This window comes from Stenotrophomonas sp. YJH_SMC_57, from assembly GCF_059369755.1.
The window spans coordinates 279,744-383,664 of sequence record NZ_JCAFSZ010000003.1 but is presented as its reverse complement, the minus strand read 5'-3'; the positions used below and the strand labels follow the sequence as shown (position 1 = coordinate 383,664).

The window sequence follows — 103,921 nt, the reverse complement described above, 5'->3', positions numbered from 1 at the left end:
CGCGCCCGCCCCAATTACATGACCTGCGTTACGCGACCACCCACGAGGGGCGGCGCCGTTGGCTGGAACCCCTATCCCCCGTGCACCGGCCGGTGCCCGCGCACCGCCATCACCAACCCGATACCGGCCAACAGCGAAACCGCCGATGTCCCGCCATAGCTGATCAACGGCATCGGAATGCCCACCACCGGCAACAGGCCGGAAATCATTCCACCGTTCACCAGGACATAGACGAAGAACGCCAGCCCCAGGCTGCCGGCCAGCAACCGTGCGTGCGTGTCGCGCGCGTGCACCGCGATCCACAGGCAGCGCCCGACCACGAACAGGTAGAGCGCGAACACCGTCGCCACACCGATCCATCCGAACTCTTCGGCCAACACTGAAAACGCGAAGTCGGTCGTGTACTCGGGCAGGAAATCCAGCGTGGCCTGCGTGCCCTGCCCCCAGCCGCGACCCTGCCAGCCACCGGAGCCAATCGCGATGCGCGACTGCAGGATGTTCCAGCCAGTGCCGAGGGGGTCCGCCGCCGGGTCGAGGAAGGTCAGCACGCGATCCTTCTGGTACTGCCGCAGCAGGCCGAACCACGCCAGCGGTGCGGCCAGCGCCAGCCCGGTCGCGCCAGTGGCGACCCAGCCCCAATGCAGGCCGGCCAGCAGCAAGGCAAACACCCCGCTGGCCGTGACCAGCGTGGCGGTGCCCAGGTTGGGCTGCATCAGGATCAGCACTGCGGGCATTCCAATCAGCACTCCCGCCGTCAGCACCGTGCGTGGCGACGGAGGCAGCGGCTGCCGGTGCAGGTACCAGGCCATCATCAGTGGCAGGCTGAGCTTGAGCAGTTCGGACGGCTGAAGGTAGAACACGCCCAGGTTGAGCCAGCGCTGCCCGTACTTGCCGGTGCCGATCACGTACACCGCCATCAGTGGCAGCATCGACAGCGCGTACAACGCCGGTGTCCACGCGCGCAGGCGCAGCAGCGAAACCCGCGACAGCAGCCACATCGCCAGCAGGCCACCGGCAAAGCGCGCGGCCTGCCCGGCCACCGGGCCGGACACGCTGTGCAGCACCGCCAGGCCGGCGCCCATCAGGATCAACAGCGCAACCAGCAACGGCAGGTCGATCGTGCGCACTGCCTCACGGCAGCCGCCAAACAGTCGTTTCCATTCCACGCGGGCACGGTAGCAATGCGTGCTTGCGTGAAGCTGTCAGGGTGCCCCTGAGTCGAGCATGGATCGACTCTACAGAAGAGCGCGGCCGGCGTTACCCGTAGCCGCCGTGTACCGGGTTGTGGCTGCGCACTGCCATCACCAGCCCGAAGCCGGCCAGCAGCGATACCGCCGAGGTGCCGCCGTAGCTGATCAGTGGCATCGGCACGCCCACCACCGGCAGCAGGCCGGAGATCATCCCGCCGTTGACCAGCACGTAGACGAAGAACGCCAGGCCGGTGGCACCGGCCAGCAGCCGCGAATAGGAATCGCGCGACTGGCTGGCAATCCACAGGCAGCGCCCGATCACCACCAGGTACAGCGCCAGCACGGTGGCCACGCCGATCCAGCCGAATTCCTCGCTCAGCACCGAGAACGCGAAGTCGGTGGTCTGCTCGGGAATGAAGTTCAGGTGCGACTGCGAGCCCTCGCCCCAGCCCTTGCCGTCGAAGCCGCCGGAACCGATCGCGATCTTCGACTGGATGATGTTCCAGCCCGCGCCCAGCGCATCCATCTCCGGGTCCAGGAACATCATGATGCGGTCCTTCTGGTACGGCCGCAGCAACCAGAACCAGGCCAGCGGCGCGACCGCGGCCACGCCACCCACGCCCAGGCCGACCCACCACCACGGCAGGCCCGCCAGCAGCAGCACGAACACACCACTGGCGGCGATCAGCACGCCGGTCCCGAAGTCCGGCTGCAGCATCACCAGCCCGGTCGGCACACCGATGATCACCAGCGCCACCAGCACGGTGTTGAAACGCGGCGGCAGCGGCATCCGGTGCAGGTACCAGGCCACCATCATCGGCAGGCTGACCTTCAGCAGCTCGGCCGGCTGCAGGTAGAAGAACTTGAGGTCCAGCCACTGCCGGCCGTACTTGCCGGTGCCAAGTACGAACACCGCCAGCAGCGGGATCATCGAGATCGCGTAGATGAGCGGGGTCGCCGAGCGGATGCGCAGGATCGGCACCCGCGAGATGCCCCACAGTGCGGCCATGCCCACCGCGAAACGCGCCCCCTGGGCCATCACCAGGCTGTCGCCGCCGGCGCTTTTCAAGGTGGCCAGGCCGATCACCATCAACGCGCCCAGCGCCAGGCACAACACCCAGTCCAGCGTGCTGAAGAAGCGGCGCAGCATGTCGCCGGCCCAGCGCAGGAACACTCTCATCGTGCGGGCTCCGCCGGGGTGGGGCGTGGTGTGGCCGGCAGCGCGGCGGCGGCCGGTGTACCCGGCTGCGGTACAGGAGCCGGCGCGGGTGCCGGTTCGGGCGCGGGCACGCCGACCAGCACCGGATGTTCACCCAGCTGGCCCGCGGCAAGGTCACCCGCCTGGCGCGCACCGGCATCTTCGTTGTCGAACGCGGTGGCGCCGATGGCGGTGGTGCCGCGCTCGCTGTCCAGCGGCTGCATGCCTTCAGGCATCTTGCCCAGCAGATAGGCGTCGAACACCTTGCGTGCGATCGGCGCAGCCGCCGAACCACCGTAGCCACCACCTTCCACCGCCACCGCGATCGCGATCACCGGGTTCTCGACCGGCGCGAAGCCGACGAACAGCGCGCGGTGGCGCAGGTGCATCGGCAGGCTCTTCGGATTCACGGCGGCCGTGCCCTTGCGGCTGATGACCTGCGCGGTACCGGTCTTGCCGGCCATCACGTACGGCGCACCCACCGCCACGCGCCAACCGCTGCCGCCGGGCCGCATGGTCGCCATCATGCCCTCACGCACCGCCTGCAGGTTGCTGGGGTTGGGGCTGACCGGCTTGATCTCGCCGGGCGACGTCGCCGCCCAGTCGCTGTCGAAGCCGTCGCGCTGCTGGATCACCAGGTGCGGGGTGCGCAGCTGGCCGTCGGCCAGCGCGCTGACACCTCGCGCCAGCTGCAGCGGGGTGACCTTCCAGTCGCCCTGGCCGATGCTGATGTTGACCGTATCGCCGGGGTACCAGGCTTCCTTGCGGGTCTTCCGCTTGTAAGCCGGCGACGGCAGGATGCCGCCGATTTCGCCGGTCAGGTCGATGCCGGTCGGCTGGCCAAAGCCGTAGTACTCCATGTAGTGGTCGAAGCGCTCGATGCCCAGGTCCAGCGCCAGCTTGTAGTAGTAGGTATTGACCGACTCGGCGATGGACTTGCGCAGATCGGTCCAGCCGTGGCCGCCGCGGTGGGCGTCACCCCAGCCGCGCGAGGTGCCGGGCAGGTAGAACATGCCGGTGGACAGCACCTTGTCTTCCGGGCGGCGCACGCCCGAATCCAGGCCGGCCAGGCCGATCAGCGGCTTCAACGTGGAACCGGGGGCGACGCCACCGAGCACCAGGCGGTTGAACTGCGGCCGCGACGGGTTCTCGTTCAGCGCCTTGAAGTCGGCATGGGAGATGCCGTTGACGAACAGGTTGGGGTCGTAGGACGGCAGGCTGACCATCGCCAGCACTTCGCCGGTACGCGGGTCCATCGCCACCGCCGAGCCTTCCTGGTCACCGAAGGCGGCGACCATGGCGCGCTGCAGGTCGGCGTCGATCGACAGCCGCAGGTCGGCACCGGACTGCGCGGCGACGCGGCCGATGGTGCGGATCGCACGGCCCTGCACGTTGGTTTCGACCTGCTCGTAGCCGACCTTGCCGCGCAGCTGCTGCTCGTAATAGCGCTCCAGGCCGGACTTGCCGATGTGGGTCAGCGCCGCATTGCCTTCACCGAGGATCTCCAGATCCTTGTCATCGACGCGGCCGACGTAGCCGATGATGTGCGCGAACAGATCGCCGTAGGGGTAGCGGCGGGTCAGGTAGGGCTCCAGCTCGACGCCGGGGAAGCGCCAGCGGTCGACGGCGAAGCGCGCCATCTCCTCGTCGCTCATGCGCAGCTTCAGCGTGACCGGCAGGAACTTGCGGCGCGCCTTGCGCGACTTGTTGAACGCTTCCAGTTCTTCAGGGCTGATGCTGATGATCTTCGCCAGCCCTTCGAGGGTGGCGTCCATGTCCTTGACCTTGTCCGGGGTCACGTCCAGGCGGAAGGCCGGTACGTTCTCGGCCAGCAGGCGGCCGTTGCGGTCGTAGATCATGCCGCGCCCGGGCACCACCGGCCGCGGCTTGATGCGGTTGGCCTCCGAGCGCGTGGCGTAGACGTCGTGGTCCAGCACCTGCAGCTTGAAGTACCAGCCGCCCAGGCCCAGCAGGCAGACCAGCACGCCCAGGAAACCCAGCGCCGCGCGACGGCGGAACTGTTCGGCTTCGGCGTGCGGGTTCTTGACCTGGCGGCGCGGAATCATGGTTCAGCGCCCGCGCTTGCCGAAGCGCACCGCATCCAGCAGCACGAACACCAGCGGCCACAGGCCCATGCCCAGCAGCGGCGCCCACCAGTACGACCACGGCAGCGTCGGCTCGCCCACCAGGATGTGGACCAGCGCACTGACGATGCGGTCGTTGAACAGCAGCCCGCCGATGGCCAGCATCTGCTGCGACATCGGGAAGAAGCGGATGCGGGCACGGAAGCGCTGCAGGATGAAGGCCAGCATCACCAGCCGCAGCGCCTGTTCGCCGAGCACGCCACCGTACAGCAGGTCGGCGATCACGCCACTGGCGAAGGCGACGCCCAGGCCGACGCGTTCGGGCGCTTCGATCACCCAGTACGCCAGTACCAGCGCCAGCCAGTACGGGCGCAGCGGCTGCAGCAGCGCCGGCAGCGGCAGCAGGCCCAGCAGCAGCGCCACCACCAGGCTGGCCGGCAGCACCCACGGGTTGTCGCGCAGGCGGCTCATCGCTGCGCCTCCGGCGTGGTCGGTTGCCGGCCAGCGGCCGGCACTACCGGAGCAGCAGGATCAAGGGAGGATGCGGGGGCAGCATTCCTCGTCGCAGACGAGGATTGTTGCCGGCCAGCGGCCGGCACTACCGGAGCACTGGCCGGAGCCGGCGTCGTTGCGGCTGGCGCAGGCGTGGTGGCACCCGTGGCCGGGCCGCCCGGCGCGGTGGCTTCCAGCTGCAGGCGCAGTTCCGGCGGAATCCGGATCGCCGCGCCCGGGCGCAGCAGCAGAACGTCGCGGCCGCGGTCGAGCTGGGCCGCCGGCTTCAGTTCGCCGACCAGGAAGGCATGGGTATCGTCTGGACGCAGGCCGGTGATGGTGCCGACCGGGAAGCCGGCCGGGAAGCGGCCACCCAGACCGGAAGTCACGATCTCATCGCCCACTTCCACACCAGCGCTGAGCGGAATGTCGCGCAGTTCCAGTTTGTCGCCGCGGCCGTAGACGATCAGGCGCACGCCATTGCGGGCCACGGTGACCGGTACCGCGTGGTCGGGGTCGGTCAGCAGCAGCACGGTGGAGGTGCCGCCGGTGACGCTGATCACCTGGCCCATCAGGCCGCCGGCATCGATCACCGCCTGCCCGACATGCACGCCTTCGCGGCTGCCGGCGTCGAGCACCAGCCGCTGCTTCACCGGGTCCAGGTCGATGTCCAGCACCGGCGCCAGCTGCACGTCCAGGCCACTGCGCTCGGCCACGTTCAGCAGCTCGCGCAGCTGGGCGTTGTCCAGCGCGGCGGTCTGCAGGCGGGTCAGGCGCGCGTTGGCCAGCAGCAGCTGGTTGCGCAGTTCACGATTCTCGTTGACCAGCTGGCCATGGCTGGCCGCCGAATCCTTGACCTGGTTGCCGAGCTTGCCCGGCAGGCCCGCCAGCGCCCACACCGGCTGCACCAGGCTGTTGGCCTGCCCGCGCAGCTGCGCGAGCCAGCCGGCCTGGTCGTCAAGCACGATCAGGGTGATGGCCAGTGCGAGATAAGCCAGCAGCCGCAACGGGCTGGCGGCATCACCGGATCGGGAAGCGACGGGAGGTCCGGCGTAGGGCGGCACGGCAACGATTCAACTGGCAGAAGGCGGAAGGGAAACACGCGGGCGCCCCGCCGGTGCCGGCCCACCCTGATGGCGGGCCGCACCCCGGAGGGGCGCTGCGGGCGCAGGCAGCCGGGACGGCTTACTCCGGCGCAAAGAACTCGTTGCCGTGCATGTCGACCAGCTCCAGCGCACGGCCACCGCCGCGGGCCACGCAGGTCAGCGGGTCGTCGGCCACCTGCACGTGCAGGCCGGTTTCCTCGGAAATCAGGCGGTCCAGGTCGCGCAGCAGGGCGCCACCACCGGTCAGCACGATGCCGCGCTCGGCGACGTCGGCGCACAGTTCCGGCGGGGTCTGTTCCAGCGCCAGCTTGACCGCACTGACGATGCCCGAGAGGGGCTCGTGCAGGGCTTCAAGCACCTCGTTGGAGCTGATCTTGATCATCTTCGGCACGCCCTCGGCGAGGTTGCGGCCGGAGATTTCCATCTCGATCACTTCCGCCTGCGGGTAGGCGCAGCCCAGCTCGACCTTGATGCGCTCGGCGGTGGCTTCACCGATCAGCATGCCGTGGTTGCGGCGCACGTAGTTGGTGATGGACTCGTCGAAGCGGTCGCCGCCGATGCGGACCGACGCCGAATAGACGATGCCGTTGAGCGAGATCACCGCCACTTCGGTGGTGCCGCCGCCGATGTCGATGACCATCGAACCACGGGCTTCGGTCACCGGCATGCCGGCGCCGATCGCTGCGGCCATCGGCTCTTCGATCAGGAACACGTCGCGGGCACCGGCTTCCTCGGCCGATTCCTTGATCGCGCGGCGCTCGACCTGGGTCGAGCCGGCCGGCACGCAGACCAGCACGCGCGGGCTCGGGCGCAGCACGCGCGACTTGTGCACCTTCTTGATGAAGTGCTTGAGCATCGCCTCGGTGTAGGTGAAGTCGGCAATGACGCCATCCTTCATCGGGCGGATGGTGGTGATGTGGCCCGGGGTACGGCCCAGCATCTGCTTGGCCTCGGCGCCTACGGCTGCCACCGACCGGGTGCCGCCAATGGCACGATCCTGACGCACGGCCACGACCGACGGCTCGTTCAGCACGATCCCCTGCCCGCGCACGTAGATGAGGGTGTTGGCCGTGCCCAGGTCGATGGACAGGTCGTTGGAGAACATGCCACGGAGTTTCTTGAACATCTGAGGAAGGAGTCCTGAGGGGTGTCGTGCCCGCCGCGGGATGGCGAAAAAATGGGCAGAAATCGAGGCCGACAAGCCTAGCAACCCGCCTGCCGCCGAGCAAGGAAAAAACTAGCTGAACCCGCGTCTTCACAGGCTTTCGGCCTGATCCGGTCTCACCCGGTTCTGGCCCTGAGCGGCACCAGCGGGTAACCTTTGCGCCGTCGGGCGCCCAAGGGCGCCGTTTGCTTGCCCGCTGAACCGGGCCGGCCCATCCCAAAATTCACCGCATAGGCTTACATCGATGTCCGCTCTGATCTGTGGTTCTCTTGCCTTCGACACCATCATGGTGTTCCCGGACCAGTTCAAGAATCACATCCTGCCGGACAAGGTGCACATCCTGAACGTGTCCTTCCTGGTGCCGCGCATGCGCCGCGAGTTCGGCGGCTGCGCCGGCAACATCGCCTACAACCTGCACCTGCTGGGCGGCCAGCCGATCCCGATGGGCACCGTGGGTTCGGACTTCGGCCCGTACCGCGAATACTTCGAAGGCCTGGGCATCGACCTGTCGCGCGTGCGCGTGATCGATGAGCTGTTCACCCCGCAGGCGTTCATCACCACCGACCACGACAACAACCAGATCACCGCCTTCCATCCGGGCGCGATGATGCGTTCCTACGAGAACCACGTGCGTGGCGTGCCGGGCGTAAGCCTGGGCCTGGTCGGCCCGGACGGCCGCGAGGGCATGATCCAGAACGCGCAGGAATTCCACGAGGACGGCATCCCGTTCATCTTCGACCCGGGCCAGGCCATGCCGCTGTTCAACGGCCCGGAGCTGCGTGCCTTCATCGACCAGGCCGACTACGTGGTGGTCAACGATTACGAGTCGAACCTGCTGCAGGAACGCACCGGCTGGGACGAAAAGGAGATCGTCAGCCGGGTCAAGGCCTACATCACCACGCGCGGCCCGAAGGGCGCGGTCATCCACACCCCGGACAAGAGCTACGACATCCCGCCGGCGCACGAGCGCCGCGTGGTCGACCCGACCGGCTGTGGCGACGCCTTCCGCGCCGGCCTGATCTACGGCATCCAGAAGGGCTACGACTGGCTGACCATCGGCCGCATGGGCAACCTGATGGGCGCGCTGAAGGTCGAGCACCCGGGCACCCAGAACCAGCGCTTCACCTTCGATGAGTTCAACGAGCAGTTCAAGCAGCAATTTGGCTACGCGCTCAGCGCGTAACCAAATTGCCCGCGCATTCCACCTTATCCCCGCGCCTTCGGCGCGCCCCCTTGAACAACAAGGGGGCTTTCCACCCGATGCGCTACCGGGAATGCTGTTGGTAGGTGTCGACCCGGGTCGACACTGCCGGCCAGCGGCCGGCTCTACCCCGTCTGCTGCCAGGCGGCCAGCAGGTCGCGGCAATCGGCGAAATGCCAGTCGGTGCAGTCCGGCCATGGGTTCTCCGGCAGGTTGACCAGCACGGTGTGGGTGCCCGCAGCGCGGCCGCACTCCAGATCGTAAGCGTGGTCCCCGACCATCACCGCCTGCCCGGCGGAAACGCCCCAGCGCCGCAGGTGCTGCTGCAGGCCATCCGGCGAAGGCTTGGGCACGGCTTCATCGCGGCCGATGATGTCGGCATCGTCGAACAGTTCCCCGACCCCGATCGCCTCCAGCGTCAGCTTCGCCAGCGCGTGGTCGTTGCGGGTCAGGATGCCCAGCCGGCAACCGCCGGCCGCCAGCGCGCGCAGCAGCTTCACCGCACCCGGTGCCGGCAGCGCGTCCTCGGCCAGCGCGCGTTCGTGATCCAGCAGCCACTCGCGCTTGGCCCGTGCCGGTGCGTCCGGTAGCGCGGCGATATGGTCGAGGATGTCTTCCTCGGCCGCGATCTGCAGCGCGCTGCGGATCGCGGCGAAATCATGCACGGCCACCGTCAGCGTGCCGTCCATGTCGAACACCCAGTGCCGGATCGCGGACAACGCGTGCACTGCGCTGCCCGTCGCGATCATCACTGCCACCACTGCGGCATGCGGCTGGCGTCGACACCGCCGGTCTCGAACACTGCGGTACGGGTACCACCGGCCTTGACCGGGAACTCGATGCTGATCGACTTGCCCTTGCGCGCCAGCTTCCACAGCGCCTTCTGGTCGGTGATGAACATCGCAATGGCTTCATCGGTCTTTGGCCGCCAGGCGGCCATCGACACCGGCTTCCCGTCGTCCACGGTCACCTTCACCGTGCACTGCGGGCAGCGGAAATCGCCGGCCTGCAGCACCAGGTAGGCATGCCGCTTCCACTCCGGATGATCGCGGAACACCAGCTGCACCGGCTTGGCGCCGCTGCCATCCACGTCCACGCGTTCCTTGCTGTAGATCTGCGCCGAGACCTGGTTGCCCTTGTTGCCCACCGGAATCTGGTTGTACTGCCACAGTGCCTGCATACGGCGCAGGTCGCGCGCGGCATCGCCCTTGGCCTTGACCTCATCGAAGCCGGCGGCGATCCGCTCGGCGGCGGCGGTGTCCTTGTACTGGTCCAGCAGCGAGGCGCCATGCAGGCGCGCGCGTTCCCAGTCCTGCGCGGCCACGGCCATGTCGTACTGCTTGGCGACGTCCTCGGCCTTGGCTTCCTTCTGCGCCTGCACGGCGGCCGCGGCGGCTTCCTGCGCCTTGCGTTCTTCCTCGGGGTTGCTGCAGGCAGCCAAGGCCAGGGTGCAGGCGGTGAGCAGGATCAGTCGTTTCATGCGGAGGTCCTATGCGAGTGCATCCCGATTCTATCGGCAGCGAAAAGCGGATACACCAACGGCGGGTTTCCCCGCCGTTGGTGGTGAAGCAGTGACCGGTTGCCGGCCAGCGGCCGGCACTACCGCTTACTTGGCTTCGGCCTTGGCCAGCAGATCCTGCACCGAGGCGGTGGTGATCGGGTGGTAGCCCGGCTTGGCCTTTTCGAAGGCCTGCTTGGCCAGCTCCAGCCCCTTCGGGGTCTTCACCAGTTCAGCGTAGATCGGCATGATCAGCTTGCGACGGCCGACGCGCTCGATGAACGCAGCGGCCCCTTCGTTGGCCTGCTCGTAACCGCTGCGGATCGCCAGCGGGTACCAGCGCATGGCGATCTCGCCATTCGGGGTGCCGGTGAAGTGGAACGCCTTGTCCAGCGTGGCCAGCTTGTCCAGCGGCTGGGTCGCACCCAGGCCGTCGATGAAGCGCACCCATTCCTGCGTGCTCCAGTCGGCGATGACCTGGCTGCTCGGCACGGTGCCGGCGCTGGCGAAGGCGATGCGCGCGGTATCGACGCTGCTGAAGTTGCGCGACTGCGCCTTGGCCGCGAACGCCGGGATGCCCGGCTCGTCCAGCCAGGCCTTCAGTTCAGCCTCGGTCACTGCCGACGGATTCTTCGGCAGCAGGTTCTTCTTCAGGTACTCGACGAACTGGTCGGTGTTCGCGCTCTGGAAGGCGTGGTCATCGAACCAGCCACGCAGGAACGGATCAAAGGTCTCGCGGCCGAAGCGCTGTTCCAGGAACTCCAGGAACCACGAACCCTTGACGTAGGCGACCTGGCTGAGGGCTTCGTCGGGGTCGCGCTCGTTCAGCGGCGGCAACGCCAGCGCCTGGTCGGCCGGGCTCATGTCCTTCACTTCGGCCAGCAGGTCGGTCTGGTCGATCTGCTTCTCCATCTCGGCCATCTCCTTGCCATACAGGGCTTCGGTGATGCGGCCCTGGACGTAGGTGGTGAAGCCTTCATTGAGCCAGATGTCCTTCCAGCTGGCGTTGGTCACCAGGTTGCCCGACCAGCTGTGCGCCAGCTCGTGGGCGACCAGCGACACCAGCGACTTGTCGCCGACGATCACGGTCGGGGTGGCGAAGGTCAGGCGCGGGTTTTCCATGCCACCGAACGGGAACGACGGCGGCAGCACCAGCATGTCGTAGCGGCCCCAGCGGTATTCGCCGTACAGCTTCTCGGCGGCACCGATCATCTTTTCGGTGTCTTCGAATTCCTTGGCGGCCTTGTTGACCATGGTCGGCTCGGCCCAGACGCCGGAGCGGCCGGAGATCGGCTCGAACACCAGGTCGCCGGCGGCGATGGCCAGCAGGTACGACGGAATCGGCTGCGGCATCTTGAAGGTGTAGTCACCGTCACGCGCGGCCTTCGGATCGTTGTCGGCGCTCATCAGCACCATCACGTCCGGGCGCGAGACCACGTGCGCGCTGTAGGTGAAGCGCACGCTCGGGGTGTCCTGCAGCGGCACCCAGGAACGGGCGTGGATGGCCTGCGACTGGCTGAACATGAAGGGCAGCTTCTTGCCTTCGGTCATCGACGGCGCCAGCCACTGCAGGCCCGAGGCGGTCGGTGCGGTGTGGTAGGTCACTTCCACCTTGGCCGGCTGCTCCGGCGTTTCGATGGTCAGCTTGCTGCCGAACACCTTGTCAGCGGCGGCCAGCTCGAACTTCAGCGGGCTGCGCGCGCCATCGGCGGCGACCGCCTCGACCTTGGACACGGTCAGCTCGCGGGTGTCGAGCACCAGCTGCCTGGCGTCCTTCTGCTTCCATTCCAGGGTGTAGGTGGCGGTGCCACCGATCTGCTTCTGGTCGAAGTCCAGCTTCAGATCCAGCGCGATGTCCTTGATGACGACCTTGTCCGGCTCGGCGTACGAGCTTTCGTCGTGGCTGCGGTTCTCGGCGTTCACGGGGGCGGCGGGGGCCTTTGCGGCAGTCGGGGCGGCGGCGGGCGCGGCCGCCTCCTGGGAGCAGCCGGCGGCCAGGGCCACGGCCAGCGGAAGGAGCATCAGCGGATTACGCATGAATCGGGACCGTTACGGGGATCAAACCCCAATGGTACCTCCCTCCGGCCGCGCAGGCGTTGCGCGGTGCGGGGTAATGGCGGGCGGGGCCGATCCTGCGCCTCCGGCGCATGCCAACCTTGGTTGGCATCTACAGGTGGGTGCCAACCTTGGTTGGCACGGATCTTTCATCGCTCGCGGCAGGCCCGTGCCGACCAAGGTCGGCACCCACCAAAGCGGATGACCGCAGCCTGGGCGTGCCAACCAAGGTTGGCACCCACCAAAGCGGGGCTTACAGCTTGTAGCCGGAATGGATCGAGACGATGCCGCCGGTCAGGTTCTTGTAGTGGCAGCGCTCGAAACCGGCCTGCGCCATCATCGCCTTCAGCTCGTCCTGCGGCGGGTGCTTGCGGATGCTCTCGGCCAGGTACTGGTAGCTGTCCGAATCGTTGGCGAACAGCTTGCCCAGCTTGGGCAGGATCCGGAACGAATGGAAGTCGTAGATCGGCTTGAACCAGTCCGCGGTGACTTCGGAGAACTCCAGCACGCGGGCCTGGCCGCCCACCTTCAGCACGCGGTACATCTCGCGCAGGCCGGCGTCCTTGTCGGTCACGTTGCGCAGGCCGAAGGCGATGGTCACCAGGTCGAAGCTGTTGTCCGGGAACGGCAGGGCCTCGGCGTTGCACTGCACGTAGTCCAGGCCGAGCACCAGGCCGCGGTTGGTCAGGCGGTCACGGCCGACCGACAGCATGCCGGCGTTGATGTCGCCCAGCACCACCGAGCCTTCGGCGCCCACGCGCTCCTTCAGCAGGGCGGCGATGTCGCCGGTGCCACCGGCCAGGTCGAGCACGCGGTCGCCCGGCTTCACCTGCGCGGTCGCCACGTAGTAGCGCTTCCACGCCCGGTGCACGCCCAGGCTCATCAGGTCGTTCATCAGGTCGTAGTTGCGCGCGACCGAGGTGAACACCTGGCCGACCAGCTTCTGCTTGTCCTTGGCGGCGACGTCGCGGAACCCGAAATGGGTGGTACCGGCTTTGTAGGGGGATTCGCTCATGGCCCCGATTATCGCACCGCCGGGAGCCAGCGGCACCCCCTGCCCGTATCATGGCGGGCCACGACTTACCGGAGCCCCGCATGATCACCACGCCCGACTACCAGGCCCTGCTGCAGACCGCCATCGCCGAAGCCCGCCAGGGCCTGGCCGAAGGCGGCGTGCCGATCGGCGCGGCGCTGTACCACAACGACGGCCGCCTGCTCGGCTGCGGCCACAACCGACGCGTGCAGGAAGGCGACCCTTCCGTGCACGGCGAGACCGACGCGTTCCGCAAGGCCGGCCGCCAGCGCCGCTACCAGGACACCATCATGGTCACCACCCTGGCCCCGTGCTGGTACTGCTCGGGGCTGGTGCGCCAGTTCAACATCGGCACGGTGGTGGTGGGCGAATCGCGTACCTTCCAGGGCGGCATCGACTGGCTGCGCGAAAACGGCGTCAACGTTATCGATCTCGACAGCCAGGAATGCGTCGATCTGCTCGGCGGCTTCATTGCGCAGCATCCGGAGATCTGGAACGAAGACATCGGCGAATGAGCACCGCGCAGCGTACTGTTGAACCTGCTTAATGAACGCTTCAGTGCTGGCACGCCCTAGTGCCGGCAGCGTTTGCGGCGATTGTTGTGATCCCGTGCACAGTCAGCGGGACTGCCTGCACACGCTGCGGTAACACCCCACCCGCGCAGTGCGCCTAGGGTGGGGTTACCGGGACCTTCTTCCCCCCGGCGGAGCCAGCCATGTGCGCGCACGCCGTACGCCCCACGCCCGACCCGACCCTCGCCGCCATCCGCACGCGCCTGCAGCAGCAGTTCGCGCTGCACCAGCGTGGCGCCCTGTTCTGGACGGCCTACCAGGGCCTGCAGCTGGAACTGGTACAGGGCCGTCCGCTCGACCACGAGCGCCTGTGCAACGCAATGGCCGACATGGCCGAAGAAATGGGCGCGGTCGAGCATGCGCAACTGATCGGCCATCGCAACGCTGGCTGCACATCTCCCTGACGCGGCATCCACTGCCGCTCAGGCCACACTGCGATGAACCCCCATTCCCATCCACTTCAACCGATTGGATCGACATGCACGCTGAAGTTCCCACCATTCCCCCGGTCATCAACGTAGACGCCGAGCTTGACCACTGGCGTCGCCAGCATGCCGACGGTGCACTGCCGCACAACTCGTTCGGCTCGTACGTGCCGTGGATCAAGTTCGCCTGCGATTCGCTGATCACCCAGCCGCGCGCCAGCAATGCGCAGCGCGACGAGATGTTCCAGACCCAGTACGCCCTGCAGATCATGCCGCGCCTGAGTGAAGCCCAGGCCCGCGAGTTCGTCGACCGCTGCTGGCAGCATGTCTACCAGACCAGCCGGGTGCGCCTGCAGGACGCTCCGCGCCTGCGCGCCTGAGCTGCACGGCCCCTGCACAAGGCACTGCCGATCATCCTCGTCACCTGAGTGGGACGACGACGATGAAAGCAAGAAACCTGTTCAATACGATCGCCAAGAAGGCCGCGGCCGCCACCGGTTCGCCGTGGACCTTCCTGGCTGCGGTCGCGATCGTGGTGATCTGGGGCATCAGTGGCCCGCTGTTCGGTTTCAACGACACCTGGCAGCTGGTGATCAACACCGGTACCACCATCATCACCTTCCTGATGGTGTTCCTGATCCAGCACACGCAGAACGCGGACACCGCGGCGATGCAGATCAAGCTCGACGAGCTGATCCGCGCGACGGCCGAAGCCAACAACGAACTGTTGGATCTGGAAGAACTGGACGAAGAGCGACTGGAAGAGATCCGCCGCGAATACGAGCGCATGGCGCGCGAAGCCGGCGACGCGCTGGCACGGGTGCGCGCCTGCCATGCCACCCGCCGCGACGATGAGGCGGTGTAGCAGGCCCTGGAATGACAATGCCGGCCAGCGGCCGGCACTCCCATCGATCATCAAGGTAGGTGCCAACCTTGGTTGGCACAGGGCCAGCCGCCTGCGCTGACGCATTCGTGCCACCAAGGTTGGCACCTACCAGAAGCGCTGCTTACCCGCGCTCGTGCCAGCCGCCGCCCAGCACCTTGTACAACGTGATGCGGTTGGCCTGCTGGGCCAGCTGTGCCTGCAGCTGGGTCTGCTGCGCGGTGTAGGCGGTACGCCGTGCATCGAGCAGGGTGACGAAGCTGTCCAGGCCGGCGTCATAACGCGCCTGCGACAGGCGGTTGGCCTGTTCGGCCGCATCCACCAGGCGCTGCTGTGCACTCACCTGCTCATCCAGGCTGACATTCAGCGCCAGCGCATCGGCAGTTTCGCGGAAGCCGACCTGGATCGATTTCTCGTACTGCGCCAGCGCGATATCGCGGTCGGCGTTGGCAATGGCCAGGTTGGCGCGCAGCTTGCCGCCCTGGAAGATCGGCAGGGTGATCTTGGGCAGGAAGCTCCACACGCGGGTGCCGCTGTCGAACAGGTTGGACAGTTCGGTCGAACCACTGCCAATGCTGCCGGTCAGCGAGATGCTCGGAAAGAATGCCGCGCGCGCCGCGCCGATGTTGGCGTTGGCGGCCAGCAGCTGGTGTTCGGCGGCCATGATGTCCGGGCGCTGCAGCAGCACGTCGCTGGGCAGGCCGGCCGGCGGCGGTGCCAGCGCCAGCAGCTGCGGTTCGATGCTGTCCGGCAGCAGTGCCGGATCCAACTGGCCACCGGCCAGCAACGCCAGCGCATTGCGGTCCTGGGCCAGCTGCCCACGCAGGCGTGCGGCATCGGTGCGCGCGGTTTCCACCAGCGTACGGGTCTGGGTCAGCTCCAGCGCCGAACTGCCACCACGCTCGTGGCGGGCCTCGGCCAGGCGCAGCGAATCCTCGTAGGTCTTCAGCGTGGCATCGGCGATCTTCAGCCGCTGTGCGTCGGCACCATAGGTCAGCCACGCGGTCGCGGTCTCGGCCACCAGGCTCAGCTGCGCATTGCGGCGGTTGGCCGCCACAGCGAAGTACTGCTGCAGCGCTTCCTCGCTGAGGTTGCGCACGCGGCCGAACAGGTCGAGCTCGAACTCGGCCACACCCACGCCCGCGGTGAACTGCTCGGTGACGCCGGCGTCGGTGCCCTGGCGCTGCATCTGGCCGGTGACGGCCACGCCGGGTACGCGGTCGGCGCGCTGCACGCGGTACTGGCCGCGTGCGCGTTCCACGTTGAGCACGGCCACGCGCAGGTCGCGGTTGTTCTGCAGCGACTGGTCGATCACCTGCTGCAGGCGCGCGTCGGTGAAGAAGTCGCGCCAGCCAACGGCGGCAACATCGGCCACCTGGCCCTGCGCGGCCTCGGCCGGCCACTGCGCCGGAATGGCCGGCGCGACGGCGGTGTTCTTCGGCACCAGGGTGGAGCAGCCGGCCAGCGCAAGCGCGGCGGCAATGGAAAGGAACAGGGATGCACTTTTCATGGGATGGCTTCCATCGGTACTGCCGGATGGCAGGAGGCAGTGCCGGCCAGCGGCCGGCACTGCCGTTTCGCTTACGTGGAGGATTTGCGCTTGAACACGCGCTGCACCACGACGAAGAACAGCGGCACGAAGAACACGCCGAGCACGGTGCCGACGATCATGCCGCCGAGCACGCCGGTGCCGATCGCCTGCTTGGCGCCGGAGCCGGCACCGGTGGAGATCGCCAGCGGTACCACGCCCATGCCGAAGGCCAGCGAGGTCATCACGATCGGGCGCAGGCGGTCGCGCACGGCATGCATGATCGACTCGATCAGGCTGGCGCCCTTCTCCAGGTTTTCCTTGGCGAACTCGACGATCAGGATCGCGTTCTTGCTGGTCAGGCCCACCGTGGTCAGCATCGCCACCTGGAAGTAGATGTCGCGTTCCAGGCCCTTGAAGGTGTTGGCCAGCACCGCGCCGAGGATGCCCAGCGGGGCGGCCAGCAGCACGGCGGTCGGCACGCTCCAGCTTTCATACATCGCGGCCAGGCACAGGAACACGATCATCAGCGACAGCGTGTACAGCAGCGGCGTCTGCGAACCCGCCTGGCGTTCCTGGTAGGACATCGCCGTCCATTCGATGCCGAAGCCTGCCGGCAGCTGCTTGGCCAGCTGTTCGATCTCGGCCATGGCATCGCCCGAAGCGACACCCGGGGCCGGTTCGCCCTGGATCTCCATCGCCGACACACCGTTGTAGCGCTCCAGGCGCGGCGAGCCGTAGTCCCAGTGCTTGCTGGCGAACGCGCTGAACGGCACCATCTCGCCCTTGTCGTTCTTCACCGACCAGAGGTCGAAGTCCTCCGGCACCATGCGGAACGGCTGGTCGGCCTGCACGAACACGCGCTTGACACGGCCGCGATCGACGAAGTCATCGATGTACGAACTGCCCCACGCGGCGGCCAGGGTGCCGTTGATCTGGTCGATCGACAGCCCCAGCGAGGTCGCCTTGGCCGCGTCGATGTCGATGCGGAACTGCGGCGTGTCTTCCTGCCCGTTCGGACGCACGTTGGCCAGCTTCTTGCTGCCCGCAGCGAGGCCCAGCAGCTGGTTGCGCGCGGCCACCAGGGCCTCGTGGCCCTGGCCGCTGTTGTCCTTCAGGAAGAAGGTATAGCCCGAGGCGGTACCCAGTTCCGGAATGGCTGGCGGCGGGAAGGCGAAGATGAAGGCATCCTTGATCTGGCCCAGGGCCGCCATCGCGCGCCCGGTGATCGGCATCACGCCGTTGTCGGCGTCACGCTCGCTCCAGTCCTTCAGCTTGACGAAGGCCATGCCCGCGTTCTGTCCCATGCCGGCAAAGCTGAAGCCCTGCACCGAGAACACCGATTCCACCGCATCCTTCTCGTTCTGCAGGAAGTGGTTTTCCAGTGCCGTGATCGATTCCAGCGTGCGCTCCTGGGTGGCACCGACCGGCGCCTGCACCAGCGCCATCAGCACGCCCTGGTCCTCGTTGGGCAGGAACGAACTGGGCAGGCGCACGAACAGCACGCCCATCAGCACGAACAGCGCCGCCACGATGCCCATGAAGCGCCACGGACGGTGGATGATGCCGCGCACGCCACGCTGGTAGCTTTCGCTGGTGCGGTCGAAACCACGGTTGAAGCCGTTGAAGAAACGACCGGACCAGCCCTTGTGCGCGACGTGGTGCTCGCCCTTCTTCAGCGGCTTGAGCATGGTCGCGCACAGCGCCGGGGTCAGCACGATCGCCACCAGCACCGACAACGCCATCGCCGAGACGATCGTGGCCGAGAACTGGCGGTAGATCACGCCGGTGGAGCCGCTCATGAAGGCCATCGGCACGAACACCGCCGACAGCACCAGGCCGATACCCACCAGCGCGCCGGTGATCTGGCCCATCGACTTGCGGGTCGCTTCGAGCGGCGACAGTCCTTCCTCGGACATGATGCGCTCGACGTTCTCCACCACCACGATGGCATCGTCCACCAGCAGGCCGATCGCCAGCACCATCGCGAACATGGTCAGCATGTTCACCGAGAAGCCCAGCATCGCCAGCACGCCGAAGGTACCCAGCAGCACCACCGGCACGGCGATGGTCGGGATCAGGGTGGCGCGGAAGTTCTGCAGGAACAGGTACATCACCACGAACACCAGCACGATCGCTTCGATCAGGGTCTGCACCACGCCCTTGATCGACACGCGCACGAACGGGGTGGTGTCGTACGGGATCTCGGCCTTCAGGCCGGCCGGGAAGAAGCTCTTCATGTCCTGCAGCGCGGCATCCACGCCGGCCGCGGTGTCCAGCGCGTTGGCGCCGGTGGCCAGGGTGACCGCCAGGCCGCTGGCCGGCTGGCCGTTGTAGCGGGTGACGAAGTCGTAGGACTCGGCACCCAGTTCGACGCGGGCGACATCACCCAGGCGCAGTTCGGCACCGTCCTGCGCACCGCGCACGATGATGTTGCGGAACTGTTCCGGGGTCTGCAGGCGCGACTGCGCGTTGATGGTGGCGTTGAGCTGCTGGCCCTTCACCGACGGCGCACCGCCGAGCTGGCCGATGGCCACCTGGGCGTTCTGCGCCTTTACCGCTGCCGTCACTTCGGCAACCGACAGGCCATAGGTGTGCAGCTTGTTCGGGTCCAGCCAGATGCGCATGGCGTACTTGCCACCGAACACCTGGATGTTGCCCACGCCCGGCACGCGGCTCAGGCGATCGACGACGTTGGAACCAACGTAGTCGGCGATGTCGTTGGCATCCATGCTGCCGTTCTCGGACACGAACGCGATGACGTTCAGGAAGCCCGAGCTGGACTTGGCCACGTTGATGCCCTGCCGCTGTACTTCCTGCGGCAGCAGCGGCATGGCCAGCTGCAGCTTGTTCTGCACCTGCACCTGGGCGATGTCCGGGTTGGTGCCGCTCTCGAAGGTCAGGGTGATGGTGGCCTGGCCGTTGGACGAGCTGTTGGAGGAGAAGTAGATCAGGCCATCAAGGCCCTTCATGTTCTGCTCGATGATCTGCGTCACCGAGTCCTCGACCACCTTGGCCGATGCACCCGGATAGGTGGCGCTGATTTCCACCGCCGGCGGTGCGACGTTGGGGTACATCGAGACCGGCAGCTTGAACAGGGCCAGGCCGCCGGCGAGCATGATGATGATGGCGATCACCCACGCGAAGATGGGTCGATCGATGAAAAAGCGTGCCATGGGGTTCTCCGCTTACTTCGCGTCGCCGGCCGGGGCGGCAGGCTGGGCGGCTGCCGCCGGCTTGGCCGGTGCAGCGCCCTTCTCGGTGGCCTTGACCGGCATGCCGGGGCCGATCTTCTGCAGGCCTTCGACAATGACCTTGTCGCCGGCCTTCAGACCGTCATCGACCAGCCACTTGTCGCCGACCGTGCGGCTGACCTTGACCGGGCGCACTTCGACCTTGTTGTCCTTGTCGACCACCATCGCCGTGGTGTCGCCCTTCGGATCACGGGCGATGCCCTGCATCGGCACCAGCACCGCATCGCTGCGCACGCCGCCGCCGATCACCGCACGCACGTACATGCCCGGCATCAGCAGGCCGTCGGGGTTGTCCACCTTCACGCGCAGCCCGAAGCTGCCGGTGGCCGGATCGACGCTGACCTCGGAGAACTCCAGCGTGCCCTTGTGCTCGAAGGTGCTGCCGTCTTCCATCAGGATGCTGACCGGCAGGGTCTGGTTGTCCTGCAGGCGGCCGGCGGCCAGTTCGCGACGCAACTGCAGCAGCTCGGCCGAGGACTGGGTCAGGTCCACATAGATCGGGTCCAGCTGCTGCACGGTGGCCAGCGCGTTGGCCTGGCCGGCGCTGACCAGCGCACCCTGGGTGACGCTGGACTTGCCGATGCGGCCGCTGATCGGCGCGGTGATGCGGGCGTAGCCGAGGGTGACGTTGGCCGCGTCCAGCGAGGCCTTGGCGGCACCGACGTCGGCCTCGGCCTGCTTCTGCGCGGCCACGGCGTTTTCCAGGTCCTGCTGGCTGACCGCGTCGACCTTGGCCAGCTCGGTGATGCGCTTGGCGCTCAGGCGGGCGGCGTTGGCGGTGGCTTCGGCGCGGGCCAGCTGGGCGCGGGCGTTGTTGGCCTGGGCGCGGTAGCTGGCGTCATCGAGCTGGTACAGCGGCTCGCCGGCCTTGACCATGCCGCCCTCGGTGAACAGGCGCTTGGCAACGATGCCGTTGACCTGCGGGCGCACTTCGGCCACCAGGAAGGCATTGGTGCGGCCAGGCAGTTCGCGGGTCAGGCCCACGGTCTCGGACTTCAGCGTGACCACGGTGACATCGCCCGGGCCCTGTTCGGGGGCCTGGGGTTGGCCGCCACAGGCAGCCACGGTCGCGGCGATGGCCAGCGACAGCGCGAAGGGTCGGATTCGGCTCAGCAACATGACGGAAAGGCTCTTAGGGGAAGGAATCTCAAAAAACGCTGAAACGGGCCAAAAGCGCCAGCACACAACGCATACCGGCGATGAGTGGTAGCCAGAACGGGCCTGCCACGCACACGGCGGGAATGATGGGTGCGAAATATACATACATGCGTGTTTGTTTGTAAACCGGTACAATTCAGCCACGTTTCACCCGCACTCGTACCCACACCCATGGCCCGCAAGACCAAAGAGGACACCCAGGCAACCCGGGAAGGCATCCTTGACGCCGCCGAAGCCTGCTTCCATGAACACGGCGTGGCCCGTACCACGCTGGAGATGATCGGCGCCCGCGCCGGCTACACCCGTGGCGCGGTGTACTGGCACTTCAAGAACAAGGGCGAGGTGCTGGCCGCGATCGTCGAGCGCGTGCATCTGCCTTTCATGCAGGAACTGGAGCGCACCTCCACCGACCAGCGCGACACGCCGGTGCATGACCTGCGCGCGGTGATGATCCACTCGTTCATCGAGCTGTCCGAGGACGAGCGCCTGCGCAAGACCATGGAAATCATGCTGCGCAGCGATGCCTCGGCCGACACCAGGGTGCTGACCGAAATGCAGCAGGCCGGTTTCCGCGATGCACTGGACCGGATGGAACGGGCGTTGCGTCGCGCCGGGGACCTGGGCCAGCTGCGCGACGGCGCCGACCCGAAGATCGCCGCGCGCATGCTGCACGCCACGGTGCTGGGCGTGCTGCACGGGGCGATGGTCGAACCGGAACTGATGGACCTCAAGCGCGACGGCATGCTCGCGCTGGACATGACCCTGGCCGCCTACGTGAAGGACGGCGTATTCGTGCCCGGAACGGTGCCCGAGCCGTTGCCGGAGGCGTGAACCGGGTTGCGCCTGGCGCCACGGCCCTGCACCCTCCCTGCTTCTCCCCGGAAACGCAGCGATGATCCTGGACAACGTTGTATGGGGCTTCATCGGTTGCGGCAGCGTCACCGAAAAGAAGAGTGGCCCTGCGCTGGCCGGCACGCCCGGTTCACGGGTGGCTGCCGTGATGCGCCGCAATGCGGCACTGGCCGAGGATTACGCACGGCGCCATGCGATTCCCCGCTGGTATGCCGATGCCGATGCGCTCATCGCCGATCCGGAGGTGAACGCGATCTACGTCGCCACGCCGCCCTCCACCCACATGCAGTACGCGTTGCAGGCCATTGCGGCGGGCAAGCCGGTCTATATCGAAAAGCCCATGGCCATGGACCATGGCGAGTGCGTGCGCATTCTGGAGGCCAGCGCACGCAGTGGCGTACCGGTGTTCGTTGCCTATTACCGACGCGCCCTGCCCCGCTTCGAGAAGGCCAAGCAGTTGCTGGACAGCGGCGCGATCGGTACGCCGCGCAGCGTGCGCGCGACCCTGCACCGGCCACACTCGGCGCATGCCACATCGCCGGACTTCTGGCGGACCAACCCTGCCATCTCCGGCGGCGGCCTGTTCGTCGATCTCGGCTCGCACACCCTGGACCTGCTCGACCATCTGCTGGGCCCGCTGAGCGATGTCAGCGGCCTGGCCAGTTCGCAGGCAGGCGCGTATGCGGCCGAGGACAGCGTCTCGATGTGCTTCCGCACCGGAACCGGTGCGCACGGCATCGCGCAGTGGAGTTTCTGTGCGTTCCGCCGCCAGGATGAAATCGAAATCACCGGCGACCGTGGGCAGCTGCGTTTTGCCACCTTCGAGGACGTCCCGGTGCTGCTGGAAACCGACGCGGGCATGCAGGCGTTCGAGATCCCGAACCCGCCTACGATCCAGCAGCCGTTGATTGCCACCCTCGTGGACGAACTGCGCGGCCACGGACGCTCGCCCTCGACCGGCGTCAGCGCCGCCCGCACCAACGCGGTGATCGACCAGGTACTGCGGGCCTACCGTGCCAGACAGTAAATCCACGCCATGCGTGGATGCCCTTCGCGCAAGAAAAGGGCCGCCTTTCGGCGGCCTTGTGCATCACAGGATGTATCGGCTCAGGTCCGGGTCCTGCACCAGCTCGCCCAGATGCGCATCGACGTAGGCGCTGTCGATGGCAAGCGTCTCGCCGTCGCGATCCGGTGCCTCGTAGCTGAGCGAATCCAGCAGGCGCTCCAGCACGGTATGCAGGCGGCGCGCACCGATGTTTTCCTGGCGCTCGTTCACCTGGAAGGCGATCTCGGCCAGGCGCTCGATGGCATCGGCGGTGAAGCTGACCTTGACGCCCTCGGTGGCCAGCAGCGCTTCGTACTGCTTGGTCAGCGCGGCCTTCGGCTCGGTCAGGATGCGCACGAAATCGTTCTTGCTCAGCGCGCCCAGCTCCACGCGGATCGGGAATCGACCCTGCAGCTCCGGAATCAGGTCGCTGGGCTTGGCCAGGTGGAACGCACCCGATGCGATGAACAGGATGTGGTCGGTCTTGATCGTGCCGTACTTGGTGGACACGTTGGAGCCTTCCACCAGCGGCAGCAGGTCACGCTGCACGCCTTCGCGCGACACATCGCCGCCGCCCACGTTATCGCCACGCTTGGCGACCTTGTCGATCTCGTCGATGAAGACGATGCCGTGCTGTTCGCAGGCTTCGATCGCCGCGGTGCGGATGTCGTCCTCGTTGACCAGCTTGCCGGCTTCTTCCTCGATCAGCAGCGGGCGCGCGGCCTTGATGGTCAGCGTGCGCTTGTGCGCCTTGGCGCCACCACCGAGGTTGGCGAACATCGACTTCAGCTGCTGGCCCATTTCCTCCATACCCGGCGGGGTCATGATGTCCATGCTGACATTGGCGGCCAGGTCGAGTTCGATCTCGCGTTCGTCCAGTTCGCCATTGCGCAGCATCTTGCGGAACTTGATGCGGGTCTCGTTGTCCTGCGCCGACGGCTCGTTGCGGGCCACTTCCGGATCGAAACCGATGCCACCGCTGCGACGCGGCAACAGCGCATCGAGGATGCGGTCTTCGGCACGCTCTTCGGCCTGCGTACGCACGCGCACCTTGGCCTGTTCGCGGTACAGCTTCACTGCGGTATCGGCCAGGTCACGGATGATCTGCTCGACGTCCTTGCCGACGTAGCCCACTTCGGTGAAGCGGGTGGCTTCAACCTTGACGAACGGCGCGTTGGCCAGCGTGGCCAGGCGGCGCGCGATCTCGGTCTTGCCGACGCCGGTCGGGCCGATCATCAGGATGTTCTTCGGCATCACTTCATTGCGCAGCTCCGGCACCAGCTGCATGCGGCGCCAGCGGTTGCGCAGGGCGATGGCCACCGCGCGCTTGGCGTCGTGCTGGCCGACGATGTGCCGGTCCAGTTCCTGCACGATCTCGCGCGGGGTCATGGTGGCGGAGGAAACTTCGATCTTCGACATGGATGTGCTCACGGATTCGTTGTCGGTCGTGCCGGCCGCTGGCCGGCAACCAGGCACGCGCGTGGGGGATCATGAGGGTGCCGGCCAGCGGCCGGCACGACCTCAGAGTTCCTCGACCACCACGTTGCGGTTGGTGTAGATGCAGATGTCACCGGCGATGCCGATCGCTTCGCTGGCAATGGTGCGCGCATCCAGTTCGGTGTGCGCCATCAGCGCGCGGGCAGCCGACAGTGCATAGGAGCCACCGGAACCGATGGCGATGATGCCGTCCTCCGGCTCGATCACATCGCCGGTGCCACTGATGATCAGCGAGGTTTCCTTGTCGGCCACCGCCAGCAGGGCCTCCAGCTTGCCCAGGCGGCGCTCGGTGCGCCAATCCTTGGCCAGCTCGACCGCCGCGCGCTGCAGCTGGCCGTGCTTTTCCAGCTTGGCCTCGAACAGCTCGAACAGGGTGAAGGCATCGGCGGCGGCACCGGCGAAGCCGGCCAGCACCTGGCCGTCGCGGCCCAGGCGGCGCACCTTGCGCGCATTGCCCTTCATCACGGTGTGGCCCAGCGTGACCTGGCCGTCGCCGGCAATGGCCACGTGCTCGCCGCGACGGACGCAGACGATGGTGGTGGCGTGGAAAACGTTGGGGTTCTGACTGGGGTCCATGCGGCCTCCGATAGCTGTTCACGGGACATGGGGACAGCGCCGGGTGCGATCAAGCCTGCGCGGATGGCTGCCGTTCAGCGCTTTGCTTGCGAAGGCCGCTCCGGATTGGGCTCGATCCCCCACGCGAGGTACCAGTCTTCACCCTGCGTCTCGATCGGATGCTGGGTGCGGCCGGAGCCATTGCCGCAGGCCAGCGCGTCGGCCGCGCAGTAGCGGTCGCAGCCCCAGCAGATACGCTCGGGGTGTTTGGGATGCAGGGGAATCGGCTTCGCCATGGTGGCGCTGTCCTCGTGGCCTGCGGCCACGGTGCGCCGGTTGCACCCGACCTGCCCTGATCCAGATCAAGGAGGGGCTATTCAGCCTTGTCGCCCTTGCTGCGGCGCTTGGCGCGTGGATGCGCGGCGTCGTAGACCTTGGCCAGATGCTGGAAATCGAGGTGGGTGTAGATCTGGGTGGTGGCAATGTCGGCGTGGCCGAGCAGTTCCTGCACGCCACGCAAGTCACCGGAAGATTCCAGGATGTGGCTGGCGAAACTGTGCCGCAGCATGTGCGGGTGCACGTGCTTGAACAGGCCCTGGCGCTGCGCCAGCTGGCGGATGCGGATCTGCACCGCGCGTTGGCTGATCGGCCCGTTGCGGCCGGGAAACACCGGCGAGGCCGGGCCGCCCCCGCTTTCTGCACGCCACGCCTGCAGTGCTTCGCGTGCCGGCCGCCCGAACGGTACCCTGCGCTGGCGATTGCCCTTGCCCATCACGTTGACCAGGCCGCTGGCGAAGTCCAGGTCGCGCCAGGTCAGCGCGCAGACTTCGCTCAGGCGCAGGCCCGAGGAATAGAACAGCTCCAGCAGCGCGCGATCGCGGCGGCCGAGCTCACCTTCCGGTTCCAGTTCGACCAGCTGCACCGCTTCGTCGGCATCGAGCACCTGCGGCAACCGCCGCGGTGCACGCGGCGCTTTCAGCGTCGCCGCCGGGCTGACCTCGATGCGGCCGTGCTTGAGCAGCCAGGCGTAGAAACTGCGGCAGGCAGACAAGCGGCGCTGCAGGCTCTTGGCCGACAGCCCACGACGATGCTCATCGGCGACGAACTGGCGCAACGTTTCGGCATCGAGCGCTTCCACGGCCATGCCGCGGGGCTCGGCCCATGCCGACAGCGCGTCCAGGTCGCGGCGGTAGGCGTCGAGCGTGTGCGCCGACATCCGCCGCTCCACCTGCAGGTGCTGCAGGAAGGCCTGTACCGCGCTCATCGTCTTCGTACCCTGCTCAGCCCGCGAAGCGCTTCAGGCCAGTGACCAGGGCGTCGCCCATCATGCGCAGGAACAGCGTCCCCATGCCCGGGTAGAAGCGGTTCGGGTCATGGCTGCCGACTGCGATCAGGCCCACACCGGGCAGCGGCAGCAGTGCGGTGGTCTGCACTTCCTCGCTGCGCACGCCGTACAGCACGGCATTCTTTTCCGGTTGCAGGCGACCGCAGATCGGCTCGCCGTCCTTCAGGCAATCGCGGAACGGACCCAGCTGCGGATCATCGGCGGCGATCACCTGCAGCCAGTCGGCCTGCTCCAGCCCGGCCACCGGCGTATGCACCACCAGCCGCACCAGATCGCCGGCGAAGTCTTCCTGCAATGAAGCGGCCATCGCGCGCAGGGTGTCGGCGGCGTTGTCCTGCTTCATCAACGCCAGGGTCAGCTGGTGCGTGCGCACCGCCAGGCGTTCGTTGACCTGGGCGGTCGCGCCCAGGTCGGCCAACCGTCGTGCCAGCTCGCGGTTCTTCTCGCGCAGCACTTCCAGCTGGTAGCTGGCCAGCGACGCGGTCGGGCCGTCGTCACGCGGCACCACCAGGGTCAGGGCCAGGTCCGGGAACTGCTTGAGGAAGCCCGGATGCCGCCGCAACCAGGCGGCAACGTCGTGGGCCCCGAGCTTGTCGACGGTTTCGGTCATGCGATCCACTCCCCTTCGAAGACGAATGCGGTCGGGCCCGCCATCACCACCGGCTGGCCATCGCCCGGCCACTGGATGCGCAGCTCGCCCCCGGGCAGGCTGATGCGTGCATCACGCTGCAGCCGGCCGCGCTGCATCAGGGTGACGGCGGCGGCACAGGCGCCACTGCCGCAGGCCAGGGTTTCGCCGACGCCACGCTCGAACACGCGCAGGCGCGCATGATCCGGGCCCATCACCTGGGCAAAACCCACGTTCACCGAGCGCGGGAACGACGCGTGCTGTTGCAGCAGCGCACCGACGCGCTCGACCGGCGCCGCGTCGATCAGGCCCACTTCGATCACCGCATGCGGGTTGCCCATCGACACCGCGGCGAACCGCACGCTCTCGCCCTGCAGCGGCAGCAGGTATTCCTCGCGCGGGTGGGCAAAACCCACCAGCGGCACGGTGGACGGCTCGAATGCCGGCACGCCCATGGTCACCGCGAACTGGCCATCGCCCAGCACCTTCACTTCATGGCTGGCCAGCGGGCTGTCGATCACGAACACGTCGCCCTGCGCACTGCCCTCGCGCACCAGCCACGCGGCAATGCAGCGCGCGCCGTTGCCGCACTGCTCGGAGTTGGAACCGTCGGCATTCCAGATCCGGTAGGAGGCCACCGAACCGTCCGCACGCGGCGCTTCGATGGTCAGGATCTGATCACAGCCCACGCCGGTATGGCGATCCGCCAGGCGCGCGGCCAGCCCGGGCGTCGGCGGTGCGGTGCCGTCACGCAGGTCGATCACTACGAAATCATTGCCCGCGCCATGCATCTTGCTGAAACGCAGGGCCGTGGAACCGGCCTTACTCATTCCCGCCGTCCACCGGCTTGATCGGGTCCGGGGTGACCGAGGGGCTGCCGTCGCTGGTCGGCTGGGTCGCGGCCGGCGTGGCCGCCGGGGTCGCTTCAGGTGCAGCTGCCGGTTCGACGGTCTCTTCCACCGGCACCGGCTTCTGCGGCAGTACCAGCGGGCCCTTGTTGCCGCAGGCGGCAAGGAACAGCAGCGAGGCCGCTGCCAGCGGAATCAGGATGACGTTTCGATGGGGGATCTTCATGCCCCGAGTATAGCCATTGGCGGCTGAGCGGTTGGTGCAGGGGATCGGGTTGCCGGCCAGCGGCCGGCACTACCGCAGGCGCTCAATCCACGGGTGGCGGCAACGGTCGCGTCCACAGCCAGATCGCCACCACGGTCATGCTGCCGATCGAAAACCACTTCACCCAGGCGATCGGCACGCACCACAGCATGATCGCGGCGCACACCGCCATGGTGATCGTGGCCATCCACTTGCCGTAGCGGCTGACCGCGCCATGCGCCTGCCAGTTGGCGATGGCGGGGCCGAAACGCGGATGCTGCAGCAGCCAGTTGTGCAGGCGTTCGGAACCGCGCGAGGCGGCCCAGGCCGAGATCAGGATGAATACGGTGGTCGGCAGCCCCGGCACGAAGATGCCGACGATGCCGGTACCCAGGCTGACGTAGGCCAGCAGCCACCACGCCCAGCGGAAACGCACCACGCGCGGGGGCGCGGGGGCATCGCGGGGGGCGGAAGGATCAGGCGCGCTCATGGCCGAAGGATACCGGTTCAGGGTGCCAGGCAACGCCCGGCACCCCGTTGCGATCACGGCTGGGCGATGCCCAGTTGCTGCAGCACGAACGCATACGACTCGGACAGCTCGCGGTAGCGCTGGAAGCGCCCCGACTTGCCGCCGTGGCCGGCTTCCATGTTGGTGCGGAACAGGATCGGGTAATGGCCGGTGTTGTCGTCACGCAGCTTGGCCACCCACTTGGCCGGCTCCCAGTACTGCACCTGTGAATCCCACAGGCCGGTACCGACGAACAGCGCCGGATAGGCTTGCTTCTTCACGTTGTCGTAGGGCGAGTAGGACAGCATGTAGTCGTAGAACGGCTTCTGCTCCGGGTTGCCCCACTCGTCGTACTCGTTGGTGGTCAGCGGGATGGTCGGGTCGAGCATGGTGGTGACCACGTCGACGAACGGCACCTGCGCCACCATCACCCGGTAATCCTGCGGGGCCTGGTTGGCCACCGCGCCCATCAACAGGCCACCGGCGCTGCCACCGGACGCGGCGACGCGATCCTTCGCCGCCCAGCCCTGCGCCACCAGGCCCCGGGTGACGTCGATGAAATCGTTGAAGGTGTTCTGCTTGTGCAGCAGCTTGCCGTTCTCGTACCAGTCGCGACCCATCTCCTGGCCACCGCGGATGTGGGCGATGGCATACACAACGCCACGATCGAGCAGGCTCACCGCGGTCTGGTTGAAGTACGGGTCCATCGACATGCCGTAGCTGCCATAGGCGTACTGGAACAACGCGCCCTTGCCGTCCTTCTGGTAGCCCTTGCGGTAGACCAGCGACACCGGCACCTTCACGCCATCGCGCGCGGTGATCCAGACGCGATCGGTTTCGTACTTCGAGGCGTCATAGCCGATCACCGGCTGCACCTTCAACTGACGGCGCTCGCCGGTAGCGGTATTCAGCTCGAACACGGTGGTCGGGGTGGTCATCGAGGTGTAGACGTAGCGCAGCCACGGCGTATCGGCCTCGGTGTTGTCGCCCAGGCCCATCGAATACGCCGGCTCATCGGCCTTCACGTAATCGCTGCGGCCGTCCTTGAACAGCAGGCGGATGCGCTCCAGGCCTTCGGAACGTTCTGCGATGGCGGTGTAGCTGTCGAACAGCTCGAAGCCTTCGATGAACACCGCATCGTCATGCGCGATCCAGTCCTTCCACTGCGCGCGCGAGGTGGCGTCGGTCGGCGCGGTGACCAGCTTGAAATTCTTCGCACCATCGTTGGTGCGGATCACCCAGCGGCCGTCGTAGTGATCGGCGTCGTACTCGACGTCGCGCTGGCGTGGCGCCAGCACGGTGAAGGTGGTCGGGTCGCTGGCCGGCGCATAGCGCTCTTCCGAGGACACGGTGCTGTGCACACCGATGGTGATGAAGCGATCGTCGCGGGTGCGGCCGATGCCCATGTAGAAGCTGTCGTCCTTCTCTTCGTAGACGACGGTGTCGGCGCTGGCCGGGGTGCCCAGCACGTGCTTCTTGACGCGCACGGTCAGCAGGGTTTCCGGATCGTTCTCGACGTACAGCACGGTGCGGTTGTCGTCGGCCCAGACCAGATCGCCGGAGCTGCCGGTGATCACGTCGGGCAGCACCTTGCCGGTGGCCAGGTCCTTGAAGCGGATCGTGTACTGGCGACGGCCGACGTCATCGTCGGCCCAGGCCAGCAGCTGGTTGTCCTGGCTCACTTCCATCGAACCGACGCTGAAGTAGCCCTTGCCGGCGGCCATCGCGTTGACGTCCAGCAGGATTTCCTCGGCCGCATCCATGCCACCCTTGCGGCGCGCATGGATCGGGTAGTCCTGGCCGGTCTCGAAGCGGCTGTAGTACCAGTAGCCGCGCTCGCGCGCCGGCACGCTGGAATCGTCCTGCTTGATGCGGCCGACGATCTCCTTGTACAGGGTGTCTTCCAGCGGCTTCAGCGGTGCCAGCAGCTGGTCGGCGTAGGCATTCTCGGCCTGCAGGTAGGCCAGCATGTCCTTGTTTTCGCGCTTGTCGTCGCGCAGCCAGTAATAGTCGTCGTTGCGGGTCGCGCCGAACGGCGCCTTGACCACGTGCGGATGCTTGGCGGCATCCGGCGGAACGGGCGGAGTGGCAGCGGTAGCGGTGGTGGTCATCAGGCTGGCAAGCAACAGGCAGAGGGTGGATTTCATGAGATAAGGCTCCTGGTGCGGTTACGCAATGGCGTCCGTGGCGTAGGTAGAGTCGAGCTTGCTCGACTGACCGCAACCGCAGTCGAGCAAGCTCGACTCTACCACCGCTGCGGCGCACCCTTGCCGCCCGGCGTACCATGGGCGCATGAGTACCCTGCCCCACACGCCGGGCTACAGCCGGCGCAGCCATGAAATCGCCCCGTTCCACGTGATGTCCCTGCTGGCCCGCGCACAGGCGCTGGAGCAGGCCGGCCACGATGTGATCCATCTGGAGATCGGCGAACCGGACTTCACCACCGCCGAACCCGTGGTGCGCGCCGGCCAGGCCGCACTGTCCGCCGGCCATACCCGCTACACCGCCGCACGCGGCCTACCGGCCCTGCGCCAGGCGATCAGCGGCTTCTATCGCAGCCACTACGCGCTGGATATCGACCCCGAACGCATCCTGGTCACCCCGGGTGGTTCCGGCGCGCTGCTGCTGGCCAGCAGCCTGCTGGTCGATCCCGGCCGCCACTGGCTGCTGGCCGACCCGGGCTATCCCTGTAACCGCCACTTCCTGCGCCTGGTCGAAGGCGGCGCGCAGCTGGTGCCGGTCGGGCCGGATACCGCCTATCAGCTGACCCCTTCGCTGGTGGAACAGCACTGGAATGCCGACAGCGTCGGCGCGCTGGTTGCCTCACCGGCCAATCCAACCGGCACCGTGCTGTCCGCTGATGAACTGGCGGCACTGTCGCAGAGCCTGCACGCGCGCGGTGGCCACCTGGTGGTGGACGAGATCTACCACGGCCTGACCTACGGCCTGGACGCGCCCAGCGTGCTGCAGGTGGACGACAGCGCGTTCGTGCTGAACAGCTTCTCCAAGTACTTCGGCATGACCGGCTGGCGGCTGGGTTGGCTGGTGGCACCGCCTGCGGCCGTGCCTGATCTGGAGAAGCTCGCCCAGAACCTGTACATCAGCGCGTCGAGCATTGCCCAGCATGCAGCGCTGGCCTGCTTCAGCGAAGCATCGATGGCGATCTTCGAGCAGCGCCGCGAAGCCTTCCGCCAGCGCCGTGACTTCCTGCTGCCCGCGTTGCGCGAACTGGGCTTCCGCATCGAAGTCGAGCCGCAGGGCGCGTTCTACCTGTATGCCGATGTCAGCGCGTTCACCGACGACGCGCAGGCGTTCTGTGCCCACTTCCTGGAAACCGAGCACGTGGCGTTCACCCCGGGCCTGGATTTCGGCTTCCATCGCGCCAACCAGCACGTGCGCCTGGCGTACACGCAGGAAGTGCCACGATTGCAGGAAGCGGTGGCGCGGATTGCGCGCGGGTTGAAGCGTTGGCAAGGATCACGTTGACGGTAGTGCCGGCCGCTGGCCGGCAACGGCATCACCCACACATCCGCGGTTTACCGGCCAGCGGCCGGCACTACCGGTAAAGAAAAACGCCGCCTTGGGGCGGCGTTCTCCGTTCTGCTTACTTGCCGCCCAACCGCTCCCACAGGAAGCTGTAGGCCAGCGCCGACATATGCGCGGCCTGCGCGTTGTTGGCTGCGCCGCCGTGACCGCCTTCGATGTTCTCGTAGTAGGTCACGTCCTTGCCGGCGTCGATCATCTTCGCCGCCATCTTGCGGGCATGGCCCGGGTGCACGCGGTCATCGCGGGTGGAGGTGGTGAACAGCACCGGCGGGTAGTTCTTCTTCGCGTCGAACAGGTGGTACGGCGAGAAGGTCTTGATGAACTCCCAGTCACTGGTGTCCGGGTTGCCGTACTCGGCCATCCATGAGGCGCCCGCCAGCAGATGGCTGTAGCGCTTCATGTCCAGCAGCGGCACCTGCACCACCACCGCACCGAACAGTTCCGGGTACTGGGTCAGCATGTTGCCGGTCAGCAGGCCGCCGTTGCTGCCGCCCTGCACGCCCAGGTGCCTGGCGGTGGTGATCTTGCGCTTGACCAGGTCACGTGCCACCGCAGCCATGTCTTCATAGGCCTTGTGGCGGTTCTGCTTCAGCGCCGCCTGGTGCCAGCGCGGGCCGTACTCGCCACCGCCGCGGATGTTGGCGACCACGTACACGCCGCCCTTCTCCAGCCAGGCGCGGCCCATGCCACCGGAGTAGCTCGGGGTCAGCGAGATCTCGAAGCCACCGTAGCCGTACAGCAGGGTCGGATTGGAGCCATCCAGCTTCATCGCCTTGTCGTGCACCACGAAGTACGGCACGCGGGTGCCGTCCTTGCTGGTGGCGAAGTGCTGCTCGATCACCTTGCCCTTGGCATCGAAGAAGGCCGGCATGGTCTTCAGCGTTTCCGGCGGCTGGCCGATCTCGGCCAGGGCCAGCGTGGTCGGGGTCAGGTAGTCGGTGGCGGTCAGCCACACCGCGTCGCTGTCGTTGCTGTCCACGGCGGACACACCCAGCGTGCCGAAGGCCGGCGCACCGACGAAGCGGCTGGTCTGCCAGCCATCGGCGCCCGGAGTCAGCACCGACAGGCGGTTCTTGACGTCGTCCAGCACGTTCAGCACCAGGTGGCTCCTGGTCCAGGTGGCACTGGCCAGCGAGGTGGTCGCGGTCGGGGTGAACAGCACCTCGAAGTCACGCTTGCCGGCCAGGAAGTCGTCCAGCCGGGTCGCCAGCAGCGAACCGGACGCATAGGTCTTGCCACCCACGGTCCACGGATCGCGCAGCTCCAGGGTCAGCCACTGCTTGTGCAGGCCCTTCTCGGCCGAGTTCGGCGCGTCGATCTTGGTCAGCGTGCCGTCGTCGCCACGCAGGTAGATCTCGTTGTTGTAGAACGCCAGCGTGCGGCTGACCAGGTTGCGCTCGAAGCCCGGGGTGTCATCGTGCATCGCCGCGATGTACATGTCTTCCGGCTTGCCTTCGTACACCACGCTGGCCGAGGCCATCGGCGTGCCGCGCTTCCACAGCTTGGCCACGCGCGGATAGCCGGACGTGGTCATGGTACCGGCACCGAAGTCGGTGTAGACGAACACGGTGTCGCGGTCGATCCAGTTCAGGCCACCCTTCGACTCCGGACGGAAGAAGCCGTCCTTGATCCAGGCCTTGTTGGCCAGGTCGAACTCGCGGGTGACGTCGGCATCGGCGCCGCCGCGCGACAGCGCGATCAGGCAGCGGCTGTAGTCCGGGCGCAGGCAGTCGGCGCCGTGCCAGACCCAGTTCTCGCCCTCGGCCTTGTTCAGCGCGTCCAGGTCGAGCACGGTCTCCCACTGCGGCGAGGCCTTGCGGTACTCGGCCAGCGTGGTGCGCCGCCACAGGCCGCGCTCGTGCTGCTGGTCCTTCCAGAAGTTGTAGTAGTAGTCGCCGATCTTCTGCACGCCGGGGATCTTGGCATCGGAGTCGAGCACCTCGCGGATGCTGGTCTCCATCTGCTTGAAGGCCGGGGTCTGCGCCAGGCGCGCCTCGGACTTGGCGTTCTGTTCCTTGACCCAGGACAGCGGCTTGTCGCCGGTGACGTCCTCCAGCCAGGCGTAGCGATCGGTGTCTTCAGCGGCCACGGCGGTCCCCACCGAGGCAGCGGTCATCATGCCGGCCAGCAGGCAGGCGGAAGCGAGTCGTGACATTGCAGCTCCAGGCAGTCATAAGCCGTGGAACGCTAGCACGGAATGTCGCGGTCGCCCCCGTGTCGAAGGTCAGGCCGTGGCCGCCGGGCGGCGTCGACCGCGCGCAGCCGAAGCCGGACGGCGCCGCGCCTGTCCACCGGTACGACGTGCCAGCCGCAGCCATGACAGGCGCGGCAGCGGGAAACGCAGCAGTGCCCACCACGCCACCAGCGGCATGCCGACCAGCCACATCGGCAGCCAGCCCAGCCAGGCGCTGCTGCCGCGCGCGGCCGGCCAGACCAGCACCAGCGCCACGCCGGCCAGCGCCACCTGCTGCACGCCGCGCAGCAGGCGTGGATCGGCGCGCTCGAAGATGACGCGTTCAGTTGCAGGGCGACGGACGGAACGTACGTTCATGGGGCTTCTCCGGTGGACAATGCAACACAGCGTGGGCAAGGGCCTTCTCACGGACTGCGACACCATTGACGGATCGCGTGCACACAGTCGACCATGCGCGTGCAAGCCCACTGGAGCCCGCTCCCGCATGACTTCGATCCGCCCGTTCTGCGCCGTGCTGCTGGCCCTGTCGCTGGCGGGCCCCGCCGTGGCCGCCAGTGAGCCGCCATCGTCCCGCGCCACCGACGCGGCCGCTCTGGACGCGCCGATCGACCTGAAGCGCTTCATGGGCACCTGGTACGTGATCGGCCGCGTGCCGAACTTCATCGAACGCGGGCATGTCGCCAGCGTCAACGAGTACGAGCTTCGCGACGCGCACAAGGTCGGCATCACCTACCGCTACCGGGACGGCTTCGGCGAACCGCTGCAGGAAGTGCGCGCACGTGCCAGTGTTGATCCGGACAGCGGCAACCACGGCTGGCGTACCTGGTTCTACCGTGTCGTGCCGACCCATTCGCGTGTGCTGGAAGTGGCCCCGGACTATTCCTGGGCGCTGATCGGTTACCCGGGCCGCGAGATGGCCTGGATCTTCGCGCGCAAGCCGGACATGGACAAAGCCCTGTACAAGGAGCTGGCCGAGCGCCTGCGCGACGAGTACGGCGTGAATACCGACAAGCTCAAGCGCGTGCCGCAGCATCCAGACCAGGTCGGCAAGCTGGGCTACGAAGTACCGAACGTGCGCTGATCGGATCGTGGCTGCGGAGCCGGGTCCGTGCGACCGGCTTCACGCCGCGCGTGGCTGCACCCGGCGTTCGATTTCGCTGCGTGTTGGCAAGGTCTTCAGATCGTAGGCCGCCTGCATCGCGAGCCAGGACGCGGCATCCCCACCGAAATGCCGCGCCAGCCGCGCCGCTGTATCCGCCGAAATGCTGCGTTGGCCGTGCACGATGGCGTGCAGTCGCGTTGCGGGCACATCCAAGGCCTTCGCCAGCGCATTCACGCTCAGCGCCAGGGGAAGCAGGAACTCTTCGCGCAGGATCTCGCCAGGATGGATGGCGCGCATGCCGTTGTGGGGACGCTTCATGGCGGGCACCTCAGTGATAGTCAACAATTTCCACGGCGTCGGCGCCGCTGTCGGTCCAGGTAAAGCAGAGCCGCCACTGATCGTTGATACGAAGGCTGTATTGCCCTCTCCGATCGCCTGACAGCGCCTCGAGGCGGTTCCCGGGCGGGCTGCGGAGGAAGGCCAACGTCTGTGCCGAATCGAGCAGTTGCAATTTGCGTTCTGCCACGCGCCGGATTGGACGCCAGGCACGGGGGCAGGTTCCTTCAAACAGGGCGCGGGTCTGCTTGCAGCGGAATGAACGGATCATTCCGTTCAACGTATTACGTTGAACGGAACATACCAAGGAAGGCGCTGTGCTGCCAGTCCCAGTCTGGCGATATCGATTCCTGATGGGCGTGGCGGCTTCCAGAGTCCCGCGCTATGACAAGCCCAATATCGACGTTCTGCAGGTTGCCGGCCAGCGGCCGGCACTACCCGGACGATGCCGGGCGTCGCCCGGCCCCCCGTTACTTGCGGCTGTAATGCGCGACCAGGCGGTCGCCGAGCATCTGCAGCAGCTGCACCAGCACCAGCAGCAGGACCACGGTGACCAGGGCCACGTCGGTGTGCGACCGCTGGTAGCCGTCGCGGAAGGCCAAGTCGCCCAGGCCACCGGAACCGATCGCACCGCCCATCGCGGTGAAGCCGATCAGGGCCACGGTGGTGACCGTGGCACCGGCGATCAGGCCGGGACGCGCTTCCGGCAGCAGCACGCGGGTGACCAGCTGCCAGGTGGTGGCGCCCATCGCCTGGGTCGCTTCGATCACACCGCGGTCAACCTCGCGCAGCGCGGTCTCGACCAGGCGCGCATAGAACGGCGCAGCACCAATGACCAGCGGCACGATCGCGCCGCGCACGCCCAGCGAGGTGCCCATCAGGAACAGGGTGACCGGGATCAGCACGATCATCAGGATGATGAAAGGCACCGAGCGCAGCAGGTTCACCACCAGCGCCAGCACGCCATAGGCCAGCGGCCGGCGCTTCATCTGCGGGGCGCCGAACAGGTACAGCAGCACGCCCAGCGGCAGGCCGATGGCCAGGGTCAGCGGCAGCGAACCGAGCAGCATCAGCAGGGTGTCGACGGTGGCCTGGCCGATATCGGCCCACTTGCCCGCATCCAGGTGGCGGAAGAAGCCGCCGGCAGTGGCGATGATCATCGACGCAGTTCCTCAACGTGCACGCCGGCGGCCACGAACGCGGCCTGCGCGGCGGACTGGTCACCGCCCACCAGGGCGACCACCAGCTGGCCATACGGGGTGTCCTTGATCCGGTCGATGCGGCCGGACAGGATGTTGTAATCGACGCCGGTCTCGCGCGCGACGCTGCCCAGCAAGGGCTCGTAGGTGTCGCCGCCGAGGAAGGTCAAGCGCACGATGCGGCCACCGACGGCGTCGAAATCACGGTGCAGCGCGCCTTCGTCGACATGCTCAGATTCACTGACGAATCGGCGCGTGGTCGGGTGCTGCGGGTGCAGGAACACCCGGGTGACCGGTCCGGTCTCGACCATCTGCCCGGCATCGAGCACGGCGACGCGATCGCAGACGCGACGGATCACGTCCATCTCGTGGGTGATCAGCACGATGGTCAGGCCCAGCTCGCGGTTGATCTTCGACAGCAGCGACAGCACCGAGGCGGTGGTCTGCGGGTCGAGCGCGCTGGTGGCTTCGTCGCACAGCAGGATCTGCGGGCGCGTCGCCAGCGCGCGGGCGATGCCGACGCGCTGCTTCTGGCCACCGGACAGCTGCGCCGGGTACTTCTGCGCATGGGCCTCCAGGCCCACCGTCTGCAACAGCTCGGCCACGCGCGCGTCGATCTCCGCCTTCGGCGTGCCGGCCAGCTCCAGCGGGAAGGCGACATTGCCGGCCACCGTGCGCGACGACAGCAGGTTGAAGTGCTGGAAGATCATGCCGATGCGCCGGCGCAGCGCGCGCAGGCCGTCCGCGTCCAGTGCGGTGACGTCCTCGCCACCGATCAGCAACCGGCCGCCGCTGGGTTCTTCCAGACGGTTGATCATGCGGATCAGGGTCGACTTGCCCGCGCCGGAATGGCCGATGATGCCGAAGACCTCACCGGCCTCGATGGTCAGGTCCAGCGGTTGCAGCGCGCTGACTTCGCGGCCGGCAACGGCATAGGATTTGTGCAGGCGCTGGAACTCGATCACGGGCGTGGCTCACCGGCTGGGTGACGGAAGGGGGCGTGCAGCCTACCAGCGCCGGCGCTCACGCGCCCGCGCCATAAGCCGGAATGTTATTCCTTTTGGTTCTAAGGCGCCCGTGAAGCCTCGCACCCGGTCGTGCCGCCCGCTGGCCGGCAACCGCAGCGGATCCCTCCAGCGTGAGGAGTTGCCGGCCAGCGGCCCGCACTACCCCCCTCGGGATCAGGGATGATCCAGCGGCTTCGGCGGCTCCTGCCGGTTCACCCGCTCACGGTGCAGCAGGTATAGGCCGGAAGCGACAATAATCGCCGCGCCCACCCAGGTGTAGCCGTCCGGCAGCTGGCCCCAGAAGGCCAGATCCCAGCCGATCACCCAGACTAGGCCGCTGTACTCCAGCGGCGCGATCATCGAGGCTTCGCCCAGCTGGAAGGCCTTGGTCAAGGCGATCTGGCCCAGTGCCCCGGCCAGGCCCATGCCGGCGATCAGCGGCGCGTGCGCCAATTGCAGCGGCACCCAGCCGGGAAGGGCCAGCAGGCCGGCGCCGACGGCCATGATCACCAGGAACCAGACCACCATCGACTGCGAGGTGTCGGTGCGGGTCAGCAGGCTGACCGTGATCGCGGCCACGGCGTAGGCGGTGGCCGCGGCCAGCACCATCAACCCAGGCACCGAAATGAAGCCGTCCACGCCCGGCCGCAGCACCACCAGCACGCCGACCAGGCCGATGCCGATGGCGACCCAGCGCCGCGGCCCGACCCGCTCACCCAGCAGCGGCACCGACAGTGCCGCGATCAGCAGCGGGGCGACGAAATAGATGGTGTAGGCGGTGGACAGCGGCAGGTCGCGCAGGGCGAACACGAAGCAGCCGATCATCGCCATGCCCAGTGCGCCGCGCAGCAGGTGCAGGCCCCAGCGTCGCGGTACCAGCGACCGCGGGCCGGCGCTGACCAGCACCCAGACCAGCACGAATGGCAATGAGGCCGCGCCGCGCAGGAAGGTCACTTCCAGCGTCGGATAGCTGGCCGACAGCTGCTTCATGCCAGCGTCCATCAGCGAGAAACAGGCGACTGCCGCGACCATCCAGGCCACCGCGCGCGAGGGGGAGCGTTGCACGTTCATGGCCCATTATCGCCGACCGCGCCGTTCCGTAGAGTCGAGCTTGCTCGACTGCTCTTCACAAAGCAGTCGAGCAAGCTCGACTCTACAAAAAGCTGGCAGGTCGGCACGATAGAATGGCCCTCACTGAATCCTGCGGAGCCGCGCCCATGCCTTCCTTCGACGTCGTGTCCGAAGTCGACACCCACGAACTGACCAACGCCATCGACCAGGCCAACCGCGAGCTGGCCACCCGCTTCGACTTCAAGGGCGTGGACGCGAAGTTCGAACGCGATGGCGATGTCATCAACCAGACCGCGCCGACCGAGTTCCAGCTCAAGCAGATGAACGACATCCTGCGCGCCCGCCTGGCCGCGCGCGGCATCGACGTGCTCAGCCTGGAATTCGGCGACATCGAGACCAACCTGGCCCAGGCCCGGCAGAAGATCACCGTCAAGCAGGGCATCGAGCAGAAGATCGCCAAGAAGATCGCCGCTGCACTGAAGGACGCCAAGCTGAAGGTGGAAAGCCAGATCAACGGCGACAAGCTGCGCGTGCAGGGCAAGAAGCGCGACGACCTGCAGGACGCCATTGCCGTGCTCAAGGCCGGCAAGTTCGAGCTGCCGCTGCAGTTCAACAACTTCCGCGACTGAGGCCTGCGCCGGGCGTGACCCGGCGCTGCCACCGGCAGGTACGACGGCGCGTTGCCGGCGACGCGCCTACAATGGCCGCCCCGCCAGCCGACGTGCCCGCCATGACCGATTCCCACCTGCCCACCGATGATCCGATCGCCGCCACCCGCCTGTGGCTGGAGCGCATCGTGATCGGCCTGAACCTGTGCCCGTTCGCCAAGGCGGTGTACGTGAAGGACCAGGTCCGCATCGTGCTGAGTGACGCCACCACGCCCGAGGCGCTGGTCGAACAACTGGCCGAAGAGCTGGTGCTGCTCCGCGATACCCCGGCCGAGCAGATCGACACCACGCTGATCGTGCATCCGCAGGTGCTGACCGATTTCCTCGACTACAACGACTTCCTCGACAACGCCGACGCCGCGATCGAGGCGCTGGACCTGCAGGGCATCCTGCAGGTGGCCAGCTTCCACCCGGACTATCAGTTCGACGGCGTGGCCGCGGACGACGCCAGCAACTACACCAACCGGGCGCCCTTCCCCACCCTGCACCTGCTGCGCGAAGACAGCGTGGCGCGCGCGGTGGATGTCTATCCGGACCCCGACGTGATCGTCGAGCGCAACATCCAGACCCTGGACCGCATCGGCGTGGACGGCTGGCATCGCCGCCTGCGCGGCGAAGACCTGTCATGAACACGGTGCCACCGATCGCGGCGTGGCCGGTGGCACCGCTGCAGGGCAAGGTGGTGCTGGTCACCGGCGGCGCCAACGGCATCGGCCGTGGCGTCGCCCAGGCCGTGCTCGGCGCCGGCGGACGCGTGCTGATCGGCGACCTGGACGTGGAAGCCGGCCAGGCCTGCATGGACGAATGGCAGCGCGGTGACGATGCCGCGTTCCAGCGCCTGGACATCGCCGACGAAGCCAGCGTGCGCGACTTCATCGCGGTGGCCCTGCAGCGGTTCGGCCGTATCGATGGACTGGTCAACAACGCCGGCATCGCCGGCCCGCATGGCACATTGCTGCAGGACATGGCGTGGGAGGAATGGCAGCGCCGCCTGTCGTCACTGCACGGCGCCTTCCTGTGCAGCAAGCACGCACTGCCGGCACTCTCGGCCCGCACTGAGGGCGCGATCATCAACATCGCCTCGACCCGCGCCTGGCAGTCTGAAGCGCACAGCGAGGCCTATGCGGCGGCCAAGGGCGGGCTGGTCGCGTTCACCCACGCGCTGGCGATCAGCAGCGGCCCGGCGGTGCGGGTCAACAGCATCAGCCCCGGCTGGATCGGTACAACGGCCTGGCAGGCGCCCCCGCGGCGCCACCAACCCGACTACTCGGCCACCGATCACGCCCAGCACCCGGTCGGCCGTGTTGGCCGCCCCGAGGACATCGGCGCGCTGGCGGTGTACCTGCTGTCGTCGCTGTCCGGCTTCACCACCGGCCAGGACTTCATCGTCGACGGTGGCATGAGCCGGAAGATGATCTACGCCGAATAGAGCACCGCTCTCCGGTGGGTGCGGACCTTGGTCCGCACTATTGCCAAAAGGTGCCAACCAAGGTTGGCACCTACCAAGGCGTTACGCCATGCCCGAATGGCGCAGCAGCGCGTCGATCTGCGGCGCGCGGCCACGGAAGGCCTTGAAGTTCTCCGCAGCCGGACGGCTGCCGCCGCGCGACAGGATTTCATCGCGGAAGCGCGCACCGGTTTCAGCCAGTGCCTGCGGTGCTTCCTCGAACGCGGCGTAGGCATCGGCGCTGAGCACCTCAGCCCACTTGTAGCTGTAGTAACCCGCCGCATAGCCACCGGCAAAAATGTGGCTGAACTGGTGCGGGAAGCGGTTCCAGACCGGCGGAAGGTTCACCGCCACGTCCGCGCGTACGCGGTCCAGCAGTGCCAGCACGCTGTCCTGCGCCGGTTCGAACTGGCTGTGCAGCAGCATGTCGAACAAGCCGAATTCCAGCTGGCGCACGGTGGCCATACCGCTGTGGAAATTGCGCGCGGCCAGCATGCGCTCGTACAGCGCGCGCGGCAGCGGCTCGCCGCTTTCGACGTGCGCGGTCATGGCCTGCAGGTGGTCCCACTCCCAGCAGAAGTTCTCCATGAACTGGCTGGGCAGTTCCACCGCATCCCATTCCACGCCATTGATGCCGGCCACGCCCAGTTCTCCGATGCGGGTCAGCAGCTGGTGCAGTCCGTGGCCCATCTCATGGAACAGGGTGGTCACTTCGTTGTGGCTGAAGGTGGCCGGCTTGCCGTTGGCACCACGGCCGAAGTTGCATACCAGATAGACCAGCGGCGTCTGCACGCTGCCATCGGCGCGCTCGCGGCGGTTGCGGCAATCATCCATCCACGCACCGCCACGCTTGCCCTCGCGCGCATACAGGTCCAGGTAGAACTGGCCGACCAGCGCGCCCTGCGCATCGACCAGGCGGAAGAAACGCACATCCTCATGCCACACCGGCGCGCTGTCTTCCTGCACGCGCAGGCCATACAGCTGCTCGATCACCGAGAACAGGCCGCCCAGTACCTTCGGTTCGGTGAAGTACTGCTTCACGTCCTGCTCGGAATAGCTGTAGCGCGCCTGCTTCAGGCGATCGGCGGCGAACGCCAGGTCCCAGGCCTGCAGGCTGTCGATGCCCAGCTGTTCTCGCGCGAACTGCTCCAGCTCGGCGCGATCCTTGGCCGCGAACGGCTTGGCACGCGCGGCCAGGTCACGCAGGAAACCCAGCACCTCGGCCGGGTCCTGCGCCATCTTGGTCGCTACCGAATAATCGCCGTAGGAAGCGAAGCCGAGCAGCGCGGCCAGCTCCGTACGCAGGGCCAGGATGCGGTCGATGTTGCCGCTGTTGTCCAGCGCGTCGTCGCCGAATTCGGACGCGCGCTGCGCACTGGCCCGGTACAGGATCTCGCGCAGGTCACGGTCTTCGGCCCAGGTCTGCACCGGCAGGTAGCACGGCATCTGCAGGGTCAGCTTCCAGCCCTGCTTTCCGTCCTTTTCCGCCGCAGCGTGCGCGGCGGCCTTCACGTCCTCCGGCAGGCCGGCCAGGCGCGCTTCATCCTCGATGATCAGCGACCACGCATCGGTGGCGTCGAGCACATTCTGCGAGAACTTCGCCGACAGCGCCGACAGCTCTTCCTTGATCGCAGCAAAGCGCTGCTGCGCCTCGGGCGCCAGCTCGGCACCGCCCAGGCGGAAATCACGCAGGGTGTTGTCCAGCACCTTGCGCTGGGCCTCGTCAAAACCCGCGGCTTCCGGGCTGGCGGCCAGCGCCTGGTACTGGCGGTACAGCGCCAGGTTCTGGCCCAGCGCGCTGGCGAAGCGGGTCACCCGCGGCAGGTTGCTGTTGTAAGCCTCACGCAGTTCCGGGGTGTTGACCACGCCCTGCAGATGGCCGACCAGGCCCCAGGCGCGCCACAGACGCTCGGTGGCGTCATCCAGCGGGGCGACGAAGCTCTCCCAGCGCACTGGCTGCACCTGCTCGGCGGCGCTGACAGCCGCTTCGGCCTCGGCCAGCAGCACATCCAGCGCCGGCGCCACGTGCTCGGGGCGGATCGCCTCGAAGCGCGGCAGGCCGGAAAAATCGAGCAGGGGGTTGGCAGCGGTCACGGCAGATCTCCAGGGTACGGGCCCGGCAGGCGGGCAGCCTGGTACATATGGCGCTGGCGGGCGTGGCTGACAAGGGGGTGACGCCTGGCATTCACGTCGGCCTTACGGTCGCGGCTCGAAGCTCTGGCTGCGGGGGAGTCCGCAGCGGTACGTACCGAACGAGGCCCTACATGGAAGGTCTGGCTGCAGTTGCATCCGCCCCAGCGGCGCGGTCACTGGCGTTGTCTGCCAGCCCGGCCGAACTGACCTGGATCGCCGCGCTGTGCGATGCCGGCGACGACGCCCCGCGCCACCTGCAGCAGCTGCAGGCGGTGCTGCAGCAGGGCGGCACGTTCAATGACGCCCAGGAGTGGTACCCGTTCGAAGTGATCGAGCGCGGCGCCAGCCAGCTGCAGCTGGGCCATGAACGCGAGTTCGTGATCTGCGTGCTGCTGTGGCTGCAGGCCCTTGCCCAGGGCCGCGCCAGCACGCTGGATCCCAGCCTGCACCTGGATGATCGCGCGATGGACATCGAGGCGCTGCCCGATGCCTTGCGTGATGCGGTGCTGGATGCGTTCACCGCGGCGGGGTACTGAGCGGGCCGCAGCGGTGACCGGTGACCGGTCACCGGTAGAGTCGACTGTTAGTCGACTATCGCGCGCAGCGCGGCATTTTCACGACCTGAACGGAGAGCAGTCGACTAACAGTCGACTGTACCGCGCCGATCCACATCCAGCCGTGCGTTGCCGCATTACAGCGCTTCCAGGCTGCTCCACGGCAGTTCCGGCAAGCCCTGCCCGGCCACCGCTGCCGCCAGCTGCGCATCGGCGCGCTCGACATCAATGCCCTGCCGCACGTACCACGCCGGATCGTAATAGCTCTGCGCGTAACGCTCGCCGCTGTCGCACAGGATGCTGACGATGCTGCCGTGGTGACCGGCCTCGCGCATCCACTGCGCGGCCTGCAGTACGCCGATGAAGTTGGTGCCGGTGGAACCACCGACGCGGCGGCCGAGCTGGCGGCTGACATGGCGCATCGCGGCCAGGCTCAGCGCGTCGGGCACCTTCACCATCGCGTCGACGCTGGTCGGGATGAAACTCGGCTCCACCCGCGGCCGGCCGATGCCTTCCACGCGCGAACCACCGCTGCAGGTCAGGCCTCGCCAGTCCGGCTCACCGGCCACGGCAGCCTTGTAGCCATCGAAGAACACCGACACTTCCGGGTCCGCGCACAGGATGCGGGTGTCGTGCCGGCGATAGCTGACATAGCGGCCCAGCGTCGCGGCGGTACCACCGGTACCGGGGCTGCACACGATCCATTCCGGGATCGGGCTGGGTTCCTCGGCCATCTGCTTGAAGATGGATTCGGCGATGTTGTTGTTGGCACGCCAGTCGGTGGCGCGCTCGGCGTAGGTGAACTGATCCATGAAGTGGCCGCCGGTTTCGCGGGCCAGTTTTTCCGAATCGCAGTTGAGGTCGCAGGCGCGCTCGACCAGGTGGCAACGGCCGCCATGGAATTCGATCGCCGCAATCTTCTCCGGCGAGGTGGTGGCCGGAATCACCGCGATGAACGGCAGGCCGAGCAGGCGCGCGAAATAGGCTTCGGACACCGCGGTCGAGCCGCTGGAGGCCTCGATCACCGGCCGGCCCTCGCGCAGCCAGCCATTGGCCAGCGCATACAGGAACAGCGAGCGGGCCAACCGGTGCTTGAGGCTTCCGGTGGGATGGCTCGATTCATCTTTCAGGTACAGGTCGATGCCCTCGAACCCGGGCAGCGCCAGCGGGATCAGGTGGGTATCGGCGGAACGGTTGAAATCGGCTTCGATCTTGCGGATGGCGGCAGCCACCCATTCACGCTGCGACATGGCGGGCCATCGGTGTCAGGACGGAACGGTGCGATCCGGCCATTGTACGTCGCGGTGCGGTCAGGTGCTGCTCGCTAGAATGGGGACATCCGGCCGGCAACGGCCCTGTCCGAAGGATCTCCCCCATGACCATTCCCGCCCTGCGCGATGTCCCCGGCGTCGCCGCCCAGGCCCCGGCCGAAACCCGCGGCTTCGTGTTCAACCACACCATGCTGCGGGTGAAGGACATCACCGCCTCGCTGGACTTCTACACCCGCGTGCTCGGCTACCAGCTGATCGACAAGCGCGACTTCGCGGAGGCCCAGTTCAGCCTGTACTTCCTGGCCTACGTGCCGGCCGGCGCGGTGGTGCCGGAAGACGACGCCCAGCGCCGCCTGTGGATGGCCGGCCTGCCGGGCGTGCTGGAACTGACCCACAACCATGGCACCGAGACCCAGGACGGCGCGGTCTACCACGACGGCAACAGCGACCCGCGCGGCTTCGGCCATATCTGCGTGTCGGTGCCGGACATCGAAGCCGCCTGCCAGCGCTTCGAGGACCTCGGCGTGACCTTCCAGAAGCGCCTGACCGACGGCCGCATGAAGAACCTGGCCTTCATCAAGGACCCGGACGGCTACTGGGTCGAAATCATCGCCAACTGACCCGAAAAGGGGACGGAGGGGATTAAGCCGTTTCTGGCACTATTGGCCGGAAGCGACTTAATTCCCTCCGTCCCCTTTTTTGCGAGGTTGGTATGGAAACGATGGAACTGCACCGCGGCCGTTTGATCGACCATCTGCAGCTTGTGGTGCGTGACCTGGCCGCCAGCCGCCGCTTCTACCAGGCGGTGTTCGATACGATCGGCATCCCGATCGCCGGCGAAGGCGATGACTACTTCTGGGCCGATGAGCTGTTCGTTTCCAGCGCCAGCAGCGAGGCCGCCGCTGGCCAGCTGACCGGCCGCCATCACCTGGCCTTCCAGGCGCGCGACAGCGCCACCGTCGATGCCTTCCACACCGCCGCGATCGCCGCTGGCGGCACCGACAATGGCGCGCCGGGCGAACGCCCCTACCATCCGGGCTACTACGGCGCCTTCGTACTCGACCCGGACGGCAACAACATCGAAGTGGTCTACCACGGGCCGGCGAACTACAGCGCCGATTCGGTAAAGGTCACGTTCTGATTTCACCGATGCCGTGAACGAAGAAGCCGGGCAATGCCCGGCTTCTCTGCTTCCAGCACTGCAGCCCTCAGTGAGCGGCCATGTAGATGTCCTGAAGCACGGCCTTTTCCAGCTCCAGCTCGCCCAGCAGGTTCTTCACGATGTCGCCCAGGCTGAGGATGCCGACCAGGCGGGTGCCTTCGGTGACCATCAGATGACGGCGCCGCGAGTACGTCATCAATGACATGGCCTGTTTCAGCGTAGCCTCGGGCGAGATACCTTCCAGGCCGGTGGTCGGCACGCTGGAAATCACCCGGCGGCCGGCCTGCGGGCCGTCGTCGGCCAGGGTACGCACGATGTCCTTTTCGGAAATGATGCCCACCGGGGCATCGTCCTTCATCACCACCAGCGCAGCGATCTTGTTCGCGCTCATCTTGTGGGCAGCGGCACCGATGGTGTCTTCGGCGTCGATGGTGATGACAGCTTCTTTCTTGGATTGCAGGAGTTCGCGGACGTTCATTCTTGTTTCCTGGTGCAGGTCACTGAAGTCAAAAAAGTGTGCTCTTCCGATACGCCCCCTCCCCGGGAACAGACCTTTCAGCGCACGTCTGGCGCACGTGCCTGCCCTGGGAGATGCATCGGCAGGCGACGTACTGCAACGCGAACGAGGTGGGCTCAACCGCTCAACCCATGCCTCGGTCAAATCGATTCTACGACTGCGACCATCGGTCACTACCGGCATCGATAGGACAGTTCGTCGTGGGAACCAAGCGACGATCCAGAGAATGGCACCGTGGCTGAAACCGCCGCTGAATACAGGCGGCATTGCGCATTAAAGATTGATCGCGCCCTGCCGCAGGCGGACAGAACGACCGGTGGCTGTCCCACTTGATGCGGTTACCTGCGCAAACGAAAGGGGGCCACATGGGTCCCCTTCGTGTACCGCATCCAGGTCGAGCAGCCGGCGTTACTCCACCGTCACGCTCTTGGCCAGGTTGCGCGGCTTGTCCACGTCAGTGCCGCGCGCCAGCGCGGTGTGGTAGGCCAGCAGCTGCACCGGAATGGTGTGCACGATCGGGCTGAGCACGCCGGCGTGGCGCGGCGTGCGGATCACGTGCACGCCTTCGGACTCGTTGAAGTTGCTGTCCTGGTCGGCGAACACGAACAGCTCGCCACCACGGGCGCGCACTTCCTGCATGTTCGACTTCACCTTCTCCAGCAGGCTGTCGTTGGGGGCGATCACCACCACCGGCATGTCCTCGTCCACCAGCGCCAGCGGGCCGTGCTTCAGCTCGCCCGCCGGATAGGCTTCGGCATGGATGTAGGAGATTTCCTTGAGCTTGAGCGAGCCTTCCAGCGCGATCGGGTAGTGCAGGCCGCGGCCCAGGAACAGCGCGCTGCTCTTGCGCGCGAAACGCTCGGCCCATGCCGCGATCTGCGGCTCCATGTTCAGTGCATGCTGCACGCTGCCCGGCAGGAAGCGCAGCTGCTCCAGGTAGTCCGCTTCCTGTGCTGCGTCGATGCGGCCACGCAGCTTGCCCAGCACCACGGTCAGCTGGAACAGCGCGGCCAGCTGGGTGGTGAAGGCCTTGGTCGAGGCCACGCCGATCTCGGCACCGGCGCGGGTGTAGCAGACCAGCTCGCTGGCGCGCGGGATCGCACTTTCCGGCACGTTGCAGATCGACAGCGTGTGCTTGTGGCCGAGCGACTTGGCGTACTTCAGCGCTTCCATCGTATCCAGCGTTTCGCCGGACTGGGAGATGGTGACGATCAGGTGCTTCGGGTTCGCATAGGCCGCGCGGTAGCGGTACTCGCTGGCGATCTCCACGCTGCACGGCAGGCCGGCGATGGCTTCGATCCAGTAGCGCGCGGTCAGGCCGGCGTAATAGCTGGTACCGCAGGCGATGATCTGCACGCCTTCGATGCCCGACAGCACCGCTTCGGCGTTCTTGCCGAACAGCTCGGCCGGGAAGCCACCGGCGTCGATTGCCGCCTCGATGGTGTCACCCAGGGCGCGCGGCTGCTCGTGGATTTCCTTCTGCATGAAGTGGCGATACGGGCCCAGCTCCAGCGATGCCAGCGACACGTCGGACAGATGCACGTCGCGCTCGATCGGCTGATCGTGCTCGTCGAAGATGCGCACACCGTCGCGGCGGATCTCGGCCGTGTCGCCCTCTTCCAGGAAAATCACCTTGCGGGTGGCCGAGATCACGGCCGAGACATCGGAGGCAACGAAGTTCTCGCCTTCACCCAGGCCGATCAGCAGCGGGCAGCCCATGCGCGCGCAGACAAAGCGCTCCGGCTCGGCACGGCTGACCACGGCCAGTGCGTAGGCACCGGTCAGCTCCTTCACCGTGTGCTGCAGCGCCACCAGCAGATCGTCGCCATCCTTCAGGTGATGATGGATCAGGTGCGCGATGACTTCGGTGTCGGTCTGCGACTCGAAGGTGTAACCCAGCGCGCGCAGCCTTTCGCGCTGCTCTTCGTGGTTCTCGATGATGCCGTTGTGCACCAGCGCCACGCCCTGGCTGATGTGCGGATGCGCATTGGCCTCGGTGACGCCGCCGTGGGTGGCCCAGCGCGTGTGGCCGATGCCCAGCACCGCATTGAAGCCTTCAGCCTCGGCCGCCGTGGCCATTTCCGACACACGGCCGGTACGGCGCACGCGACGCACCTCCGGCCGTTCGCCCTGATCGATCACGGCGATGCCCGAGGAATCGTAACCACGGTACTCAAGGCGCTTGAGGCCCTCGATCAACACCGGCACTACGTCGCGATCGGCGATCGCACCCACGATTCCACACATGTCACGCAATTCCTTGAAGACGATCGGCGCATTCTAGCCTGCGTGTCCGGGTTCCCCCTCCTGTCCGCTTAATGAAAGTGTCCGGAAAGGTGTCCGCGGACACCCGGACATCGCTACGGACCCGACAAGCCATTGATCTGAAACAGAATAAAGTTGGCACGCTACGTGCTTGGTATTGGGTACCACCGCAAGGCACGCATCCGATGATCCGCGACACTTCCGCCCAGGACCAGATCGTTTCCTCCGCACCGGCCAGCGCCACCCGCGCCAACTGGCACCGCTACCGTTGGCCGGCGGCGGGCGCCCTCGTGCTGCTGGCCGGCATCGGCTGGGCCGTGCACGCCTGGTCCAACGCCAGCCGCTCCTTCGACAGCAGCCGCGTGCGCATCGCCGAAGTGAAGCGGGGCGACCTGGTCCGTGACATCGCGGCCGACGGCCGGGTGATCGCCGCCAACAGCCCGATCCTGTACGCCATCTCGGCCGGTACCGTGGACCTGAAGGTGGTTGCCGGCGACGTGGTCAAGAAGGGCCAGGAACTGGCGGTCATCGACAGCCCGGAACTGCGCAGCAAGCTGGCCCAGGAACAGGCCACCCTGGCCGGCCTGGAAGCCGAGGCCAGCCGCGCAGCGCTGGACGCGACCCTGGCCCGCGCCAAGTCGCGCAAGGAAACCGACCAGGCCACCATCGAACGGCAGGCCGCCGACCGCGACCTGCAGCGCTACCAGCGCGGCTACGACGGCGGTGCGGTGCCGCAGATCGACCTGGCCAAGGCCAAGGACTCGCTGAAGAAGGCCGACATCACCCTGGCCAACGCCACCACCGATGCACGCCTGCAGAGCCAGGGCGCCGACCTGGACGCACGCAACAAGCGGCTGCTGGCTGATCGCCAGAAGGCCGTGGTGGCCGAAGTCCAGCGCCAGGTCGATGCACTGACCCTGCGCGCGCCGTTCGATGGCCAGGTCGGCCAGGTGCAGGCGATCCAGTCCACCAACCTGGCCGCCAACGCACCGGTGCTGGGCGTTGTCGACCTGTCCAAGTTCGAAGTCGAGATCAAGGTTCCGGAGAGCTTCGCCCGTGACCTGGCGATCGGCATGCCCGCACAGCTGACCGGCGGCAACGGCCAGCCGTTCCCGGGCGAGATCAGCGCGGTGTCGCCGGAGGTGGTCAACGGCGAGGTCAACGCCCGCGTGCGCTTCGCCAGCGCGCAGCCGGAGGGCCTGCGCCAGAGCCAGCGGATGTCGGTGCGCGTGCTGCTCGATACCCGCAGGAACGTGCTGAAGGTCGAGCGCGGCCCGTTCGTCGAACAGGGCAACGGCATCGCTTACGTGATGGATGGCCGCACCGCCGTGCGCCGTCCGGTGGAACTGGGCGTCAGCAGCCTGGGCGAAGTGGAAATCAAGTCGGGTGTGCAACCGGGCGACCGCATCGTGGTCTCCGGCAGCGACCTGTTCAAGGACGCCGAACGCGTCTCCGTCAACTGATACCTGAACCCTGAATCCTGGAGAGAGGACACCCCATGTACATGCTCGAAATGCGTTCGGTCGCCAAGGTCTTCCGCACCGAACAGGTGGAAACCCACGCACTGCGCTCGCTGGAACTGCAGGTCAAGGAAGGCGAGTTCGTCGCCGTCACCGGTCCGTCCGGCTCCGGCAAGACCACCTTCCTCAACATCGCCGGCCTGCTGGAAACCTTCACCAGCGGCACCTACATGCTGGACGGGCAGGACGTGAGCACGCTGGGCGACGATGCCCGCAGCCGCCTGCGCAACCAGAAGATCGGCTTCATCTTCCAGGGCTTCAACCTGATCCCCGACCTCAATCTGTTCGACAACGTCGACGTACCGCTGCGCTACCGGAAGATGAGTGCCAACGAACGCCGCGAGCGCATCGAGAAGGCACTGAGCCAGGTCGGCCTCGGCTCGCGCATGAAGCACTACCCCAACGAGCTGTCAGGCGGCCAGCAGCAGCGTGCCGCGATCGCACGCGCCCTGGCCGGCAGCCCGCGCCTGCTGCTGGCCGACGAACCGACCGGCAACCTGGATACGCAAATGGCACGCGGCGTGATGGAGCTGCTGGAAGAGATCAATGCGGCCGGCACCACCATCGTGATGGTCACCCACGATCCGGAGCTGGCCGCACGTGCGCAGCGCAACGTGCACATCGTCGACGGCCAGGTGACCGACCTGGTGCGTGAGCCGGTGCTGGCCACGCCCGTGCGCCACATCGTCGCCGTCAACGAGTGAGGGCACGACCATGTTCGCCTACTACGCCCGACTGGCGGCGCGCAGCTTCCGCCGCAACAAGGTCCTGACCGCACTGATGGTGGTTGCCATCGCACTCGGCATCGGCGCCTCGATGACCACGCTGACCGTCTTCCACGTGCTGTCCGGCGACCCGATTCCCGGCAAGAGCGATCGGCTGTTCTACGTGCAGCTTGATGCCGCGACCGGCGCCTACGTCGCTGGCGAAGAGCCGGAAACCCAGTTGACCCGCTTCGACGGTGAAGCGCTGCTGCGCGAAGCCAAGGGTGAGCGCCAGGCGCTGATGAGCGGCGGCGGCGGCACCATCGAGCCGGACAACAGCACGCTCAAGCCCTTCAGCATCGACACCCGCTGGACCTCGGCCGACTTCTTCCCGATGTTCGAGGTGCCCATGCAGTACGGCCGGCCGTGGACGCGGGAGGACGATGAAGGCCGCGCACGCGTGGTGGTCATCTCCAAGGCGCTCAACGACAAGCTGTTCCAGGGCGCCAACAGCGTGGGCCGCGACCTGCGCATGGAGGGCCAGAGCTACCGCATCGTCGGCGTAATGAAGGAATGGAGCCCGGAGCCGCACTTCTATGACCTGACCACCGGCAGCTACGGCAAGAACGAAGACCTGCTGCTGCCGATCTCCACCTCGTTCGACCTGAAGCTCGGCAACAACGGCAACATGAACTGCTTCGGCGAAAATCCCGACGGCAACAGCTACTCGCTCAATGCGCCGTGCGCCTGGCTGCAGTACTGGGTGGAACTGGACCCGTCCAAGGCCGCCGACTACCGCCGCTACCTGGAAAACTACTCGACCCAGCAGCGTGAGGCCGGCCGCTTCAAGCACCCGCCGAACGTGCGCCTGCGCACCGTGATGGAATGGCTGGACTTCAACGGCGCAGTACCCAGCGACGTGCGCCTGCAGCTGTGGCTGGCACTGGGCTTCCTCGGGGTCTGCCTGGTCAACACGGTGGGCCTGCTGCTGGCCAAGTTCCTGCGCCGCAGCGGTGAGATCGGCGTGCGCCGTGCCCTCGGTGCCAGCCGCGGCCAGATCTTCCTGCAGTGCCTGGTGGAAGCCGGCGCAGTCGGCGTGGTCGGCGGCGTGCTCGGCATCGGGCTGGCCCTGCTCGGCCTGTACGCGGTGCGCCAGCAACCGGTGGACTACGCGCAGCTCGCTCATCTGGACGGCAGCATGCTGCTGCTCGCACTGGGCCTGACCCTGTTCGCCAGCCTTGCCGCCGGTTTCCTGCCGGCCTGGCGTGCGATGCAGGTCACCCCGGCCATCCAGCTCAAGTCGCAGTAAGTACCGGAACGAGGACTCCCATGGACATCCGCCCCATCCTCAGCACCCTGCGCCGGCACAAGACTGCTGCCGCCCTGATCGTGCTGGAAGTCGCCCTGACCTGCGCCATCGTCTGCAACGCGCTGTTCCTGGTCAGCCAGCGCGTCGACAAGATCAGCATGCCCAGCGGCATCGCCGAGAACGAACTGGTGATGCTGCGGGTCAGCGGCATCGGCGAGCAGACCAACGCCATGGCACGCACCCGCGAAGACCTGGCGGCACTGCGCGCGATTCCCGGCGTCACCAGTGCCACCATCATCAACCAGGTGCCGTTCCGCAACGGCTCCTCCAGCAGCAGCATCTCCCGCGAGGTCGACCAGGAGCGCCCGACCACGAATGCGTCGATGTACACCCTGTCCGAAGGCGGCCTGGGCACGATGGGAATCAACCTCATCGCAGGCCGCGACTTCCTTCCCGGCGAGTACATCGAGTTCAAGGACGCCTCCAAGGGCGGTGCCAAGCAGAAGGCCGTTCCCGTGATCCTCACCCAGAGCACTGCCGCGAAGATGGAGCCCAACGGCAGCGCGCTGGGCAAGACCTACTACATGGGCAAGCAACCCTTGAACGTGGTCGGTATCGTCGACACGCTCAGCACGCCCAATGGCTGGAACGACAACTGGACCAATTCGATGCTGCTGCCGCTGCAGCGGTCCTTCGACGAAGGTGGCACGTACGTGCTGCGGACCGATCCGGCACGACGCCAGGAAGTACTCGATGCTGCCGCCGCGGCGCTGGAACGCATCGACCCGAACCGGCTGATGCGCGACAAGCTGACCTACGAGGACCAGCGCAAGGACTACTTCAAGAACGACCGCGCAATGGTCGGCCTGCTGGTCACCGTGTGCGTGTCGCTGCTGGTGGTCACCGCGCTGGGCATCATCGGCCTGGCCAGCTTCTGGGTGCAGCAGCGCAGCAAGCAGATCGGCATCCGCCGCGCGCTCGGCGCTACCCGCGGGCAGATCCTGCGCTACTTCCAGACCGAGAACTTCCTGCTGGCCACACTGGGCATCGTGCTGGGCATGCTGGCGGCCTACGCCATCAACCTCGCCCTGATGAACATGTACGAGCTGCCGCGCATGCCGCTGTATTACCTGCCACTGGGTGCGCTGCTGCTGTGGGCGCTGGGCCAGATCGCGGTGTTCGGGCCGGCGCGGCGTGCTGCAGCGGTACCGCCGGCGGTTGCCACGCGGGGCGCCTGAGATGCGCGCCTGCTGGCTGCTGCTGATGCTGCTTCCATCCCTGCCGGCCCTGGCCGGCAGCAGCAGCGCGCAGACGCTGGAGTGGCGCCAGCAGGATGCACGGCTGGCGCTGCGCTCGACCGAAGGCCAGGTGCGGGTGGAAGCCGCTGCCCCCGAAGCCCGCTTCGGCGTGCGCAGCGGTGACCGCATCCTGCGCGTGGATGACACCGCCGTGCGCAGGATCGAGCATCTGACCGAAGCCCTGCGCCACTCCACCGCCCCCACCGCCTACCTGTTGCTGCGCCGCGACAGGCGCGAACTGACCGTACCGGTGAATGCGGCTGCCTGGCGCCTGGCACTGGTTGCTCCGCCGCCGCCGCCACCGCCTCCTCCGCCGCGGTAAGCCCGGACCGCGCCTGCGGCCACGGGTTTGGCTATGCTTGATGGGTGGCGCCGGGCTCTCCCGGCGTGTGGACACGAACGGCTCCAACGGCGCCGCCCATCCCTTTCTGCAGAACCGCTTGATGCCTTCGATCCTGATCATCGACGACAACGCCAGCGTGGGTACCGCGCTGGACGTGCTGTTCTCCCTGCACGACATCGACACCCTGCAGGCACAGAGCCCGACCGAGGGCCTGGCACTGCTCGAGTCGCAGCCGGTCGACCTGGTGATCCAGGACATGAATTTCAGCGAGGACACCACGTCCGGAGAGGAAGGCGAGGCTCTGTTCGCGCAGATCCGCGAACGCCACCCGGACCTGCCGGTGATCCTGCTCACGGCCTGGACCCATCTGAGCAGCGCGGTGGACCTGGTCAAGGCCGGTGCCGCCGACTACCTGGCCAAGCCGTGGGACGACCGCAAGCTGCTGACCACGGTCAACAACCTGCTGGAGTTGTCCGAGGCACGTCGCGAACTGGACCGGCGTCGCAGCCGTGAACTGCGCCAGCGCAACGCACTGGAAGAGAAGTACGACCTGTGCGGCGCCGTGTTCGCCGACCCGGCCAGCGAGCGTGTCATCGCCCTGGCCTGCCAGGTCGCGCGCTCGGAGCTACCGGTGCTGATCACCGGTCCCAACGGCGCCGGCAAGGAGAAAATCGCGCAGATCATCCAGGCCAATTCGCTGGTGGCCAAGGGCCCGTTCATCACCGTCAACTGCGGTGCGTTGCCATCGGAACTGATCGAAGCCGAACTTTTCGGCGCCGAGGCCGGTGCCTACACCGGCGCCAACAAGGCACGCGAGGGCAAGTTCGAAGCGGCCGACGGCGGCACCCTGTTCCTCGACGAGATCGGCAACCTGTCGCTGGGCGGGCAGATGAAGCTGCTGCGCGTGCTGGAAACCGGCCGCTTCGAGCGCCTGGGCTCCAACCGCGAGCGCCAGGTCAAGGTGCGCGTGGTCAGTGCGACCAATGCCGACCTTCCGGCCATGATCCGCGACGGCACCTTCCGCGAAGATCTCTATTACCGCCTCAACACGGTGGAACTGGTGCTGCCGCCACTGGCCGAACGCCCGGGCGACATCGTGCCCCTGGCCGAGCGTTTCCTGGCCACCGACAAGCCACTGTCCAGTGCCGCGGCCACTGCGCTGCAGCGGCATCCGTGGCCCGGCAATGTGCGTGAACTGCGCAATGTGATCCAGCGCGCCCAGCTGCTGGCCACCGGCAGCCGCATCGAAGTGGCTGACCTCAACCTGCCGCGCACCGCGGCGGCACCGCGCCCGGCACCGGGTGCCGGCAATGATCCTGATCGCGCGCGCATCGAAGATGTGCTGGCACGCAACCATGGCGTGATCGCGCAGGCCGCGGCCGAGCTCGGGCTCAGCCGCCAGGCGCTGTACCGGCGCATGGACCGCCACGGCATTCCGCGCGAATGAAGCGGCGCTCGTTCACCTTCCGCCTGTTCCTGCGCCTGCTGCCGGTGCTGGCGCTGGCCGCCGCGTTGCCGTGGCTGCTGGCGTACTGGATGGATCACGGCTGGGTGATCACCACGGTATCGACGCTGGTCCTGCTGTCGCTGATGTGGTGGACCCTGCGCCGCGCGACCGCACCGGTGCGCTCGCTGATGCGCGCCCTCTCCGGCACCACCAGCAGCTACCGCGATGGCGAGTACAACTTCGGCGTGCACTGGCCGGGCAATGACGAGCTGGGCGACCTGGTGCAGGCACACCGCGAGCTGGGCGATGTGCTGCGTGCGCAGCGGCAAGGGCTGGTGCAGCGCGAACTGCTGCTCGACACCATGGTGCAGAACACGCCGGTGGCGATGCTGCTGATCGCGTCCGGCGGCGATGGCATCGCCCGCGTGGTGTTCTCCAACCTGGCCGCGCGCAAGCTGCTGCACGGCGGCTGGAAGCTGGAAGGCCAGCGCCTGGAAGATGTGCTGGAACAGGTGCCGGTGGAGCTGCGCGACGCGATCGCCCGTGGCGGCGACAGCCTGTTCGCGGTGCATGCCGAAGGCGAGGACGGCGACGAGGACGACGAGCAGGTCTACCACCTCTCACGCCGCGCGTTCCAGCTCAACGGCCGCCCGCACGACCTGCTGCTGGTACGCCTGCTGACCGCCGAACTGCGGCGCCAGGAAGTGCAGACCTGGAAGAAGGTGATCCGGGTGATCAGCCACGAACTCAACAACTCGCTGGCGCCGATCGCTTCGCTGGCCCATTCCGGCGGCGTGCTGGTGCAGCGCGAACGCTTCGACCGGCTGCCGGAAATCTTCACCACCATCGAAGACCGTGCACGCCACCTGGAGGGCTTCATCCGTGGCTATGCGCGCTTTGCCAAGCTGCCGCAGCCTCAGCTGCAGACCGTGCACTGGGCGCCGTTCCTGTCCAGCCTGCGCCAGCAGATTCCGTTCACCATGGAGCACGAGCCGGACGAAGCGCTGAGCAGCCGCATCGACATCGCGCAGTTCGGGCAGGCGCTGTTGAACCTGCTGAAGAACGCGCACGAAGCCTGCGCGGAAGCCGATCCGCCCAATGATGACGTGCAGGTGCAGCTGACACGGCTGCCGCAATGGCTGCGCCTGGACGTGCTGGACCGCGGCAAGGGCATGAACGAGCAGGTACTGCAGAACGCACTGATGCCGTTCTATTCGACCAAGCGCAATGGCACCGGATTGGGGTTGGCGCTGACCCGCGAGATCGTGGAGGCGCACGGTGGGCGGGTGTCGCTGCAGAATCGCGGCGATGGCGGGTTGTGCGTGTCGATCCTGCTGCCGGCGGGTTGAGCCGGCCGATGGGGTAGATCCACGCCATGCGTGGATGTGCCGACCAAGCTCGGCACCTACCCAACCCGTCGCATCGCCACCCGCACGTGCATCGGAAACCCGAGCGCAGCCTCTTCGGCCATGACGGCGCGCAGGCCGTCGCTCCACTCCGCCTCAGGCACTATGTCGAAGCCTTCGCTGGCATAGAAGGCCGCATTCCACGGCACGTCGGACAAGGTGGTCAGCACCGCTGCAGCAAAGCCGGCGGCCCTGGCCTGCGCCAAGGCATGCCGCAGCAATGCACGGCCATGGCCTCGACGCGCATGCGCGGGGTCCACATCCATCTGCAGGACATGGAACTCGCCACACAGCGCGCCGCCCAGCAGATAGCCGGCGATGCCACCGTCAGCCGCATCCACGACCCATAGCTGCCGGCGCTCAAGGCCGTCCTGCAGTGTCGGCAGATCCAGGCCGTGAGCGGCAAATACCGGATAGGCTTCGTGACCCTTCAGCCGTTCGCCAGCGCGCTGCTCGATGCCCGGCAGCACGCCGAGTTCATCGGCGCGCGGAATGCGGGGCTCAGGACTTCTTGAGCGGGCGCTTCCAGCCATCGATGGTTTCCTGCCGTGCGCGTGCCAGGGTCAGCTTGCCGTCCGGCGCGTTGCGGGTGATGACCGAACCGGCGGCGATGGTCGCGCCTTCGCCGATGGTCACCGGCGCCACCAGCGAACTGTTGGAACCGATGAACGCGCTGTCGCCAATGGTGGTGGTCGACTTGTTCACGCCGTCGTAGTTGCAGGTGATGGTGCCGGCACCGATGTTCACCCTGCTGCCGATCACCGCGTCGCCCAGGTAGGTCAAATGGTTGGCCTTGCTGCCGACGCCGAGGGTAACCTTCTTGGTTTCGACGAAGTTGCCGACGTGCACGCCATCGGCCAGCACGGTACCCGGGCGCAGGCGCGCGAACGGGCCGACCAGCGCAGCACCCTCGGTGACCACGCCTTCCAGATCGCAGTGCGCGCGCACTTCCGTGCCCGGCCCGAGGTTGACGTCCTTCAGGCGGTTGAACGGACCGACGGTGACGCCGTCGCCGAGCACGACGGTGCCCTCCAGGACCACATCGACATCGATCAGCACGTCACTGCCCACGCTGACCGTGCCGCGGATGTCCAGACGCGCCGGATCACGCACGCGCGCCCCCTGCGCGCACAGGGCACGTACCGCGCGCCGCTGCCAGGCGCGCTCCAGCTGTGACAGCTGCCAGGGATCGTTCGCGCCCTCGGCTTCCTGCGCGTCGGCGACCAGCGCCATTTCGGCCGGGGTGTACTCGTGTGCAGCAAAGGCGAAGACATCCGTCAGGTAGTACTCGCCCTGTGCGTTACTGTTGGAAAGCTGCGACAGCCAGCGGCGCAGTGCGGTCGACTCGGCCGCGATGATGCCGGTATTGATCGTGCGCACGCGCAGTTGATCGTCAGTGGCATCCTTCTGCTCGACGATCGAGCCGACCTTGCCCTCGGCATCGCGCAGCACGCGGCCATAGCCGGTCGGGTCGTCCACCTCGGCGACCAGCACCGCCAGGCGGCCCGGCTGCGCCAGCAGGTCACGCAGGGTCTGCGCGCGGATCAGCGGCACGTCGCCGTACAGCACCAGCACCTGTGCGGCATCGGGCACCTGCGGCATTGCCTGCGCCACCGCGTGACCCGTGCCCAGCTGCTGGGCCTGCTCGGCCCACTGCAGGTCAGGGTGGCCCGCAAAATGCTGCCGCACCGCTTCACCGCCATGGCCGTAGACCACGTGGATGGCGGCAGGCTGCAGTTCGCGTGCCGCGGCGATCACATGTGCCAGCATCGGCTCGCCGGCGATCGGCTGCAGTACTTTCGGCAGCACCGATTTCATGCGCTTGCCTGCGCCGGCGGCGAGGATGATGACGTGCAGGGGTTGGGTCATGGCAACGGCAATCTATGGTTCGTTGCCGATGATTCTAGTGCGTGGGCCGCTAACATGGGGGCCTGCCCGTCTTCATCCCAGCCATGAACCTGCTCCGCCAGGGAAGCGCCTACCTCATCATCGGCGCACTGCAGCTGCTGCTCGACTGGGCGGTGTTCGTGTTGGCCACGGCGGCAGGCCTGCCCGTGGTACCGGGCAACCTGGCCGGGCGCCTGGCCGGCATGCTGCTGGGTTTCTGGTTGAACGGGCGGATCACCTTCGCCACGGCCGATGGCCAGCAACGGCTGGGCTGGCGCCGCTTCGCGCGCTTCCTGCCCCTGTGGCTGCTGCTCACCACGGCCAGCACGCTGCTGGTATCTGCCGCGGATCATGCGCTTGGCCTGCAGTACGCCTGGCTGGCCAAGCCGCTGGTGGAAGGCGGCCTGGCCGTGATCTCGTTCCTGTTGCTGCGACAGGTCGTGTATCGCTGATACGAGGTGGGGATCGGGATCTGTAGAGTCGACTGTCAGTCGACTGCTTTTCCATCAGGCCGCGAAAAACCCGCGCTGCTCGCGATAGTCGACCAACGGTCGACTCTACCCAGTGCGGTTGGCATCAACAAAAACGCCGGCGCAGGGCCGGCGTTCTCGTGGGTGCAGCGCGAACCTCAGTGCTTGAGGGTCTTGCGCAGGCGTTCCAGCGCCTGCAGCTGCACCACTGCCTCGGCCAGCTTCTGCTGGGCTTCGGCAATTTCCATGGCTTCACCACGGTTGGCCAGGATGCGCTCGGCTTCTTCCTTGGCCTTGCGGACCGAGGCTTCGTCGATGTCCTGCGCGCGGATCGCGGTGTCGGCCAGCACGGTCACCACCTGCGGCTGCACTTCCAGGATGCCGCCGGAAATGGCGAAATCCAGCTGCTCGCCGTTCGGCGTGGTCACCACCACCTTGCCCGGCTTCAGGCGGGTGATCAGCGGCGCGTGCTTGGGCGCGATGCCCAGTTCGCCCAGCTCACCGGTGGCCACGACCAGGGTCGCTTCGCCACGGAAGATTTCCTGCTCGGCGCTGACGATGTCGCAACGGATCGTGCTCATGCAAATCTCTTCGCTGTTCGCGGCGGCGCAATGCCACCGTGGGAGTCCACCGGTGCGGGCGGTTGCCCGGCACCGGCGTCAGGTCGGGCAGGATCGCTCCCGCCGGTCCCGGATCAGGCCTTCTCGGCCATCTTCTTGGCCTTCTCGACCGCTTCTTCGATGCCGCCGACCATGTAGAACGCCTGCTCCGGCAGGTGGTCGTACTCGCCATCGACGATGGCCTTGAAGCCACGGATGGTGTCCTTCAGCGGCACGTACTTGCCCGGCGAACCGGTGAACACTTCGGCCACGTGGAACGGCTGGCTGAAGAAGCGCTCGATCTTACGGGCGCGCGACACGGCCTGCTTGTCCTCTTCGGACAGTTCGTCCATGCCCAGGATGGCGATGATGTCCTTCAGTTCCTTGTACTTCTGCAGGGTCTGCTGGACGCGCTGGGCGGTGTCGTAGTGCTCGTGGCCGATGACCAGCGGGTCCATCTGGCGGCTGGTGGAGTCCAGCGGATCGACGGCCGGGTAGATACCCAGCGAGGCGATCGAACGCGACAGGGTCACGGTCGAGTCCAGGTGGGCGAAGGTGGTTGCCGGCGACGGGTCGGTCAGGTCGTCCGCGGGAACGTAGACGGCCTGGATCGAGGTGATCGAACCGTTCTTGGTCGAGGTGATGCGTTCCTGCAGGACGCCCATTTCCTCGGCCAGAGTCGGCTGGTAACCCACGGCCGACGGCATGCGGCCCAGCAGTGCCGACACTTCGGTACCGGCGAGGGTGTAGCGGTAGATGTTGTCGACGAACAGCAGGACGTCCTTGCCCTTGCCGTTTTCGTCCTTCTCGTCGCGGAAGTACTCGGCCATGGTCAGGCCGGTCAGGGCGACGCGCAGACGGTTGCCCGGCGGCTCGTTCATCTGGCCGTACACCATCGCCACCTTGTCGAGGACGTTGGAGTCCTTCATTTCGTGGTAGAAGTCGTTGCCCTCACGGGTACGCTCACCCACGCCGGCGAACACGGACAGACCGCTGTGCGCCTTGGCGATGTTGTTGATCAGTTCCATCATGTTGACGGTCTTGCCGACGCCGGCGCCGCCGAACAGGCCGACCTTGCCGCCCTTGGCAAACGGGCACATCAGGTCGATGACCTTGATGCCGGTTTCCAGCAGTTCGGTGGCCGGGGACTGGTCTTCGTACGACGGGGCCGCACGGTGGATTTCCCAGCTGTCGCTGGCGGCCACCGGGCCGGCTTCGTCGATCGGACGGCCGAGCACGTCCATGATGCGGCCCAGGGTGCCAGCACCGACCGGCACGGAGATGCCGCGGTTGGTGTTGGTGGCGATCAGGTTGCGCTTCAGGCCGTCGGTGGAACCGAGGGCGATGGTGCGCACCACGCCGTCGCCCAGCTGCTGCTGGACTTCAAGGGTGATTTCGGTGTTGTCGACCTTCAGTGCGTCGTACACCTTCGGCACCGACTCACGCGGGAATTCGACGTCGACGACCGCGCCGATGATCTGAACGATCTTGCCCTGACTCATTGCTGCATCCTCTAATGTGTGCTTTGAACGAACGCGGTCAGACTGCTGCCGCGCCGCCGACGATTTCGGAGATTTCCTGGGTGATCGCTGCCTGGCGCGCCTTGTTGTAGACGAGCTGCAGGGTGCCGATCAGCTTGTTGGCGTTGTCGCTCGCCGCCTTCATCGCAACCATGCGTGCGGCATGCTCGGAGGCGACGTTTTCCAGCAGTGCCTGGTACACCAGCGACTCGATGTAGCGCGTCATCACGTGCTCCAGCACGGTCGCGGCATCGGGTTCGTACAGGTAATCCCAGTCGTGGTGAGCGACCTGCTTCTCAGCCGGCGGCAGCGGCAGCAGCTGATCGAAGCTGGCCTTCTGCGTCATGGTGTTCACGAAGCGGTTGTAGACCAGGTACACGCGGTCGACCTTGCCTTCGGTGAAGGCGTCGAGCATGACCTTGATCACACCGATCAGCGATTCCAGCTTCGGCACGTCGCCGATGTGGGTCACGCTGCCGACCATGTTGACCTTCACCCGGCGGAAGAAGGTCGATGCCTTCTGGCCGATGGTCACCAGGTCCACTTCGGCACCCTTGTCCTGCCATGCCTTGGCTTCGCCCAGCATCTTGCGGAACAGGTTGTTGTTCAGGCCGCCGGCCAGGCCGCGATCGGAGGAGATCACGATGAACCCGACCCGCTTGACCTGCTCGCGCTCGACCAGGAACGGATGCTGGTAGTCGGTGCTGGCCTGGGCCAGGTGGCCGATCACCTGCTTCATCGCCTGCGCGTACGGACGCGAGGTCTTCATCCGATCCTGCGCCTTGCGGATCTTGGAGGCCGAGACCATTTCCAGGGCGCGCGTCACCTTGCGGGTGTTCTGCACGCTCTTGATCTTGGTTTTGATTTCGCGTCCGCTTGCCATCTCTTGTTTCCCGTGGCGCGGGGCTGCTGCCCCGCGTTGTTCAACCGTTTGTCATCTGGTCCAGCGGAGCCGGTGGCTCCGCTCTACAGGACCGCGATTACCAGCTGCCGGTGGTCTTGAACTCGGCGATGCCCTTCTTGAAGGCACCTTCGATGTCGTTGTCCCAACCGCCGGTGGCGTTGACCTTGCTGACCAGCTCGCCCTGGGTGTTGGCGAAGTGGGCGTGCAGGCCTTCTTCGAACGCCAGCAGCTTGTTGACCGGCACGTCGTCGAGGTAACCCTCGTTGACGGCGTAGATCGACAGCGCCTGGTTGGCGATCGACATCGGCGCGTACTGCTTCTGCTTCATCAGCTCGGTGACGCGCTGGCCACGCTCCAGCTGCTTGCGGGTCGCTTCGTCCAGGTCCGAAGCGAACTGCGCGAACGCAGCCAGCTCACGGTACTGGGCCAGCGAGATACGGATGCCGCCCGACAGCTTCTTGATGATCTTGGTCTGGGCCGAGCCACCGACGCGCGACACCGAGATACCGGCGTTCACGGCCGGGCGGATGCCGGCGTTGAACAGGTCGGTTTCCAGGAAGATCTGGCCGTCGGTGATCGAGATCACGTTGGTCGGAACGAAGGCGGACACGTCGCCGGCCTGGGTTTCGATGATCGGCAGCGCGGTCAGCGAACCGGTCTTGCCGGTGACCTTGCCTTCGGTGAACTTCTCGACGTATTCCTCGGACACGCGGGCAGCGCGCTCGAGCAGACGGGAGTGCAGGTAGAACACGTCACCCGGGTAGGCTTCACGGCCCGGCGGGCGCTTCAGCAGCAGCGAGATCTGGCGGTAGGCCACGGCCTGCTTGGACAGATCGTCGTACACGATCAGCGCGTCTTCGCCGCGGTCCATGAAGTACTCACCCATGGTGCAGCCCGAGTAGGCGCTGATGTACTGCATGGCAGCCGATTCGGAAGCGGTCGCGGCCACCACGATGGTGTGGGCCAGCGCGCCGTTCTCTTCCAGCTTGCGCACGATGTTGGCGATGGTCGAAGCCTTCTGGCCGATCGCAACGTACACGCACTTGATGCCGGTGCCCTTCTGGTTGATCACCGCATCGATCGCCATGGCGGTCTTGCCGGTCTGGCGGTCACCGATGATCAGCTCGCGCTGGCCACGGCCGATCGGGATCATCGCGTCGACCGACTTGTAACCGGTCTGCACCGGCTGGTCGACCGACTTGCGCCAGATCACGCCCGGAGCAACGCGCTCCACCGGAGCGGTCAGGTCGGTGCCCAGCGGGCCCTTGCCGTCGATCGGCTCGCCCAGCGCGTTCACGACGCGGCCCAGCAGTTCCGGACCGACCGGCACTTCCAGGATGCGGCCGGTGGTCTTGGCGACGTCGCCTTCGCGCAGGTGCTCGTAGTCACCCAGGACCACGGCGCCGACCGAGTCGCGCTCCAGGTTCAGGGCCAGGGCGAAGGTGTTGTTCGGCAGTTCGATCATTTCGCCCTGCATCACGTCGGCCAGACCGAAGATGCGCACGATGCCGTCGGACACGCTGGTCACGGTGCCTTCGTTGCGCGATTCCGCGGCCAGCTTGACCTTCTCGATGCGGTTCTTGATCAGTTCGCTGATTTCGGAGGGGTTGAGCGTGGTTGCCATCGTCAAGTCCTAGTGCCGGCAGCGGGGCCGGACGTTAAATGAATTCAGTTAGCGAGCGCGGTCTGCAGACGGGCCAGCTTGCCCTTCAGCGAACCATCGATGACCACGTCGCCGGCGTCGATCACGGCGCCGCCGATCAGCGAGGCATCGACCGCGGTGGTCACGTCGACCTCGCGGTTGAAGCGCTTGCGCAGCGCGACCTTGATCGCATCCAGCTCACCGGCCGACAGCTCGGCCGCCGAGGTCACGGTGGCCTTGACCACGTGCTCGGCTTCGGCGCGCAGGGCATCGAACATGCCGGAGATTTCCGGCAGCAGCGGCAGACGATGCGAGTCGGCCAGGATGGCCAGGAAGCGCGAGTAGGTCTCGCCGTGGGTCACCGGCGCCAGCAGGGCGACGGCGTCGTCACGGCCCAGCTCCGGGTTGGCGAGCAGGGCCGCCACGCGCGGGTCGGCGGCGACGTGGGCGGAGAACGCCAGGGCGTCCGACCACGGCGCGAACGCGCCTTCGTCGCGCGCGGTCGCGAACGCGGCGCGGGCGTACGGGCGGGCAAGCGTGAGGGCCTGGCTCATCCTTAGATCTCCGAGGCCAGCTCGTCGAGCAGCGCCTTGTGGGCGTTGGCGTCGATTTCGCGCTTGAGCAGCTTTTCGGCACCGGTCACGGCCAGCGCGGACACCTGCTTGCGCAGATCTTCACGGGCACGGTTGGCGGCGGCGTCGATTTCAGCCTGGGCCAGTTCCTTCTGACGGGTGGCTTCGGTGATCGCTTCGTTACGGGCAGCATCAACGATCTGGTTGGCGCGCGCGTGGGCCTGGTCGATGATCTCGTTGGCCTTGGTGCGTGCTTCTTTCAGCGCTTCGTTGACCTTCTCCTGCGCCTGGGCCAGATCTTTCTGGCTGCGGTCGGCAGCAGCGAGGCCTTCAGCAATCTTCTGCTGGCGCTCTTCGATCGCGTTCATCAGCGGCGGCCAGATCTTGGTCGCGATGATCCAGATCAGACCAGCGAAGGCGAGCGCCTGCGCAAGAAGGGTGAAATTGATATTCATGGTTAGCTCGATCGCTGGTTTCGGGGTGGACGCGCCGCCGTAGCGGCGCATCCGGCCTTCATCCGAAACCGGGTGCATCAGCACCCGGTCGTCTCAAACCGCTGTATCAGCCGGCCAGAGCCTTGGTGACGGCGCCAGCGAAGGCAGCCGACAGCGGGTTGGCGAAGGCCAGCAGCAGGCCGACGGCGACCGAGATGATGAACGCGGCGTCGATCAGGCCGGCGGTGATGAACATGCGGACCTGCAGGACCGGGATCAGTTCCGGCTGGCGGGCGGCCGACTCCAGGAACTTACCAGCCATGATGGCCAGACCCAGACCGGCGCCCAGCGCGGCCAGGCCGATCATGATGCCGACGGCAAGGGCGGTGGAGCTCTGAATCTGCGCGAAGTTGGTCAGGACGGCGAAGTACATGGTTATCTCCAGGAACTTAAGTTGCTAAGGGTGATGAAACGGATGAAGGTTGAAACGCGTTGAAGCTTGAAACTCAGTGAGCGTCTTCCGACAGGCTCAGGTACACGATCGACAGCATCATGAAGATGAAGGCCTGCAGCGGGATCACCAGCAGGTGGAACAGCATCCAGCCGAGGCCGAACGCACCACCGGCAATGGCACCGAAGAAACCGGCACCACCCAGCACCCAGATCAGCAGGAACACGATTTCGCCGCCGAACATGTTGCCGAACAGTCGCATCGCCAGCGAGATCGGCTTGCTCAGCCACTCGACGATGTTGAGGATCAGGTTGAACGGCATCATCCACTTGCCGAACGGCGCCGTCAGGAATTCCTTGATGAAGCCCAGCAGGCCCTTCGACTTCAGTGCGAAGAACAGCATCAGGAAGAACACGCTGATGGCCATGCCCAGGGTGGCATTGACGTCGGCGGTCGGCACCGGCTTCCAGTAGTGGATGCCCGCCCATTCCAGCGGCTTGGCGATGAAGTCGGCCGGGATCATCTTGATCAGGTTCATCATCAGGATCCAGAAGAAGATCGTGATGGCGATCGGCGTGACCAGCTTGCTCTTGCCGTGGTAGGTGTCCTTGGCCTGGCGGTCGACGAACTCCAGGCAGATCTCGACGAAGGCCTGCCACTTGCCCGGCACGCCGGCGGTGGCCTTGCGGGTGCCCAGCCAGAACGCGACGACGATCACCAGGCCCATCAGGACCGCGGTGAGGAAGGTATCGACGTGGATATGCCAGAACATACCCTCACCCTTGCCGACCGGCGCGGTCAGGTTGTGCAGGTGATGCTGGATGTAGCTGGTAGGGGTTAGAGCCTCGCCCGCCATGTGTCCGGAACCTTCAGTTAATTGAATTCTGTCAACGCCTGGCCATGGCCAGGACCTGGAACATCAAGCCGACGGCGATACCGGCCAACAGCGCCAATGCAGGCAGCTTGAAGACCAGGAACCCCACCAGCAGGACGCCGAAAACCACCACCCACTTGGCCACGATCGCAATGATCAGGCGAGCCATCGCCGAACCTGCGGCCACCGCTCCCCCGCTCAGTGCCATCCGCGCTGCCACCCAGCCACCGGCCGAAATGGCCACACCGGACGCCAGCGCGCCGAGGGCATACTTCGGACCCACCAGCAGGAAGGCCAGGGCCAGGACAGCGACCGCGGCCAGCGGGTAGACCGCGGCGCGCAGCATCAGTCGCCGACCCGCATCAACGGAGTTCAGCACAGGACGTCCCGCGTGGTTGCAAGTGGAGGGCTGAGGCGGCTACAGCAGAGGGGGCCTCATCGAGCCGCCAAATTATAGCAATGGGACAATTTGCGAGACAACCGCTGCCTGTTCATCCCGGCAAGCCGCAAGTTGCGGTAACGGTTACATTTTTGCGTACCACCCGGGGGACAATGACGTCCGTGTCATGTTGCGCTGCAATATTGAACTTTGGTCGCAGGCGCGGAACTTTTGCGTCGGGCACAGGTCCGATCATTCGACCTGCCTGCAGCAACCTCGTCGACGCTTCGCCCCGCAGGTCCCACGATGGCCCCGAAGCCCGGCTCCGGGGCCATCTTTTTGCATTGTCGCGACAGCGCTGAACCGTGCACATCGCGTGGACCATACGTTCACGGATGGTGGACGCCGCCGTCCGGCACAGTGGTCTTCATTCTGATGAACCACTGCAAGGACTCTTCGATGCGCTCCGTTCCCACCCTGCTCGCCCTCTCCCTGCTCGCCGCAGGCGCTTCGTTCGCCAATGCCGCCCACGCCGCGGAAGGCGACGACCGTTTCGCCATCCGCCTGGGTGCGATGAACATCGATTCGGACAACACGCTCCGCGGCAGGACCAACGTGGCTGGCCAGGACATCGCCCTGAACCAGGACTTCAAGCTGGGTGGCAAGGAATGGGAGCCGCGCATCGACGGCATGTTCCGCATCAGCAACCGCCAGCGCCTGCTGTTCAACTACTTCAAGTACGACAAGGATCGCCGCGAGACGCTGGACCAGGGCATTTCCTTCGGCGGCGAGAACGTGCCGGCCGGCAGCTTCGTGAAGGGTGAACTGAAGTACCAGGTGGCCAGCCTGGTCTATGACTACTCGGTCGTCGATACCGACACCTTCGACCTCGGCCTGCAGATCGGTGGCGAGTACGCCAAGGTCAGCACCAAGGGTTATGCCGACCTGGGCACCGTCTACGAAGGCCAGTTCCTCGACGAGAAGGCCGACGGCATCGCGCCGGTGGTGGGTGCGCGCATGACCTTCACCCCGTCCGAGCGCTGGATGATCACGCTGCAGGGCCAGTACCTGAACACGCGCTGGGGCAGCTTCGATGACTACAAGGGCGACCTGAGCCGCGCCAATGCCATCGTCGATTATCGCTTCACCAAGAACTTCGGCGTGTTCGCCGGCTACGACTGGTTCAAGCTGGACGTGGACAAGAAGGGCAGCGACGGTACCGTCGGCCTGAAGCAGGAATTCAAGGGCCCGGTGGCAGGCGTCAGCTTCGTGTTCTGATCCCCCCGTCCCTTCCACGGCACACTCTCTCTCCTGGCGCGGCCTCCGGATTATCGGGGCCGCGCTTTTTTGTCCTGCTTTTCTCTGTGTGCAGGAGCAAGAGCGGCTGGGTCGAGCGCTGGAGGGAGCGGTGGCTGCGTGCGAATGTCCCCCGGCGCCGGCCTGCGGCCGACGCCTCCTCCTTTACTTCGCACACAGCCCCCGCTCCCTCCGCGTGTCAGGCATCCGGGTGGCTTTGGCAGCTGCTCTCGACGGTCCGCAGGCCGAGCCGCTGCGCGGGTGGCGGGCATTTCGACAAAGTAAAGGAGGAGGCGACCGCCACAGGCGGGCGACGGGGGACATTTGTCGAAATGCCTGCCACCCGCGCAGCGGCCCGAACGCTCGCGATGACAACAGCCGAAGACGCCCCGCAGCCAACAAAAAAGCCCCGGCAGAAGCCAGGGCTTTTCGTTCGCAACGGCGCGGGCGCCTTACTTCTTCTTCGGCATGTACAGGTCGGTGATCGTGCCGTCGTAGATTTCCGAGGCCATCGCCACCGATTCGCTCAGCGTCGGGTGCGCATGGATGGTGTGGCCGATGTCTTCGGCTTCGGCACCCATCTCGATGGCCAGGCCGATCTCGGCCAACAGGTCACCGGCATGCACGCCGACGATGGCACCACCGATGATGCGGTGGGTCTCCTCGTCGAAGATCAGCTTGGTGAAGCCCTCGGTACGGCCGATGCCGATCGCGCGGCCGCTGGCCGCCCACGGGAACTTGGCCACGCCAACCTTCAGGCCCTTGGCCTTGGCTTCGGTCTCGGTGACGCCGACCCAGGCGATTTCCGGGTTGGTGTAGGCCACCGACGGAATCACGCGCGCCACCCACTCCTTCTTGTGGCCAGCGGCCACTTCGGCGGCCAGCTTGCCTTCGTGCGTGGCCTTGTGGGCCAGCATCGGGTTGCCGACGATGTCGCCGATGGCAAAGATGTGCGGCACGTTGGTGCGCATCTGGCGATCCACCGGAATGAAGCCACGCTCGGTGACCTGCACGCCCGCCTTCTCGGCATCGATCTTCTTGCCGTTCGGCGAGCGGCCCACGGCCACCAGCACGCGGTCGAAGGTGCCCTGCGCCAGCGCAGGCGCCTGGCCTTCCTCGGCGGCTTCGAAGGTGACGGTGATGCCCTTGGCATCGGCGGTGACGCCCGAGGCCTTGGTCTTCAGGTGCACTTCGATGCCCTGCTTCTTCAGGCGGTCGGCCAGCGGCTTGACCAGGTCCTTGTCGGCGCCCGGCATCAGCTGGTCCATGAACTCGACCACGGTGACCTTGCTGCCCAGCGCGCCATACACGGTGGCCATTTCCAGGCCGATGATGCCGCCACCGACAACCAGCAGCGAGCCCGGCACTTCGGCCAGCTCCAGCGCATCGGTGGAGTCCATCACGCGCGTGTCGTCCCACGGGAAGTTGGGCAGCTTCACCGCCTGCGAACCCGCGGCGATGATGCACTTCTGGAAGCGCAGCAACTGCGTGCTGCCGTCAGCGGCGGTGATTTCCAGCTCGTTGGCCGAAACGAACCTGCCGACGCCCTGCACGCTGCGGACCTTGCGCTGCTTGGCCATGCCGGCCAGGCCCTTGGTCAGCTGGTTGACGACCTTTTCCTTGTACTGGCGCAGCTTGTCCAGGGTGATGGTCGGCTTGCCGAACTCGACGCCGAAATCACCGGCGTGGGCCACTTCGTCGATGACCGCAGCGGCGTGCAGCAGTGCCTTGGACGGAATGCAGCCGACGTTGAGGCAGACGCCGCCGAGGCTGGCGTAGCGCTCGACCAGCACGGTGTCCAGGCCGACGTCGGCGGCGCGGAAGGCGGCGGTGTAGCCGCCCGGGCCCGAGCCCAGCACGACCATTTCGCATTCGATATCGGCCGGCTTGCCGCTGGACAGCGCCGGCTTCGGCGCGGCCGGTTCGGCCGGGGCGCGGTGCGACGGGGTCACCGGCGGCTTGTTGGCCGGCGCAGCTGCGGCCGGAGCCGGAGCCGCGGCCTTGGCCGGGGCTTCGGCGGCGCCTTCGGTTTCCAGCACCACGACCACGGCGCCTTCGGACAGGCTGTCACCCAGCTTGACCTTCAGTTCCTTGACCACACCAGCGGCCGAGGACGGCACTTCCAGGGTGGCCTTGTCCGATTCCAGGGTCACCAGACCCTGGTCCTTCTTCACCGTGTCGCCGACGGCGACCAACACTTCGATCACCGGCACATCGCTGTAATCGCCGATGTCGGGAACCTTGACTTCAATCGTGGCCATGGTGGTTTTCCTCGTGCCCGGCCGGCATGGCCGACGGGCTGTCACTGCATCTGTTCACGCAGCCGCGCCAGGGGGGCAGCGGCCACACGGTGGGGGCGAAGCGGTGCCTTACAGCAGCACGCGGCGCATGTCGGCCAGTACCTGCGACAGGTAGGTGGTGAAGCGTGCGGCCAGGGCGCCATCGATGACGCGGTGGTCGTAGCTCAGCGACAGCGGCAGCATCAGCTTCGGCGCGAATTCCTTGCCATTCCAGACCGGCTGGATGGAGGACTTGGAGACGCCGAGGATGGCCACTTCCGGTGCATTGACGATCGGGGTGAACGCGGTGCCGCCGATGCCGCCCAGCGAGCTGATCGAGAAGCAGCCGCCGCTCATGTCGGCCGGGCCCAGCTTGCCGTCGCGCGCCTTCTTGGCCAGTTCGCCGGTTTCCTGCGCGATCTGCACCACGCCCTTCTTGTCCACGTCGCGGATGACCGGCACAACCAGGCCGTTCGGCGTGTCGGCGGCGAAACCGATGTGGAAGTACTTCTTCAGGGTCAGGTTTTCACCGCTGGCATCGAGCGAGGCGTTGAATTCCGGGAACTTCTTCAGCGCCGCGGCGCTGGCCTTGATCAGGAAGGCGAGCATGGTCAGCTTGATGCCGGCCTTCTCGTTCTCCTTGTTCAGCGCCACGCGCAGGCCTTCCAGGTCGGTGATGTCGGCCTGCTCGAACTGGGTGACGTGCGGGATCATCGCCCAGTTGCGGGCGAGGTTCGCGCCGGAAATCTTCTTGATGCGCGACAGCGGCTGCACTTCGGTCTCGCCGAACTTGCTGAAGTCGACCTTCGGCCACGGCAGCAGGTTCAGGCCACCACCGGCGGCAACGGCACCACCGGCAGCAGCCGGCACGCCACCGCTGAGCGCGGCCTTGACGAACTTCTGCACGTCACCCTTGGTGATGCGGCCACCCTTCTCGGTGCCGCTGATCTGCAGCAGGTCCACGCCCAGTTCGCGCGCGAACACACGCACCGCCGGGGTGGCGTACGGCACCTTGGCCGGCAGCACGCCATCGGCATTGAACTGCACCGGCGGGCTGGACGGGGTACCGGCCGAGGCGATTTCGCGGGCGGCCAGCTTGTCCGGCTGGGCCGGAACGGCGACCGGCTCGACCTTGGTGGCGGTTTCGGCGGCGGCCGGGGCAGCGGCAGCGGCCGCCTTGCTCGGAGCCGGCGCAGCAGCGCCCTCGGCCTCGATGATGGCGACCACGGCACCCTGCGACAGGTTGTCGCCGACCTTGACCTTCAGCTCCTTGACCACGCCAGCGACCGACGACGGCACTTCCATGGTGGCCTTGTCGCTTTCCAGCGTGACCAGGCCCTGGTCCTTCTTGACCGTATCGCCGACGGCAACCAGCACTTCGATGACCGGAATATCGGTGTAATCGCCGATGTCCGGCACCAGCGCTTCAACGGCACCGCCGCTGGCGGCCGGGGCAGCAGCGGCCGGGGCCGGCGCGCTCTGGGTGGCAGGTGCCGGGGCAGCGGCCTTGGCCGGTGCCGGTGCGGCGGCGGCAGGCTTGGCAGCTTCGCCTTCGGCCACTTCGATCAGCGCCACGACCTTGCCTTCGGACAGGGTGTCGCCGACCTTGACCTTGAGTTCCTTGACCACGCCCGCCACCGAGGACGGCACTTCCATGGTCGCCTTGTCGCTTTCCAGCGTCACCAGGCCCTGGTCCTTCTTGACCGTGTCGCCGACGGCGACAAGCACCTCGATTACCGGGATATCGCTGTAGTCACCGATATCGGGGACAAGTGCTTCCTTGATTTCGGCCATGGGGATAACTCCGGCAATCTGGTGTAGGGAAACGTCTATTGTGCGGCCAGCGGGGTCCAGCGCCAACCGTTACAGGTGTTTTCAGTACGCACGCAGCCGGGACACGCTGTTGCTCATGGGTTGCGGCCTTGACCAGTCGGTAGCGTATTGTCCCGACGATGTCCGCTTGATGTCGCCAGCACGTCGGCCACCGGCTGCCACGCCAGGCGCAGGCGCGGCAGCGACCACGCCGCATTGGCCGGGCTGGTGGAGGGCAGCGCCAGCAGCCTCGGCGGCGCCTCCAGCCGGGGCAGCACCCAGCGCTGGAACGCCTGCATCGACGCCGCGCCATTGCAGGCGATCAGCTCCAGCTCAGGAAGCGAGGCGATCAGTGACGGCAGCGCATTGGGCACTTCCGTGCCGCGCACGATGTCCGCATCCAGGCTGCCGCGCCGCTCGCACTGGCCGATCACATCCCACAGGCCGACGCCCGCGGCGTTCAATGCCTGCAACCGCTGTGCATACGGCAGGCCCGCATCAAACCCGCAGATTTCCGCCAACAGCGGCCAGAAGCGATTGCGCGGATGCGCGTAGTAGCGCTGCTCATGCAGCGATGCCACACCCGGCATCGATCCCAGCAGCAGCACCCTGCAATCCACGTTCACCTGCGCTTGCAGGCCGATGCACATCGTCGCGGCGCTCACATCTTCTCCAACTGAATGAATGTCACGGATGTACGAAAACCCCATGAATACAGGCTTTTCGCACTACTCGCTGAACGAATAAAACTAATTTTTAACGCGCGTCGGATTCGATTCATGTTGAGGCGACTACGGTGTGCTCGCCCCGCAACCGGGGGCCCGAAACAAGAAACATTAGGAGATACCCCCATGCGCTCCATCCGTATCCTGAGTCTCGCCCTGCTGACCTCCGCCGCGTTCGCGCCGGCCGCTTTCGCCCAGGACAGCAGCACCGATACCGCTTCGGGCAAGCATTTTGCCGTTGTTGGCGGCATCTCGCTGCTGGAACCGAAGAACGACCCGATCACCGGCGTGAAGAAGACCGATGGCGGCCCGGCGCCGACCGTCAGCTTCAGCTACTACATCAACGACAACTGGGCCGTTGAGCTGTGGGGCGCTGCCGACAAGTTCGAGAACAAGTTCAAGGGCCCGAACAATGCCCGCCTGGGCTCGGTCGAGCAGCAGCCGATCGCGCTGAGCGGCCAGTACCACTTCGGCCAGGCTGACAACGTGTTCCGCCCGTTCGTGGGCGTCGGTTACTACCAGTCGAGCTTCAGCAACGAGAAGCTGGGCAACGGCGCTGACACCGACATCCGCTTCAAGGATGCCAAGGGCGTGATCGGCACCGTCGGCGTCGACATGAACATCAACTCCACCTGGTTCGCCCGTGCCGACGCCCGCTACATGCGCGCCCGCCCGGACATCAAGGTCGGCGGCGAGAAGATCGGCGAAGCCAAGATGGATCCGTGGACCGTCGGCTTCGGCATCGGCGCCCGCTTCTGATCCAGGCAGCACCGCTTCATTGATGCAACGCGACGGGCCCTGCGGGGCCCGTCGTCGTTTCCGTCACCTGCTGTCTGTAGAGTCGAGCTTGCTCGACTCTCGTCAACGCAGTCGAGCAAGCTCGACTCTACAGACACAGGATGCGGAGGCGCGATGGAGGAGGTTGACCTGCTGGTGATCGGTGGCGGCATCAACGGTGCCGGCATCGCCCGTGACGCGGCCGGTCGCGGCCTGCGGGTACTGCTGTGCGAACAGCACGATCTGGCCGCGCACACCTCCAGCGCCAGCAGCAAACTGATCCACGGCGGCCTGCGCTATCTGGAGCAGGGCGAACTGGGCCTTGTGCGCAAGGCGCTGGGCGAGCGCGAGGTGGTGCGCCGGCAGGCACCGCACCTCGTCCATCCGTTGCGCTTCGTTCTGCCCTGGGAACCGCACCTGCGCCCGCGCTGGATGCTGCGTGTGGGGCTGTGGCTGTACGACCACCTGGGCCGGTGCAGCCCTGCGTTCCCCGCCTCGCACGCGCTGGACCTGCAGCAGGATTCACTCGGCGCCTGGCTCTCCCCGACGCTGCGGCAGGCCTTCAGCTATGCCGATGCGCAGGTCGATGATGCGCGGCTGGTACTGCTGAACGCACTGGATGCCGCGCAGCGCGGCGCGCAGGTGCAGGTGCGCAGCCGCTGCACCGAACTGCGTGCGCTGCAGGGCCGTTGGCAGGCCGTGCTGGAAACCCGCGATGGTCAGCAACGGCACGTGACCGCACGCGCGGTGGCCAACGCGGCCGGTCCCTGGGCCGGTGGCCTGCTGGAACGAATGCAGGCCCGCAGCGGTGGTCCCGCCCTGCGCCTGGTGCAGGGCAGCCACATCGTGGTGCGCCGCCCCTGGCCCGATGACAGTGCCTGCCTGCTGCAGCAGCCCGACGGACGTGTGGTGTTCCTGCTGCCGTTCGCCCATGACCACCTGCTGATCGGCACCACCGACACCGATTACCGTGGCGACCCGGCGCGCTGCAGCGTGCTGCCGTCCGAGGTGGCCTACCTGTGCGATGCAGCCAACCGCTACCTGCGCGAACCGATCGCCGCCGAAGACGTGGCCTGGCAGTTCGCCGGTGTACGCCCGTTGCTGGCCGATCCGGACCCGCGTGCGGCAAAGCTGAGCCGCGACTACCGCCTGCAGGTACAGTCCGATCCCGCGCCGGCACTGCACGTGCTCGGCGGCAAACTGACCACCTACCGGATACTGGCCGAAGAAACGCTGGACCTGCTGCGCCCCGCCCTGCCGCAGATGGGGCCCGCCTGGACCGCAACGGGAGCCGCACTGCCCGGCAGCGACTGGGGGGACGCCGCACAGGCCCGCTCGCAGCTGATGGCGCAGGCCCCCTGGTTGCCCGCGGATATCGCGCGACGCTGGGCCGGGGCCTACGGCAGCCGCAGCGCGATGCTGCTGGGTAAAGCGCAGACCGTGGACGATCTTGGCGAGCACTTCGGTGCGGGCCTGCATGCGCGCGAAGTGGATTTCCTGCGGGAGCATGAGTGGGCCTGCAACGCCGACGATGTGCTGTGGCGACGGAGCAAGCTGGGGTTGCGGCTGGATGCCGCGCAGGTGGCACCGCTGCAGGCATGGATGGATAGACGGTAGAGTCGAGCTTGCTCGACTGGCATGAAGAGCAGTCGAGCAAGCTCGACTCTACCAATACCATCGCTACCGGAGACGCTGCATGACGCCCCGCTACGTGCTGGCCATCGACCAGGGCACCACCAGTTCGCGCGCGATCCTGTTCGACCGTGCCGGCAACATCGTCGGCAGCGCGCAGCGCGAGTTCGCGCAGATCTTCCCGCACCCGGGCTGGGTCGAGCATGACCCGCGCGAGATCCTCACCAGCGTGTATGCCACGCTGACCGAACTGCTCAGCCGCGGGCAGATCGACCCGCGTCATATCGCCGCGCTGGGCATCACCAACCAGCGCGAGACCACCGTGGTCTGGGATCGCGCCACCGGCCAGCCGATCCACAACGCCATCGTCTGGCAGTCGCGGCAGAGCCACGCCCTCTGCGAGCGGCTGAAGTCCGATGGCCACGAGGCGCTGGTGCGCGAGCGCACCGGCCTGCTGATCGATGCGTACTTTTCCGCAACCAAGGTGCGCTGGATCCTCGACCATGTGGAGGGCGCGCAACAGCGGGCCGAGCGCGGCGAACTGCTGTTCGGCACCATCGACAGCTGGCTGGTGTGGAACCTCAGCGGCGGCCAGGCGCACGTGACCGACTACAGCAATGCAGCGCGCACGCTGCTGTTCAACATCCACACGCTGGACTGGGATGACGACCTGCTGGCGCTGCTGGACATCCCGCGCGCGATGCTGCCGCAGGTGCGCGATTCCAGTTCGGTATACGCGCACACCCGGCCACAGTTCTTCTTTGACCATCCGATCCCGATCGCCGGCATCGCCGGTGACCAGCAGGCGGCGCTGTTCGGCCAGGCCTGCTTCCAGCCGGGCATGGTCAAGAACACCTATGGCACCGGCTGCTTCATGCTGATGCATACCGGCACCCAGGCGGTGCGTTCGCGCAACGGACTGCTGACTACCATCGCCTGGGGCCTGGACGGGCGCGTGGAGTACGCGCTGGAGGGCTCGATCTTCGTGGCCGGCTCGGTGGTGCAGTGGCTGCGCGACGGCCTGCGCATGATCGAGCGCGCCGGCGACAGCCAGGCGTTGGCCGCACAGGTGCCCGACAGTGGAGGTGCCTACCTGGTGCCTGCGTTCGTCGGTCTGGGCGCGCCCTATTGGCGCAGTGACGTGCGCGGTGCGATGTTCGGGCTGACCCGGGGCACGCGCAAGGCGCACTTCGTGCGCGCCGCGCTGGAAGCGATGGCCTACCAGACCCGCGATGTGCTGGATGCGATGCAGTCCGATGCAGGCATCGCGCTGACCGAGCTGCGCGCTGATGGCGGTGCGATCGGCAACGATTTCCTGGCCGGTTTCCAGGCCGACATCCTCGGCGTGCCGTTGCTGCGGCCGCGGCTGACCGAGACCACCGCGCTGGGTGCGGCCTACCTCGCCGGGCTGGCCGTCGGGTTCTGGACCAGCCGCGAGCAGATCGCCGCGCAATGGGGCCTGGACCGCCGCTTCGAACCACAGATGGAGGTGGCGCGGCGCGAGAAGCTGTATGCCGGGTGGCAGCAGGCGGTGGCTGCCACCCTCGCCTTCCACGTCGACTGAGGTAGTGCCGGCCGCTGGCCGGCAACCCCATGATCCTTGGCGGCGTTTGCCGATTGCCGGCCGGCGGCCGGCACTAGCGCATGGCCAGAGCGTGCGTAGCGCCGGTCAGAACGCCGGCAGCACCGCGCCCTTGTACTTGGCTTCGATGAAGGCCTTCACCTGCGGGCTGGTCAGCGCCTTGGCCAGCTTCTGCACGCGGGCATCGTCCTTGTTGTCCGGGCGCGCGACCAGGAAGTTCACGTACGGCGAATCCTTGCTTTCGATCGCCAGCGCGTCCTGGGTCGGGTTGAGGCCGGCATCCAGCGCGTAGTTGGTGTTGATCAGGGCCAGGTCGACCTGGTCCAGCACGCGCGGCAGCATTGCCGAGTCCAGCTCGCGGAACTTCAGGTTCTTCGGGTTGGCGATGATGTCGCGCTGGGTCGACAGCGCGTTGGTCGGGTCCTTCAACTCGATCACGCCGGCCTTGTGCAGCAGGATCAGCGCGCGGCTGTTGTTGCTCGGGTCGTTCGGGATCACCACGTCGGCGCCCTCACGCAGCTCGGCCAGCGACTTGATCTTGCGCGAGTACGCACCGAACGGCTCGATGTGCACGCCGATCACCTTCACCAGGTCGGTCTTGCGGTCGCGGTTGTAGGCATCCAGGTACGGCTCGGTCTGGAAGTAGTTGGCGTCCACCTGCTTCTGCACCAGCTGGTCGTTGGGCTGCACGTAGTCGTTGAACACGCGCACGTCCAGGTCCACGCCTTCCTGCTTGAGGATCGGTTTGACCACCTCGAGGATCTCGGCGTGCGGCACGGCCGTGGCGGCCACCACCAGCTTCTGCGAGGGTTCGCCGGATTTGCCGCAGGCGGTCAGGGCCAGCGCGGCGGCGAGCAGGGGCAGCAACAGGGTCTTCTTCATGGGGGGTGGGGTTCTCGTGGGGAGGGTCAGGCGTTGTCGTAGTTGCTCAGGGCCAGCTCGAGCAGTGCCTTGGCCTGCTCGCGCAGCATCACCGGCTCCACGATCTCGGCATCCGAGCCATAGTGCAGCACGTCCATCAGCAGCTCGCGCGAGACGCTGTACGGCACCTTCAGTTCATAGCGGCCATCGGCCAGGAAGCGGCCCTGCTGCTTGGAGTGCCAGTGCTCGTCGGCCACCCAGCGCGCGGCCTTGGCGCTGAACAGGATGGTCGCCCAGCCCTTCGGCGCGCCGGAGAAGATCCCGTAGCTGGCGCCCAGCTGCTCGTCCAGTTCGCTGTCGGCAACATCGCGGGCGGTGCTGTCGACCACCCGCGCCTTGTGGATGCGATCGACGGCGAAGCTGCGCAGCGCGTCGCGGTCGTGGTCCCAGGCATCCAGGTACCAGTTGTCGCGGTAGTGGGTCAGGCGCTGCGGCGAGACCGTGCGCTTGGTCGGCTCGTCGGTGGAGCGGGCGCGGTACTCGAACGCCAGCTGGCGGCGCTCCAGCACCGCCGACGCCACGCTGCGGAAGCTGCCTTCATCGAACTTGCGGCCACGGTGCGGGATCACCCGCACGCGGTCCACCGGCCAGCTGGAGACGCCTGCCTGGGCCGCCAGCAGGCTTTCGATGCGCTGCTGCAGCGGTGCCAGCACCGACGACAGCACGCCGCCGCCGGTGCGCGCCAGCAGGTGCTGCGAGGCCAGCAGGGCATGCAGCTCCTCCGAGCTCAGCCACAGGCCGGGCAGCTCGAAGCGATCGCTTTCGTCGGCGTGGTAGCGGAAGCCGGCCTCACCGTCGCCCTCGATCGGCGCCATCAGCGCGTCGCGCAGGAAGGCCAGGTCGCGGTAGACGGTGGCACGGGAACAACCGAGCTTGTCCTGCAGGGTCGCCACCGTCACCGGATAGCGCGCGGACTTGAGCAGACGATGCAGGGCGGTGATGCGTTCGTATCGGTCCATACCCCCGATTATGTCCGACTCGCGGGTCTTGTGTGGGACGTTTGGGCTATCGTGGTCGCCCCCACCCCCATGGAACGCCCGATGCGCCGGTTGCCTGCCCTGTCCCTGCTGGCCTGCCTGCTGCTGGCTGCCTGCGATCGCGCACCGGTACCGGCCAGCACCGAAGCCCCGGTACCGGCCGCCGATCCGGCGCAGGCCGTGCTGGGCGCCAGCCAGCGCTTCGCCGCGCTGCGCAGCTTCCACGCCGAGCTGGAGGTCCTGGGCGCCCCCCAGCCGGTGCGCAGCGCCATGGACTTCGTCGCCCCCGACCGTTTCCGCGTGCAGACCCCGGCCGGACCGCAGACGATCATCGGTGACACGCTGTTCCTGCAGGCCGAGGGCGCGATCCGCCAGGTGCCGGCCCCGCCGGGCCTGCTCGAACAGTGGCGCAACCCGTTGCCGGCCGATGCCCTGCCCGCCGACCTGCAGGCCGAGGACTTGGGCCCCCGGACGCTGGATGGGGTCGAGACCCGCCACTACCGGCTGCGTGGCAGCCAGCCCGGTGAGCGGCTGGAGTACTGGGTCGATGCCCAGGGCCTGCCGCGGCAGCTGGTGCGCAGCGGCAGCAGCAATGGCCGCAGCTTCCAGCTGCGCCTGCGCTACTCGCGCTTCAACGATCCGGCATTGCGCGTCGATCTGCCCTGAATAGGCGATCGCGGCAACGTTCGCTGAAGCGCGCATTGGATCGATTCGGACCGCCATCACGCTTCCAGTATCATCACCGGCTGTCAATCGCTTCGGAGAAGCCTCGATGTCCCTGCGCGTGTCCCTGCTGATTCCCCTGCTGCTGTGCGCGCCGCTCGCGTATGCACAGGATGCTTCCGAACTGGCGGCGATGTCCTCGCCGTGGAGCGGCAGCGGCGGCGAGCTCGGCTTCGCGTCGGCACGCGGCAACAGCAGCACCGAGAGCTTCAACGGCCGCCTGCGCCTGCGCTACACCGATGGCGACTGGGTGCACAGCATGGACCTGTTCGGCCTGCGCTCGAGCTCGAAGGTGACCGAGACCGCCGACGACGGCACCACCACCCGTCGCAACAACACCACCGCCAACCGCTACACCGGCAGCGCCGGCAGCGCGCTGCAGCTGGGCGAACACCGTCAGCTGACCGCGACGGTACGTACCGAACGCGACGACTTTGCCACCTACGACCGCCAGAGTTCGTTCGGTCTGGGCTACGGCACCCGCCTGTGGAACACCGAGCGCTTCTCCTTCGACGCACAGATCGGCCCCGGTGTGCGCCGCACCCACAGCACCGAGGACGACCGCACCCGTACCGGCATGATCGGCCGCGGCCTGTTCGACCTGAAGTACTCGCTGACCGACAACACCGACCTGGTCAACACCCTGCTGGTCGAATCCGGTTCGTACAACACCTTCGGCCAGAATGACTTCGGTGTTTCGGTGAGCATGAACGAGCACCTTGCGCTGAAAGCCGGCTGGCAGGCGCGTTACAACAGTGACGTGGCCGAGGACAAGCGCAAGACCGATACGCTGACCACGATGAACGTGGTCTACAAGTTCAAATAAGCAACGGGCGCCAGAGGCGCCCGTTCTTCTTTCGGGTAGTGCCGGCCGCTGGCCGGCAACTGCGCTCAATCAGGATCACGAGGTTGCCGGCCAGCGGCCGGCACCACCTACGGTGGCTCAGACGTTCAGCAGCTCGCCGGCACCGGCGTCCAGCAGCATTGTCGCCACGCGCTGGCCCAGCGCATCCGGGTCACTGGCCGGTCCCACCGCTTCGGCGCGTACCGCGCGGCCATCACTGGCACTGCCGACCAGGCCCTGCAGGTGCAGGTCATCGCCCTGCCACTGCGCGATCGCCGCCACCGGCACGTGGCAGCTGCCATGCAGCGCACGGTTCATCGCCCGCTCGGCCTCCACGCAGGCGCGGGTGGAAGCGTCATCAAGCCCCGCGAACAGGGCCATCAGGCCTGCGTTGCCGCCATCGCATTCGACTGCCACCGCGCCCTGTGCCGGCGCCGGCAACCACTGCGGTGGCTGCAGGCGCGCGACGATGCGCTGGCCCAGGCCCAGCCGTTCCAGCCCGGCCACGGCCAGCACGATGGCGTCGTAGCCACCATTGTCGAGCTTGGCCAGGCGGGTGTTGACGTTGCCGCGCAGGTCCAGCAGTTCCAGGTCCGGGCGCAGCGCGCGCAACTGGGCCTGGCGGCGCAGCGAGGACGTGCCGACACGCGCACCGATCGGCAACGCCTCCAGCGAGGCATACAGGTTGGAGACGAAACCATCGGCCGGATCGTGGCGGGTCAGCATCGCCGGCAACGCAAACGGCGCGTCCAGCTCCATCGGTACGTCCTTCAGCGAATGCACGGCACAATCGGCCTCACCGCGCAGCATGGCCAGCTCCAGCTCCTTCAGGAACAGGCCCTTGCCACCAATGGCGGCCAGCGAGCGGTCCAGCACCTCGTCGCCGCGGGTGCTCATCGGCACCAGTTCCACGTGCAGGCCGGGGTGGGCCTGGCGCAGGCGGTCGGCGACGTGTTCGCTCTGCCAGAGGGCGAGCGGGCTCTTGCGGGTGGCGATGCGGACGGTTTCCATCCGGGCATTATCGCGCCTTCGGCGCGGATACGGCCAACGGCGGAGCCCCTCGTGGCTGGCTGGGGGATCGTGAAAGCAACAGCCGCGCTTGGCCGGGCGGGGTGGGTTCGCGGGGGACGCCGTGAATCCGTCCGTGGAGGCTTGGCCGCGGCATCCATGCCGCGGACACCCCCGCGAACCCACCCCGCCCGGCCTCTGACAGTTTCCGTGCGCGTCCAGCCACGGAAGATCAAAAGAAGAGCAGGAGCAACAGCGGGTCGCTTCGCTCTGAGTCGAGCATGGCTCGACTCTACATTTCCCTCCCCACCCGATAACAACAACGCTTTTGCTGTCCGGTGCAGTGGAGAACGAGAGGGTTGGGTCGGGGTGGGGTGGCGGGACCGTTGGCGCCATGGATGGCGCCATCGAGCCCCCATGGATGGGTTTACGGCGTGTCCCGCCACCCCACCCCGGCCCGACCCAGCACGTAAGAACAACGAGCCGACCAACCTGCTGTTGATCTTGATCTTGATGTTGATCTGTAAGCAGTCGCGGCCGCAGGCCGCGCGGACCCCTCACAGGTGCCGCAATTCCTGCTTCAGGGTCGCCACGCAGCGGCGGCTGACTTCCAGCGGCTGCTTGCCATGCCGCAGTACGGCCTGCACCTGCCCACCCGAGCCACGGCGCAGTTCCACCAACTCGTGGCGTGCCACCAGGCAGTTGCGATGGATGCGGATGAAGCGGCTGGCGAACTCCTCCTCCAGCGACTTCAACGATTCCTCGATCAGGTCTTCGCCGCGCGCGTGGTGTACCACCACGTACTTCTCTTCGGCCTGCAGGTAATGGATGTCGTCCAGCGGGATCAGCCGCAGGCTGCCACGCAGGCGTGCGCACAGCATGCTGCGTGCCTGCTGCCCGCTGTTGTCCTGCGGCTGGCCGTCGCGCCCGGCCAGGAAGGTACGTGCACGTGCGATCGCGGCCGCCAGGCGCTCGGCACGCACCGGCTTCATCAGGTAATCAATGGCCGCCGCCTCGAAGGCCGAAAGCGCATGCGCGTCATAGGCGGTGCAGAACACCACTGCCGGCCGTGGCTCGAAACTGGCCAGGTGGCGGGCCGCTTCCAGGCCATCCAGCCCGGGCATCGCGATATCCAGCAGGACCAGGTCCGGCTGCAGCTCCGCGCAGGCGTGCAGGGCCTGCTCGCCGTTGCCGGCCTCGGCCACCACGTCCACGCCGTCCTGCGCCGCCAACAGGCTGCGCAGGCGCTCGCGCGCCAGCGGTTCGTCATCGGCGATGACTACCCTCACGATCGTCCCCTCACTGGATCGGCACCGTCACCTGGCAGGCATAGTAGCCCTCGCTCCAGCCGGCCGTCATCCGCGCGGCACTGCCGAAGCGCCAGGCCAACCGATGGCCGATGCTGTGCTGGGCATGCCCGGCACCGCGCGCCAGCGCCAGCCCCGGGGCCTGCGGATCGGGCGCGGGATTGCGCACGCGGATCTGCAGCTCCTGGCCCTCGCGCACCAGCTGCAGCTCGATGGTGCCGCCTTCGGGCAGGCGCGAGATGCCGTGGAGCACGGCGTTCTCCACCAGTGGCTGCAATACCAGCCTCGGCAATGGCAGGTCCCACGGCAGTGGTTCGTCGCGCTGCCACTGCACCTGCAGGCGCTCGCCCAGGCGCAGCGATTCAATCGACAGATAACGCTCGGCCAGCTCGCATTCGTCGCGCAGGGTCGAATCGCCCTCGCCTGCGCCCAACGCGGCGCGGAACAGATCGGACAGATCGAGCACCGCGCGCTCGGCAACAGCCGGATCGCGATGCAGCAGGCTGGCGATCAGGTTCATGCTGTTGAACAGGAAATGCGGGCGGATCCGCGCCTGCAGCGCATCGGCCTGCGCGCGCGCGTTGGCCTGCACCTGCGCGGCCCAGCGATCACTCACATAGAAGTAGCGCAACGCCAGCGCCGTGATCAGTGCAGTGGTGGCCGCACTGCCCAGGGTGAAGCGCCAGAAGCTGATACCACTGGCGAAGTTGTCCCCCAGCACCGCGTACAACGCATGCACGATGCCGGCGCAGACCACCGCGATCAGGGTCGCCAGGGCGATCGCCGCGACCGCCCCCAGTACCTGCGGCAACCTCGACAGCGCCTGCCGCAGCAGGCACAGGCTGGCCGAGACCGCCAGCGCCAGCCACAGCGCGAAGCCGCTGGCCGACAGCAGTTCACCGAAGGTCCAGTGGCGACTGCCGTCGGGCGCCAACGCCAGCACCACCACCACCAGCTCGGCCAGGCCAAGCATCGCCGCCAACCGCGGCAGGCGGCACAGCTCCGGCATCCACGGCGGTGTGCTGGCCGGGGCCATGGCTCAGGCAGCGCCCAGCCGTTCCTGCAGCCAGTCACCCAGCGCCTGGAGCTCTTCGGCGCAGACCTGGTGGGCCATCGGATAGCTGTGCCATTCCAGCTCAAGGCCCAGCGCCTGCAGTGCCTGCGCGCTGTGTACGGCCACCGCCTGCGGGATCACCGGATCGCTGCTGCCATGGGCCATGAACACCGGCACCTGCACGGCATCGTCAACACGCTTGGCGCTTTCAGCCTCGGGCAGATAGGTGGACAGCGCGATCAGGCCGGCCAGCGGCGCGGTGCGCGACAACGCCGCCGTGAGGATGATTGCCCCACCCTGCGAGAAGCCGGCCAGGAAGATCTTCTCCGGCGCGATGCCACGCTCGATCTCACGTGCGATCAGCGCATCCAGCTGCACCACCGATTCCTGCACGCCGGCCATGTCGGCGCGCGAACGGAAGTCCATGCCGACGATGTCGTACCAGCCACGCATCGGCACGCCGTTGTTGATGGTGATCGGCCGCACCGGCGCGTGCGGGAACACGAAGCGCAGCGCCGGCCAATGCGGCCGCACCAGCTCCGGCACGATCGGCGCGAAATCATGGCCGTCGGCGCCGAGGCCGTGCAGCCAGATCACCGACCACTGCGGCGAGGCGCCGGTTTCCTGTTCCACCGTTTGCAGCATGATGCGGCTCCTTCAAGTTCGAGCCGCATTATGCCGCTGGCGCGGTGCGATCAGTACAGCGGCGGCTGTTCGGCCGCTTCCCGGCGCAGCTGTGCGGCGCGTACCAGCACCGGCGGCGGGATGTTCTCTTCGGGGATGTCGAGCAGGCCAAGGCGGTGCAGGAAGGCGCCCGGGCCGCGCGAGGAGGTCAGCGCCACCACCGGCACCGCCAGCACCATGCCGATCACCACCGGCGCCATCCACGCCGCCAGCGACGGCGATACCGCCCAGGCCAGCACGCCCATGAAGGCACCGAACACGCCCAGCCCACCGTAGCCACGGATCAGCGCCAGCCACGAGATGCCACCGTCGTCGCGCTGCTGTGCGTCCCAGCCCGAGTCGCGGCCGGACAGCACTTCGGCCACGCCGCGCGACTGCACGTACATCACCACCGGCGCCATCAGCGCAGCCAGTACGGTTTCCACCAGCATCGAGACGAACGCACGGATCGCACCACCGCAGCCGCGCCGGTCGACCGGGTCCAGCAGCATCGCCAGGTAGCCCAGCACCTTGGGCAGCAGCAGCACCGCCATGGTGGCGGCGAACAGGCGCACCACCTGTTCCTCGTCCTGGGCGCGCCAGTACACGCTGGGCGACAGGTGCAGCAGGGCGTTGAAATCGATGCCCTGCTGGAACAACGGGATGGCGATGCCGATCAGCATCAGCATTGCCCACATCGGCGCGGTGAAGTAATGGCCGATGCCGATCAGCATGTGGGTGCGGCTGATCCAGTGCAGGCCGCGGCTGCCCACCACCTTGCCGTGCTGCAGGTTGCCCTGGCACCAGCGGCGGTCACGCACCAGCAGGTCGGTCAGCGTCGGCGGGCCTTCCTCGTAGCTGCCGCCCAGGTACGGCACCATGTGCGCGGCCCAGCCGCCACGGCGCATCAGCGCCGCTTCCACGAAATCGTGGCTGAGCACGTGGCCGCCGAACGGCTTGCGCCCCGGCAACGCTGGCAGACCTGCGTGGTCGGCGAAGGCGCGGGTGCGGATGATCGCGTTGTGGCCCCAGTAGTTGCTCTCGGCGCCATGCCACCAGGCCACGCCACGAGCGATCACCGGGCCGTACACGCGGCCACCGAACTGCTGCATGCGGGCGAACAGGGTGCGGCCGCCGATCACCGACGGCAGTGTCTGGATCAGGCCGACATCGGCGTTGTGCTCCATGCCCGCGACCAGGCGCACGATGCTGTCGCCGGTCATCAGGCTGTCGGCGTCAAGGATCAGCATCTGCGGATAGGCACCGCCAAAGCGGCGCACCCAGTCGGCGATGTTGCCGGCCTTGCGCCCACTGTTGTCGCCACGGCGGCGGTAGAACAGCCGCGTCTGGCCATCCGGCACGCGGTCGCGCAGTTCGGCGAACACCTGCTCTTCGGCGCGCGCGATGTCCTCGCGGCGGGTATCGCTGAGCACGAAGAAGTCGAAGCGCTCAAGCTGGCCGGTGGCGGCCACCGATTCATAGATGGCCTGCAGGCCCGCCAGCAGGCGGCGCGGATCTTCGTTGTAGGTCGGCATCAGCAGCGCGGTGCGGCTGTGCACGGTCGGCAGCGGCTTGTCCGGGTCGATGCCGAGGCGGTAGCCACGGTCGAACACGGCGGTCAGGAAGCCCGCCAGTGCGCTGGCGAAGGACAGCGCGATCCATGCAAACAGGCCCACGAACAACACCAGCAGGCAGGCTTCAAGCACGCTGATGCCATTGGTCGACAGCACCCGCCACATCATCCGCGTGGCCACGGCGGTCATGCCCAGCGTGCCACCGAAAATGTAGAAACGCCGCAGGCCGATCAGGCGCGGCGACGTGCGATGGCGGCGGACCTTGAGGACGCCTTCGCGCAGGGTCTGCTCGGGCATCTGCAACGGAGATTCAGCAGGCAGCAGCGCCCAGCCGGCATCCAGCCGGGGCGCATCCGCTTCCGCGTGGATGGTCTGACCCCCCATCACCACCTACTCCGCACGTTCGGCACGGCCGGCCATCCCGGCCGGGCTACATGCACGAAGGTTCCCGGCGCGCCTTCCCGGCGCCCGCACTTGTCCTGGCTGTGCCGGCCCTTGGCCGCACAGTCGATGTCTGTCACTACCGGAACCCACACGATCTCCAACGGGGCGGAATCGAAAATGCGCCCCAGTCTAGGGCGCCGGATGTAAGCCGGGTGCGAAGGCCTACGCCGGGAATTATCCCCATTCAGCAAACAGCAGGCGATGACGCCCCGCACTCGAGGTTGTCGCTTTATTACGACAGGTACTGGATCGTAACAAACGCGAACGGTTATCATTTCATTAACCAGGCAGGTCACCGTCTTCCCGACGGTTGAGACCCACCCAGCCGCGCCGGCCCCGCCGCGCGCCGACGACCCACGGAAGGGGCTGCCTGCTGTCTGCCTGCGCCTGCGCTTCCACCGGGTCTCTCCCTCTCCCATGGAAGCCGTCATGTCCCTGTCATTCCGTTCCCGTTCCGCGCACCCCGCGCGCAGCCGCCTGGCCGCCGCCGTTGCCACCACCTGCCTGCTTGCCCTGCCCGGCCTGGCCGCCGCCGATGCCGCCGCCGATGCCTCCACCAAGGATCTGGACACCGTGGTGGTCACCGCCTCGGGCAACCAGCAATGGATCAAGGATGCCCCGGCCAGCATCAGCGTGATCAGCCGCGAGGACATCGAGCGCCAGCCGGTGCACGACCTGGCCACCCTGCTCAGCCGCGTGCCCGGCGTGACCGGCGGCCTCAGCGCGGCCGGCGAGCAGTCCAAGATCAAGCTGCGCGGCATGCCGTCCAACTACACGCTGGTGCTGGTGGACGGCAAGCGCATGGGCAGCTCGGCCTCGACCAACTACCGCCCCGACCTCGGACGCCAGGACCTGAACTGGATTTCGCCCGACCAGATCGAGCGCATCGAAGTGGTGCGCGGGCCGATGTCGTCGCTGTATGGCTCCGACGCCATGGGCGGCGTGATCAACATCATCACCAAGCGCATCGGTGATGGCTGGAACGGCAGTGCCACCCACAGCTACACGCGACCGGGCGACGACAAGCGCGGCGACACCCAGCAGATCGGCGCTACGTTTTCCGGCCCGCTCGGCGAGCGCTTCGGCCTGCGCATCGGCGCCAACAGCATGCGCCGTGATTCCGACCGGTCCAATGGCGGCGTCTACGGCAATGCCTATGCCGGCGAGAAGGATCGCAATGTCGACGCACTGCTGCAGTGGAAACTCAGCGACGCGCAGGAACTGACGCTGGAAGCCGGCCACGGCGTGCAGCAGGCCTTCATCGATGCCGCCCTGGAAAAGCAGGACGAAGGTGCGTGGGGTGCCACCGAACTCAAGCGCAGCTCGCTGGCGCTCAACCACGATGGCAAGTGGCGCTTCGGCAACTCGAAGATCAGCGCGTACTGGACCGAGTACAAGAACGACATCGGCGCCACCGGCCGCTCCGAAGCCACCGACACCATCATCGAAGGCAGCCTGACCACGCCGTTCACCCTCGGCGTTGAACACCAGTTCGCCGTGGGTGGCCAGTGGAAGCGCCAGGAGCTGACCAACACCGACACCATCGGCCGTGCACCGATCGACTATGCCGGCAACGCGGTCAGCGGCTCCGATCTGGAAGTGGACACCTGGGCGCTGTTCGTCGAGGACGAACTGAAGCTGCACCGCACCCTGGCGCTGACGTTGGGCGCACGCCTCGATCACCATGAGAAATTCGGCGGCCACGTCAGCCCGCGTGCCTACCTGGTCTGGCACCCGGCCGAGCAGTGGACGATCCGCGGCGGCGTCTCCAAGGGTTTCCGCGCGCCCAGCCTGACCGAAAATTCGGCAACTGCCGCCACCCAGTCCGGTGGCCGTGGCTGCACCTCGCTGATCCCGCTGGGCTATACCCGCGGCGGCTGCTACATGGCCGGCAACCCGGACCTGGACCCGGAAACCAGCACCAACCGCGAGATCGGCATCAGCTTCGACAACGACTGGGTGGATGCCGGCCTGACCTACTTCCACACCGACTTCAGGAACAAGATCGAGTACGCCCCGCTGGGCCAGTTCAACGGCATCTGGTGGACGCGCATGAGCAACGTGCAGCGCGCGCGCACCAGTGGCATGGAAGGCAACCTCAATGTCCGCTTCGGCGAGCACTGGCGCTGGCGCACTTCGGCGACCTGGATGAAGGAAGCCAAGAACCTGACCACCGGCCGCAACCTGATCGACACGCCGGAGTTCTCCGGCTATTCGTCGCTGGACTGGACGCCGAACACGGCGTTCTCCAGCAGCCTGTCGGCGCAGTACACCGGCAAGCAGGACGGCGTGGCCACCACCTTCCTCAAGGCCTACACCCTGTATGACCTGACCGCCGCCTGGAACGTCAACGAGGTGCTGACCCTGCGCGGCGGTGTCAGCAACCTGGCCGACAAGAAGCTCTATGCCGAAGGCTCCACCGACTACTTCGTGGCCGGGCGCAGCTACTTCCTCAGCATGACCGCGCGGTTCTGACCGGCGGCGCGCCGCGATCGCGCTGGCGGTGGGCCAGCGCGATCGACGGTGTTGCGGGTTACTCGCTTTCCAGTGCGGCCGGTGCCGCAGTGCGCGTGGCGGCCGTGCGTGCACGGTCCATCGCCACCGCCAGTTGCTGGCGTGCGAGCAGTTGTTGTGCCTGCACCACTTCAGGTGTCGGCAGGAGCACCGGTCCCGGTGCGTTTTCCGGTGTAGCAGGTGTGGTCATGCAACCTCCATGGACATCCCGCCGCCGCACGGATTCAGCTGGGGCGGCAGCGGAACTGCGCACCCTATCCTAAAAACAAGGCGGATGGGTGACGGTGCGGCGCCCGGCCGCAGCGCCGCAGCGGCCATACGCTTGGATTCCCGGTGCCGGGGCGCATTCCTGAACCCGTTGCCGTGTGCACGGTTCATCGCCATGACCGCCCCGGCCGCCGCCCGAGGGCTCACGCCGCGCGGCGTGCCACCGCCACCGGCCCGGCCTGCAGGCGGAAGCGCGACACCGCCACCGCCAGCTGCTCGGCCTGCTCCTCCATCGCCCGCGCGGCGGCACTGGCTTCCTCCACCAGCGCAGCGTTCTGCTGGGTGGTCTCGTCCATCTGCACCACGGTCTGGTTGACCTGCTCGATGCCGGCCGACTGCTCGCGCGAGGCGGCCGAGATCTCGGCCATGATTTCATTTACCCGCCCGACCTGGCCGACGATCTCCTGCATGGTGCGACCGGCGCCATGCACCAGTTCCGCGCCGGCGCCGACCTGCGCGACCGAGGCGTCGATCAGCTCCTTGATCTCCTTGGCTGCGCCGGCCGAGCGCTGCGCCAGCGCGCGCACTTCGCTGGCAACCACGGCAAAGCCGCGGCCCTGCTCACCGGCACGTGCCGCTTCCACTGCGGCGTTCAGCGCCAGGATGTTGGTCTGGAACGCGATGCCATCGATCACCGAGATGATCTCGGCAATGCGCTGCGACGAGGCCTCGATCTGCTCCATGGTCTGCACCACCTGGCTGACCACCTGTCCACCTTCGCTGGCCACGCCGGCCGCGGAACCGGCCAGCGTGTTGGCCTGCAGCGCGTGATCGGCGTTCTGGCGCACGGTGGAGGTCAGTTCCTCCATCGACGCGGCAGTCTCTTCCAGGTTCGCGGCCTGCTGCTCGGTACGCCGCGACAGGTCGCTGTTGCCGGCGGCGATCTCGCCGGCTGCCAGGCGGATGCTGGCTGCGGACTGCTGGATCTGCCCGACGATCCCGGTCAGCTGCTGCACGGTGCTGTTGGCGTCGTCGCGCATCACCGCGAACACCCCGTGGAAGTCACCCTGCATGCGGGCAGTGAGGTCACCGGCGGCGATCGCACGCAGCAGCGTCGACAGCTCGGCCAGGTTGTGGTCGCTGACCTGCATCATGGTGTTGAGCGTTTCCACCATGCGGCGGAAGTCGTGGTCGAAGCGCAGCGCATCGCCACGCACCGCGAAATCACCGGCAGCTGCAGCTGCGGCCAGCTGCTGGATCTGATCGTTGATCGCGGCCAGGTTGCTCTTGGTGGTGGCCATCGCGGCGCTGAACACGGCCTTCTCGCCCGGCAGCGCCTCCATGTCCACGCTGAGGTCGCCCACGGCATAGCGCTGCATCACTTCCACCAGGCGCTGGGTGACCGCATTGCTGGAGGCCACCAGCTGGTTGCTGTCGGCCACCATGCGGCCGTACTCGCCCGGGAACACCGACGCGTCCATCCGGTAGCTGAGCTCGCCGGCGTCATGACGGCGTGCCATTTCCGCCTGCGCGGCCATCACCGCCTGCAGCTGGCCGCGCATGCCCTGCATCGCCTCCAGCAGGCGGCCCACTTCGTCATTGCCGCGCGCCGGCACGGTGCTGTCCAGCTTGCCCGCGGCGACATCGCCAGCCACGCGCACGGCTTCGGCCAGCGGGCGGATCGCCAGCCGGCGCAGCAGCACGTAGACACCCGCGCTCAGGGCCAGGGCCGCCACCACGCCGACCAGCAGGGTCAGCCACAACAGCTGGCGCGCCTCGGCCACGATCACCGCATGCGGCATCACCACGCCCAGCGCGAAACGCTGCGGGGCGTCGCCCACGCGCAGCGGCACATAGACGCGCACGTTGCCGGCGGCATCCGGGGTGAAGGCTTCGAAGCGGCGGTCGGCGGCGATGTCCGCCAGCATGCTGCGGGTCAGCGCGTCGCTGCGCGGCTTGCCGATCTCGGCGGCGTTGGCCGAGGCCAGCACCACGCCCTTGGGCGAAAGCAGTTCGACACGGCCGGCGCCCATCGGCGTCAGCGTGGCCAGGTGCTTCTGCAGCGCCGCCAGCGAGAAGTCGACGGTGAACACGCCGAGGAAGGTGCCCTTCTCGATGATCGGCGTGCTCAGTGTGCTCATCAGCACCTGCTGGCCGCCGATGTCATAGGCGTAGGGTTCACTGACCTTGGGCAGCTTGTCGCGGCTGGGATCCATGTACCAGTCGGCCGAACCGTCGGCGGCTTCGGTGTAGTCCGTCATCGGCGACTGCTGCGGTGCGCCGTCCTGCCAGGCCCAGTAGCTCATGTAGCGGCCGGTGGCATCGTGCGCCTCGGTGTTGACGAACTCGGCGTCCTTGCCGTCGAACGCATCGGCTTCCCACATGGTGCTCTTGCCCAGCCATTCCGGATGGGTGCGCAGCTGCTCGCCGAGCACCGCCGCCAGGCTGGCGCGGTCGGGTACATCGCCGCGCGCACGCTGGGCGAGTACGGCTTCGACCATCGCGTCGTTGCTGGCGAAGGCCGTGCCCAGATCGGCTGCGACCTGGCGCGCCTCGGCATTGGCTTCGCTGGTCATGGTCTGGCGCGAGGCATCGATCAGGCTGGCACTGGCCTGGCGGTAGATCAGGAACGCGGTCAGGCCGAAGCACAGCAGCGCGATCACGGCGGTGCCCAGCATCAGCTTGTGGGCGATGCTGCCCGGACGGCGGGCAGCGGCGGAACGGGAAGGAGGCATGGAAGGGTCCGCTAGGCAGTTCAGGATGACCGGTACCGCGAGGGCACCGCGCAGGCGCGCGATCCGTCGCGCAGGCCGCCGGTCGCCGGGGCACGCCCGGCGCTGGAAGCGCACCGGGTTAGCGGCCGCCCGCCGACGAGGTTGAGGCGGCCCGCCTGCACATTCCTGAATCTGCTCAGGGACAAGTCAACAACCCGCCCCGCGGCCGCCCTATTCGGCTACGCGGTCCTTGATCCACTGCGCCCGCGGCAGCACTTCGATGCTGCCCGCGGCGTACTGCTGCAGCACATCGTCCGGGCCGAAGCGCGGCTGCCAGCCCAGCTCGCTGCGGAGCCGGGCACTGTCGTAGACGCGGTCGATGCTCAGCGGCAGCGGCCAGCCGCGGCGGTCGAACTCGGCCAGCAGCTGCGGCACGCGCCGGGCCAGCACGTTGCGCGGCTGGGTGGCCAGTTCCAGGCAGTCCTCACGCCGGAACGGCGTCGGCGCACAGGCGATGTAGCGGGCGAAGGCGGCGCCGTCATCAAGCAGCAGCGCGGCATGCGCGCTGGCCACGTCACGCGCGTCGATGCCACGGTGCAGGCGGAACATCGCCATGCGCTCGGGCGGCTCCGGGAAGCAACGGCCCATGCGCAGCACGCGCACGCTGAAGCCCGGCGTGGCGGCGGCCACGGCCAGGGCTTCGGCCTGCAGCTTGCTGCGGTGGTAGATCGTGCGCGGCAAGGGCTCGGTGTCTTCATCGATCCAGCGGCAGCCTCCCGCCACCACCGCATGCCCGTACAGCGCGGTGGTACTGGTCAGCACGAACCGCCGCGCACCGGCCTCGCGCGCGGCCTGCAGCAGGTGCGCGGTGGCCTCCACGTTGATCTGCTGGAACACCGCATCCGGCACCAGCCCCACATGCGGTGCGTGCAGGGCGGCGGTGTGGATCACTGCATCGACGCCACGGACAGCGCGTTCCACGGCCTGGCGATCGGTGACATCGGCGATGATGCGGGTGGTGGCGAACGGGCTGCGATCCAGCCCCACCACTTCGTGGGTGGCCGCAAGCGCGCCGAAGATCGCACGCCCGATCCGTCCGGAACTGCCGGTCAACAGAATCTTCATTGAGTCCATTCGCTCGAAGCGCCCGGGAAGTACCGGGATGATTCGATTCTAGGCAAGCAGCATGTCGTCTGCGATAGCCGGATGTTGCAAAAACGCGTTCATCGTGGCGGCGTTGGCGGCGCCAGCAGTTGCCGCGCGATGAACAGCGGATCATCGCCGCCGGGCACATCCGGCGTGATGCCGGTTCGTTCCCAGTTGCTGCCGGTACGCAGGTTGATCGGCTGACGGTCCGGAATGCTGATCTGATAACCATCGGGCAGCTGCACAGGATCATCGAACATGTGCGCGGCGCCACCGCTGCGGCTACCGACGATGCGCGCGCGCGCCACCGCCTGCAGCGAGTACGCGACGAACTCGGCCGCCGAGCCGGTGCGACGGTCGATCAGCACCACCAGCGGCTTCAGGTAGGGCGGCAGGCTGGCCGGCGGCAACCGCACCGCGGTGCGCCGCCCGCGCTGCTCCAGCGCCTGTACCTCGGTGATTCCAGGCTCCAGCAGGGTGCGCACCAGCAGATCCGCGCTGCCATCATCACCGCCGCCGTTCTGGCGCAGGTCCAGCACCAGGCCGTCGGTATCGGCCAGCAGGCTGAACGCTGCCGCCAGCTTTGGCCGGGCGAGGTCGAGCGGATAGAAGGTACTCAGGCGCAGGTAGCCGATGTTGCCCTCCAGCACCCGTACCTCGCGCACGCCGGCACCATTGCCGCGCGCGTCCGCGCGCCATGCCATCAGCCAGTCGTCCTGGCCGGCATCGGCGTCCGCGCGTTCCACATGGAAGTGGCCATCGAACACGTCCAGATCCTGGTTCAGGCGTGCACTGAACGCCTGCGGGTCCGCGCAGCTGTCCGCATAGCGCCGCTGGCTGGACCAGCCGCGCACCGCTGCGGCAATGCGGGCACCCTCGGCCTCGTCCAGGTACTGCGCCTGTATTGCGGTGGCCGCAGCCTGCAGCACCGCATCCTGGGACGGGCATGCCGCCGCCAGCAACGCACCCAGCACCCACGAAACCGCCATGACCCCATCCCGCATTGATGATGTATAAGCACTTATATATCATCGCGATCATGGATCTCCAACACGCCACCCTGGGGACGCTGCTGCGCGCCCTGCTCGATCAGCTCGACCCGGCCGTCGAACAGGCCTACCGCGATCTGCAGCTGGACTATCGGCCGCGCTACACCCCGGTGCTGCGCACGCTGATGGCGCAGGGGCCGTGCCGCATCAAGGACCTGGCATTGGCCTGCGGACTCAGCCATTCGGCGCTCAGCCAGACCGTAGCAGCGATGGTGCGCGACGGCTGGCTGCACAGCGCCATCGGTGAAGACAGCCGCGAACGCATCCTGCAGTTGAGCCCGCATGCGCTGCAGGCCGTGCCGGCGCTGCAGGCCCAGTGGCAGGCCACCGCGCGTGCAGCACGCAGCCTGGAGGCCGACCTCGGCCAATCGCTGGAACAGGTGCTGCGCAGCGCCTTGCAGGCGCTCGAACAACGCCCCTTCGCGCAGCGCCTGCGCGAGGCACGCGAAGACTGACACGGTTCGGCCCCACTGCGGCCGAGGGCGGCCGGCCGCTTGAACCCGGTGCGCAGGCCGCGTGAAGACAGCTGCAAGGATGGCGACCTGGACTTAGCGCGCGATGGCCAAGCATGGCCGCTGTCGTCGACGACGGCGACGCCCACACCGCAGGAGGATTCACATGACTGGCCAGAACCCGCGCAGCTCCACCCGGGGCTTCGCCTCGATGGACGGGGACAAGCAACGTGCGATCGCCGCCAAGGGCGGACGCGCCGCGCATGCCTCCGGCAACGCGCATGAATTCAGTTCGGACGAGGCCCGCGTCGCCGGCCGCAAGGGCGGCGAGGCGATCAGCCGCGATCGGCAGCACATGGCGGCGATCGGCCGCGAGGGCGGCCACGCGCGCCACGCCAACGCACGCCAGCAGCAGCAACTGGCGTCGCTCGACCCAGCCGCAAAGGATCCGCAACGCCAGCAGGGATGAACGCTGCGCGGTCAGTGCGCAAGGCGAAGTCGGCGCAGACCGATGGCCGCAAGCAGGGCCAGCACGCCTGCCACCGCCATCGCGCAGCCGAAGCCACTGGCCATCGCACTGCGGTACCACGCCATCACCTGGGGCGTGGAGTACGACGAGCTCGGGTGCAGGGTCAGCCCGCGTGCATGGGCCGCCAGCGCTGGCTGCCCGGCGGCCAGTGCGGACGCGGCAAACTCGCGTACCGCACGCAGGCCCATCAGGTTGCCCAGCAGCGCGATGCCCAGGCTCATGCCCGCCTGGCGCAATGCATTCATCGTGGCTGACGCAATGCCCGCGCGCTCGGCCGGTACCTGGGCCATGACCGCCATGCCGGTTGCAGGTACCGCCAGCCCCATGCCGATGCCCAGCAGCATCAGCAAGGCACTGGCCTGCCAGGGCGACGTTTCGGGCTGCAACGTGGCCATCGCGCACAGCGCCACGGCAACCAGCACATAACCGCAGACCAGCGCGGTGTGCAGCCCCACGCGTACCACCAGGCGACCGAACAACAACGAGACGACGCCCATCAACAGGAACTGCGGCACCAGCTGCGAGCCTGCCGAGGCTGCGCTGAGCCCCTGCGCCTGCTGGAAGAACAGGGACAGGAAAAACAGGCTCGCATAGGCGGTGAATCCCAGCACGAACGAAGCCAGGTTGAGCATGCCGAAACGGCGATCGGCAAACAGGTCCAGCGGCAGCAGCGGGCGTGCCACCCGGCGTTCGACCAGGCCGAACAACACCAGCCCGGCACCGGCGATGCCCAGCGCCGACAGCGTTGCCGGCGCCATCAGGCCCTGCTCGCCGATCGCGATCAGGCCATAGCTCAGTGCACCCAGTGCAACGACGCTTAGCAGTTGCCCCGCCGGGTCCAGCGCTGCATGGTGTGGATGCCGCCGCTCCGGGATACCCCACGCGCCGAGCACGAGGGCAAGCAGGCCCAGCGGCAGGTTGATCAGGAAGATGCTCGGCCAGCCGGCGCGCTGCACCAGCACGCCGCCCAACAGCGGGCCCAGTACCAGAGCCAGCGCACTGAACGCCGACCAGCCCCCGATTGCACGCGCACGCTGGCGCGGATCGGGGAACGCATGGCTGAGGATCGGCATGGCGCTGGGAATCAGCAGCGCACCGGCGATGCCCTGCACCACCCGCCCGGCCACCAGCGTCTGCAGGTTGCCGGCGCAGGCGCACAGCAACGACCCCAGGGTGAAGGTGGCGACGCTGAGCAGCCACATCCGCCGATGCCCATAGCGATCACCGAGCGGGCCCGCTGACAGCATCAGGGCCGACAACACGATGGCATACGCATTGATCACCCACTGCAGGCCGGCCATGTCGGTGTCCAGCGCCTGCTGCAGGGTCGGCAGGGCGACGTTGACGATGCTGATGTCCAGCGAGGCGAGGAAGGTGCCGAGGTAGGCCGCCAGCACCAGGGCCGGTCGTCGCAAGCGTTGCATGTTCGGATCCCGGGGGAGGATGTGCCCGCATCCTATCCACTGACTGACCGTCGGTCAATGACCGGCGGTCAGTCACTCCCGTGGCAGGGCTAGAATGGCGGCCGACGCACCCGGACCCAGCCACGATGCAGACCCCCGCTGCCGCCAGGCCTCGCACCAAGCCCGCCGAAACCCGCCAGGAAGAACTGATGGACGCCGCGCAGGCGCTGTTCCTGTCCCAGGGCGTGGAGGCCACCACCGTCAGTGACATCGTGGCCGCAGCCGACGTGGCCAAGGGCACCTTCTATACCTACTTCGCCTCGCGCAGCGACATCCTGCAGGCATTGGCGCAGCGCTATACCCGGCACTTCATCGAGGACGTCGACCAGGCCGTGCAGCAGCACCCCGCCGCTGATGGGGTGGCACGCCTGCGCGCGTGGATCCGCGCCAACATCGAGATCTACGTGCGCACGCACGCCGTGCACGATGTGGTCTTCGCCCATCACCATCATCACCAGCGCGGCAATGCCGAACGCAATGCGATCCAGCAGCAGCTGCTGTCGATTCTTGAAACAGGAATGACCGCCGGCCTGTGGCAGTTGCCGTCGCCGCAGGTCACCGCCTCGCTGATCTATGCCGGCGTGCATGGCGCCACCGATGACCTGATCGCCGCACCCGCGCAGGACGCCGACGCCTTCATTGCCGCCGTGGTGGACGATTGCCTGCGCATGGTCGGCGTAGCGCCGGCCGCGACGCATCCCTGACCCGCAACCCTCCGCTCAGCAATGGGCGAGGATGTTCAACAGCCTCCCGAACGGATCGCGCACGAAGAAGCGGCGCACGCCCCAGGGTTCATCGGCCGGGCCGTACTCCAGCGCGATGCCGGCCGCGCGCATGCGCTCCAGCACTTCCTGCAGATTGTCCACCTCGATCGACAGGTCCGGCACCGCGGTGCCGGAGCCGCCTTCACTGGCAAAACTGACCTGCGCAAGGGCACTGCCCTGCCCGCCGTGGGTGACGATCCAGCCGTGGTCCATCACCACCGGCATGCCGAGCAGGTCGCCATAGAAGGCAGTGGCGCGTTGCGGATCGGGCGTGGCGATGTTGGCAACGACGCGCCTGACAGCCATGGCATTTCCCTCTCCCGGAAGACGCATCGAGAGTACCGCATCGATGCCAGCGTCACCTCCTGCAACAGAAGAGCCCCGTCGATGACGGGGCTCCGGACGGCTCAGAGCTTAAATGGCGCGACTCACACGCCCATGCACAGGTCCACCACGCAGGTGTTGTAGGCCTGCTGGCACTCACCGGCATCCACACCGCTGGCCAGGCACATCTGATAGGCCCGCCAGCACGGCTTGTCACAGGGCTCGACCGGCCCTGCCACTGCCACCGAACCGGTGCAGGCCAGCGCGAACACCGCACCGGCGACCATCTTCTTCAATGCACGCATCGTCATCACTCCTTGATAAGCCTGGTGAGCCCAGGCCGGACCACCGTAGCCGGGCCACCGGGAGGCGAAGTGAACACCCGCGTCACGAATCCTTAACCAGTTCATAAAATTTCCTTCACACGACTGGGGGGCATCGGCCTGCCTTGGCGTTAACGGCGTTGTTGTCCGTCAACCAAGGAAGTTGTCCGATGAATCACCCGCTGTACGGCCGTTCGTCCCGCTCCCTCCCGCATCGCCCGCTGGCACTTGCTGTTGCCAGCTCGCTGCTGCTGGCCACCACCTTGCCGGCGATGGCCAGCGAATCACTCGATGCCTGGCAGCATCAGCGCCAGCTGCAGGCAGCCTGGGCGCGGCCCGTCGCCGATGTGTCGTCGGCTTCCACGGCGCCCACCGCCACTGCGCCTGCAACGGGAAACAGCGCCCTGCTCGGCAAACCCGGCGATGCAGCCAGCTGGCGCAGCGATGAATTCAACGCCGATTGGGGACTGGGTGCGATGGGCGCCGATTACGCCTACGCGCGCGGCCTGACCGGCCAGGGCGTGCGCCTGGCCCTGTTCGATTCAGGCTCGGCACTGGCACACCCCGAATTTGCCGGGCGCAACACCTCCAGCATCACCATCGGTGCGGACTGCGCCACGCCCGGCGTGGTGGCCGGTGCCGGTGCATGCGGCCAGACCCGTGGCGAGCAGCCGGGCTACAACTACTACGGCCTCGGCCCCGGTGTTCCCGCCGCGCTGGCCGCACGGCTGATCGCCGCAGGCCAGCCCTATGGCTTCAGCTACGCCGACCATGGCACCCACGTGCTGGGCACCATCGGTGCCAACCGTGATGGCAAGGGCATGCACGGCGTGGCCTTCGGCTCGAACCTGACCGCTGCCCGCGTCTTCGGTGATACCTATTACGAGTGGCGCCTGGACCCTGACAATTTCTATCGCCCGCGTGCGCTGTACCGCACCGATCCGGATGATGCCGCCACGCTGGACATGTATGCGCAGGTCCAGGCGCAGGGCGTGCGCGCCATCAACCACAGCTGGGGCATCTCCACCCGCAACATGACCGCCGCCGCGCTGGATGCGCAGTATGCGGCGATCGGTGATGGCTACGACGTGTATGGCAGCATCTATGCCGGCAGCGGCGACAAGCCGGGCTCCACGCTGATCCAGGTCTGGTCGGCCGGCAACGGCAGTGGTGCGGTGGCCGGCATCACCGCGTCGATGCCGCGCTGGAAGCCGGAGATCGAACCCTACTGGCTGGCGGTGGCCAACGTGCGCCGACCCAATGCCGCCGCTGGCGAAACCGACTACGTGATCGACGGCAGCTCCAGCATCTGCGGTGTCGCCGCCAACTGGTGCATCTCCGCCCCGGGCACCGACATCCTCAGCACCATCGTGTCCGGCGAAATCAAGGGCCGCATCGAGAACACCTCGGCGTACGTGCGGCTGATCATCGACAGCGAGAACACCCAGTACACCTACGGCACCAAGACCGGCACGTCGATGGCCGCACCACACATCACCGGCGCCCTCGGCCTGTTGATGGAGCGCTTCCCGTACCTGGACAACGCCCAGGTACGCGATGTGCTGCTGACCACCGCGCGCGATCTGGGGGCGGCAGGCATCGACCCCATCTACGGCTGGGGCATGGTCGACCTGCGCAAGGCCATCGAAGGCTATGGATCGCTGCGGGTGGATACCAACGTAGTGATGAACCAGAGGGCCGGTGGCCTGAAGGTGTGGGAAGGCGATGCATGGGATGACTGGACCAACGCCATCGGCGGCCCCGGCAAGCTGACCAAATCCGGCATCGGCTGGCTGCGCCTGAGCGGCGACAACACCTTCAACGGTGCTGTACTGCGCGAGGGCACGCTGGAGTTGAACGGCAGCAACGCGCTCACCTCGGCGGTCGACGTGCAGGGTGGCCAGTTCCTGCTCAACGGCAGCCTGGTCTCCACCGCGCTCACCACCCACGGCGGCGTCAGCACGGTCAGCGCCAGCGGCGTGCTGAAGAACAGCAACCTGACGGTCGACGGCGGCGTGGTGTCCTTCAACGGCACGCAGACCGGTGGCACCACCACGGTCGGCGCCAACGGCGTGCTGAAGGGCGTCGGCACGCTGGGCAGCACCCGCGTCGATGGCACCATCGCCCCCGGCAACTCCATCGGCACGCTCACCATCAACGGCAACTACGTGCAGGGCGCCAGCGGCGTGTTTGCCGCCGAACTGGCCCCGGGCGGGCGCAGCGACCAGCTGCACGTGACCGGCAGCGCGACCCTCGGCGGCACCCTGGTGGCATTGCCGGAACCGGGCACCTACTACCTCGGCGAGCAGTTCAACTTCATCCGCGCCGACGGCGGCGTCAGCGGCCAGTTCGCCAGGACCGATTTCAGCGCGTTCTCGCCGTTCCTGCAGTTCAGCCTGGCCTACGGTGCCAACGGCGCCCGCATCGACGTCGCACGCGGCGCGCTGCTGGCCAGCGCGGCCAGCACGCCGAACCAACGCGCGGTCGCCGCGGCCGCCGACGTGCTGGCGATCAACCAGGGCCTGCCCAAGCCGCTCACCCAGCTGTTCCCGCAGCAGGTGGGCGGCGTGCTGGACGGCATCGGTGGCGAACTGCACGCTGCCACCGCGCTGGCGCTGGTCGAAGGCAGCCGCCATGTCCGTGATGCCGCGCTGTCGCGCCGCGCCGGCACGGCGGCACCCGGTGCGGAGCCGGGCGACGCCACCGGTGCATGGGTGCAGGCCATCGGCGGCAACGGCAAGCTGGATGGCAATTCCAACACCGCGCGCACCGACACCAACAGCAACGGCGTGCTGGTCGGCGTCGACCGCGAGTTCGGCGGCTGGCAGATCGGCGTATTGGCCGGTACTGGCCGCACCGACGTGAAGCAGCAGGAGCGTCGCGCCCGGTCGAAGATCGACAACACCCACTTCGGTGCCTACGCCAGCCACAACTGGGGCGGTTTCGGCCTGCGTGGCGGCGTCGCATGGAGCCGCAACGAAGTGAAGAGCAACCGCGACGTGGCCTTTGCCGGTTTCAGTGACAGCCTGAGCGCGCGCTACAACGCACACACCCGCCAAGCCTTCATCGAAGCAGGCTACCGCTTCGGCGGCGCCGAGGGTGGCCTGGAGCCGTACCTGCAGGTCGCACGCGTGGAAGTGGACCTCAAGCAGATCGACGAGCGCGGCGGTGCGGCGGCACTGCACGGCAAGGTGGACGACACCGGCACCACGGTCGCCACCGCCGGCGTGCGCTTCGACAAGGGCCTGAAGGCATCGTTCCAGCAGGACAGCTGGCTGCACCTGCGCGGTGGCGTGGGCTATCGCCGCGCCTCGGGTGACCGCAGCCAGGTGGCCAACCTCGCCTTCGCCAACAGCACCACGACGTTCGCGGTCGAGGGTGCACCGATTGCCGACAATGCGGTCGTGGCCGAACTGGGCCTGTCGGCCTGGCTGACCCCGCGGCAGCAGCTGGAGCTGGGCTACAGCGGCCAGTTCGGCAGCGAAAGCCGCGATCACGGTGCCAATGCCCGCTGGTCGATCCGCTTCTAGTCACGTGCCCGGTTAGTCACGCGCTCTCTTGACGGGTTGGGGCGGCCTCGCGGCCGCCCCTTTTTTATGCGCGTTCCCTGGACAAAGGTGGCCGGGGCAGATCACTGCCCCGGCCGCGGCGGCCCCGGGGAGAAGGCCGCCTTCAAGCGTCAGGCTGCCTTCATCGCGTGCTTGCGCGCGCGCATGACGTTGTGGCATTCCTGCACGTCCGGCAGCAGCTGGGTCACTTCCTGGCGCACGGCCGGCGGCAGATCGTTCTCCTTCAGCACATCCTTGAACGCGCCGAGCAGGCGATCTTCGGATTCTTCCAGCTCGGCCACGTAGCCGTAGTTGGTATCACCGAAGGCAGCGCGCACCTTGCCGTAGAACTGCTGCATCGAGCCGACGACAGTACCGTGCTCGGCCGGCTTGCCACCGCTGGCAGCGACCGAGCCGCTCAGTGCCGCAACGATGCGGCCCTTGACGCCGGCAATGCGGGTGAACAGTGCCGACAGCTCGGCATCCTTCACCTTGGTCGCGGCTTCTTCATAGAAGGACTTGCCATCACGGGCGATCTCGATCAGGTCGTTGAGGCGATGTTCGATGGTGGACTGGGTGCTCATGTCATTGCTCCTGTGTGGTCGATTCCGTGGGAGAGAGGCAGCGGTGAGTGCTGCCTGCGGGACCACTGTGGACAGGGTCATGTGCTTCGTGGGTGAGCATTGATTGATGCATGCATCACCTCGCCCAACCCGCACTGACCGCTTCACGCCACGGTGGTGTTGCGTTCACGCGGACGTGTCCGCGCCTGCTTCACCAGGGGATGAAAAGAATGACCAGAACGATGACGAGCACCGCGGCAAGCGCTGCCATCAGCACGTTTCGCTGGCGCCAGCTGGGCTTCGGTTTTCCTGGGGTATTCATGGATGCACACCTGTTTCTGCGGATGACCCCGCCAGCGTGATGGATCTGAATCAGTGCCCGCGTAGAGGGCACGTGCATGCGACGTGCACGCGCCGGAGCGTATGTCGATTCCAGGCGCTGTCGTTCGTCGGAACACTGGAAGCCAGGCCCGTCGGCCTGCAGGAGCCTCCCGATGTGTCCCATCCTCACTGCCTTCGCCACCTCCCCCGACCGCGGGCAGGGCCTGGCCCGCGACATGCGCGTGCGCTGGGCGCTGGAAGAGCTGGGCGTGGCCTACGACGTGCAGTTGCTGACTTTTGCGGAGATGAAGCAGCCCGCCCACCTCGCAAGAAATCCATTTGGGCAGATTCCCACCTGGCAGGACGGCGGCCAGGTCCTGTTCGAATCGGGCGCCATCGTCCTGCACCTGGCCGAACAGTACCCGGGCCTGTTGCCGCGCACTCCGGATGCGCGCATGCGCGCGATCATGTGGATGTTCGCCGCGCTGAACACGGTGGAGCCGCCGATTGTTGAACGCTCGATGGCCTGGGTACTGGAGCGCGGGCAGCCCTGGTATGCGCAGCGGCTACCGATGCTCGATGAGCGGGTGCGGACGCGGCTGGCGCAGTTGTCCGCAGCGCTGGGTGATTCCGCCTGGCTGGACGGCGGATTCAGCGCGGGCGACCTGATGATGGTGGCGGTGCTGCTGCGGCTGAAGAGCAGCGGCCTGCTCGATGAATTCCCGCAGGTGAGCGACTACGTGGACCGGGCAACGCAGCGACCCGCCTACCAGCGCGCGTTCGCCGCGCAGCGGGCGGTGTTCCAGAACGGGTAGTTCCGCGCCCGGCGTGGAAACACTCAGCGCGGCCTGGGCCGGCAGGCGGCCTGTACCAGCATCAGCTGTGCCACCAGGATCAGCATCGCGCACCCGGACAACAGCCACGGATCGATGTACCACTGCGCGTTGAAGCTGAACTCTCCGGCGGAGATCCGCTTCCAGCCGTTGAAGTGCTGCATGGCGGCCACCACGAAAGCGAAGCCGCCTGAGGTGTACGCAAGCCAGGGCACGATGAGGCCGCCCGGCCGCGCGAACAGCATCAACAGCCCCAGCACGCCGATCACCGTGCGCTGCACGCGGCAGTAGGGGCAGACGTAGGCCAGCCCGCTCCATTCCACGGACCAGGCCAGCAGGCTGACCAGCACCGACAGGCCTGCGGCAAGGTACAGCCACCTCGGCGTGATCGTCATGCTGCCGCTGTATGCCATTGCCTGCTCCTTCGTTCAGAGACCCGGGCAGGGTAGCAGCGCCACCGGGTCAATCCTTCTTGAAGACCGTGCGCTTGCCGATCGGACTGCTCTTGCGCGCCGTCGGCTTGGCCAGGCCTGGAATGAGGAAGTCGGTGACCTTGTGGCCCTTCTGGACCTTGGCGGCCAGCCAGCGCGGCATGCGACCACGGCCGGACCAGGTAAGCCGCTTGTACTCCGGGTCGCGGTACTTGGCCGCCACTTTTCCGGTCCTGCGCCGTGCCGGCTTCCGGCGCGGGGCGGCCTCTTCGATGGCCTCTCCGCCGAACAGCTCCTCCAGGGTATACCCCGCTTCGGCCGCTGCGGCCTTCAGCAGGCGGCGTACCGCACTGGCCGGGCGGCGGTTGGAAATCAGCTGTTTCCGCTGTTCAGCGGCAACCACCAGGGCGCCCAGCTCGCGAAGGCTGAGCGATTCAATATCAATCGTCATGCGGGAAAGGTCTACCGCGCCGCGGCGGCTGTCAAGGCATCCTGATGCCCGGGCATACACACAGGCTTCACCGCCG

General features: G+C 67.1%; 99 protein-coding genes. 35 read left to right on the top strand and 64 right to left on the bottom strand.

Features of this window, described 5'->3' with window-relative positions:
* Positions 1–71: 71 nt before the first annotated feature.
* The 6 genes from rodA (AC5P7U_RS05855) to AC5P7U_RS05830 all read right to left on the bottom strand — a co-directional run bounded on the left by rodA (AC5P7U_RS05855) (position 72) and on the right by AC5P7U_RS05830 (position 7,196).
* A complete protein-coding gene (rodA, locus tag AC5P7U_RS05855) occupies positions 72–1,166 on the bottom strand; it encodes a rod shape-determining protein RodA (protein ID WP_049456729.1) in 1,095 nt (364 codons plus the stop codon).
* Positions 1,167–1,257: 91 nt separating this feature from the next.
* Complete coding sequence (gene rodA, locus AC5P7U_RS05850) at positions 1,258–2,370, bottom strand: rod shape-determining protein RodA (protein ID WP_006470854.1); 1,113 nt, start codon at positions 2,368–2,370, stop codon at positions 1,258–1,260.
* Positions 2,367–4,454, bottom strand: a complete 2,088-nt coding sequence (gene mrdA, locus AC5P7U_RS05845; RefSeq protein WP_049456728.1) for a penicillin-binding protein 2 — start codon at positions 4,452–4,454, stop codon at positions 2,367–2,369. Before mrdA ends, rodA (AC5P7U_RS05850) begins: the two co-directional genes overlap by 4 nt.
* A gap of 3 nt (positions 4,455–4,457) precedes the next feature.
* Positions 4,458–4,943: a rod shape-determining protein MreD gene (gene mreD, locus AC5P7U_RS05840; RefSeq protein WP_008265483.1), complete on the bottom strand. Its 486-nt coding sequence runs from the start codon at positions 4,941–4,943 to the stop codon at positions 4,458–4,460.
* Positions 4,940–6,028: a rod shape-determining protein MreC gene (mreC, locus tag AC5P7U_RS05835; RefSeq protein ID WP_197563695.1), complete on the bottom strand. Its 1,089-nt coding sequence runs from the start codon at positions 6,026–6,028 to the stop codon at positions 4,940–4,942. The genes mreD and mreC overlap by 4 nt, the downstream gene beginning before the upstream one ends.
* A 121-nt stretch (positions 6,029–6,149) precedes the next feature.
* Positions 6,150–7,196 (bottom strand): rod shape-determining protein, encoded by a 1,047-nt coding sequence (locus tag AC5P7U_RS05830; protein WP_005419402.1) that lies wholly within the window; start codon positions 7,194–7,196, stop codon positions 6,150–6,152.
* A gap of 283 nt (positions 7,197–7,479) precedes the next feature.
* On the opposite strand from AC5P7U_RS05830, the gene AC5P7U_RS05825 reads away from it, so the two are divergent.
* On the top strand, positions 7,480–8,418 hold the full coding sequence (locus tag AC5P7U_RS05825) for a carbohydrate kinase family protein (RefSeq protein ID WP_006470968.1): 939 nt from the start codon (positions 7,480–7,482) through the stop codon (positions 8,416–8,418).
* 143 nt (positions 8,419–8,561) lie between these two features.
* On the opposite strand, the gene AC5P7U_RS05820 is transcribed toward AC5P7U_RS05825, so the two are convergent.
* The 4 genes from AC5P7U_RS05820 to ubiE all read right to left on the bottom strand — a co-directional run bounded on the left by AC5P7U_RS05820 (position 8,562) and on the right by ubiE (position 13,004).
* Positions 8,562–9,185 carry an HAD family hydrolase gene (locus AC5P7U_RS05820; RefSeq protein ID WP_006470969.1) on the bottom strand — a complete coding sequence of 208 codons (624 nt, stop codon included), beginning with the start codon at positions 9,183–9,185 and terminating at the stop codon, positions 8,562–8,564.
* A complete protein-coding gene (locus AC5P7U_RS05815; RefSeq protein ID WP_053450830.1) occupies positions 9,185–9,916 on the bottom strand; it encodes a hypothetical protein in 732 nt (243 codons plus the stop codon). The genes AC5P7U_RS05820 and AC5P7U_RS05815 overlap by 1 nt, the downstream gene beginning before the upstream one ends.
* 126 nt (positions 9,917–10,042) lie before the next feature.
* The gene (locus AC5P7U_RS05810) at positions 10,043–11,971 is read right to left on the bottom strand and encodes a M1 family metallopeptidase (RefSeq protein WP_478431205.1); all 1,929 of its coding nucleotides are present in this window, start codon (positions 11,969–11,971) and stop codon (positions 10,043–10,045) included.
* Positions 11,972–12,242: 271 nt separating this feature from the next.
* Positions 12,243–13,004, bottom strand: a complete 762-nt coding sequence (gene ubiE, locus AC5P7U_RS05805) for a bifunctional demethylmenaquinone methyltransferase/2-methoxy-6-polyprenyl-1,4-benzoquinol methylase UbiE (RefSeq protein ID WP_049456725.1) — start codon at positions 13,002–13,004, stop codon at positions 12,243–12,245.
* An 80-nt stretch (positions 13,005–13,084) separates the two neighbouring features.
* On the opposite strand from ubiE, the gene AC5P7U_RS05800 reads away from it, so the two are divergent.
* The 4 genes from AC5P7U_RS05800 to AC5P7U_RS05785 all read left to right on the top strand — a co-directional run bounded on the left by AC5P7U_RS05800 (position 13,085) and on the right by AC5P7U_RS05785 (position 14,884).
* Positions 13,085–13,537, top strand: a complete 453-nt coding sequence (locus tag AC5P7U_RS05800) for a nucleoside deaminase (RefSeq protein WP_005411083.1) — start codon at positions 13,085–13,087, stop codon at positions 13,535–13,537.
* Positions 13,538–13,737: 200 nt separating this feature from the next.
* The gene (locus tag AC5P7U_RS05795; RefSeq protein ID WP_197563693.1) at positions 13,738–13,998 is read left to right on the top strand and encodes a hypothetical protein; all 261 of its coding nucleotides are present in this window, start codon (positions 13,738–13,740) and stop codon (positions 13,996–13,998) included.
* A 74-nt stretch (positions 13,999–14,072) separates the two neighbouring features.
* Entirely contained in the window at positions 14,073–14,399 is a 327-nt protein-coding gene (locus AC5P7U_RS05790; protein WP_008266057.1) for a hypothetical protein, read from the top strand.
* A 62-nt stretch (positions 14,400–14,461) separates the two neighbouring features.
* Positions 14,462–14,884: a low affinity iron permease family protein gene (locus tag AC5P7U_RS05785; protein WP_049456722.1), complete on the top strand. Its 423-nt coding sequence runs from the start codon at positions 14,462–14,464 to the stop codon at positions 14,882–14,884.
* A 142-nt stretch (positions 14,885–15,026) separates the two neighbouring features.
* Here AC5P7U_RS05785 and smeF read toward each other — a convergent pair whose 3' ends face one another.
* The 3 genes from smeF to smeD form a co-directional block, all read right to left on the bottom strand.
* Complete coding sequence (gene smeF / locus AC5P7U_RS05780) at positions 15,027–16,412, bottom strand: multidrug efflux RND transporter outer membrane subunit SmeF (protein WP_197563692.1); 1,386 nt, start codon at positions 16,410–16,412, stop codon at positions 15,027–15,029.
* A gap of 71 nt (positions 16,413–16,483) precedes the next feature.
* Positions 16,484–19,606 carry a multidrug efflux RND transporter permease subunit SmeE gene (gene smeE / locus AC5P7U_RS05775; protein ID WP_053450834.1) on the bottom strand — a complete coding sequence of 1,041 codons (3,123 nt, stop codon included), beginning with the start codon at positions 19,604–19,606 and terminating at the stop codon, positions 16,484–16,486.
* A gap of 12 nt (positions 19,607–19,618) precedes the next feature.
* Positions 19,619–20,803, bottom strand: a complete 1,185-nt coding sequence (smeD, locus tag AC5P7U_RS05770; RefSeq protein ID WP_008265543.1) for a multidrug efflux RND transporter periplasmic adaptor subunit SmeD — start codon at positions 20,801–20,803, stop codon at positions 19,619–19,621.
* Between the two features lie 210 nt (positions 20,804–21,013).
* Between smeD and smeT the strand changes: the two genes are divergently transcribed.
* Complete coding sequence (gene smeT, locus AC5P7U_RS05765; protein ID WP_197563691.1) at positions 21,014–21,673, top strand: efflux transporter SmeDEF transcriptional repressor SmeT; 660 nt, start codon at positions 21,014–21,016, stop codon at positions 21,671–21,673.
* Positions 21,674–21,734: 61 nt separating this feature from the next.
* The gene (locus AC5P7U_RS05760; protein ID WP_197563690.1) at positions 21,735–22,721 is read left to right on the top strand and encodes a Gfo/Idh/MocA family protein; all 987 of its coding nucleotides are present in this window, start codon (positions 21,735–21,737) and stop codon (positions 22,719–22,721) included.
* Positions 22,722–22,784: 63 nt separating this feature from the next.
* Here the strand turns inward: AC5P7U_RS05760 and hslU are convergent, their stop codons facing one another.
* From hslU to AC5P7U_RS05715, 9 genes are all read right to left on the bottom strand, one after another.
* Complete coding sequence (hslU, locus tag AC5P7U_RS05755; protein ID WP_006471086.1) at positions 22,785–24,158, bottom strand: ATP-dependent protease ATPase subunit HslU; 1,374 nt, start codon at positions 24,156–24,158, stop codon at positions 22,785–22,787.
* 102 nt (positions 24,159–24,260) lie between these two features.
* Positions 24,261–24,812: an ATP-dependent protease subunit HslV gene (gene hslV / locus AC5P7U_RS05750; protein WP_005411093.1), complete on the bottom strand. Its 552-nt coding sequence runs from the start codon at positions 24,810–24,812 to the stop codon at positions 24,261–24,263.
* Between the two features lie 74 nt (positions 24,813–24,886).
* Positions 24,887–25,087 (bottom strand): DUF3079 domain-containing protein, encoded by a 201-nt coding sequence (locus AC5P7U_RS05745; protein ID WP_006471087.1) that lies wholly within the window; start codon positions 25,085–25,087, stop codon positions 24,887–24,889.
* A 77-nt stretch (positions 25,088–25,164) separates the two neighbouring features.
* Positions 25,165–26,055: a tyrosine recombinase XerC gene (gene xerC / locus AC5P7U_RS05740; protein ID WP_006471088.1), complete on the bottom strand. Its 891-nt coding sequence runs from the start codon at positions 26,053–26,055 to the stop codon at positions 25,165–25,167.
* Between the two features lie 16 nt (positions 26,056–26,071).
* Positions 26,072–26,746 (bottom strand): DUF484 family protein, encoded by a 675-nt coding sequence (locus AC5P7U_RS05735; RefSeq protein ID WP_006471089.1) that lies wholly within the window; start codon positions 26,744–26,746, stop codon positions 26,072–26,074.
* A complete protein-coding gene (gene dapF / locus AC5P7U_RS05730; protein ID WP_006471090.1) occupies positions 26,743–27,594 on the bottom strand; it encodes a diaminopimelate epimerase in 852 nt (283 codons plus the stop codon). The genes AC5P7U_RS05735 and dapF overlap by 4 nt, the downstream gene beginning before the upstream one ends.
* Positions 27,587–27,838, bottom strand: coding sequence for an LPS translocon maturation chaperone LptM (lptM, locus tag AC5P7U_RS05725; protein WP_049456714.1), 252 nt, complete (start codon positions 27,836–27,838; stop codon positions 27,587–27,589). Before lptM ends, dapF begins: the two co-directional genes overlap by 8 nt.
* A gap of 82 nt (positions 27,839–27,920) precedes the next feature.
* Positions 27,921–28,346, bottom strand: a complete 426-nt coding sequence (locus tag AC5P7U_RS05720) for a YbaN family protein (protein ID WP_006471105.1) — start codon at positions 28,344–28,346, stop codon at positions 27,921–27,923.
* 53 nt (positions 28,347–28,399) lie between these two features.
* Complete coding sequence (locus AC5P7U_RS05715) at positions 28,400–30,511, bottom strand: S9 family peptidase (protein WP_197565027.1); 2,112 nt, start codon at positions 30,509–30,511, stop codon at positions 28,400–28,402.
* 145 nt (positions 30,512–30,656) lie between these two features.
* On the opposite strand from AC5P7U_RS05715, the gene AC5P7U_RS05710 reads away from it, so the two are divergent.
* The gene (locus AC5P7U_RS05710) at positions 30,657–31,850 is read left to right on the top strand and encodes a pyridoxal phosphate-dependent aminotransferase (RefSeq protein ID WP_495220860.1); all 1,194 of its coding nucleotides are present in this window, start codon (positions 30,657–30,659) and stop codon (positions 31,848–31,850) included.
* 118 nt (positions 31,851–31,968) lie between these two features.
* Here AC5P7U_RS05710 and AC5P7U_RS05705 read toward each other — a convergent pair whose 3' ends face one another.
* A complete protein-coding gene (locus AC5P7U_RS05705) occupies positions 31,969–34,065 on the bottom strand; it encodes a prolyl oligopeptidase family serine peptidase (RefSeq protein ID WP_495220858.1) in 2,097 nt (698 codons plus the stop codon).
* Between the two features lie 69 nt (positions 34,066–34,134).
* Positions 34,135–34,461, bottom strand: coding sequence for a hypothetical protein (locus tag AC5P7U_RS05700; protein ID WP_197607183.1), 327 nt, complete (start codon positions 34,459–34,461; stop codon positions 34,135–34,137).
* Positions 34,462–34,588: 127 nt separating this feature from the next.
* Here AC5P7U_RS05700 and AC5P7U_RS05695 point away from each other — a divergent pair, with 127 nt between their 5' ends.
* Positions 34,589–35,185, top strand: coding sequence for a lipocalin family protein (locus AC5P7U_RS05695; protein ID WP_308308480.1), 597 nt, complete (start codon positions 34,589–34,591; stop codon positions 35,183–35,185).
* Between the two features lie 39 nt (positions 35,186–35,224).
* On the opposite strand, the gene AC5P7U_RS05690 is transcribed toward AC5P7U_RS05695, so the two are convergent.
* The 5 genes from AC5P7U_RS05690 to AC5P7U_RS05670 form a co-directional block, all read right to left on the bottom strand.
* On the bottom strand, positions 35,225–35,524 hold the full coding sequence (locus tag AC5P7U_RS05690) for a HigA family addiction module antitoxin (protein ID WP_006471116.1): 300 nt from the start codon (positions 35,522–35,524) through the stop codon (positions 35,225–35,227).
* A gap of 10 nt (positions 35,525–35,534) precedes the next feature.
* Positions 35,535–35,813: a type II toxin-antitoxin system RelE/ParE family toxin gene (locus AC5P7U_RS05685; protein ID WP_053450845.1), complete on the bottom strand. Its 279-nt coding sequence runs from the start codon at positions 35,811–35,813 to the stop codon at positions 35,535–35,537.
* A 199-nt stretch (positions 35,814–36,012) separates the two neighbouring features.
* A complete protein-coding gene (locus AC5P7U_RS05680; protein WP_008264736.1) occupies positions 36,013–36,702 on the bottom strand; it encodes a methionine ABC transporter permease in 690 nt (229 codons plus the stop codon).
* Positions 36,699–37,706: a methionine ABC transporter ATP-binding protein gene (locus AC5P7U_RS05675; RefSeq protein ID WP_006471119.1), complete on the bottom strand. Its 1,008-nt coding sequence runs from the start codon at positions 37,704–37,706 to the stop codon at positions 36,699–36,701. Before AC5P7U_RS05675 ends, AC5P7U_RS05680 begins: the two co-directional genes overlap by 4 nt.
* 216 nt (positions 37,707–37,922) lie before the next feature.
* The gene (locus AC5P7U_RS05670) at positions 37,923–38,819 is read right to left on the bottom strand and encodes a DMT family transporter (protein WP_006471120.1); all 897 of its coding nucleotides are present in this window, start codon (positions 38,817–38,819) and stop codon (positions 37,923–37,925) included.
* 146 nt (positions 38,820–38,965) lie between these two features.
* Between AC5P7U_RS05670 and AC5P7U_RS05665 the strand changes: the two genes are divergently transcribed.
* The 3 genes from AC5P7U_RS05665 to AC5P7U_RS05655 all read left to right on the top strand — a co-directional run bounded on the left by AC5P7U_RS05665 (position 38,966) and on the right by AC5P7U_RS05655 (position 40,916).
* Positions 38,966–39,448 (top strand): YajQ family cyclic di-GMP-binding protein, encoded by a 483-nt coding sequence (locus AC5P7U_RS05665; protein ID WP_006471121.1) that lies wholly within the window; start codon positions 38,966–38,968, stop codon positions 39,446–39,448.
* Between the two features lie 101 nt (positions 39,449–39,549).
* Positions 39,550–40,116: a DUF1415 domain-containing protein gene (locus AC5P7U_RS05660; RefSeq protein ID WP_164086601.1), complete on the top strand. Its 567-nt coding sequence runs from the start codon at positions 39,550–39,552 to the stop codon at positions 40,114–40,116.
* On the top strand, positions 40,113–40,916 hold the full coding sequence (locus AC5P7U_RS05655) for an SDR family oxidoreductase (RefSeq protein ID WP_495220857.1): 804 nt from the start codon (positions 40,113–40,115) through the stop codon (positions 40,914–40,916). The genes AC5P7U_RS05660 and AC5P7U_RS05655 overlap by 4 nt, the downstream gene beginning before the upstream one ends.
* 81 nt (positions 40,917–40,997) lie before the next feature.
* Here the strand turns inward: AC5P7U_RS05655 and AC5P7U_RS05650 are convergent, their stop codons facing one another.
* Positions 40,998–43,028: a M3 family metallopeptidase gene (locus AC5P7U_RS05650; RefSeq protein WP_495220856.1), complete on the bottom strand. Its 2,031-nt coding sequence runs from the start codon at positions 43,026–43,028 to the stop codon at positions 40,998–41,000.
* 170 nt (positions 43,029–43,198) lie between these two features.
* Here AC5P7U_RS05650 and AC5P7U_RS05645 point away from each other — a divergent pair, with 170 nt between their 5' ends.
* Positions 43,199–43,603 (top strand): hypothetical protein, encoded by a 405-nt coding sequence (locus tag AC5P7U_RS05645; protein ID WP_006471153.1) that lies wholly within the window; start codon positions 43,199–43,201, stop codon positions 43,601–43,603.
* A gap of 155 nt (positions 43,604–43,758) precedes the next feature.
* On the opposite strand, the gene AC5P7U_RS05640 is transcribed toward AC5P7U_RS05645, so the two are convergent.
* Entirely contained in the window at positions 43,759–44,871 is a 1,113-nt protein-coding gene (locus tag AC5P7U_RS05640; RefSeq protein ID WP_495220855.1) for a PLP-dependent cysteine synthase family protein, read from the bottom strand.
* A gap of 125 nt (positions 44,872–44,996) precedes the next feature.
* On the opposite strand from AC5P7U_RS05640, the gene gloA reads away from it, so the two are divergent.
* Together gloA and AC5P7U_RS05630 are read left to right on the top strand one after the other, a co-directional pair.
* Positions 44,997–45,512 (top strand): lactoylglutathione lyase, encoded by a 516-nt coding sequence (gene gloA / locus AC5P7U_RS05635; protein ID WP_197563969.1) that lies wholly within the window; start codon positions 44,997–44,999, stop codon positions 45,510–45,512.
* 92 nt (positions 45,513–45,604) lie between these two features.
* A complete protein-coding gene (locus AC5P7U_RS05630; protein WP_006471193.1) occupies positions 45,605–46,033 on the top strand; it encodes a VOC family protein in 429 nt (142 codons plus the stop codon).
* A gap of 67 nt (positions 46,034–46,100) precedes the next feature.
* On the opposite strand, the gene AC5P7U_RS05625 is transcribed toward AC5P7U_RS05630, so the two are convergent.
* Both AC5P7U_RS05625 and glmS read right to left on the bottom strand, forming a co-directional pair.
* On the bottom strand, positions 46,101–46,532 hold the full coding sequence (locus tag AC5P7U_RS05625) for a CBS domain-containing protein (protein WP_006471195.1): 432 nt from the start codon (positions 46,530–46,532) through the stop codon (positions 46,101–46,103).
* A 447-nt stretch (positions 46,533–46,979) separates the two neighbouring features.
* Complete coding sequence (gene glmS / locus AC5P7U_RS05620) at positions 46,980–48,818, bottom strand: glutamine--fructose-6-phosphate transaminase (isomerizing) (RefSeq protein ID WP_049456529.1); 1,839 nt, start codon at positions 48,816–48,818, stop codon at positions 46,980–46,982.
* A gap of 203 nt (positions 48,819–49,021) precedes the next feature.
* Between glmS and AC5P7U_RS05615 the strand changes: the two genes are divergently transcribed.
* The 7 genes from AC5P7U_RS05615 (at position 49,022) to AC5P7U_RS05585 (ending at position 56,806) form a co-directional block, all read left to right on the top strand.
* Positions 49,022–50,299: an efflux RND transporter periplasmic adaptor subunit gene (locus AC5P7U_RS05615; RefSeq protein ID WP_197563971.1), complete on the top strand. Its 1,278-nt coding sequence runs from the start codon at positions 49,022–49,024 to the stop codon at positions 50,297–50,299.
* A gap of 35 nt (positions 50,300–50,334) precedes the next feature.
* Entirely contained in the window at positions 50,335–51,060 is a 726-nt protein-coding gene (locus tag AC5P7U_RS05610) for an ABC transporter ATP-binding protein (protein WP_006471290.1), read from the top strand.
* 10 nt (positions 51,061–51,070) lie between these two features.
* On the top strand, positions 51,071–52,369 hold the full coding sequence (locus AC5P7U_RS05605; protein WP_197563972.1) for an ABC transporter permease: 1,299 nt from the start codon (positions 51,071–51,073) through the stop codon (positions 52,367–52,369).
* A gap of 20 nt (positions 52,370–52,389) precedes the next feature.
* The gene (locus AC5P7U_RS05600; protein WP_006471293.1) at positions 52,390–53,607 is read left to right on the top strand and encodes an ABC transporter permease; all 1,218 of its coding nucleotides are present in this window, start codon (positions 52,390–52,392) and stop codon (positions 53,605–53,607) included.
* A gap of 1 nt (position 53,608) precedes the next feature.
* A complete protein-coding gene (locus AC5P7U_RS05595) occupies positions 53,609–53,989 on the top strand; it encodes a PDZ domain-containing protein (RefSeq protein ID WP_006471295.1) in 381 nt (126 codons plus the stop codon).
* A 121-nt stretch (positions 53,990–54,110) separates the two neighbouring features.
* A complete protein-coding gene (locus AC5P7U_RS05590) occupies positions 54,111–55,457 on the top strand; it encodes a sigma-54-dependent transcriptional regulator (protein WP_006471296.1) in 1,347 nt (448 codons plus the stop codon).
* On the top strand, positions 55,454–56,806 hold the full coding sequence (locus AC5P7U_RS05585) for a sensor histidine kinase (protein WP_006471298.1): 1,353 nt from the start codon (positions 55,454–55,456) through the stop codon (positions 56,804–56,806). The genes AC5P7U_RS05590 and AC5P7U_RS05585 overlap by 4 nt, the downstream gene beginning before the upstream one ends.
* A gap of 56 nt (positions 56,807–56,862) precedes the next feature.
* Here AC5P7U_RS05585 and AC5P7U_RS05580 read toward each other — a convergent pair whose 3' ends face one another.
* Entirely contained in the window at positions 56,863–57,396 is a 534-nt protein-coding gene (locus tag AC5P7U_RS05580; RefSeq protein WP_006471300.1) for a GNAT family N-acetyltransferase, read from the bottom strand.
* On the bottom strand, positions 57,365–58,732 hold the full coding sequence (glmU, locus tag AC5P7U_RS05575; protein ID WP_006471302.1) for a bifunctional UDP-N-acetylglucosamine diphosphorylase/glucosamine-1-phosphate N-acetyltransferase GlmU: 1,368 nt from the start codon (positions 58,730–58,732) through the stop codon (positions 57,365–57,367). The genes AC5P7U_RS05580 and glmU overlap by 32 nt, the downstream gene beginning before the upstream one ends.
* Positions 58,733–58,815: 83 nt before the next feature.
* Between glmU and AC5P7U_RS05570 the strand changes: the two genes are divergently transcribed.
* Positions 58,816–59,202: a GtrA family protein gene (locus tag AC5P7U_RS05570; protein WP_049456536.1), complete on the top strand. Its 387-nt coding sequence runs from the start codon at positions 58,816–58,818 to the stop codon at positions 59,200–59,202.
* Positions 59,203–59,378: 176 nt separating this feature from the next.
* Here AC5P7U_RS05570 and AC5P7U_RS05565 read toward each other — a convergent pair whose 3' ends face one another.
* The 9 genes from AC5P7U_RS05565 to AC5P7U_RS05525 form a co-directional block, all read right to left on the bottom strand.
* Positions 59,379–59,801 carry a F0F1 ATP synthase subunit epsilon gene (locus tag AC5P7U_RS05565; RefSeq protein WP_006471332.1) on the bottom strand — a complete coding sequence of 141 codons (423 nt, stop codon included), beginning with the start codon at positions 59,799–59,801 and terminating at the stop codon, positions 59,379–59,381.
* Positions 59,802–59,914: 113 nt separating this feature from the next.
* Entirely contained in the window at positions 59,915–61,321 is a 1,407-nt protein-coding gene (atpD, locus tag AC5P7U_RS05560; protein ID WP_006471333.1) for a F0F1 ATP synthase subunit beta, read from the bottom strand.
* A 37-nt stretch (positions 61,322–61,358) separates the two neighbouring features.
* Positions 61,359–62,222 (bottom strand): F0F1 ATP synthase subunit gamma, encoded by an 864-nt coding sequence (gene atpG, locus AC5P7U_RS05555; protein ID WP_006471334.1) that lies wholly within the window; start codon positions 62,220–62,222, stop codon positions 61,359–61,361.
* 97 nt (positions 62,223–62,319) lie between these two features.
* The gene (atpA, locus tag AC5P7U_RS05550) at positions 62,320–63,867 is read right to left on the bottom strand and encodes a F0F1 ATP synthase subunit alpha (RefSeq protein ID WP_008266965.1); all 1,548 of its coding nucleotides are present in this window, start codon (positions 63,865–63,867) and stop codon (positions 62,320–62,322) included.
* A gap of 44 nt (positions 63,868–63,911) precedes the next feature.
* Positions 63,912–64,439, bottom strand: a complete 528-nt coding sequence (locus tag AC5P7U_RS05545) for a F0F1 ATP synthase subunit delta (protein ID WP_006471336.1) — start codon at positions 64,437–64,439, stop codon at positions 63,912–63,914.
* Between the two features lie 2 nt (positions 64,440–64,441).
* Positions 64,442–64,912: a F0F1 ATP synthase subunit B gene (locus AC5P7U_RS05540; protein WP_005419512.1), complete on the bottom strand. Its 471-nt coding sequence runs from the start codon at positions 64,910–64,912 to the stop codon at positions 64,442–64,444.
* A gap of 106 nt (positions 64,913–65,018) precedes the next feature.
* Positions 65,019–65,324, bottom strand: coding sequence for a F0F1 ATP synthase subunit C (atpE, locus tag AC5P7U_RS05535; protein ID WP_005411133.1), 306 nt, complete (start codon positions 65,322–65,324; stop codon positions 65,019–65,021).
* Between the two features lie 73 nt (positions 65,325–65,397).
* Positions 65,398–66,198: a F0F1 ATP synthase subunit A gene (gene atpB, locus AC5P7U_RS05530; protein ID WP_049466592.1), complete on the bottom strand. Its 801-nt coding sequence runs from the start codon at positions 66,196–66,198 to the stop codon at positions 65,398–65,400.
* A gap of 31 nt (positions 66,199–66,229) precedes the next feature.
* A complete protein-coding gene (locus tag AC5P7U_RS05525; RefSeq protein WP_006471338.1) occupies positions 66,230–66,595 on the bottom strand; it encodes a hypothetical protein in 366 nt (121 codons plus the stop codon).
* Between the two features lie 459 nt (positions 66,596–67,054).
* Here AC5P7U_RS05525 and AC5P7U_RS05520 point away from each other — a divergent pair, with 459 nt between their 5' ends.
* A complete protein-coding gene (locus AC5P7U_RS05520; protein WP_053450863.1) occupies positions 67,055–67,873 on the top strand; it encodes a hypothetical protein in 819 nt (272 codons plus the stop codon).
* Between the two features lie 470 nt (positions 67,874–68,343).
* On the opposite strand, the gene lpdA is transcribed toward AC5P7U_RS05520, so the two are convergent.
* From lpdA to AC5P7U_RS05505, 3 genes are all read right to left on the bottom strand, one after another.
* Positions 68,344–70,152 carry a dihydrolipoyl dehydrogenase gene (gene lpdA, locus AC5P7U_RS05515; protein ID WP_197563973.1) on the bottom strand — a complete coding sequence of 603 codons (1,809 nt, stop codon included), beginning with the start codon at positions 70,150–70,152 and terminating at the stop codon, positions 68,344–68,346.
* A 108-nt stretch (positions 70,153–70,260) separates the two neighbouring features.
* Positions 70,261–71,964, bottom strand: a complete 1,704-nt coding sequence (aceF, locus tag AC5P7U_RS05510) for a dihydrolipoyllysine-residue acetyltransferase (RefSeq protein ID WP_197563974.1) — start codon at positions 71,962–71,964, stop codon at positions 70,261–70,263.
* A gap of 113 nt (positions 71,965–72,077) precedes the next feature.
* Complete coding sequence (locus AC5P7U_RS05505; RefSeq protein WP_197563975.1) at positions 72,078–72,647, bottom strand: DNA-deoxyinosine glycosylase; 570 nt, start codon at positions 72,645–72,647, stop codon at positions 72,078–72,080.
* A gap of 186 nt (positions 72,648–72,833) precedes the next feature.
* On the opposite strand from AC5P7U_RS05505, the gene AC5P7U_RS05500 reads away from it, so the two are divergent.
* From AC5P7U_RS05500 to glpK, 3 genes are all read left to right on the top strand, one after another.
* On the top strand, positions 72,834–73,466 hold the full coding sequence (locus AC5P7U_RS05500) for an OmpW/AlkL family protein (RefSeq protein WP_006471404.1): 633 nt from the start codon (positions 72,834–72,836) through the stop codon (positions 73,464–73,466).
* Between the two features lie 153 nt (positions 73,467–73,619).
* Entirely contained in the window at positions 73,620–75,101 is a 1,482-nt protein-coding gene (gene glpD / locus AC5P7U_RS05495) for a glycerol-3-phosphate dehydrogenase (protein WP_006471450.1), read from the top strand.
* Between the two features lie 79 nt (positions 75,102–75,180).
* Positions 75,181–76,680: a glycerol kinase GlpK gene (gene glpK, locus AC5P7U_RS05490; protein ID WP_049458454.1), complete on the top strand. Its 1,500-nt coding sequence runs from the start codon at positions 75,181–75,183 to the stop codon at positions 76,678–76,680.
* Positions 76,681–76,785: 105 nt separating this feature from the next.
* Here glpK and AC5P7U_RS05485 read toward each other — a convergent pair whose 3' ends face one another.
* Both AC5P7U_RS05485 and AC5P7U_RS05480 read right to left on the bottom strand, forming a co-directional pair.
* Complete coding sequence (locus AC5P7U_RS05485; protein ID WP_006471536.1) at positions 76,786–77,580, bottom strand: MetQ/NlpA family ABC transporter substrate-binding protein; 795 nt, start codon at positions 77,578–77,580, stop codon at positions 76,786–76,788.
* Between the two features lie 26 nt (positions 77,581–77,606).
* Positions 77,607–78,578: a helix-turn-helix transcriptional regulator gene (locus AC5P7U_RS05480; RefSeq protein WP_008267051.1), complete on the bottom strand. Its 972-nt coding sequence runs from the start codon at positions 78,576–78,578 to the stop codon at positions 77,607–77,609.
* Positions 78,579–78,659: 81 nt separating this feature from the next.
* Here AC5P7U_RS05480 and AC5P7U_RS05475 point away from each other — a divergent pair, with 81 nt between their 5' ends.
* Positions 78,660–79,262, top strand: coding sequence for a LolA-like protein (locus AC5P7U_RS05475; RefSeq protein ID WP_197565117.1), 603 nt, complete (start codon positions 78,660–78,662; stop codon positions 79,260–79,262).
* 106 nt (positions 79,263–79,368) lie between these two features.
* Complete coding sequence (locus AC5P7U_RS05470) at positions 79,369–80,145, top strand: DUF481 domain-containing protein (RefSeq protein ID WP_006471539.1); 777 nt, start codon at positions 79,369–79,371, stop codon at positions 80,143–80,145.
* A 117-nt stretch (positions 80,146–80,262) separates the two neighbouring features.
* Here the strand turns inward: AC5P7U_RS05470 and hemC are convergent, their stop codons facing one another.
* The 5 genes from hemC to mdoH form a co-directional block, all read right to left on the bottom strand.
* Complete coding sequence (hemC, locus tag AC5P7U_RS05465; protein WP_312563203.1) at positions 80,263–81,174, bottom strand: hydroxymethylbilane synthase; 912 nt, start codon at positions 81,172–81,174, stop codon at positions 80,263–80,265.
* Between the two features lie 554 nt (positions 81,175–81,728).
* The gene (locus tag AC5P7U_RS05460) at positions 81,729–82,460 is read right to left on the bottom strand and encodes a LytR/AlgR family response regulator transcription factor (RefSeq protein WP_049458009.1); all 732 of its coding nucleotides are present in this window, start codon (positions 82,458–82,460) and stop codon (positions 81,729–81,731) included.
* 10 nt (positions 82,461–82,470) lie between these two features.
* On the bottom strand, positions 82,471–83,514 hold the full coding sequence (locus AC5P7U_RS05455; RefSeq protein ID WP_006471622.1) for a sensor histidine kinase: 1,044 nt from the start codon (positions 83,512–83,514) through the stop codon (positions 82,471–82,473).
* Between the two features lie 3 nt (positions 83,515–83,517).
* Positions 83,518–84,177: an alpha/beta hydrolase gene (locus tag AC5P7U_RS05450; protein WP_197565032.1), complete on the bottom strand. Its 660-nt coding sequence runs from the start codon at positions 84,175–84,177 to the stop codon at positions 83,518–83,520.
* A 50-nt stretch (positions 84,178–84,227) separates the two neighbouring features.
* Entirely contained in the window at positions 84,228–86,153 is a 1,926-nt protein-coding gene (mdoH, locus tag AC5P7U_RS05445) for a glucans biosynthesis glucosyltransferase MdoH (RefSeq protein ID WP_006471626.1), read from the bottom strand.
* 489 nt (positions 86,154–86,642) lie between these two features.
* Between mdoH and AC5P7U_RS05440 the strand changes: the two genes are divergently transcribed.
* The gene (locus AC5P7U_RS05440; protein WP_197565031.1) at positions 86,643–88,688 is read left to right on the top strand and encodes a TonB-dependent receptor domain-containing protein; all 2,046 of its coding nucleotides are present in this window, start codon (positions 86,643–86,645) and stop codon (positions 88,686–88,688) included.
* Between the two features lie 58 nt (positions 88,689–88,746).
* On the opposite strand, the gene AC5P7U_RS05435 is transcribed toward AC5P7U_RS05440, so the two are convergent.
* The 4 genes from AC5P7U_RS05435 to AC5P7U_RS05420 form a co-directional block, all read right to left on the bottom strand.
* Positions 88,747–88,917, bottom strand: coding sequence for a hypothetical protein (locus AC5P7U_RS05435; RefSeq protein WP_166671564.1), 171 nt, complete (start codon positions 88,915–88,917; stop codon positions 88,747–88,749).
* A 220-nt stretch (positions 88,918–89,137) separates the two neighbouring features.
* On the bottom strand, positions 89,138–91,669 hold the full coding sequence (locus AC5P7U_RS05430; RefSeq protein ID WP_197563918.1) for a methyl-accepting chemotaxis protein: 2,532 nt from the start codon (positions 91,667–91,669) through the stop codon (positions 89,138–89,140).
* A 210-nt stretch (positions 91,670–91,879) separates the two neighbouring features.
* The gene (locus AC5P7U_RS05425) at positions 91,880–92,773 is read right to left on the bottom strand and encodes an NAD-dependent epimerase/dehydratase family protein (RefSeq protein ID WP_049457933.1); all 894 of its coding nucleotides are present in this window, start codon (positions 92,771–92,773) and stop codon (positions 91,880–91,882) included.
* A gap of 98 nt (positions 92,774–92,871) precedes the next feature.
* Positions 92,872–93,783: a S41 family peptidase gene (locus AC5P7U_RS05420; RefSeq protein ID WP_006472004.1), complete on the bottom strand. Its 912-nt coding sequence runs from the start codon at positions 93,781–93,783 to the stop codon at positions 92,872–92,874.
* Between the two features lie 50 nt (positions 93,784–93,833).
* Here AC5P7U_RS05420 and AC5P7U_RS05415 point away from each other — a divergent pair, with 50 nt between their 5' ends.
* On the top strand, positions 93,834–94,298 hold the full coding sequence (locus tag AC5P7U_RS05415) for a MarR family winged helix-turn-helix transcriptional regulator (protein WP_053510155.1): 465 nt from the start codon (positions 93,834–93,836) through the stop codon (positions 94,296–94,298).
* Between the two features lie 163 nt (positions 94,299–94,461).
* A complete protein-coding gene (locus tag AC5P7U_RS05410) occupies positions 94,462–94,764 on the top strand; it encodes a KGG domain-containing protein (RefSeq protein WP_006472006.1) in 303 nt (100 codons plus the stop codon).
* Between the two features lie 11 nt (positions 94,765–94,775).
* Here the strand turns inward: AC5P7U_RS05410 and AC5P7U_RS05405 are convergent, their stop codons facing one another.
* Complete coding sequence (locus AC5P7U_RS05405; RefSeq protein ID WP_006472007.1) at positions 94,776–96,248, bottom strand: MFS transporter; 1,473 nt, start codon at positions 96,246–96,248, stop codon at positions 94,776–94,778.
* A gap of 125 nt (positions 96,249–96,373) precedes the next feature.
* Between AC5P7U_RS05405 and AC5P7U_RS05400 the strand changes: the two genes are divergently transcribed.
* Positions 96,374–96,991 carry a TetR family transcriptional regulator gene (locus tag AC5P7U_RS05400; protein WP_197563917.1) on the top strand — a complete coding sequence of 206 codons (618 nt, stop codon included), beginning with the start codon at positions 96,374–96,376 and terminating at the stop codon, positions 96,989–96,991.
* A gap of 15 nt (positions 96,992–97,006) precedes the next feature.
* Here the strand turns inward: AC5P7U_RS05400 and AC5P7U_RS05395 are convergent, their stop codons facing one another.
* Together AC5P7U_RS05395 and AC5P7U_RS05390 are read right to left on the bottom strand one after the other, a co-directional pair.
* A complete protein-coding gene (locus AC5P7U_RS05395; protein WP_006472020.1) occupies positions 97,007–97,357 on the bottom strand; it encodes a VOC family protein in 351 nt (116 codons plus the stop codon).
* A gap of 122 nt (positions 97,358–97,479) precedes the next feature.
* Positions 97,480–97,680, bottom strand: coding sequence for a hypothetical protein (locus AC5P7U_RS05390; RefSeq protein WP_006472022.1), 201 nt, complete (start codon positions 97,678–97,680; stop codon positions 97,480–97,482).
* A gap of 188 nt (positions 97,681–97,868) precedes the next feature.
* Between AC5P7U_RS05390 and AC5P7U_RS05385 the strand changes: the two genes are divergently transcribed.
* Positions 97,869–101,228 (top strand): autotransporter domain-containing protein, encoded by a 3,360-nt coding sequence (locus AC5P7U_RS05385; RefSeq protein ID WP_197563916.1) that lies wholly within the window; start codon positions 97,869–97,871, stop codon positions 101,226–101,228.
* 149 nt (positions 101,229–101,377) lie between these two features.
* Here the strand turns inward: AC5P7U_RS05385 and AC5P7U_RS05380 are convergent, their stop codons facing one another.
* Positions 101,378–101,830 carry a PA2169 family four-helix-bundle protein gene (locus tag AC5P7U_RS05380; RefSeq protein WP_008267995.1) on the bottom strand — a complete coding sequence of 151 codons (453 nt, stop codon included), beginning with the start codon at positions 101,828–101,830 and terminating at the stop codon, positions 101,378–101,380.
* 473 nt (positions 101,831–102,303) lie between these two features.
* Between AC5P7U_RS05380 and AC5P7U_RS05375 the strand changes: the two genes are divergently transcribed.
* On the top strand, positions 102,304–102,945 hold the full coding sequence (locus AC5P7U_RS05375; RefSeq protein WP_197563915.1) for a glutathione S-transferase N-terminal domain-containing protein: 642 nt from the start codon (positions 102,304–102,306) through the stop codon (positions 102,943–102,945).
* A 23-nt stretch (positions 102,946–102,968) separates the two neighbouring features.
* Here the strand turns inward: AC5P7U_RS05375 and AC5P7U_RS05370 are convergent, their stop codons facing one another.
* Positions 102,969–103,376 carry a hypothetical protein gene (locus tag AC5P7U_RS05370; RefSeq protein ID WP_006472185.1) on the bottom strand — a complete coding sequence of 136 codons (408 nt, stop codon included), beginning with the start codon at positions 103,374–103,376 and terminating at the stop codon, positions 102,969–102,971.
* A 49-nt stretch (positions 103,377–103,425) separates the two neighbouring features.
* Positions 103,426–103,845, bottom strand: a complete 420-nt coding sequence (locus AC5P7U_RS05365; protein ID WP_008264957.1) for an H-NS histone family protein — start codon at positions 103,843–103,845, stop codon at positions 103,426–103,428.
* Positions 103,846–103,921: the final 76 nt, after the last annotated feature.

What these genes read in the sequence shown, in the direction of transcription:
- rodA (WP_006470854.1), bottom strand. Translation starts at nt 2,370, where the DNA reads ATGAGAGTGTTCCTGCGCTGGGCCGGCGACATGCTGCGCCGCTTCTTC.
- mrdA (WP_049456728.1), bottom strand. Translation starts at nt 4,454, where the DNA reads ATGATTCCGCGCCGCCAGGTCAAGAACCCGCACGCCGAAGCCGAACAG.
- mreD (WP_008265483.1), bottom strand. Translation starts at nt 4,943, where the DNA reads ATGAGCCGCCTGCGCGACAACCCGTGGGTGCTGCCGGCCAGCCTGGTG.
- AC5P7U_RS05830 (WP_005419402.1), bottom strand. Translation starts at nt 7,196, where the DNA reads ATGTTCAAGAAACTCCGTGGCATGTTCTCCAACGACCTGTCCATCGAC.
- AC5P7U_RS05825 (WP_006470968.1), top strand. Translation starts at nt 7,480, where the DNA reads ATGTCCGCTCTGATCTGTGGTTCTCTTGCCTTCGACACCATCATGGTG.
- AC5P7U_RS05820 (WP_006470969.1), bottom strand. Translation starts at nt 9,185, where the DNA reads ATGATCGCGACGGGCAGCGCAGTGCACGCGTTGTCCGCGATCCGGCAC.
- AC5P7U_RS05815 (WP_053450830.1), bottom strand. Translation starts at nt 9,916, where the DNA reads ATGAAACGACTGATCCTGCTCACCGCCTGCACCCTGGCCTTGGCTGCC.
- AC5P7U_RS05810 (WP_478431205.1), bottom strand. Translation starts at nt 11,971, where the DNA reads ATGCGTAATCCGCTGATGCTCCTTCCGCTGGCCGTGGCCCTGGCCGCC.
- ubiE (WP_049456725.1), bottom strand. Translation starts at nt 13,004, where the DNA reads ATGAGCGAATCCCCCTACAAAGCCGGTACCACCCATTTCGGGTTCCGC.
- AC5P7U_RS05800 (WP_005411083.1), top strand. Translation starts at nt 13,085, where the DNA reads ATGATCACCACGCCCGACTACCAGGCCCTGCTGCAGACCGCCATCGCC.
- AC5P7U_RS05795 (WP_197563693.1), top strand. Translation starts at nt 13,738, where the DNA reads ATGTGCGCGCACGCCGTACGCCCCACGCCCGACCCGACCCTCGCCGCC.
- AC5P7U_RS05790 (WP_008266057.1), top strand. Translation starts at nt 14,073, where the DNA reads ATGCACGCTGAAGTTCCCACCATTCCCCCGGTCATCAACGTAGACGCC.
- AC5P7U_RS05785 (WP_049456722.1), top strand. Translation starts at nt 14,462, where the DNA reads ATGAAAGCAAGAAACCTGTTCAATACGATCGCCAAGAAGGCCGCGGCC.
- smeF (WP_197563692.1), bottom strand. Translation starts at nt 16,412, where the DNA reads ATGAAAAGTGCATCCCTGTTCCTTTCCATTGCCGCCGCGCTTGCGCTG.
- smeE (WP_053450834.1), bottom strand. Translation starts at nt 19,606, where the DNA reads ATGGCACGCTTTTTCATCGATCGACCCATCTTCGCGTGGGTGATCGCC.
- smeD (WP_008265543.1), bottom strand. Translation starts at nt 20,803, where the DNA reads ATGTTGCTGAGCCGAATCCGACCCTTCGCGCTGTCGCTGGCCATCGCC.
- smeT (WP_197563691.1), top strand. Translation starts at nt 21,014, where the DNA reads ATGGCCCGCAAGACCAAAGAGGACACCCAGGCAACCCGGGAAGGCATC.
- AC5P7U_RS05760 (WP_197563690.1), top strand. Translation starts at nt 21,735, where the DNA reads ATGATCCTGGACAACGTTGTATGGGGCTTCATCGGTTGCGGCAGCGTC.
- hslU (WP_006471086.1), bottom strand. Translation starts at nt 24,158, where the DNA reads ATGTCGAAGATCGAAGTTTCCTCCGCCACCATGACCCCGCGCGAGATC.
- hslV (WP_005411093.1), bottom strand. Translation starts at nt 24,812, where the DNA reads ATGGACCCCAGTCAGAACCCCAACGTTTTCCACGCCACCACCATCGTC.
- AC5P7U_RS05745 (WP_006471087.1), bottom strand. Translation starts at nt 25,087, where the DNA reads ATGGCGAAGCCGATTCCCCTGCATCCCAAACACCCCGAGCGTATCTGC.
- xerC (WP_006471088.1), bottom strand. Translation starts at nt 26,055, where the DNA reads ATGAGCGCGGTACAGGCCTTCCTGCAGCACCTGCAGGTGGAGCGGCGG.
- AC5P7U_RS05735 (WP_006471089.1), bottom strand. Translation starts at nt 26,746, where the DNA reads ATGACCGAAACCGTCGACAAGCTCGGGGCCCACGACGTTGCCGCCTGG.
- dapF (WP_006471090.1), bottom strand. Translation starts at nt 27,594, where the DNA reads ATGAGTAAGGCCGGTTCCACGGCCCTGCGTTTCAGCAAGATGCATGGC.
- lptM (WP_049456714.1), bottom strand. Translation starts at nt 27,838, where the DNA reads ATGAAGATCCCCCATCGAAACGTCATCCTGATTCCGCTGGCAGCGGCC.
- AC5P7U_RS05720 (WP_006471105.1), bottom strand. Translation starts at nt 28,346, where the DNA reads ATGAGCGCGCCTGATCCTTCCGCCCCCCGCGATGCCCCCGCGCCCCCG.
- AC5P7U_RS05715 (WP_197565027.1), bottom strand. Translation starts at nt 30,511, where the DNA reads ATGAAATCCACCCTCTGCCTGTTGCTTGCCAGCCTGATGACCACCACC.
- AC5P7U_RS05710 (WP_495220860.1), top strand. Translation starts at nt 30,657, where the DNA reads ATGAGTACCCTGCCCCACACGCCGGGCTACAGCCGGCGCAGCCATGAA.
- AC5P7U_RS05705 (WP_495220858.1), bottom strand. Translation starts at nt 34,065, where the DNA reads ATGTCACGACTCGCTTCCGCCTGCCTGCTGGCCGGCATGATGACCGCT.
- AC5P7U_RS05700 (WP_197607183.1), bottom strand. Translation starts at nt 34,461, where the DNA reads ATGAACGTACGTTCCGTCCGTCGCCCTGCAACTGAACGCGTCATCTTC.
- AC5P7U_RS05695 (WP_308308480.1), top strand. Translation starts at nt 34,589, where the DNA reads ATGACTTCGATCCGCCCGTTCTGCGCCGTGCTGCTGGCCCTGTCGCTG.
- AC5P7U_RS05690 (WP_006471116.1), bottom strand. Translation starts at nt 35,524, where the DNA reads ATGAAGCGTCCCCACAACGGCATGCGCGCCATCCATCCTGGCGAGATC.
- AC5P7U_RS05685 (WP_053450845.1), bottom strand. Translation starts at nt 35,813, where the DNA reads ATGATCCGTTCATTCCGCTGCAAGCAGACCCGCGCCCTGTTTGAAGGA.
- AC5P7U_RS05680 (WP_008264736.1), bottom strand. Translation starts at nt 36,702, where the DNA reads ATGATCATCGCCACTGCCGGCGGCTTCTTCCGCCACCTGGATGCGGGC.
- AC5P7U_RS05670 (WP_006471120.1), bottom strand. Translation starts at nt 38,819, where the DNA reads ATGAACGTGCAACGCTCCCCCTCGCGCGCGGTGGCCTGGATGGTCGCG.
- AC5P7U_RS05665 (WP_006471121.1), top strand. Translation starts at nt 38,966, where the DNA reads ATGCCTTCCTTCGACGTCGTGTCCGAAGTCGACACCCACGAACTGACC.
- AC5P7U_RS05660 (WP_164086601.1), top strand. Translation starts at nt 39,550, where the DNA reads ATGACCGATTCCCACCTGCCCACCGATGATCCGATCGCCGCCACCCGC.
- AC5P7U_RS05655 (WP_495220857.1), top strand. Translation starts at nt 40,113, where the DNA reads ATGAACACGGTGCCACCGATCGCGGCGTGGCCGGTGGCACCGCTGCAG.
- AC5P7U_RS05645 (WP_006471153.1), top strand. Translation starts at nt 43,199, where the DNA reads ATGGAAGGTCTGGCTGCAGTTGCATCCGCCCCAGCGGCGCGGTCACTG.
- AC5P7U_RS05640 (WP_495220855.1), bottom strand. Translation starts at nt 44,871, where the DNA reads ATGTCGCAGCGTGAATGGGTGGCTGCCGCCATCCGCAAGATCGAAGCC.
- gloA (WP_197563969.1), top strand. Translation starts at nt 44,997, where the DNA reads ATGACCATTCCCGCCCTGCGCGATGTCCCCGGCGTCGCCGCCCAGGCC.
- AC5P7U_RS05630 (WP_006471193.1), top strand. Translation starts at nt 45,605, where the DNA reads ATGGAAACGATGGAACTGCACCGCGGCCGTTTGATCGACCATCTGCAG.
- AC5P7U_RS05625 (WP_006471195.1), bottom strand. Translation starts at nt 46,532, where the DNA reads ATGAACGTCCGCGAACTCCTGCAATCCAAGAAAGAAGCTGTCATCACC.
- glmS (WP_049456529.1), bottom strand. Translation starts at nt 48,818, where the DNA reads ATGTGTGGAATCGTGGGTGCGATCGCCGATCGCGACGTAGTGCCGGTG.
- AC5P7U_RS05615 (WP_197563971.1), top strand. Translation starts at nt 49,022, where the DNA reads ATGATCCGCGACACTTCCGCCCAGGACCAGATCGTTTCCTCCGCACCG.
- AC5P7U_RS05610 (WP_006471290.1), top strand. Translation starts at nt 50,335, where the DNA reads ATGTACATGCTCGAAATGCGTTCGGTCGCCAAGGTCTTCCGCACCGAA.
- AC5P7U_RS05605 (WP_197563972.1), top strand. Translation starts at nt 51,071, where the DNA reads ATGTTCGCCTACTACGCCCGACTGGCGGCGCGCAGCTTCCGCCGCAAC.
- AC5P7U_RS05600 (WP_006471293.1), top strand. Translation starts at nt 52,390, where the DNA reads ATGGACATCCGCCCCATCCTCAGCACCCTGCGCCGGCACAAGACTGCT.
- AC5P7U_RS05595 (WP_006471295.1), top strand. Translation starts at nt 53,609, where the DNA reads ATGCGCGCCTGCTGGCTGCTGCTGATGCTGCTTCCATCCCTGCCGGCC.
- AC5P7U_RS05590 (WP_006471296.1), top strand. Translation starts at nt 54,111, where the DNA reads ATGCCTTCGATCCTGATCATCGACGACAACGCCAGCGTGGGTACCGCG.
- AC5P7U_RS05585 (WP_006471298.1), top strand. Translation starts at nt 55,454, where the DNA reads ATGAAGCGGCGCTCGTTCACCTTCCGCCTGTTCCTGCGCCTGCTGCCG.
- AC5P7U_RS05580 (WP_006471300.1), bottom strand. Translation starts at nt 57,396, where the DNA reads ATGGCTGGAAGCGCCCGCTCAAGAAGTCCTGAGCCCCGCATTCCGCGC.
- glmU (WP_006471302.1), bottom strand. Translation starts at nt 58,732, where the DNA reads ATGACCCAACCCCTGCACGTCATCATCCTCGCCGCCGGCGCAGGCAAG.
- AC5P7U_RS05570 (WP_049456536.1), top strand. Translation starts at nt 58,816, where the DNA reads ATGAACCTGCTCCGCCAGGGAAGCGCCTACCTCATCATCGGCGCACTG.
- AC5P7U_RS05565 (WP_006471332.1), bottom strand. Translation starts at nt 59,801, where the DNA reads ATGAGCACGATCCGTTGCGACATCGTCAGCGCCGAGCAGGAAATCTTC.
- atpD (WP_006471333.1), bottom strand. Translation starts at nt 61,321, where the DNA reads ATGAGTCAGGGCAAGATCGTTCAGATCATCGGCGCGGTCGTCGACGTC.
- atpG (WP_006471334.1), bottom strand. Translation starts at nt 62,222, where the DNA reads ATGGCAAGCGGACGCGAAATCAAAACCAAGATCAAGAGCGTGCAGAAC.
- atpA (WP_008266965.1), bottom strand. Translation starts at nt 63,867, where the DNA reads ATGGCAACCACGCTCAACCCCTCCGAAATCAGCGAACTGATCAAGAAC.
- AC5P7U_RS05545 (WP_006471336.1), bottom strand. Translation starts at nt 64,439, where the DNA reads ATGAGCCAGGCCCTCACGCTTGCCCGCCCGTACGCCCGCGCCGCGTTC.
- AC5P7U_RS05540 (WP_005419512.1), bottom strand. Translation starts at nt 64,912, where the DNA reads ATGAATATCAATTTCACCCTTCTTGCGCAGGCGCTCGCCTTCGCTGGT.
- atpE (WP_005411133.1), bottom strand. Translation starts at nt 65,324, where the DNA reads ATGTACTTCGCCGTCCTGACCAACTTCGCGCAGATTCAGAGCTCCACC.
- atpB (WP_049466592.1), bottom strand. Translation starts at nt 66,198, where the DNA reads ATGGCGGGCGAGGCTCTAACCCCTACCAGCTACATCCAGCATCACCTG.
- AC5P7U_RS05520 (WP_053450863.1), top strand. Translation starts at nt 67,055, where the DNA reads ATGCGCTCCGTTCCCACCCTGCTCGCCCTCTCCCTGCTCGCCGCAGGC.
- lpdA (WP_197563973.1), bottom strand. Translation starts at nt 70,152, where the DNA reads ATGGCCACGATTGAAGTCAAGGTTCCCGACATCGGCGATTACAGCGAT.
- aceF (WP_197563974.1), bottom strand. Translation starts at nt 71,964, where the DNA reads ATGGCCGAAATCAAGGAAGCACTTGTCCCCGATATCGGTGACTACAGC.
- AC5P7U_RS05500 (WP_006471404.1), top strand. Translation starts at nt 72,834, where the DNA reads ATGCGCTCCATCCGTATCCTGAGTCTCGCCCTGCTGACCTCCGCCGCG.
- glpD (WP_006471450.1), top strand. Translation starts at nt 73,620, where the DNA reads ATGGAGGAGGTTGACCTGCTGGTGATCGGTGGCGGCATCAACGGTGCC.
- glpK (WP_049458454.1), top strand. Translation starts at nt 75,181, where the DNA reads ATGACGCCCCGCTACGTGCTGGCCATCGACCAGGGCACCACCAGTTCG.
- AC5P7U_RS05485 (WP_006471536.1), bottom strand. Translation starts at nt 77,580, where the DNA reads ATGAAGAAGACCCTGTTGCTGCCCCTGCTCGCCGCCGCGCTGGCCCTG.
- AC5P7U_RS05480 (WP_008267051.1), bottom strand. Translation starts at nt 78,578, where the DNA reads ATGGACCGATACGAACGCATCACCGCCCTGCATCGTCTGCTCAAGTCC.
- AC5P7U_RS05475 (WP_197565117.1), top strand. Translation starts at nt 78,660, where the DNA reads ATGCGCCGGTTGCCTGCCCTGTCCCTGCTGGCCTGCCTGCTGCTGGCT.
- AC5P7U_RS05470 (WP_006471539.1), top strand. Translation starts at nt 79,369, where the DNA reads ATGTCCCTGCGCGTGTCCCTGCTGATTCCCCTGCTGCTGTGCGCGCCG.
- hemC (WP_312563203.1), bottom strand. Translation starts at nt 81,174, where the DNA reads ATGGAAACCGTCCGCATCGCCACCCGCAAGAGCCCGCTCGCCCTCTGG.
- AC5P7U_RS05455 (WP_006471622.1), bottom strand. Translation starts at nt 83,514, where the DNA reads ATGGCCCCGGCCAGCACACCGCCGTGGATGCCGGAGCTGTGCCGCCTG.
- AC5P7U_RS05450 (WP_197565032.1), bottom strand. Translation starts at nt 84,177, where the DNA reads ATGCTGCAAACGGTGGAACAGGAAACCGGCGCCTCGCCGCAGTGGTCG.
- mdoH (WP_006471626.1), bottom strand. Translation starts at nt 86,153, where the DNA reads ATGGGGGGTCAGACCATCCACGCGGAAGCGGATGCGCCCCGGCTGGAT.
- AC5P7U_RS05440 (WP_197565031.1), top strand. Translation starts at nt 86,643, where the DNA reads ATGTCCCTGTCATTCCGTTCCCGTTCCGCGCACCCCGCGCGCAGCCGC.
- AC5P7U_RS05435 (WP_166671564.1), bottom strand. Translation starts at nt 88,917, where the DNA reads ATGACCACACCTGCTACACCGGAAAACGCACCGGGACCGGTGCTCCTG.
- AC5P7U_RS05430 (WP_197563918.1), bottom strand. Translation starts at nt 91,669, where the DNA reads ATGCCTCCTTCCCGTTCCGCCGCTGCCCGCCGTCCGGGCAGCATCGCC.
- AC5P7U_RS05425 (WP_049457933.1), bottom strand. Translation starts at nt 92,773, where the DNA reads ATGAAGATTCTGTTGACCGGCAGTTCCGGACGGATCGGGCGTGCGATC.
- AC5P7U_RS05420 (WP_006472004.1), bottom strand. Translation starts at nt 93,783, where the DNA reads ATGGCGGTTTCGTGGGTGCTGGGTGCGTTGCTGGCGGCGGCATGCCCG.
- AC5P7U_RS05415 (WP_053510155.1), top strand. Translation starts at nt 93,834, where the DNA reads ATGGATCTCCAACACGCCACCCTGGGGACGCTGCTGCGCGCCCTGCTC.
- AC5P7U_RS05410 (WP_006472006.1), top strand. Translation starts at nt 94,462, where the DNA reads ATGACTGGCCAGAACCCGCGCAGCTCCACCCGGGGCTTCGCCTCGATG.
- AC5P7U_RS05405 (WP_006472007.1), bottom strand. Translation starts at nt 96,248, where the DNA reads ATGCAACGCTTGCGACGACCGGCCCTGGTGCTGGCGGCCTACCTCGGC.
- AC5P7U_RS05400 (WP_197563917.1), top strand. Translation starts at nt 96,374, where the DNA reads ATGCAGACCCCCGCTGCCGCCAGGCCTCGCACCAAGCCCGCCGAAACC.
- AC5P7U_RS05395 (WP_006472020.1), bottom strand. Translation starts at nt 97,357, where the DNA reads ATGGCTGTCAGGCGCGTCGTTGCCAACATCGCCACGCCCGATCCGCAA.
- AC5P7U_RS05390 (WP_006472022.1), bottom strand. Translation starts at nt 97,680, where the DNA reads ATGCGTGCATTGAAGAAGATGGTCGCCGGTGCGGTGTTCGCGCTGGCC.
- AC5P7U_RS05385 (WP_197563916.1), top strand. Translation starts at nt 97,869, where the DNA reads ATGAATCACCCGCTGTACGGCCGTTCGTCCCGCTCCCTCCCGCATCGC.
- AC5P7U_RS05380 (WP_008267995.1), bottom strand. Translation starts at nt 101,830, where the DNA reads ATGAGCACCCAGTCCACCATCGAACATCGCCTCAACGACCTGATCGAG.
- AC5P7U_RS05375 (WP_197563915.1), top strand. Translation starts at nt 102,304, where the DNA reads ATGTGTCCCATCCTCACTGCCTTCGCCACCTCCCCCGACCGCGGGCAG.
- AC5P7U_RS05370 (WP_006472185.1), bottom strand. Translation starts at nt 103,376, where the DNA reads ATGGCATACAGCGGCAGCATGACGATCACGCCGAGGTGGCTGTACCTT.
- AC5P7U_RS05365 (WP_008264957.1), bottom strand. Translation starts at nt 103,845, where the DNA reads ATGACGATTGATATTGAATCGCTCAGCCTTCGCGAGCTGGGCGCCCTG.